The organism is Paenibacillus sp. N3/727 (assembly GCF_022637315.1).
GTDB classification, from domain to species: domain Bacteria; phylum Bacillota; class Bacilli; order Paenibacillales; family Paenibacillaceae; genus Paenibacillus_AQ; species Paenibacillus_AQ uliginis.
Genome location: NZ_CP093336.1, coordinates 5,301,444 through 5,416,786 on the forward strand (window position 1 = coordinate 5,301,444; position 115,343 = coordinate 5,416,786).

Below are 115,343 nucleotides of genomic sequence, written 5' to 3' on the forward strand. Positions count from 1 at the left end.
GATCTTTCGCCTTTTCCATGGCGTGGAGCATAGCCGCATATGTCTCCTCCCCATCGGTCAGAACCTTGCTTCGGTTACACCCCGTGATAGGACTTTCGGAAAGATGGTTCAACAAATTGAAGAGGCGGAGATTATGATGGAATTCGTCATTATGCATGTCTGATGCTTGCTGGACCACGGCTGCTTTATTCCACAACTGCTCCTTGATCTCCTGAAACAGACGTGTTCCCCGGTTACGAATCTTCAGACGATGCTGATAGTCTTGAGCCATGAAAAAATAGAGCACAAAGCCGACCAGCGGCAAACAAAATAAAATAAACAACCACGCAACGGTCTTGGACGGATTTCTGAATTCCAGCAACAGCACCGCAGCCATTTGGCATATGAATGCGATAAGTACAAGCAGAAGCCACAGCATGCCGGCAGCCCCCTAACTTAGAAAAAATATGATAACTACATCATTGACCATTCAATTATGTATTTATTCAAAACATACCCAATCAGCAACAAGAATGAACACTACCATCATCTTCTTCTAATATTTATGACATGTTTCTCGCAAAAGTAGAATACATAGAGAATAAGGATCCGTCCAACTCTTTATCGTTACCTTTGCTGCACATAGAAATAATGAAAGGGGATGCCATGAAGAACAAGCGCCGGAAACAACGTATGACCTTGCTGGTGCTCCGCGATGCCCAGCACTCGGTCAAACAGGTTCATTTATCCAAGCCATTGATGATCGCTGTACCCGCTGCTGCAATCCTTTCTATATCGAGTCTGATTGTTTCCATGCAAATCAACTCTGCGCGTACGATTTCGGAGCTGGAACAGCAACTTACACTCAAAAGCCTAGAATCGCTCAAAATGGAAGTTACCGTTACCAACAAAGAAGAAGCGATTGAGCGGCTGAATAAAGCGATTATCCAGCTCTCTAGTGAAGCCGCACAGACCAAAACACAGATGAAGCGGGTAAAGGAACTGGAGCTTGAGCTGCAGCAGTTCATCCAAAAACACGGCTCCGCTGGAGAGAAGACGTCCTCTCTGTCTCTGGACAGCGGCAATGTCGGAGGGGAGTATATCGCCGTTCATGAGAACGAAATGCTCAATTTGGCTGAAGAAACGAAAGATGATTTTGAGGCCATACAGGACCTGATCAAGACGATGGAGAGCCATATTCCCAAGACGCTGGATCAGGCCGTCGAGACTCAAAGTAAACGTGAAGGAAATCCAACCCAGTGGCCCACGCTCTCCAAGCGCCTTACCTCCAGTTTTGGTTATCGACACGATCCGTTTAACGGACGGTCCGCCTATCATGCCGGAATCGATATCGCTGGGGAGCGAGGTGATCCGGTATTTGCCGCCGGTTCAGGCACTGTAACTACAGCGGAACGAAGCGGTGTACGAGGATTGTACATCGTTGTACGTCATCCGAACGGGCTCGAGACATGGTATATGCACCTCGATAGCCTAGATGTTCAGGCCGGAGATCAGGTTGGGCAAGGCGAACGTATTGGCAGGCTTGGGAACACAGGACGCAGTACCGGTCCGCATCTTCACTTTCAGGTCGTCAAGAACAACCAGACCGTAAACCCGCTGCCGTACGTTCAATAAAAGTGATAAGGAGGTTTTTGTTGTGAAAAAGTCTAAAAGAAATAAGTTTTCATCTGCGGGCACTAGCACACTTATCAGTCAGGGCAGCCATGTTGAGGGCGCTCTAAACTGCGACGCAGATCTGAGGATCGATGGAAAATTTAATGGCACCATTGAAAGCCAGGGTAACGTGACCATCGGTGAAAGCGCAGTTGCACGCTCCAACATTTCAGCCAAAGAAGTGATCATAGCGGGTAAGGTGTACGGCGATATCGCAGCCGAGGGTAAGCTGACCATCACCCCAACCGGACAAATGCATGGTGATGTCATTGCTTCATCTCTTATTATTATGGAGGGCGGCGTTCTTAATGGGGCGAGTCACATGGAGAGTCCAGCGGCTGGTATTGAGCCTGCCAAGTCAGCTCTTGAGACGTTACCCATGCAAAGACCCGAAGCAGGGTAACGAAATATTAATCCACTCTCCTCACGGTCTACCGAGGCCCTGCGGGGTCATTCACGGTGCCATACACATTCAACCTAAAGAGCCCCTTCGACAGCAAATCTGCCGAAGGAGCTCTTTTATCTTACCGGAATAGTAACGAATCTCTAAAATATCATGCGGAAACATCTCTTTTGGAGAAAGCCCACCAGGATACAAGCCCAAATATCAAACAATACCCGACTAACACAGCGATAGAGAATCCGATCCCGACCCCGCCGGGCCCAACAGATGAATGAATGTAATCGCTGAGATCAATATGGAGAAACAAAATATATTTCGCCCACTCATATTTTTCGGGGTTTAACAACAAGCCGAACAAATCCTTCGTAAACAACATGAGCATCGATAATCCGATAGCAAGACTGCTGGAGCGAAAAGCGGTGGAAATCATGAAAGCGATAAGCGCTATAACGAACAGTTCAATGTAATCGGTCAGTAGCAGGAGCGCCGAAGCTTCCATACCGGCCCCTTCCGAACTCAAGGAGATCGCAGACTCACCAGAGAATAACAACGCCGACGACAACATGCCAACAACCGCCACGATCATCGTCCCAAGCAGGGAGAATAGAATCAAAGCCAGAAATTTGGACATTAAGATCTTTCCCCGGCTCCAAGGGCGGATTAACAGGAGCTTGATCGTTCCCCACGTAAACTCCCCCGCCACCATATCTGCGGCGATAACTACTGTAAATATCGTGTTCAGCATAAAGGTAAAACTCTCTGTCCACGTAAAGGATGTCCAAAGATCCATTGGCGCTCCGGTTAAGTACATGAGAACGGGCATAAGCACATTAAAAGTAGCCAGGATCCCGATCATCACCCATGTGCGGACTCGGCTGTATATCTTCATATTCTCATTGGCGATAAGCTTAAAAAAATCAGTCATGGCTTTCACTTCCCGTCATCTCCAAAAATTGATCCTCAAGCGATGTGGTGACTGGCTGTATTCCATACACCTGAACACCGCCACGCACAAAATCTGCATTGATCTCAGCAATCGCATTGCGGTCTCCACGGATAATAACCCGGTTTCCGTGCACTCTGTACTGAAAGGATTCCAGCAGCTGAACAGCTCGCAGAACATCACTTACTTCGAAGGCTGTTTCCTCGAATGCCCGTTCTCCTTCTGAAGTACGCAGCTGCCGTATATCGATCAGCTTGCCGTTTTGAATGACGCTAACCGTATCACACATAAGCTCCATTTCGGACAGAAGGTGGCTGGAAACGAATACCGTTGTTCCCTCTTCACGGCTTAATTTGCGCAAATAATCGCGAAGCTCCCTGATTCCCTGCGGATCAAGTCCATTGGTTGGCTCGTCCAGTATGAGCAGCTTCGGCCGATGCAGTAGTGCTTGTGCTACGCCTAATCTTTGCCGCATACCGAGGGAATAGGTTTTCACTTTATCGTGAATCCGGTCCGTAAGTCCGACCAGCTCTACCACCTCGTGAATACGCTGTTCTGAAATGCCGGGCATCATCCGTGCATAATGGACTAAATTTTTATAACCTGTCAAGAACTTATACATTTCCGGATTCTCAACAATTGCGCCGATTTGGGAAGAGGCCTTTTCGTAATTCTCACGGATACTATGCCCCCCGATGAGAATATCCCCTTTCGTAATCGACATCAAACCGACCATCATCCGGATCGTCGTTGTCTTCCCCGCACCATTCGGCCCCAAAAAGCCAAACACCTGACCTGCGGGAATGTCCAGAGTAAGATCCTGGACCAATGCCTTAGATGCGATTATTTTCGTCACACCCATCAGCCTTACAAGCGGTTCCTGCATATGTTATATACTCCTTTGCGACTGTCATAGCTTATACCATAGCTTCAATATAAATCCTTTATAGTAACACACTTTCCTTCCTGAGTGTTGCCATTAGCGAAGACTGGAGTGGAGGTATCCTAGAGCAATCCGGGCAAACCCCCATGGGGATATCATATTTGAAAAAACCAGTTCGAAACAAATTTCCACCTTCCGTAAGAGACACAACTCGACAACAACAGATACAGTACATTCTCAATTCATTCATACCTAACAACATCCTCTCCCATGGAGATACCTGCTGGTGATACAAAACGTATCTATAAATGGAATGTATATAATCTTGAAAAGTTTGTCAACAAAAAATAGATATTTTCTCATATTTTACTGGTTCTACTGTATCATACTAACACCAGATAGTACCCGCATTTTGACGCAATGTGAGATCCTTTGTCGAAGTGATTATGCGCTGCATAGATACATTTTGTTACATTTTTGAAAATAGGATACAAGCTGTATTGACGGAAACGTTAATTTGCGATACATTTTGTATCATGTACGTGTAAACATTAATTATGTTACTTATTGGAATTGAACCATGATTTAAGGGAGGTGGAGATGAACGTTGTACGGACATCGAATCGCAGAACTGCGGGAGAACAATGGGTGGACTCAAGAAGAACTTTCAGAGGCTATTGGCATTAGCCGGGCATCATTATCACATTATGAGAAAAACCGCAGAAAACCGAATTTAGAAACCTTGACACGGCTCGCCGATAAATTCCACGTCTCCATTGATTACATTATCGGAAGAAGGAATCCGCCCCAGTCCAAATCCGTAAAGAAGGCTTTAGAGCTAAAAGACTAATTGATCATTTGTCTTCCAGACATACTCTAAAACAAAGTACCCCCTTTGTGCTGCTAAAGGGGGTACTTATGCATGAATCCAAATATAGTAAATACACATAGGATTGTTACTGTATATGAGCTTTTAACAAGGCATTCATCCTGCTTCTTTCCTCTTCTTCGACCATATAATACCAAATTCCGTTAATCTTTTCTCCGTAGCCTTTAACTTCTACCTGCTCGATCTTTTCTAACTTCGTACGATAATCCTTCATAAATGTTTTCATTTCCTCAAATGAAATATCAGTCTTAACACTCGCGCCTACTTCATCAAGAATATCTTCCAGCTTGAAAACAGTCGATATATTTAAAGATTTGTCGATTAGCTCTCTCAATATTTCTCTCTGCCGCACATTGCGTCCCAAATCTCCTCTGGGATCCTCGTATCTCATACGTGAAAAGGCAAGAGCTTCTTCCCCGTTCAAGGTTATTTCCCCTTTTGCAAAATGATAACCTGCATAGTCAAATTGTAATGTATTCATAACATCAACTCCCCCCAAGGAATCGATGATTCGTGAAAATCCTTCCATATCGACTTTAATGTAATAATTTATTGGGAAATTCAAAAAATCCTCTACCGTGCGAATCGACATATCCACGCCGCCAAAAGCATAAGCATGATTTATTTTGTCAGTAGTTCCATGTCCAACGATAGTTGTACGGGTATCTCGCGGAATATTGAACATCAATATGGATTTCTTGGCTGGGCTCACCGCGAGTAATATCATAGCATCTGAACGCCCTCGATCATTGGGTCTTTGGTCGACTCCAAGAACTAGAACGGTAAATGGGTCAAGTCTATCAGGATTCACCGGTTCCCTTGGTTTAACCTGAGCCTTAACATCAGCCGTAGCATTAGCAGGAAGAGAAGGTAAGGGATCCCTTTCTTCATAAATATGATCAGCCGTTGCCTTAACCAATTGATACATGTATACACCGTACCCTGCAACAAGTATTAGAAGGAATGCTAGCAGCCAGGCAGTATATTTCAATTTTTTAGGCATCCAATTATCCTCCTGCAGTTCATGAACTCCTCTAATCCTCTAAATACCGCATTCTTTCAACTGTCCATTTACGGTACAATATGTATCTCCCTGCAAGTATATGATAGCCTATTTTAAGAAACATACTGTATCGACAATAGGGACTATTCTATAGATTGCTACTTCTGTCTCCCGATACCTCTCTATAAAAATAGTCCAGCGCCATCCACTTAAGAGGGCGCCAGGATATAAGGTAAAAGAACTAATGACCAAGCAACGTAAATATAGTAAAATGTTTGTAACCAAAATTATTGAATCATAGTATTTATCAGTCGACAGGACGGGTTGTCGTTTAATCCCGTTCCGAGCTTATTGTAGAGAACAATCGGCGATTCACAGAGGTAATGGCACATCATCCGGTTTAACATACCTGTGATCCGAAGTTTCTCATTCTCGGAGACCTGCAGTCTGGCTGTATACAGACTGTTTTCTTTCCATAGCTCTTTCGTCAAGGAACCTCCGGTAACCCGTAAGAGGTCATAAGAATCATCCAATTCATAACAAAACTTCACATTCGGGGACAAAGGAATATTCCATGGACACAGGAAAAGAAGTTTTTCCGGGCTCAGCTCAAGCGGGATAATCTGATGGCTTTGACCATGGATGTTTAGCCGTCCGATAGAGGTAACTGATATCCCGACATTTATGGATCTACGTCCATCATTTGACATATAAATATTCATTTTACTCCTTCTTTTCCGCGATTTTCTGGTATGAGACATCTGGATCATGGATAAAATGATACTAATCGTCACACTGAGATACGAATTGTATCCTTTACCATCTCCAATATTACGATACAATATGTATCTCGTCAATATGAAATACGTTCGGATGAACCATTTGAATTTATCCATACGCTTCTATAGAGCATTCCCAAGCAATCGGAGGAGGACCCTAGCATGAATTACGGAAATCGAATAGCAGAATTACGGGAAAAGCGGGGCTGGACCCAGGAAGAATTAGCTACAACGGTGGGGATAACTCGAGCAGCTTTATCTCACTATGAAAAAAATCGTCGCAAGCCGGATTTTGAGACACTCACCCATCTTGCTGACCGTTTTGATGTTACCATCGACTATTTGATTGGACGAACTAAGCTGGAGAAAATGAACATGGACCCCGACGTCCGTGAATTCGTCGACGACTTAGAATTGTCTGATCACGATCTGCTGGAGCGCTTTAATCTCACCGTAGATGGGCGGAAGCTGACGGAGGAAGAAGCCAAGCGTTTTATAGCTTTTGTAAGAATGGAACGTATGATGAAATAATTATTAATAAGAGGTTACAGAAAAATCCCCGGCAAGCTGATCACATACAGCCTGCCGGGGATTTTATCCTCAACTCCCAGATCGGGAATGATGAACATTCATAGTCCTTCTTTCTCTCTTTGAAACTGCAGCCATTTGTCGGGATGGATTCCCATTTGGTCCAGGAGCTTGTAGATGTTTAGGTCTGTCTTTGTTTGCTGCACCTGTCTTTCATTTTGCCCTGATCCGGCCTCTTTCTCTACATTCATCTTTCTCCAACCTCACTTCTCATCTACTTTTGGCTCTCCATCCCTAATGTATTCTACTTCGTTGAATAATTTTTTTACTTACTTATCGATATTATACCTGACCCACGCCTATAGTATTGTCGTCTGTTGGAACCATTGTCCTACCGTTTGGTTCTATTTTTGTCGAATACTAAGAAAACACGATGCGTTCTATATAGATCGCATCGTGTTTTCTTATAAAACGAGTTTGATAAAATAGGTCTTATAAATCAGATCAACTAATTGCCGCCTATGCGGGCCAACTCTCGCATATTTGCTTCAAAGGCAGCAAGCAGCGCAGCTTCCCCAGTCAGCCCCTGTTCCTGAACCTTCTCGATCTGCAGCATCATCCGTTTGTAATCTTTCGGAATGACACGAACGAATTGGTTGAGCGACTGGTCCCAGTCAGCCAAAATATTCTGTGCCAGACTGCTGTCTGTATATATGGAATGGCGCTGGATCATATCGAATATCGCAGAAGCTTCTTTCGGGTCTTCCACGCGTTCCAGTAGGACCATCTCCAGATTACAGAGATTAAACAACATTCCCTTCGGGTCATATACATAGGCAATGCCGCCCGACATTCCGGCTGCAAAGTTACGTCCTGTACCTCCAAGAACGACAACCCGCCCGCCTGTCATGTATTCACAACCATGGTCACCTACGCCCTCTACTACGATATGGGCGCCCGAGTTACGGACCGCAAAACGTTCACCTGCAATACCACGCACATAGGCTTCTCCACCCGTTGCTCCGTAAAATGCGGTGTTACCGGCGATGATATTTTCCTCGGCTACGAAGGTCGCCTTTAGTGATGGCTTGACAATGATCTTGCCCCCGGAAAGTCCCTTTCCGATGTAATCATTGCTGTCCCCCTCCACGGTAAGCGTCATTCCTTTTGGTACAAACGCACCAAAGCTCTGTCCTGCTGATCCATCAAAGGTGAACTGAATCGTATCCTCCGGCAGTCCGGCTGCTCCGTATTTACGTGTCACTTCACTACCCAGGATTGTACCTACCGCGCGATCCACATTCGTAATCGGGAATCGGCCTTGAACCGAAGTCCCTGATTCCAACGCAGGAGCTGCACTGTCCATCAGGAAGCGCAGATCGAGCGTTTCCTCCAGACCATGGTTCTGACGCTTGGTGCGGAATCTGGAGCTGCCTTCAGGAAGCTCTGGAGAATGTAGAAGAGCGGAAATGTCGATTCCTTTCTTCTTCCAGTGATCATCCGCCTTCACCGCGTCCAGACAATCGGTCCGGCCCACCATCTCCTCGATCGTACGGAAACCGAGTGAAGCCATAAGCTCACGCACATCTTGGGCGATAAAGGTCATAAAATTGACGACATGCGCCGGATCTCCGGTGAAGTTCTTCCGTAGCTCCGGATTCTGTGTTGCTACGCCAACTGGACAGGTGTCCATCTGGCATACACGCATCATAATGCAGCCGATCGCAACAAGCGGAGCTGTGGAGAAACCGTACTCCTCGGCGCCCAGCATGGCAGCGACGATCAGGTCACGGCCACTCAACATCTTTCCGTCCGTCTCCAGCACGACACGGTCACGCAGGTTGTTAAGAATCAGCGTCTGATGGGTTTCCGCAAGTCCAAGCTCCCACGGCATCCCTGCATGGCGGATAGAGCCTTGAGGAGAAGCACCTGTGCCTCCGTCGTAGCCGCTTACCAGAATGATATCTGCGCGTCCCTTGGCTACACCAGCCGCAATCGTACCGACTCCGACCTCAGACACGAGCTTGACGTTAATATCCGCACGCGGATTCGCATTTTTTAAATCATAGATCAGCTCTGCCAAATCCTCAATGGAGTAAATATCGTGATGCGGAGGAGGCGAGATCAGTCCGACACCTGGCGTAGAGCCGCGGACTTCAGCTACCCAAGGGTATACCTTACGTCCAGGCAGCTGTCCACCTTCACCCGGTTTGGCCCCTTGAGCCATTTTGATCTGGATCTCATCGGCATTCACTAAATAATTCGATGTTACGCCGAACCGGCCCGAAGCGACCTGCTTGATAGCGCTGCGGCGTGAATCTCCGTTGGCATCCTTAACAAATCGGCCCGGGTCTTCACCGCCCTCTCCCGTGTTGCTCTTGCCTCCGATCCGGTTCATCGCGATCGCGAGGCTTTCGTGAGCTTCCTTACTGATGGAGCCAAATGACATCGCCCCGGTCTTGAAACGACGTAAAATATTCTCGATCGGCTCTACTTCCTCCAACGGAACAGGCTCGCCAGTCGGTTTGATCTTAAGCAGCGCACGCAGGGTCAAGTGTTGTTCACTCTCACCTTGCACAAGCTTGGCGTACTGCTTATACAATTCGTAGTCATTCGTGCGGACTGCCTGCTGAAGCAGATGAATCGTTCTCGGGTTAAATAAATGTTCTTCCCCGCCGCTTCTCCATTGATATTCGCCAGCTGAATCAAGCACCTTGTCATTGCCATCCTTGTCGGTAAATGCACGCTCATGATGAGCCAGTGTCTCGGTAGCAACCTCATCCAATCCAATACCGCCGATCCGGGATGGTGTCCATGTAAAGTAGCTGTCTACAAACTCCGATTTGAGACCCACCGCTTCAAAGATCTGTGCGCCACGGTATGATTGGATCGTGGAGATCCCCATCTTGGATAATACTTTCACTACGCCTTTACTTGCCGCCTTGATAAAATTCTTAACAGCCTTTTCATGGGAAATGCCACGCAGCATTTTCTCTTGAATCATATCGTCCAGTGTTTCAAATGCCAGATAAGGATTCACTGCACTAACACCATAACCGAGCAAGAGTGCAAAATGATGCACTTCACGAGGCTCGCCGGATTCCAGCAAAATACTAACCTTCGTCCGCGTGCCCTGACGGATAAGATGGTGATGAAGCGTTGATACGGCGAGCAGTGATGGAATCGCCGCATTTTCCTTATCTACACCGCGGTCAGACAGGATCAGAATGTTATGCCCTTTAGCGATAACCCGGTCTGCCGCCTCACACAATCCCGTCAAAGCTTGACGGAGCCCCTCGGCACCATCAGCAGCTGTAAAGAAAATAGGGATGGTCATGGACTTAAAGCCCGGACGATGCACATGGCGGATTTTTGCAAAATCTTCGTTGGAGAGCACCGGGGAATCCAACCGGATATGACGGCAACTCTCAGGCTCAGGATTCAGCAGGTTCCGCTCAGGTCCTATCGTCGTAGCCGTCGATGTGATCAGTTCCTCACGGATGGCATCGATCGGCGGATTCGTCACTTGGGCAAACATCTGCTTGAAATAATTAAACAGACGCTGTGGGCGATCTGACAGCACGGCAAGCGGAGCATCATATCCCATGGAAGCGATCGCCTCGGCTCCGGTCAGAGCCATAGGCTCAATCACTTTACGCAGCTCTTCAAATGTGTAGCCAAATGACTGTTGCAGCTGACGCACATTTTCATGTTTCGGATTCGGCAGCTCCTTCGCTTCCGGAAGATCCTCCAAATTCACGAGATGCTCATCTAGCCAATCCCGGTAAGGCAGTTCCGCAGCAATACTCGCTTTGACCTCTTCGTCGGATATGATACGCCCTTCCTTCGTGTCGACCAGCAGCATCCGTCCAGGACGCAGACGGTCTTTATACAGCACATTTTCCGCAGGGATATCGAGTACGCCCGCCTCGGAAGACAGAACAATCAAATCGTCCTTGGTGACATAGTAACGTGACGGACGAAGTCCATTGCGGTCCAATGTAGCACCAATCTGAATACCGTCAGTAAACGCCATCGCAGCCGGTCCGTCCCACGGCTCCATCAACGTGCTGTGATATTCATAGAATGATTTTTTCGTTTCATCCATACTTTCGTGGTTGTTCCATGGCTCCGGTACCATCATCATCGCAACATGTGGCAGGGAGCGTCCGCTCAAGTACAGGAACTCAAACGTATTATCAAACATGCCCGTATCTGATCCGTCGGAATTGATAACCGGTTTGACTTTGTCCAGATCACTTCCGAACAACTTATTCTCAAAGAGTGACTGACGGGCATGCATCCAGTTCACATTTCCGCGCAGGGTATTGATTTCACCATTATGAATCATGAAGCGGTACGGATGGGCACGTTCCCAGCTAGGAAATGTGTTCGTGCTGAAACGGGAGTGGACGAGCGCAATGGCCGATTCAACGCGTGAATCCTGCAGATCCACAAAAAATTGCCCGACCTGAACGGTCGTCAGCATGCCTTTGTATACAATTTTGCGGCAAGAAAGACTGGATACATAAAAAGTATCGCCTTCAGGCACGTCACTGTAACGAATGGCAAGTTCAGCTCTTCTGCGTATCACATAAAGCTTCCGTTCGAAGCTGAGATCATCCTGAATATCCTCACTGCGTCCAATAAATATTTGGCGGACATAAGGCTTTGCTGCCTTTGCGGATTTACCCAGCATTTCATCGTTCGTCGGTACGTCACGGAAGCCTAGCAGTGTCTGTCCTTCCTCTGCAATAATCGCTGCAAGCTGCTCCTCGTGATCAGCCCGTACGCTTGGATCATGAGACAAGAACAGCATTCCTGCTCCGTAATTGCCCTGCTCCGGCAGCGCAAATCCAAGGCGCTGAGCCTCTGCGACAAAAAAAGTATGCGGAATTTGCATCATTATTCCCGCTCCGTCACCTGAGTTCGGTTCACTTCCTTGGCCGCCACGGTGTTCCATGTTGCCGAGCATCGTGAGTGCCTTACTTACGATATCATGGGATGGTCTTCCTTTAATATGAGCAACAAAACCCATTCCGCAGGCGTCTTTCTCAAACTGCGAATCATAGAGTCCCTGTTTCTGGGGGAAATCGGTATGTTTCATAATATGCAACCTTTCTGTTACAAAGTAATACTGCACTTTACCAGTTCAGTATGAAGGGCATGTAGGCTGTTTAGGCCTTCCGGTTGGGGGGAGGAATATGCAGAATAATGCAATTTTGTGCAAAAATAATTGGAGGACGATTAATGAATAACACGATAAGCTTTATTAGTGTTATTATTTTATCACCCCCTGTAATATCAGTGCAATTCAAACTTTTTATAAATACGATAAGATTTGTTTTTGTGATTCGACTCACAAAAAAAGGAATATATCCATGTATTTTAATGCAAAAAAAAGAACAAAAAAGACATTCCGAATCAATCGGAATGTCTTTTTAGTAATGTTATGCAGTAGCCGGAGCTTGAGTTTCCGACTTCACTTTTTTCAAATGACGGTTCGTTAAGAAATAAACGGCCGTCAAGATCAGGAATACACCACCGAAGATTCCCAACACTCCGGCGCTTCCCCACATATGCCCTGTATCTCCTGTCGATATGACAGCTTTAAATCCATCTACACTGTACGTCATCGGCAGCAGCGGATTCAGAACCTTCATCCAGTCTGGAATTAATTCAAGAGGGAAGGTTCCTGCACTCGTCGTAAGTTGGAAAATGAGAATGACGATGACAACGAACCGTCCAGGCATATCAAGCCAAGTAACGAAGGCTTGAACCAGGAACATGTAAGACAAACTTGTAATGATAGCAAACAGATAGAACAGTGGTACATTTTGAACTTCCAGATTCAATCCGTACAGAACAAGTACAACAGCTAGCAGCGCCTGTATAAGGCCCATGCCTGCAAATGACAGTGTACGGCTGACGAACCGGTTCATTCTGGACGCATCTGCCACGGATGTTTCATAGATTGGCATAACGATTGACGAAATCAGCGCTCCGACAAACAAGCCAAGGGACAGGAAGTATGGAGCAAATCCCGTACCATAGTTAGGTACTTCACTTACTTTATGCTCATCTACTTTAACGGGTTCTGCAAACATATTGACAGTTTCATCCGTTGTTTTCACTTCTCCGGTCTTGTCGGCTGCTTCATTCAACTTGTCTGCAAGCTCTCCGGAACCTTCTTTCAGTGTACCCATTCCATTTAGCAGTTCACCAGCACCAGCATCAAGCTGCTTAGAGCCGTCTGCCAGAGTAGTAACGCCGGTGCCCAGTTTACCGGCACCTCCTGCAAGCTGCTCCGTACCTTTGTTCAGAGCAACCGCGCCACTAGCAAGCTCTTTGCTGCCTGCAGCCGCTTCTCCCAGTTTCGTGCCAAACAGCTTCATTCCTTCAGACAACTTACCTTGACCTGCGCTCAACTGCTTCACACCTTCGAGAAGCTGCTGATTGCCTGCCGCCAGCTGCTTGCCACCCTGTGACAGCTGCTCTGCTCCTGCGCTGAGCTTGCCTGCGCCTGCACTTAGCTCGGTTGTTCCCTGTTGAAGCTGTGACGCTCCTGCAGCCAACTGCTTCTGCCCTGCATTCAGCTCAGCACTTCCCGCAGCCACTGCCTGGCTCGTTGCGAGCAACTTCTGAACCTCAGGAATAGCTGCGAGTTCAGGGTTGATCTCGGTCAGCATCTTGAGACCTTCAGCTACACCTTTAGAACCCTGCTCAATAGCAGCTGTTCCCTCCAGTGATTTCTTCAGTCCGGCTTCCAACTGATTGCTGCCTTCAACCGTACGATCAGCACCTGCTTTCAGTGCTGCAGCTCCACTCTGGTTAGCCTGCAAGCCTTCGGACAGCGTATTACTTCCTGCCGCAGACGATTCAATTCCCGCCTGAAGCTTCGCTCCACCCTGACGGGCATCTTGAGCTCCTGTTTCCAGCTGCTTATGTCCCGACTGCAGTTGTACTAAACCGGAGGACAAAGTTCCTGCACCTGAGTTCAGTGCACCAGCCCCTTTGTTTAACTCCTCAACGCCCTTCGTCAGAGGCTCAATTCCTGCTACCAGCTCTTCTGTGCCGTCGACCATTTTGGCTAGGTTCTCTTTAAGCTTCAATGTTCCTTCATCCAGCTCCTGAGCACCATCGGAAATTTTTGTAGCTCCGTCTCCGGCTTCCTGAAGACCATCGGACACTTTTTCCACTTGCTCAAATAGTGTCTCCGTATAGGCTTCGGTTACTTTAGCGGATACCTTCGATTGAATTTCCTTTACTGCACTGCCGCCGATCTGGCCTGCCAAAAAGTTATAACCCTCATTCGGTTCAAACAGTATTTTTGCAGGCTCCGGATGGTCATCCATTAGCGTTGTTGCCTGCTGTGAGAAATTGTCGGGGATCGTAATCGTCATATAATACTTATTGTTGCGCATCCCCTCTTCGGCTTGCCCACGATTTACGAACTCCCACTGAAAATCGTTGCCTTTCTTCAGTTCATCAACCAAATCATTGCCTACCTCAAGCGTCTTCCCTTCATATACCGCACCCTGATCGTTATTGATCACAGCTACAGGCAGTTCATTCATTTTACCGTACGGATCCCAAAAGGCTCCGAGGAACATGCCGCTGTACATGACCGGGATGAACAAAACGGCGATAATCGGGATCAGAATTTTCGGATTCCGTGCCGCACTAGTAAGATCTTTAAAAAACACTGATAATGATTTCATCCAGTCTCTCTCCTTTTTTTATAGATACAGCAGCTTAGTGCCGACATCGTTGTCCTCAAGGGACTCTTTTTATAGTATTGTTCTCTCCACCTATAATACTGATTGACCATTTACCCCATTCGGTCAGTTCGACCGAAAAAAAAACTCCTTGAAACACCGTCTGCTGTATAGCAGAATAAACTCCCTTACCGTTCATAGAGACAAGAAAAATTGTGTCACAGTTTCTTAAGTCCCAGCATTCTCGTCTCTATGTACTGACGACTGTTTAGCAGATTTGGCTCAGCCCGGAGACCTTAATCCTTCTGCCAAAAAAAGCAGCATGTACTCCTTGATTTGCTCTTTTTGAAGCGGTTCTCGCAGGTTGTTGAAATCCGCCGTCAGTGCTGCATAGAGCCTCAACATTACGAAAGATACCACTTGGGGATCACAGGGCTTAATCTCACCGTTTTGGATGGAATTCTCCACTATCCCCTGCAAATATCCCACAATCACGTTCTCCACCTTAGTCAGGCTGTCATTTGCCTTAGGTGTACCAAATTCCCGCTGTTCCTGTGATAGCTTGATAAACAGCGCGTGCTCATCCCGGAACTCGAGCAAAGCATCCAGTACACGGTACAAATTATCAAAGAAATCTCTGTCCTCACGAATTGTTCGTTCAGCTATGCGCTTCATTTCCAATATTGCCCCATGCAGGATCTCATCAAACAGCTCTTCCTTATTCGTGAAAAACGTATAAATGGTTCCTTTACCTACGTTCGCAATCTTCGCCACCTGATCCATCGTCGTCGCCTTATACCCAAATAACGCAAACGATTTTGCGGCAGCTTCCAGCACCTGCTTCCGACGATCAACCGCTGACAAGCCAACCCCTCCTTGATTCTCGTATTCCTACGAACTGACCAAAAAACATTTTCGGTCACCCGGTCAAAAACCACTTTATCAGAATCCTTCCTGTAATGCAATACTTTTTGTGAAAAAAAATGAAATTTTTCATTTTTTTCATCGCAGGGGTACTGAAAAGTTTTTGCGTCTAATAAATAGATGAAAGAATGAAATGCTTTGCGAATTTGAGCGTATATTACTATACATGTATTTTTTTTAACGCCGCTCTTCAAAAAATGATTCCTATTTTGTAAGATAGAGGGAGAAAGAAGTAGGTGAAATTATGCGAAAAATTAGAGTGCTCCTATTTTCGGAGGGATTCGGCACTGGTCATACACAAGCGGCGTACGCTTTGGCTGAGGGGCTAAAACGGAAAAATCCCAACATACAGTGCCGCGTCATTGAGCTCGGTAATTTTCTGAATCCAACCGTAGGTCCGTTAATCTTATCGGCGTATCGTAAAACAGTTAGCGTACGTCCGAGGCTCGTGGGTTTGCTCTATCGTTCCCAATATAAAAAGTCTCTGAACCGGCTTACACGTCTTGCTCTGCATCGTATCTTTTACGCGCAGGCCGCGCAGGTTATTAATCAGTTAAAGCCGGACGTAATCATCTGTACACATCCATTTCCGAACGCAGTCGTTTCCCGGTTAAAGCGCCAGGGACTAAATGTTCCACTGTATACACTCATAACTGATTACGATGCTCACGGTACTTGGGTCAATTCTGAAGTAGATGAATATCTTGTCTCCACTCCGCAGGTCAAACAATTGTTGATCCAACGAGAAATATCGCCGGAGTACATCCATGTAACCGGTATTCCGGTTCATCCAAAATTTTGGGATCAGGTCAACAAGGAACAGCTGCGGACTGAACTGAAGCTCAGCAACATGCCTACGGTTCTGATTATGGGCGGTGGCTGGGGTCTGGTGTTTAATAAAGACTTGCTTCGCAAGCTTGCATCCAGAGCGAATGACATTCAGCTTGTGTTCTGTATGGGACAAAACGAAAAATTGGTGTGCAGCATGCGCGAAAATCCACTATTCCGGCATCCGAACATTCATGTGCTGGGTTATCGTAAGGATATTCATAAGCTGATGGACGTTTCGGATCTCCTCATTACGAAGCCCGGCGGGATGACATGCACAGAAGGGGCCGCCAAAGCGATCCCTATGCTCTTCTACGAGCCCATTCCCGGGCAGGAGGAAGAGAACTGCCTTTTTTTCGTAAACGAAGGCTTTGGGGAAGTCTTGGACTCTCCTGAGGTTGTAGATAAATGGCTCGACCTTCTGTCCAATCGCTATGATACCGTTGTGAATTATCGCCGCGAATTACTTCGCAGCAGATTGCCTTACTTAGATCCGGACAACTGTGCGGTTCAAGTACTCGGTATGCTGTCTCATGTTGAGGAAGATGATTATTCTGATGTTGTTCATCCTGTTGGCTGATACGAATTAGTGTAAACACTCTTCTCATTCATATATAACTCACAAAAGGACTGTTCCGACGGTAGGTTTGCCTACCCATCAGAACAGTCCTTTTTTCTAGTTGTCGAAATATGGTTTCTATTATATATTAAAAATCAAATATTTATACTTTCTCCCGGCTTAAGTGGATAACCCTCTAGGCCCGTTTGCCGGAGCCGATCACAGAACAACACAGGGTCCTGCTCAATTTGTGGGAACGTATTGTAATGGACTGGTATCACCTTCTTGGTACGGATCCATTGGGCAGCTAGTAAAGCATCATCAGGGCCCATCGTAAATGCATCGCCGATCGGCAGTGCCGCACACTCGATATTGTTCATTTCCCCAATGAGGCGCATGTCTCCAAACAGACTCGTGTCTCCGGCATGATAGAATGTCTTGTCCCCGATCGTCAGTAGAACACCAGCAGGCTGTCCAGCATAAATCCAAGTATCCCCTACAGAGATGGATGACGAATGAAAAGCTTGCGTGAATTTCACCTTAAATCCGTTGAATGCAAAGCTTCCGCCAATATTCATTCCGTGGGATTTTACACCTTGATTAGCACAGTATCCTGCCAGCTCAAAAACAGCGATGACCGGACAATCGTTTCTCTTGGCAATCCCGATACTATCACCAAAATGATCGGCGTGCCCATGGGTAAGAACGACAGCATCTACCTGGATGTCATCAGGCGATATCCCCGAATTGGCATTACCTGAAAGAAACGGATCGATAATGACGCGTATTCCGTTCTCCTCCACCAACATGCACGAATGGCCATAATACGTAATTTTCATAGATCAAAACACACCTCCTGACTATAGTTTACCCAAATCAGGGGTTACTTGTAAAAGGAATGGTTCCCAATCTTCTTCGCAAATGTTCTTGAATGATGCACAGTAAGGTCCTGAGCAAGCTTCAAAGACAAAAAGAAATAAGTGTCATCGCTCACTGCCTTATGACCATGCAGCGCAGCAGTAACCGCTTTGATCGTTTCTTTGCTCGGGTCGACACGATTAATACGCCCGTTTCCTACCGGACTAAATTGATATTTTTGATAAATAACCTTCTTAATGGTATCGGGAAAATTGGCTGACCGCAGCCGGTTTAAGACAACATTGGCAACTGCCACTTTGCCTTCGTACGGTTCGCCTTCCGCTTCTGCCATCACAATCTTCTGGAGCAGAAGCAGCTCTTCAGCCGACAAAGCGTATTTCCAGGTCGCTTTCTCTTTTTCGTCCTGAGTTAATGTCTTTGTTCTCGTGAAGAATAATGTTTTGGGGGGTTGTTGGCTCTTGGCCTGTGAATTTGCAGCAATTGTCCCCTCTTGTTTCTTAGGCTTGGTCTGGTTTGCGGGCTCTGACTTCGCCGCAGCCTTGGACTTACTCTTAGAAGTTCGGTTTGCGGTATCAATGGTGAACTTATTTCCCTTCAGCCTTGATTCCGGAAAGGACAATATTACGTCTTCTTTCGGTTTCCACTTCTGGAATTGATTTGAAGCATAAAAAGCTGGCAGTACCCTATCGCCTTTTTCAGATAAAATTCGACCTGTCATATTCAATTCGGTCTCGGGGATCACCACAGCAGTGTCCTTTTGCGTTTTTTTCTCCCCTTGGCTTGCGTTTGTCTGCATCCCCAGCAGACTTATTAAAGACAAACTCACAAAAAGGGCTCCGACCAGCAGAGCCACCCAGCGGTTTTGCCGTAACATTTTGATACCCATATCTTTCCTCCTATACGTCGGCACATTCCTACTCTATGTAACCCGAAATTCAGGAGATGAAAACAAGGGTCTCCATTGAATCTATGAAAGATTCAACTTCCAAACTCCATCTTCCCCAATATTTCGTACATAGGACTTGAATGCATATTGGTCCGGAACAACACCAAGCCATCGGCTGTCCAGCTTGCTGGTTCTGGTCCTGTACTTAACAGATCGGAAGTTATGTTCCCATCCGTTAATTTTCTTGCCGCTGTGATATGCGGTCTGTAAGGCCTGTCCTCCGCTGCAAAACCCAAAGGTGCCATTGCAGAAGTTACCCGTTGCTGAAGATGCTCAAGCTTCTCCAGCTCCCCTGAAATGCCTGCCCATAGTATGCGCGGAGCAGATGCCGGCCCAAATACGCCGGCCCCTTGAAGACTTAATTGAATAGGCTGTTGTGCAGCAGCGATCGTTCGCAGTGAAGATACTACGGATTCCACACTTCCGGCTTTCGTATCTCCAAGAAACTGCAACGTAATATGATAATCCTGCGGATGCACCCATTTACGAAAAGACAACTGTGTTCCAAGCTCTTGCGTCCACCGTGTAATGCTGTCTGACACCACTTTTGGTAAAGGAATAGCGATGAATAAACGCATGACCGGTTCTGTTTCGGCAGCATTCATAATACAACCTTCTTCCTGCTTCGCAATGGATTTGATGCCATTAGTCTTCACAAAACTCGCACTAAGTTTAACATGATACCACAAAATCGCTAAAAGTGAATGCAAAAAAATGCCATTTGTGAAATGTTCAACTTATGTATTGATGATTAAATGTATTTTTCTGCAAACTTTTTCTGGCTAAAAAAATGTAGCAGATTACCTCTGTAGAGCACGTCGTTCCAGACGTTTCAGTCGTTTCTGAACATGCGCATCACGTTTAAATCTGATAAGATGATCATAAAATCTTGGCATTTTTTTCATTACATTCTCAGGAGGTTAGTTCCCATGCCAAATATTGTTGCCTTGCACGAACTCACGACCGAACAGATGCAAAAAATAAGAGATATCGCCCCAGATTATGAACTTATTGCAGGCAAGTATAAGGAACTGCCTTCCGGCACGGTGGCTCAGGCGGATATTGTGCTCGGATGGACCAGCTCCGCCACTGAAGAAGTGCTTAGTGATCACAGCCGCATCCGCTGGATTCAGGTCTGGTCAGCCGGTGTTGACAGGATGCCTCTTAAAGAGCTGGAGCAAAAAAATATTTTTCTGACCAATGCCAGCGGCGTGCACAGCATACCGATTACGGAGCAAATATTCTCGATGCTGCTCGCCTATACTCGAAATCTTCATCATGCTGTCCGGCAGCAATCACAGAGCAAATGGGATAAATCCGGAACATTCCGTGAACTTTCCGGCAAAACAGCTGTCATTGTCGGGGTGGGACAAATCGGCAGTACAACGGCAAAGGTAGCCAAAGCCTTTGGAATGAGGACCGTTGGAGTCCGGAGATCCGGTAAACCCGACCCTAACGTCGATGTCATGTATACCGTGGATCAACTGGACCAAGCTTTGGCTGAGGGTGATTTTATCATTAACATCCTCCCGCTCACCGATGAAACCAAAGGTTTGTATGATGCGGGTCGTTTTGAGGCGATGAAGGACGGTGCCTTTTTCGTCAATATGGGGAGAGGTCCCAGCGTGAATACAGAGGCGCTTATCGAAGCGCTAAAATCCGGCCATCTGGCTGGCGCGGGTCTGGACGTATTTGAACAGGAGCCTCTTCCAAGCGAGCATCCGTTGTGGGGCATGGACAATGTGATCATCACACCACATACAGCAGGTGATACCGTACACTATACCGATCGTGTACTCGATATTTTTATCGAAAATTTGAAGGCTTATCGTCAAGGTGAAGCTCTGCCTCGTAATGTGATTGACTATGGAAAGGCGTATTAAAGAACTGTAGCCTCGCATCACTACGAATTCGGATTATTCTTACGATCGCTGTTGCCCCCAGATTTCTTGTAATGTATTTTATAATCGATGAAATCTGGGGACAGCTTATGCTTCCGATGCGAGCTTTCCTTTGGAAAGCTTTTGGGCGAACGCTTCGCTTCTCCAGAATAATTCCGCCTTCTCCGTTGGAGTAATTTCAATATATCTAGATACTGCTTTCTCCGTTAAAGTTAATTTCAATATATCTAGATACTTTTAAAAGTAACTTTCCTTCCGTCTTCATCACCAATTATGAGCACAGCCATATATCACGTACGAAGGTACCTTTTGTGACTTGAGCATATCCGAGTACCTGCCATCCTGTTTGATTCAGTATGTCTTTTAAAGGTTCGGTGCTTACAATAACCGCACGCTTCGTCAGCCTTCTGAGGCTGCCAAGCATCCGAAGCTTGTCTTCCAGCGGAAATACCGAGCAGACGTTGTAAGGTAGATCCAGTAATGCCGTGTTGTAACTTCCCTGCAGATCATTCATATCTCCGAGCATAACCAATGTATCGGAATACCCGTAATGCCGCAGGTTCACCCTCGCACCCCGAACGGCCAACGGATTGATGTCGCAGCCTTCTATGTTCAGCCCCATCGATAAAGCTTCAATCAGCACGTTCCCCATTCCACAGCACGGATCCAGCATCTGAACGCCTTCTTTGTCAGGAGCGGCGATATTTACAAGAGCACGTGCTACCCGCGAGCTGAGCCCGGTGGAGTAATTTTGCGGTTTCTGTTTATGAGACAACCAGGCACGCTCAGGATAATGACATTCACCGAATAGCCAGCTGCCGTATCGGTACAATAATCCAAAGGTAATATCTGGAGATTTCATATCAGCCTTTCCGCTAATCTTCCCCCCTACCAGACGTTCAACTCCGCGCTGTTCATCATAACTGAGCTTATCCCCTACCTTTAGATAGACCACTTTGAAACTGGAGTCTGTAAGCTGTATAAAGGAAGCTTGCTCGGCAATCTCTTCGATCGTGTCACCAGTCAGCAGCACGTCCATTCTTGCGGATAGAAATGGACTTCTATCCGGATCGATCTTCCGCTCACTGTGAACCCAGGAGCTTCCGATTTTGGATTCCTGTCCTAGCAGCTCACGCAGCTCCAGCATGCACAGATCCTGTTCCGATTCATGGCATGCAAAAGTATAAATGTATTGGTAACGACCTTCGGTCGTAAAGTTTGTTAAAAATTCGAAGTTTATCATGCCTGTCATCATTCTTTCATCGTTGGTTTAGTTTCCGAATCGCGAGACAAGATCCAGTACACTTCATCTAATCCCGCTCATGGATTCTCCTTTTCCCCGTTGTCCTCTGCACTAATCCAGATCATAAATGGAGCCTACCTTAAGTCCATATAATTCATTATAGATCTTCTCCGCGTAGGCATCGGTCATCCCGGCAATATAATCGATAACCATGTGTTCCCAAGTCCAAATGGGATTGGGCCTTTTCTGGTCTGCTTCATACCGGTTGAGCCAATCGGACGGGATAATGGCTTTGGAGGCGATCGGATCTAGGAATGCGTCCCACAACCGCTTAATCACCCATTCACTGCGTTTTTGCAGGCGCTGGACCCGCAGATCACTAATCATGGTTACCCAGGCAAAGCTTTTTAGCACACTCACGGTGCGCAGCATATCTTCATCCTCTACGCCATCTTTCACAAAGGTTACCTTTTTCCAGTCTCCGTCCGGAATGACGCCCAGACTGCCAACAAACAGGCTGACCCAATAGGCTTTCACCTCACGGCGTGTTCGGGAATAATCGTTCTCGCACACCGGCATTTTCTCTTTCCATATCCGTAAAAAATAATCCAGCACTTGTACCACCTTGGGTTCCACTTGCTCCTTGGTCCAGCCCTTCCAGACTTCGTCCTCCAAGGTCATAATTTTCTCCACAATGAGACGGTTGAGATGGCTGTCGCGAAGAAAGTGCTCGTGAACCTCAATTTTGCCGGCTTTGATCCCGTCCTCCAAATCGTGTGCCGAGTACGCAATATCGTCGCAGAGATCCATAAGCTGAGCTTCCAGCGTCTTTTTCCCTTCCGGAACGCCCCATTCCTGGCGGATCTGGGAGATGTATTCCCATTCATGACGGTACATGCCCTTGGGATTCACAAGACCGGAAAACGGATATTTGTTAATGCCAAGCAGCACCGCGTCGGACAGGTTGAGACCGTTCACGTCTTCTCTTTTTTCCAAAAACATGATCAGGCGGAAATTGTGCGCGTTGCCTTCAAAATGCTCATATTTCTGGCGTATGGACTGCTGAATGTTCGCAGCCTGCTCCGGTGTAGGAATGCCTGGCAATCGTGTTAGTTCCTCTTCCGTCTTTTGGTCGATCAACCGTTCCAAAATGCCTTGCAGTACTTCCTCGCCCTTGTGGCCGAATGGAGGATGACCGAAATCATGCACAATCGAAGCGCACTCTACGACCTCGGAATCGATAATAAGTCCGGCATTATCAGCGGCTTCCGGAAGCACTTCCGGATATGAGCGAGCAAGGCTTCGTGCCGCTTCGCGGGCGATCTGGGCTACTTCCAGAGAGTGAGTGAGCCGGGTACGGTAATAGTCTCCTGTTCCGGCCCCGAATACTTGGGATTTTCCCTGTAGGCGCCGAAATGTTGGGGAATGAATCAGCCGGGAATAATCCCGCTCATACACTGCCCGGGAAGCATCCACCTTCGTCTTCTCCGGGTATTGCCGGTGTTCTCTAAGCTCCTTCAATTTGGTCGTTTCCATGCTGCTCACTCCTATTTATCTGTTTCTTTCATTCAACTTCGCGTTTATTTCATACATTATAAGGCATCACAGCATGGAAACGAAAATAAGGAACTTTAATTGGAACGATTAACTTCATTTAGTGCCGTCCAACAGGCCGAGTCGGTAAAGAACGGTCATCGCCCGGTAGAAATCATAACTGCCTTCTTTGCCTTGTATCACGCCGGCTTTTATGGCAGCTTGCAGCGCAGGCTCCGCCCAGCTCGGTACAGATTCGGAAGTATGGAGATTCTGTAATGACTTCACCGTATTTTGCAGCTGATTGATTTGAGACTCCTGTTTCTCCACAATCTTCGTTTGTGCAGCCTGGTTGTCCGTCAGAAGACGTACCTGCTCCTTCAGTTTTTGTACTTCGGCAGTCAACGCTTCGATTTTCACAATATCCTCCTCCTTTACTTGTCCTTGCAGATCATATTGGTTAAGATCATACTTCTCTATAATAGAAATAAGTTTTTGCGGATAGCTTGGGTCGGTTGCATACCCGCCCTTCCATATCGCTGTGGCAGCTGTTTTATATTCAGCCCATAGTACGCCGTGATACCGTTTCGGCTTGTCACGCGTCCCATTCAGAATCAGACGGGTATGGTCTTCTACCGATTCACTCCAGGAATTATATTTTCGAAATTGGGCGTTCGTTGTATAACGCGTCTGTCCTTTGTATTCGACCGTAGGCATCGTTACACTACCGGCGGGACCTGTACCTTTGATACCAAACAGGTTGTTGGCTTTTTGCGTCAGGCCGCTTTTGCCCCAATTGGACTCCAAAATAGCCTGAGCGATGGTTAAAGAGGCCGGAACGCCGTAGCGACGCATGTCCTCTACTGCAATAGGTGCAAGCTTGGCTATAAATTCATGAGGCTTCATCTTTATTTTCCTCCTTTCGTTCAATGTTGTTCTCTTCCTCTGATTTCGTTTGGAAGACTCCTACTACTTTACGCAGCGATTGCGGGATAGGAACCCCCATTCGCCCGACGTTCTCAATAATAGACAAGAGTTCATTGGCCAAATAGAAGAATGTCACCGTATTTTGAAAATAGTTCATCTCTCCAAGTACCTGATCGATGAGGTGAGTAATCGCGATAATAAGAAAGATGGTCATCTTTCTAGCAATTCCGATATAGCCGATCCGGCTCCGGAGTTCTCCGTTCATCCAAGCCGCCGCCCATCCGGTCAGCCAGTCGATAATGACAAACCATGACAGCAGATGAAGCAGCAGCGACCAACCGCCCCAGAAATACCCGGTCACGGCCCCCGTGCCCGCCATAAGCATCTTAAACAACTGACCGATGTGCTCATACATATACTTTCCTCCTTTGGTTGATGGGATTTTTTAAATTGGGTAGAGATAAAGGATTAATTTGATAGAAACGCAATGATGGGGTTAAAATTGTCTCAGTCAGATAGCTGAGTTACATTAAGTGACCAAAACTTGAGCTTTAATGCTGTAGATTATCGTAATTGAATTTCAAGTTTAAGCAGCTGTTTCTCTTAAAAAAATGATAAGTGTGAGAAAAATAAAAGAGCCCGGGTATGCCGAACTCCAATTCAGAAGCTAGTTTATTGTGTAGTCTGAAGCATCACTTAACTTGTACTTTTGCGAGATTTTCTGCTCACTGGCTGTTAACTCCATTCTTGGCTTGCTTTACAGCCTGATGACCAAAAACCGAAAATGCTCCAGCAAGTATGCCTTGGATCAACGCCTCAACACTCCATCCAATCAGACCCATTGTTAATGCCACAGCCAGCACAACGACAATGTACACGATACTCCAATCAGGTACCTTTGGAGTTTTCTTTAAGATGAAGCCGATAACCCAACACGCTGACACGACGATAAACAAACGCGGATCAATAAGTTCTGAAATCATGTTTATTTATTGCTGATAACTTATTACAATCCATACGGCCTAAATATCTCTTAAATAGATCCTGTAAACGACACACCATAAAAGGTGCTAAATTAAACTCATTTCTAGCATCAGCTTTCTTATCAAAGATTCTCAGTGCTTCTTCTGCTTTGCGCTTCGCGTCCTAGCTGTTTCTTAAACATTATCTAATGTTGCAGCCAAAGCACTTAAAGGTCGCTTTAGTGTTTCTTCAATAAGAGCAAGCCGCATCCGGATTTCTGTTACAAAGCTATAATCAGTTTTAGGCACTGTTCTCACCCTTCGGATTGCTCCATTCAATTTCCCCCTATCTATAAAAGAAGCCCCCGGATAACCGGGGGTATAAAAAAACACACTCCCAATTGAAAGCATGTTTGTTATACCGTTTGCGTTTAGATCGGGTAAATCTCCCCAGCCTCATCTACGTTATAGCCCTTTTCCTCCAAAGCAAGCTTTACACTTGGTTTATCTCGCTCCATCACACTGTTATATGTCCGTCCACTATCAATAATCACCGTTGCATAAACTCGATGAATATACTTAATAACTACCTCTGCCATCATACAGTGCCTCCTTGTGCAATCAATTCGTATAATTCAAATGTTGCGTTGTTTGCCTCTGTTATCTTAGCATCTTGCATCGCTTGGCTTTCATGCAGTTCCAGTGTTGCGGCTTGTGCTTCGGCTAACTGTGTCTTTAATTTTTCGTTATCCGCACGAAGTGCCACCAATTCGTCATTTTCTATGTCAAATTCGCCGTCTAACTCAAAAATGCTAAAATCTGATATGCCGCGAAACGCGAATATTTCATTTTTACCGTTGTAGCCAATGATGTCCGTGTCAGTTTTAACAATACGCTCAGCCTCATAAATATCTTGATTAAATGATAATTTTCTCATTTTATAACTCCTCCCGAATCTGTTTGCTCGGCTGTTACCGCACTTGCCTGTGTACCTTCTTTTAAAATCGTTGAGCCTTGTCTAGCTTTCAATCCTACGGAATTATTCGTACCAATAAAATTGTATGAGTATACCGTCCCCGATCCATAATATGCTTCAATCACTGTTCCTCGATTAGATATCTCACAGTTGCTCATTCCTGTATACGTCGTGGACGTAATTCTAAAAGCTGGATTGCCACTTGAATTTTTATTACGAATATGGCCGACAAAAACAAGAGAGTTCCTTTCTATTTCTGTGATACCGTATTCGTAACCATCTAAATTTCTATCCACTTCAAAGTAAGATACATTAATACTGGATGTACATCCAGTGATAGTAATCTGAGGTGTTTTTGCCATTGGATATGCTAATCCACCGCTTTCATTATATTTTTTCCCATAAATAGAAAGTCCATTTAAATTTGTTATGTTTCTAAGTTCAATTTTTTCATTAACTGTTGTTGCACAATGTATCCATACAATATCCCTGTAATACTTAACAGCTCGGCTTACTGCATGTTTAATTGTTTTAAATGCTTTTGCCTCGGTTAGTCCATCATTGTTATCATTACCATTAATATTATCTACATGTAAATGCACCCTTTGTGGAAACGGGTTATCTATAACGATCCTTATCCAGTCTGATCCGTTATAATACTCTAAATTCCCATCATTAACTCTTAGACCGTGCGACCCATATTCATCAGTTACAACAGTATAACCAGCTTGTAAAGCTACCTCAACATTGCTAATACGTTTATTAACGTCCACCATGTCTTGCAGTATTGCCTTTTCGTTAGTTGCATATGATCCGGTGAATGGAACGATAGGCGACTTGTTGAGCATCAGGTATGTGACGGAATAAGTTACTTGTGGATCATAATCACTACTACCTTTACCATCAGCACCTGTATAGGCTCTGACTGTACCGTGGGAACTAGCAGCCCTATCATATGACCAAAATGTTTTCTTATTATCTGCATAGACTCCTACTATATCAGCCGCTCTTTTCTTTAATCGAGAATCACCACCAGTAGGATAAACAAGAGGATCGTTGTTGATATACCAATTTCCTGTGTCAAAAGTGGGCTCCACGATCTCACGTACTATAATCCCCGTGCCTACCTCGACCTGATTGTTACCTTCGTTAAACGTCAAAATACCCTCGGATTCGATAGGCTCGACTGTAGGTTTTGCGAGTTGATATACAAGTTCGTAAGGCGTATAACCCATGTCGTTAATTACAGTTGGAAGAGTCCATGTTCTGCCTTCCATAACAACCCCAGCTAACTGTCCAGTCCCATTTGTTCCAGTGCCGCTGTATATTTTTCCCCAGCATTTATTAAGTCCGTCTGTTCTATTATAAGGTGTTGTCCAGTTCGTCCCTTCTGTACCATCGCACATCTTCCATCCCAAAAAATACGCTTTAATCTCATCAGCTGTCGGCGTGTAGTTGTCGCCCCATCCACTGTCTACGTTAGAGATAGCGACGTATAGTGTTTTTTGATTAGAATGTAAATGACAAGTATCTGCTGCGCTTGTTGCACTATCGTTAGCTAGTATTTTCCCGTCAAACTTCATCATGTTCTGTGACTGAGAAATACCTTGACTTGTAATTTCGGCCCATATCGTCTTGTAGCCTGAACCTGCTCTAAAGTAGACATAAGGAAAAGTGTCATTTAGCACAACTTTTTTCCACTTCGCCAGCTTGAAATACTGCCCGTCCTTATCGAAAACTTCGTCTGCATTTTCGCCTGTAACCTGATGAGCGTATAAGTCCGTTTGCAGCGCAAGCATGGCGTCTTCTCGTTGTTTGAACGGTTTCGGAGTGGAGCCGATTGTTAGCATAGGATTCTCGAAAGAAAATGTACCCGAGGTAGCCACATTAGATAATTGCACTATTATATAGTCTGTTTTTGCGTCGACAGTATATGATTGTGAAAAGAATCCGCTATTGTCTGTTGTTTCTGCTATTGGATACCCAATTACGGTACCATCTTCTTTATACTCACCCAATACCATTCGACCACTTCTTGTCGTAGAAAGCGTGTATGTCTGACCGCGAACAACGCGGATTTTTGGAGAGACGGTTGCTTGATACTGTGCTGTAACAGTTTTACTAAGTTTGTATGGACCTTTAACTGTATCAGTTGTTCGCAATTCCCACTCATAAAACGGCGGCAGCAGATTCTCACCGTAACGGATCGCGTAAGGATTACGTACAGGTTGAACGCTGTCAACGTATGGATATTCTGCAGCGACTTGTTCCGGTGTCATGCTGTCGATTGCGGCGTATTCGGCTGCTGAGATTTCATAGAATCGAAGACCGTCGATAAACGCATAATTCCCTGCGTAACCGTAAACTGTTGCGCTTAACGTAAATTCGTCCTCGGTTGCGGTAAACTTGGAATAAGCCGTACTAAATTTTGACGTGTCGGTGATGGATGCAGATGGCGCTAAATTTATTTTTCCTGATTTATCAAAGATTTCGATACGAACATTCGTCGCGTTCCCATTCTTCAACTCTCCAACAAAAATGTACTGTTTCCCGACTGTCACAGGTACAGATTTGTAAATATTACCGACAGTGTTTTCAGCACTTAACGTTAGTTTTATCGAGTTGCTTCCGGAAACTTTATTAGCCGCGTCCAACGTGGAAACAGCTCGGGCGGCTCCCCATTTGGATATGTCCTCGCAATCTCCGTCCCGACCGAGCAGATTAACCAACGTCCGCCCCTTAATTCCGCCTAAAGAAAAAGTCGCACTCCGTTCCGCGTTAAGGATTTTCATCCCTGCGTTGAGTACGACTTCTTTATGTTTTTCTACATCAAAACGTTGCGATATGTCTGTAACGCCTGTTAATGCTTCGTTCACTTTCCCAGCAAACTGATCTATGGAATCAGCGTTCTGATCAATATATTTTTCCAAATCAAAATAAGTGGTGGCTGGTGAAGTGCGGTCAATTTTGTTTAATCCAATATTCGGCGTTTTAGGATTTCCCACTATACTCTTCCTCCTCCTAAAAATCTATCTTGCGTTGTCGACTCGGTCTGAAGAATTGTCATGTCCTCTACCTCTTCTATCGTGAGATAACGCAGTGCGTATTCAACAGCCAAGTGCGCTGGCTTGATGTCCTCCATGGCAGATTTAAGGTCTTCAAGATTTGGAGGAATGCCCAGCGTATCCATGAACCGAATGGTAATCTTATATTCTGCCGGCTGAACTGTGACATCGATACTCCCGCGTTCAAAAGCCTGCGCCACATTCTTCAACATGCTGCCAGACACCTTGCCGCTGCCCCTCATTTTCGAGATGATCACAGAGCGCCGCTGCTCTACTGGCTTGGAAAGATTCGTAGGAATACTCAAGTCCTGTTCATATCTCGATAGTGTCCACGTTGCCGTCTCCGGGTAGTGCTGATCCAGCATATCCTTAAGGCGACCAGCCAATATGTCCAGTTCAACACCCTTCGCTGAAGCAATCGATTTCATCTCCGTAATCTCTTGGTAATAAGACGGCAGATAACTTAACCATGCCTCTGCTTTGCTCATGTCACCGTCACCGTCCCTAGCACAGCTACGGCCTCCGGCTCAATCAGGATACTCTCTTCGCCACCATTCACAGTCAGCTTTTCATAGTCAATTACCTGTGGCATATCCAGCACCACATTGGCAATCCGGTTATACCGTACCAACGGGTCGACCATAGCTAAGTCCTTAAGGTATTTTCGTACTGCCTCCTCAAGTTGTCCTTGAATACCGTCCATGCCTGCTCCTTCTAGCAGGGTTACCTTGACGTCAATATTAATTGGAACTTCTGTAGCTCCTACTATTGTGACAACGGAACCGACCGGGGCAGCTCCCTCACCCATCCCATCTTGAGTCGGATCTACATACTTCTGAACTGCCTCCACAACCGATACCGTGGGCGACCTCATATCATTGTTCAGCAAAACAACCTTAACTGTGCCTGGTCCATTCCACAGCGGAAAAGCCTTCGCCTTTCCCACCCCTGAATTCTCCCTTGCCCACAGCTCGTACTGGTTCCGGTTAGCGCTCGTTACAGGACGGGAAATCTTTTCACGATAACGATCATATAAAGCTTCATCCAACTCGGTATCTTCACCAGGTACCCACAATTCCGAAAGCTCGGCTTTCACAAGTCCATTGATGTAATCTAGCGGCAGAAGGGTACCAAAACGACGATTGCCTTCCTTTCCTGTGCTCTCACACTCCAGAACATACTGTCCGGTCTCGACCCTCTTGATCACTTTGTAGTTAAAAGGATCCAGTGAAAACCGGCTGCCAAGCGGTACATCCATTGGAACAGCATTCTGTCCGGAAAACAGCCCGAGCAATTGTGCCTTGGTGGCCTGCTTTCGGACAATTCCAGACCAGGCAATGCTGCGGTCCAAATATTCTCCCGACGCGGTTGCAGCAAACTTCAGATTCATGGAGTTTTCCAGCTCCACATACATTTGTGCCAATTCGGCAGCGGACGGAGCTAACGCATCAAAAATAATGCTCCCCTCTCTCTTGTCGATCTGATCCGGAATCCGCTCCAGCATCCGTTCCAAAATCACCTCATAGGTCTGCTCCTCAACCATCCTTCCTCACCTCCTTTTTCATATCAAAAGCTCCATACACACTGCGGACTGTAAACTCAGCCATTGCCTGCTCACCCGCAAATGCAATATTCATATCATCCACTGACAAAATCCGGTCATCTTGCAGCAGCGCTTCCTTAATGTGACGTTCAATTTCGGCATATGCCCATAACGGATCACGGCCAATGACAGCATCCAACTCTTGCCCATAGTCACTGCTATAGATTAAATGTTCAAAACGGCGGGTCTGAAGTATTTTAACTACTGCCTGTTTGATCGCCAAAAGCCCATCAACTTGCCCTGATATTGTTCCTTCTTCCAGATTCAATCGATACGTCAGACTGGGCTGATCTACGTATTCTGAAATCTCACTTTCCGGCAAAAGCGTTCCTCCCTGCGGAATCATGATGGCTTCACCAGCCGATCCAGCACAAGATACGTCTGCCCGCCCTGATAACGGACCAACAGTACTGTATCACCTGTTTTTAAACCTTCACGGATCACATATTCTTCACTGCCGATGTTCAGCTTGTACTCCGTCATGGACTCCCCAACAACTAAAAAATCCTCCGTCAGGCTGAAACGCTGGTCCACGTTCACCTCAAGAGGATTTTGAGAAGTTACGATGCCATAGAGCACCGCCATTGGGTTCGTGCTGCCTACGGCGCTCAGGCTCGCTTTTTTAATAATATCCAGCATCAATCGTTACACCACCTTCATATTCAACGACATCGTATGGGTGTCATTGGAAAACTTATGCGTGCACTCATCGATCAGATACGGTTTTAAACCTTCACCGGGAAGATTAACGTAAATCGTATTTCCGGCACGGACTCGCAAGTCCCCAATAGCCTCAACCGACAGTGTCTGTTCCTCCCTGTTTTTCAGCTCCAGCAAGTTTTTAGCGAGTTCTTTTAACTGTGCAGGGTTCATGTTTTCGTCTGCCACTTCATACAGAGAAAGAAGCCCCCACTGAGCGATATTCTGCCCATGCTGATAAAGGTACACATCCCGCTTTCCGGTCTCCTTGTTGTCCCGAACGACCTTGATCCGGTTGTACGTCTCATTGTCGATACTCTTTTTGTACGAAAAATCCGTCATCAGGCTGTCTTCTCCGATGGCCAGCATAAGCAGCATTTCATTGATGTTTTTTAGCGTCAGCTCTCCGAACTGATCGTAAAACATGTAATACTGCCCGGTGGCGATCAGCGTAGCATCGAGCCCTTTGGAAATCGTATCAATCAGCTTTTTATTGTCTTGCAGCATGGAGGGTATCGTATGATTGGTATCCGCTAGATTCCCCGTTTTCAGATTGTAATCCTTGGCAATTTTGCGAATGATGTCCTCCACCTTAACATTCTCGAAACGGTACGTTTCATTGCTTGATAGGTATCGAACTTGATCATAAGCCATCAGCTTCACCTGGGCATCGGCTCCCCATTCTTTTGAGAAGACGTATCCATAGAACAAATCCTTGTTGTCCTTGCGAAAACGCACAATATCGCCGTTTGCCACATCAAACTTTTTACTCTGTGCCAGTCCATCATTTACAAATGTCATGTCCAAACTCGCCGGCTTAGCCTGACGACTTGTCTTCCATGTAATATCCGTGACAACTTGTCCCAGATCCCACACGCTTCCATTTTTTCGATCCAGCATAATCTCGATCATGAGAACACCCCCTTACGGAATCTTAAGAACCCGGCCCACAGCAAGCTTACGAACCTCATGGTCCTTGATGCCATTCAGCTTCTGAATCTCCGCATGACGTGAACCGCTGCCGAGAAGCTTTTGAGCAATACTCCACAAGGAATCGCCCTTGGCTACCGTATAGGAGGTCGGTTTTTTTCGATCATCGGGTCTGCTAATCTTCTTCACTGAAGTTGATAATTTCCCTTTTACAGGTACAACCTTACGAGCTCCATAAAAAACATAACGCTTTAATGTGATTGAAAATTCTATATCCTCCGGCGAACCGGAAGCTGTGTTCCAATCAAAGCTTTCAATGGAAGCAGCCATATTGATGCCAAAAGTTTTCATACCCCGCACTACATTACCTTTATCCGTGCCGCTCAGCGGATCCGGGACCAAGCCGGTCAGAACGAAGCGGACAGGTTTCCTGCTCTCCATCCATTCCTTGATCTTGTTCACATAATCAATTGGAAGTTTGAGTTCGCCATTTGAGTCTAAATGAACAAAGGGATACATCCGGCCCGGAAAAAAGCTGTTAAAAGATATTTCCGTCAATTTCGGATACAGAATCGCATTGATTTCTCCAAGACCTGCCACCGTATACGATTTGCTGTCACCGCTGTCCTTGACGTTAATTTTCTCCGGATTAACCGGAAAACGAAACACTTCCTCCTGATTGTTAAAGCTCAGGAATAATCCATATTCACTCATGCTACAAATAAACCCCCTCCGCACTGGATACAAACTGCTCTTCAAGCGTTCGGTTAATTCTGGACATGATCGTATCCAGATCCGCACCAGAGTTAATATCCCCTGTCGTCATTTGCACGGTTGGCGTTAACGTGATCATGTTGCTGATCGCATTGACTTCAGCCAAATCCCGCATGACTTTAAGGTCCTCACTCGCAACGTCAACCGAATTGTCTACTTGTCCGATGGAATCAATGCTGCCTCCCGTCGGAGATACAGGTACAGGTGCTTTAGGCATTGGGGCACTAGGCATTGGAGCGCTAGACATCGGAACGTTAGATGGTACAACGCCCGGAGTTGTTTTAGGGTAGGAAACATCCGGCCCTGTTTGATTCTTATTCCAATCATTAAGGATATCTTCCGACGGATCCGGTTTCTTATCCGGCATGAACTTTTTCGTTAAGTCATCCATGGAGAAGTCTTCAATGAAATCCTGTCCCTTCTCCTTAATTTTGGAGTAATCAGCCCGGAACTCAATCTCGGCAATCTGTTTTGATTCGATCCCAAGCAGATTAGCGAAAAATCCGGATACCGCGTTGACCCCTTTAATTAGGCCGTTAATCATTCCGATCACGAAATTAACTGCAGTTTCAGCGACATCCATAATAAAACCGAATGCGTTACTGAATACCTGCTTTAAGCCCATAGTGACAACTTTCCAAGCGCCAAAGGCTGCGATAATTGCAATAATTGCAGAAATAAACCACATAATGGGGTTGGCTTTCATAACCATGTTGAGAATTTTCATTGCTCCAGAAGTTAAACTAGTTGCTGTTCTCATAACTGCTTGAGCTGCGGCATAACCATAAGCAACCATCTTCCCCCACAGAAATGCAGCATTCAAAACGGCCAGCATTACACCAACAAAGATAATAACCGGAAGTAATCCCATAAAAATTGTAATGAGATTCCAAATAGCATCCCCGACTCCCATAATGACTCCTTTAATAAACTCCCATGCCGGAGGCACTGCCTCAGCAAGCCAAAGAAAACCTTGAGCTAGTAACGATAGTCCCATCGACAACGCGTTAATAAACGGATCAAGCGCCCCTGACTCAAAAGCGCCATTAATCATATCCATAATAGGAACGAGCGACTCCAGTGCACCGCTGCCAATCGAAACAAAGGCATTATTCACGTTTCCAAGTAGCTGCTGCCATTTGTTGACCGGAGAATCCATCATGGTCGACAAGGCTTCCTGCGTTATCCCTGATTTCTGCAGAAGACCATCCATCGATGCTACGAAGGTATCAAAGTTCCCTTTAGAAGCCGCGATCTCTGCTGAGAATTGTTTGATATTTGCTTCAGGAATATTAAACTCTTTGGCTAGTGAACTTGTGTCCCCCTGCATTGCACTCATAATCGCTGCCGTCGCATCTCCAGAGCTCTTGTCACCTGATGTAAGCTTGCTTAATCGATCAGCAAACCCATTAAGCTCTGATATCTGATCAGAGTTTTTTGTCACTGACATAAAAGAAAGAGCATTGTTAAGAGACTCATTGACATCCATTCCTGATTTCAGAGCATCCTGCTTGAATTTCTCAAACATCGCTGTTCCGACTTCCGGATTACCTACCTTAATTTTAAATAAGTCTTCAAGAGCTTGTTGCTCGGCTGCTGGTACTACGGAAACATTGGCTATGAACTTCACAGCACTATAAGCTTTGTTTAGCATTCCAAGTGCATTTTTTAGCTTGTTTGTCTCCTCTGCTCCCTCTGTAACTTCATTATTTAAATTTTCTTGAGCCCCCGCAGCCTGGTTAATTTTTTGGGTTGTTTTCTCAAAACCTAACGCCGCATTAAACATCTGATCAAAAACAAGTCTGTCCCAAAGGCTTACGTTCTTCAGTATCTTTGGAGCGACAAGTGTTTGCTGCATATTAGCCATTCCATCACCCCCTTCATTTCAAATCTACCTCCGCTTGCGAATCCGCTCCTGCTTTTCCTTCTCCACTCGCAACGAGATCATGGCATAGATGGCGGCCCGTTCCCGAGCCGTCATCGCCATGAGTTGATGAGGGAGGATATGCAGTTCATGGAGGGCATAATACGCGTAGTTCGCGTCACCATCGCCCTCTTTAATTAGTTTTTTACTTCGTCCACCAAGTCGTTCATGTCTCGGTCGAAGCCGTTGAGCGCCTGTACACGTTCACCGAGCGCAGCGAATTCGCCAGGCAGCAGCATTTTACGGAGAAGGGATTCGGCGCCCAGCACACCGTAAGATTTTTGAAGATCGCTATTTTTCAAATCCGGGTAAATGACGCTTGCTATCATCAGCTTCGCCATGTAGTCATTCGGGTCAATCTCCGGCGTAAACACCCCGTTCTTACCCTTCACCTTACGTGTCGCAGCTTTACGGCATTCTTGGTTCTCTTCCTCCGTGATACTACGCAGCTTCCAAGGTACCGGGCTTCCCTCCGCATCCTTAAAACGAACAGAGACCACGAATTGCTCCGTGATCTCCGCAGACGACTGACCTGCAAAAAACATACTAAAATCACTCATTTAACTTCCTCCTCATCTTTCTTTACACATTTGTTTATTCAAGGTTTACCAACTAAGACAATGCACTGAACGGCGTCTCGATCCGCACATTTTCGAAAGTGAAGGCCACTTCTTCTTCCAGCGCCTCCGCTTCCGTATCAAGGGAAGCCATAATAACACTGTCCAGGTTCACACCTTCCAAAATAACGGTCTGGCGCCCTGCTGACGAACCCGGATCTTCGTTGCGTACTTCGATCATGAAATACGCGTCCTTGCCGGACTGAATGTATTCCATCATCAGCTCACGGAAGAGCGAAGTCACATAATAAATGGTCATGGTGCCGCTGCCCTTCCAGCCAATGGCTTTATGCTGAACCGCACGCTGCCCCATCATTTTCAGCTCTGCTTTTTCTTTTTCCACCGTAGCTTCCAAGGTTTTAATGTAGAACATTTCCTCCATACGCTCGCCGATTTTGACGAATGCTTTACCCTCTTGTCCAGAAATCGTGTCACTTGCCCGCAAAAATGCCATCTTAGACCACCTTCACTTTCATATATACTTTTTCAATTGCATCCACTGGCTGTACCTTAATATCCACAAACAGCACGTCACCTTCTGAGCCAGGTGTCACCACAATATCCTCGTTGGCGTTAAAATTCTGGATCGCACCAATATGTTGCAGGGAAGTAAAGTACGCAGCGCATTCTGCCCAGAACAAAGTACGGCCATCCACATTGTTGTCTACCTTGCCGATATAGGACTTCTCAAAAAGGAGCTTGAGATCATTCGCAATGCCATCCAGCACGCGGACCACTCGGTTTTTGGAAAAATGACGCGCCTTCGCCGGCTCAATCGATGTAAAGGAGTTTATATCCTGCTCGACCACGGCTTTTCCTCCGCTGTAGCTAAAAAGGAACTCCCCGTTGGTGAGTGCCGCTTCAATCTCTGTATGGCTCATACGAATATCGGTATCCACCGCTTCATCATAAGCCGCATACGTAAGCGATTCGTTGACGGCTGCCGCAGCTGTCGCTCCAGTAACCCAGGCAACGGCCTTTACTTTGTCAATCACGGTTCCATCAGTCAAAATAACACCGTTCTTCACGCTGATAATGCCTTCGTAATCCGCAACCGGATAATCGGAGAGCACAGCTTGTACCTTTTTGCCTTCCTGCTCGCGAAGACGTTTACTGAATGCGGTATATAGTGATTTCAGCGTTGCATCCGAAGAAAGCAATCCGACGGTCTGGAAATCCTGTACTTCCAAAGCTGCCAAAAAATCCACATGCTCTTGATTCGTCACCGTTCCATTCGCGCCACCAGTCAGAGAAAATCCCGCCGTTGCCGCCAAATCACCTGTTTCAGGTGCGAATTCCACATACAGATTCGGCTTTAGATCCTGCGCACTGGACACAAGCTGCTTGTTGACGACTTTGCCGTTCAGCAAGGTGCTGACCACGAACTTGCCGGTTTCATCCACAGCATTCTCGATTACGATTTGGATATCGTTTCCGCGTTCACCGCCATAGCGTGCAGTTACCTTAAGCCCTGCAGTCGTACCAGTTGCCTGAGTCCCGCTATTCAAGCGGTAAAGTAGCAACGTGCCTGCACGTTTAAGAACTTCCTTTACAGCGAGAAGTTGCGGTGCAGAAATGTCATAGCCCAGTACCTCAAACAGGTTTGTGCCCGGTGTTACTGTGATCATCTTTTGCGGCTCACCCCACGGCAAAGACAAGCCCAGCGCTGCAATCCCCCTCTCACCTACGCGCCCGATCGGCTGCTCTTGCGATGAAATGTGGGTGTATACTCCCGGTCTTACTTTGTTTGGTGTTGTCCATGTTCCTCCGGCCATTTAGATGACCTCCTTTTTCAAAAATGTTTTAAGCTGTTCCTTCGTCTGTGCTACGGTATATGTTTTTCCCTCTTCAAGAATGGCGCTTAGCACATCCTTCTCACGATTACTGAATTGATTGGATTGTGCTAGCTGGTGCTTGTTAAACGCTGCTACTGTTTCCTTTTTACTCATTTTAATCCGCCTCCCTGTTTCAATGTTTGCATCTTAATGCCTGTCTCTTCCTGATCTGATTCCATCTGGATGACATACTCTGCGCGAAAATATCCATTTTCGGATAGAGTTTTATCTTCCGGTCTCTCCCAAGCCACTGCCGAAGCGCGGCAAGGTTTGCCTTCTACCTGAAGCACGGTCAAGCTCTCCAGCATCTTATCCATGATAAGTGCCACGGGCTTGCTAATCGAAGATACATAAGAGATACGGAAACGAAAACGTGCCGCATAGCGGTTTGTCGCTAGCGGCACAAGTTCGGCTAGTGCTAGCTCTGATTGAAAGCATGGAGCTTGGGGTATTGCTCCATCATCCTCTCTGAAACTGAGAGGGATGTCTGGGAAGTGGATCGTCAGTTTGTTTGCCAGAACGTCACACATGTGTTGAACGATCATAGTTTGCTCCTTTCGTGTGATCGGGAACCCAACCTCGAATTACCTCTGGATGATAGAGTACCCTTTAATCAATAGCACACAAAAAAACACGCTCACATATATGCGGCGTGCTGTTTACTTAGTAATCCCTAATCAGTTTTTCGTTTTCCTTCAGTATCAGTTTTTTAATCCCTATAACATCAATTTTAACTATTCCCATCAAAAATCACCCTGTTGGTTGACTATCAGGAAAAAACTCGCCCTCCATAGGATTGTCTTAGTATTCTTTGTGAACCCGTGAGATTTGGTGAACTGTCAAAAACGATTGCTGATGACACGTCGTAGACACAATAGTTTCCAGAGCCAGTACAACTATCTACAAATAAAAAGCCACCCTCCGAAATCCTAACTGCTGAATTTAAATTTGATAGATTACAATTGTAAAGAAATACATTCTGTGTGCGATATATATAAAAACCTAAACCTTCTTTCCCTCTTTTAGTCAAATTATTAATACCGACATAAGAGCAACCTTCTATACTCATTGCACTGGGTACATTTTCCGTTACAGTAACTGTGTTAATAAATATTTTGCTTGAACAATCTTCTATCTTAATAATTGAATTTATTGTTATATTAACGCCATATCCAGCATAAATACCTATGTCTCCACCATGCTTATCTTTTATTGAAAAGCCGGAGTAAGTCCCGATATCTGGTTTTATAGTTACACTATATGCCCTAAAAGCAGGAAGACTATCAATAGCTTGTTGAATCGTAGAAAACATTTTTCCCGATCCGACAGTCAATGTGATTTCTCCACTTCTTCCATCAAAGTTTTCGGGAGGTTTAACATAACTAGATATATTTGATGAAGTCACTATATTAGCTGTGCCTACCTTCGGTGTACCTGAGAATACAGGTGAAGCAAGATCAGCCTTACTTGCTTTCAGATTAGACAGCTCTTTTTGGATTTCACTTCGGGTTGAGGATATCTTTGTATCTGTATATTTTGTAGCGTCGAGAACTGATTTTGGAGTTGCCGCTTCCGTTACCGATTCACTATCTATTGCATTAGACAGCTGCACAATCCCTTTCTGTGTCGTACTGGCATCCGGGATCTCCACACGAACATTCCCCACAGCCTCATCAATCTTATCCCAATTATCATTCAGCATCGTCTTGATATTAAAAGTCTCATTGCCATCCACCATCGGATCTTTCTTCAGTAATCCCAAATTCGGTGTGTTTTTAGACAACTCAAACACCTCCTGCAAATTTATTTAATGGAGTTTGTTCCATCTCAAGTAGAGTCATCACGTCATGAATATCGCGAATGAGCAAGTAATTGAATTCATACACCACTTCCAGATGCGCTGGCTTAATCTCCTCAATCGCTGCCTTCAAATCTTCCAAATTCGGCGGAATCCCAAGCGTATCTATGAACGTAATAGTAAAGGCCCATTCCTGCGGTTGAAAGGATACGTCGACAGTACCGCCGTCATAGGCTTCTGCAACATTCTTAACAAGTCGCCCCGTAAAAGTTCCCGCTCCCCTCAGCTTGGACTCAATCACCGCCCGCCGCTGATCGATCGGCTTGGTGCGATCCGTGGGAATGCCTAGCTCAGTCTCCCAGCGATCCAATCCCCAGATAGCCGTGCGGACAAAGAACTGGTCAACAGTTGAGTTCAAAGCCTGATAAAAGCTATCCAGCTCGCTACCCTTCGCATCCATATCCGATTGCATGACGCGGGAAGTTTCATAATAAGCCGGAAGATAAGAAAACAGCTCGCGACCACGCAAGCTGTTCATTTTGGTATCATTCACTAACGCTCACCGTCCCCAACACCGCTACTTGACCCAGACCAATTTCGATATTTTGCTGCTCGGTGTTACCGTTAATCGTCAGATCTGCATAGTCCACAATAATCGGGATGTCCAGCAGAACGGCAGCAATCCTTGTATACCGAACTAAAGGATCTTTCCGGTTAAAAGCGATCTGCTGCAAGTAGGTACGAACGCCTTCCTCGATCAGCTGCCGGATTTCGTCCAATGTTGAAGGTTGTTCCAAAGTGCGCTGCACTTTAACTGAGATGTTAATCTCCATTTCCTTCGCAGGCATCACGGTGATCACCGGACCTGCCGGGGCAACGCCTTCACCCTGTCCATCTTGAGACGGATCGATATGCCGCTGGACGGCTTCCACGATATCCTTGCTCGCGGCACGCTTGTCCGTGTCTAACAAATACAACCCTACCGTGCCGGGTCCACCCCATAAAGGAACGACCTCAACTCCACCAACACCGGCGATCTCATTGGCCCACTGCATATACTGTGCTTTGTTGCCGCTCGTACCCTGGCTACGGACCTTGGCATAAAATCTTTCTAGCAACGACTGATCTGTCTCGATATCCGTCCCGCTTTTGGTTGGTTCAGGATTCGTGACTGACGTTACGCCACTTACCGATGTCGACATGAGCTGGATGACGCCTGCGGGAACGTTGCCGTTTTTGCCGGGTGTAACCGCCTTGATGGGTGCTGTACCTGTGCCCGAGTCACTGAGCGTAACTGCCATTGTTGTTACATACTCTACCGAGGACTCCCCGGATCCTTCATCCGCAGGTGTAGCTACATAAGTTCCTGCAGGCACCGTTGTGCCCGGCTTACCTGTAAATACAACACTACCCGTCGAGGCAACCGCCTCACGTCTTGTGATTCCATGCTCAGCTGCCCTCAAGTCCAGCTCAGCGGAACGAAAATCTGGATTGTCGCTCGCCGCTGTACTCGCAAACCCCCGCCGCAGCAGCTCCTGCGCCCAGAGGGCCGCTTCGGACAGCATAAACGCCACTGGCGCCTGTGCATCCCAAATAAAAGAGCCTTCAGATTTGTCAATATCCGAAGGCACTTTATCCAGCATGCGGTTCATAATATTTTCTTCCGTCTGATCCTGCAAATATTGCGGCAAGTCTGCCATTAGATCACCACACTTTCTATAATTTCAGTCTCATCCCGGATGCTTGTAACTTGGCAGCTGAAGCGGCAGGCTTCACCTTCCCAAGTAAAAAGAAATTGATCCACGCTCTCCGTGCGCGCATCCGCCAGCAGCGTCTCGGTAATCATGCGCCGGATCTCACTTTCCTGCAAAGCATGGTCGTAGTCGCTACCGATCAGCTCCTCCAGCTCACTGCCATAATCCCGTGAATAAATCAGATGACGATAACGCGGGGTACGGATGGCTTTTTCACACCAGATCACCCAGGCTTCCTTCTCATCCACAGGCGTAACTTTACGGGTAGGGGACATCACGAACTCACCGACTTCAAAATCATAGCGCCAGCTCCGTCCGAAAACAGCCCCGCTTCCCTCCACCATCTCCGGCTCAGACACATCGGTCCACATCATGTCATCCGTCTCAGGAAATAAACTAGCCATGACCATTCACCACCTTGCATACCACAACAACGTCATTGCCACCATTAACCCGAACCGCCAACACGCGATCCCCGGGCTTTAAGCCTTTTCCAAGCTCAAGACGTGTATCTTCTACTTCACTTTCTTCAAAATCAAACAACATGTCCAGCTGCTTGCCCTCCCAGGTTGTAGTTCCCACAACCGTACGACGGGGCAGGGATAACAAGCCAGGCAGTTCCGCGACCATATAATCCTGGAACTCATGCTTGAAATCATCCAGCTTCAGTCCGGTCGACGTAACGGTGCCCAGCACAGCTCCCACTCCGCCCAAAGCTTGACGCGTCTGCTTGTTGAACGAAGCATAGAGGGAAGACGCCAATTGTCCATAGGGGTCTTTATTCAAGATAAAACCTCCTTTTTACATCGTCATATGTCCCCAGCTCCAGCGACATACTTCCCGGATTGCCCATTTCTCGGCTGACCGAAATCACGATAAGCTTCATCTTGCCCAGCATGACGGCATCTCCGGCTCGAATAGTATTGATATCCGGGGCGTTTAGAGAAATGGACTCCTGAATGCCCCGGAGCTTGCTTTTTGCAAGCTGACGGGCTGCCGCACCTGATTTGACCTCATCATCCTGAATAATCGCCTGCAGTTGCCCGTACTTCTCAATATCCTTCTTCTCAATGGCTAGCACTTTGGAAGGAACTTCTTTTCCGGTTTCGCTTGCCGCTGTTGCCAGCACCTTAACCATGGTAGCAGCACCCTCAAGTGTCCGCGATTGCGTTGTATCCGTTAGCGCCTCGAGGATATACACATCCTTATTACTTCCAAGCTCGTACAGCTCAAGTCCGGATGAGATCATCCGGGGATGGTACAGCTTCCCTCCGGCTTTAGCCGTCTCGCGCAGATCGGCAAACATGCTCGCATAAATCGACTGCGTCCGGTAAACGGAACGGCCAAGCTTCTTTTCCGTATCCGGCAAAACGGCAATTTTCAGGTCCCAGTCAGCCGCATATTTTTTAAATCGCTGCGTTGCGGTCTGCTTAGCTGGGAACAAATATTCATCCTCCGATTTATCCAGATACACTGTTCGGTCATAAAGCGTCAAGGTCATCCGCTTCACCCCATTATTCGATGTGGACACTTCCCAGACAACAGCTGGATGGAGCAGAGGAACGTAATCCTTTTTACCGTAAGGAATACCGCTAATCCGAATCGCCATTCCCGGCTCAATAGGGGGCATCTCGGGCGTCACCACCAGGTTGACAGTTCCCTGATAGGCAGTTTGCTCCAGCGAGTCCCGCAGATTAATAGATTCCACCAAGGGGGACAAATCGTACTTGTCCTGCAAAATCACCTTGTAACTCATGACAGCACCAGCTTCTGGCCGGGCTTGATGGCGTTCGGATTTTTACCGATCATCTTCTGGTTGAGCTTGTAAATCTGATTCCATTTAGAGCTGTCCCCCAGCTCCAGTTTGGCGATTTTGGAGAGCGAGTCACCCGGCTTCACGGTATAGGTTTTGTTCTTTTCTTTCATGTCTGTCCGGGGCTTTTTATTCGTTACAGCTCCCTTGATTCCGCCTATTTTTGCAACCTTCAACTCACTCCAGGTACGGAGCGTAATGTCAAAATACACATCCCCCGGCTCACCGCCCCGAAAGATCGATTGATGGGAGGATACGAACACAGGTACATTGACCGCCGTCTCGGTGATAATAAAGCGCAGTGGGGTTTTCGACGCCAAAAAATCATTCAGCTTATTCATGGCTGTTTGCGGATTAGGCAGGTTTTTCTTGCCTCCCTTGCAGAAAGCTTCGTCGTATTCCTTAGGAAAAAAAGAGGAAAACGAAATTTCCTTAATCTTATTTCCCTGTGGAAAATCGAACTCCCCGCGCGACAAAATAGTGGTCGTATCAAAGCCTTTTTGCCGTGAGATCGTGACCTCTTCTGGATTAACTGGAAAAGTAAATCTCTTACCTTTTCCGTCAATCAATCTAAACTCCACGCCGTCTCCCTCCTTTCTATTTGGATGGTCATGCATATGCCTTAGGTGCCGGCTTCCGGTTCTGCGTTGCTTTGTTAAATTCGGCTCTCAGGCGCTGTCCGATTTGCAGAATCAGCCCTTCAACATCCACCGGATGCTCTTCATGCACAGTGACCTGCACCGCTCCCGGCGGCAGATTGTAGTTCATCGTCGTTTCCGTCTTAAAATCCTTTAGAAAGCCTGACAAGGCCGTCATTTGCTCTGGACTAATCTGAACCACCTGCGGCGTCATTTTGTTCCCTGTGGCATTCGGGTTACCGTTTGCTGCCGGTCCCATTCTTGGCCCTCCACTTAGAGACGGAGCCATACTTGCAGGAGGGATCGGTCCGTATGGGCTGACTAGTCCTGGATAAGGTGCCGGGGCAAAGCCAGTTGGCGGAACGGGTCCCGGTATGAATGGGCCAGGTGCAGAGGCAGGAGTGCTAGGTCTCGCTAAAGCAAGTGCGTTTGATATTGCCTGAGAAGCTGCGGGAGTCGTGGGCCTTCTTATGCTAGACGGTACTTCGGCGATATCCTCGGCTGGATTCTTCTTTTTACCGAAGGAGAATTTACTGGAAAACCAATCCGAAACCTTAGAAGCACCCTCTTTGATTTTGCTGCCAGCACCCGAGATCAGGCCACCTGCTTTTTCACCAATCCAGCTACCGACATCTGAGATCAGACCACCTGCCTTTTCACCAATCCAGCTACCGGCGGCGCCTCCCAAAGTAGAACCAATGAAGGTCCCTGCACCAGGAATAATCGACCCAATAAAGCCGCCGATCGCCGCGCCTGCACCTCCTCCGACAGTAGAGCCTATAGCTTTAGCTCGCTCCTTACCGGGCTCAGCAGAAGCAATGGAAGCGACATCAGCGGCAAAAGCTAACGGACCCAGCAACCTTTTGCCTAGACCTTTAGCGGCGCTGGAGAATATACCACTTTTGGCGCTTTTTCCAACTTTAGAAGCGCTCGAGGCTATATCACTCTTGTCGCTTTTAACGAGATTTTTAGGCGCGCTTGGGGCTGTAGCACTTTTGTCGCTTTTACCACCAAACAATTTCCCGAAACCTTGAAATCCACCAATGAGCCCTTCACCGGCCCCTCCGATGGTTTCCAATAAAGCACCTGCTGCGCCTGCGGTTTTTCTAAACCTACCTTTCTTGGTAGCTGGCTTCTCTAGCTCTATCGATGGCGTTGGGGTATTAGCTCTGTTCCCTCTATTCTTGAAGCGTCTACTTCCCTTTTTCGATCCTTTAGGTGCAATATCAATACCACCTATTCCGGCTAAACCACCTTTGCAGCAGCAACATTTGTTATCGGTCTTTCCTTGCCAAGCATCACGGATTGCCTGAATTTTTTCCGGTATTTCCATTGCATTTTTCACACCGCCGCCTACTGTTTTTGCAGCACCAAACCCATCTTTTATCTTGTCCCACATTGTTTTCGGCTTATCTTCTTTAGCATCCCCACCAAGCTTCAGTGATCCGAGCGTACTTGTCAGATTAGTCACTGCTTCCGTATTTGCCTGAAGCGCCTGGACCATCGGAGAAAAGTCCATCTGTATATTCGGATTCACATTGGCGGCTGTCTGCTGTTTCACATTCAAGTTCACATTCGCAGACGCCTGAATGACCTGGGATTTCACCCGGTTGAATTTTTCATACAGACTATCCAGTCCTTTCGAGGCGCTGTCCTTCAGCACAATTTCAGGCACCATGCGGGTTCTCCCGATTTTTAAGACGCGCCCCTGAATCCGTTCAAAATAACGCTCCATCGCCCGCAGCTCGCGGTTCGCCTTGATCACATTTTTCGGGTCAATGACCAAATTCATGCGGTAGTTTATGGCTTCAGCCATATGTATTCACCTCCTTTGTTATCTAATTCTGGCCTGCTATGCTATCCATTTCCATTTCGGAAAAAGCAAGCAACAGCAGGCGTTCACCTCGCGGAAGACACCAAAAATCTCCGGGACGAAGGTGATGCCGTACCCACAGATGATATAGCATCGTCGTCATTCCCCCGGAGTTGATCAGTTTTTTAGGTCAGAAATCTCAACCCCGAAACCGGACAGTTCCAGCACTTTATCGCCAACAGCATCCAGTTCCCCGGCCAGAAGCATACGGCGAACGGCTTGCTCCCCGCCCGACAGCTTCAAGCGGCTCGTAATCCGCGGATCACCCCAGCCGTTCAGCGTCAGCCCCTTCACAGAAAGGTTGCCTGTCGCTTCCGAAATGAGGAGTGCGTTAAACGTCTCGGTATCCACCTTTTCATCCACCGCGCCCTTCACCGTCCGGCGGACCGTGCAGCGCTCACGGATGCTATCAACTCTGCTTGAAGTCAGTCCGTGCAGAACGATCTGCATGTCCAGACGCTTAATGCGCACGGTTTCCTCCGGCAGCTTCTCAGCTGCCTCAAACAGACTGTCCAAAATTTTCTCTTCGCTCAAGTTTTCGTGTAAGCTCATGCTTCTTATCTCCTTTGTTAATAAAATGAATAGAGTATGTGAACCAAATCAGCAGCCGCAAAATCCCCACATCGTGGGGATTATTCATAGCAGCTCCTTATGGCAATTTCGCTAGAACGAACCATGCAGCAGATGGCTGACCTTTACAACAAAAGATCATCACCAACGTCTGTATCGCACAGCCAATTAATCCGCTGTAATCGGATCCAGCAGCTCATAGCCTTCAAAAGTAAATGCAGTTTCCTCCTGCACTTCCTCTCCGGCTGTCCAGTTGGCCAGCTGGATTTTGTCCGGCATGCAGCGGATCAGGCGAACGCGCTCATGACCGTAAGATTCGGGATCGTCCAGCTTGGAGATAATATCGAATTTCGTGAACCCACGTGAGATCATATCCGAAGTAACCTTATAACCGCTTATTGTGCCGGTCCCTTTTTTACTCCCGTTTTTGTGCACCGTCCAGTCGTTTCCGACCAGCTTCAATTCCCGTTTTTCCAACTCTACGCTGGCTTCCAGCTTGTTAATATGCGTCTGCCATACCCCATCGATATACGCTTGACCATACGTTCCTAGAATGACTCTTGAAGCATCCAACATGTTTTGTTCCTCCTCAAAGTTTTAATTATTTTTATTGCACGTAAAAAGTACCAAACAGCTGCTCCATCACATCGGTCAGCTTCACGTTCCACTGCAGGAAGACCTGATCCGGCTCCGGCTTATTGACGGCGGAATTGCCATAATAGGCAGGATCGAGAATGACATCATAACCGTCAGGCTCAATAACATTGCTCAGCGACAACTGGGCGAGATATTCCTTGACGGCCCCGATCAGAGCAAGTCGGCCTTCCTCTGTATTGTTCACCTTGCCGATGTACGTCTGTTCCGCCGCATTCTGAAGATCCGCATTAATCGCATCCATGACACGGATAGAGCGGATCTTTTTCCATGCATTGTTTTGGCCTTCTGCCGGATTGACGAGCGTATTGATTCCACGCAACGTCTTAACTTGGCGTCCATCGAAAAAGAGCAGGAAAACGCCACTACGTACAGCCTGTTCCTGCTCGGAGCGCGTCCAGCGACGGGTTACATCTTCAAAAGGAGTAACCGCGTAGGTAGCGGATTGGTTCAGCCGCTGTCCCGCGATAAGGCCAGCCACATAAGCAGCCGTCTGCGCGGAGCTGTATTCCACACCGGACAGACGCACGCCAGTACCGACGTTGATAATCCCTTCATGGTTTAGCGCCATTGAGCGGGCTGCCGCCAAATTGGCCGCTTCCTTAGACACATCATCAGCTGCGCTTCCTCCGAAGACAGCCATAGCACCACGGCCTTCATTCCGGATGCGTTTCACCCAAGCAGCAAAGCTTTGCAGCAAAGCCATATCAGCAGCATAGTCCAGAGCCAACACGTCAAAGTCCTGACCTTCAACCGCATCCTGCATCGCGATGTAATCAGCATTGGTAATTCCGCTGTTACCACTCTGTCCTCCGGACAGCGCTGCACCGCTGACATCAGCGGGAACGCCGCCATCACCCAGTACCTTGGCCGTTACCCAACCATTCACACTGTCTTCATTAATCTGAGCAGCAATCGACGCTGCGGAACCGTCAGCTCCTGTGTAGGTACTCAGCAGCTTGGCTCCCTCGTAGAGGCGAAGCTCACGAGCAGCCGGATCGCCAAGCGACGGCTGAATTGTGACAGAGAAGCCATTACCCCGGCTACCCGGATATTTGGCCTGCAGCTGCAGCACATCGGACGGCGTAGCTTCCGCGTTCTGAAGTGTAACAGATGCTGCATCCGCCGTATTATCTGCCAAACGGTAAGCAAGCAGCTTTTTCGGACCGCCGAGCAAGGCCAAATACAGTGACTGATAGGCTGTTGCCCCGTCTATGCTGTCCGTGGAAAACAACTCGGCAATCGCATGCTCATTTCCGATTTCGACAAACTCACGCACCGGCCCCCAGTTGGCTTTGACCGGTACGACGACTGTGCCGCGGTTTCCCCCCTGAATCGCTGATGCGGCTGCCGCCTTAAAATTCATATACAACCCCGGCAATACCGGTTTATTCGTGCTTTCCCATGTTCCACCTGCCATGATTAGACCACCTTCGCTTTCATAAATTGTTCGATTTTTTGTTTAACCTCAGCTACCGTGAACAGCTCTTCGGCTGCTCCATACATGGCTCCCACAAGCACTTCTGCTCGGACTTCAAACAGCTCCTTGGCATGTGCCGCAAGCTCTGCCAACTCATAACGCGGAGCATTGCTGACGCGGGCTTTTGTGTTGATTGTTTTTTTACCAGCCATTAGGACCACCTCACTTTAAAATAGGATGAATGTTAACGCGCCGGATCAATGCTGCTTCTTCCGCTGGCCGCATCTTCCGCTGCATCAGGGTCAGCTTAAGCTGACCGTCAAGAATGGGATCGGCCTGTAAATCGCTAGATACATCTACCACCGATACATACCGGCGATCCTCAGAATCCAGCAGCAGCTGGACCTTAGATCCAAGTGCCTCGACGAGCTTAACAATTGCTAGCTGCTCGCTTCCCAAGACCGGGGAGGCAACATGCCCGATGAAGCTTTTGCGGATCTCGTACATGGAGGCTCCCGCCGACTTCGTCTCGCAGCCTGTCATCCGCCATAAAATAGCATAATCGTCGCGACCCGCCGGCCATGCCGTATGATAGATCCTCCAGGGATCCCCCAGCAGGTCCCCTGTCCAGGCAGCCAGAGCGTCAAGCCATTCATCTGGTTGTGCTGTCGAACCGGCTCCTGAAGTCTCCGGTATATAGACGCCAAAACGCAGCAGCCTGAAGGTTTTACCTGATACAGGATCGAGCTTGTCCGCTTCTGAGACACCCAAATAATGAAGTATAAATGCTTCATCCTCTGTGTCAGTCACTCGCTTGCGGTGCAGCCCCTTGATTAAGTGTTTAGCCCACTCATCCATCTGCAACAAACCGGAACTCCCTGCATACAGCTTCAACCGCACCACCTGCCGGTACCCCGCCCATGAAGATTTCCATACGTCTTCACCCAAAGCAATGACGGCATAGAGATTATCATTCGCCCCATTCGGTGGGTGTACATCATACACCCGGCCTTCGAGCTCCGGGATGATGCCGGTGACGGCCTGCCGGACCGCCCCTCTCATTCCTGGGATTGCCGGACAGCTTCCTTCCTGTCATCCGATGCGCTGCATCTAACAAAGATTGCTTGCTTGCGCAACACGGCTCCTCCTTTCTGTCTTCACTATGGATCGGGAATGGCTCAAGGAAGCTTATCCGCAGCAAAAAACCGGCTCTCTGGCCGGTTCACAATACACTGTGTGTGTGTTCGGTATGCCCTTTTGCTTCATTCCCGATAATACAATCTTACACCCCTGAAACGGATACGCTGACGGTGGAATGGACGGATAAAGAGGATCTTTAAGCGGATTGAGGGATGGAAAAAGCACGAATGTATGTTCGTATATTTTAACTTGGACGGATTAGTACCCTTTTTGTTGGTACAGAAATTGCTTGTTTAATCTTCATTAGTTAAAGGTTATCACCAAACTTGCGGAGGGATCATGATGATAAGAATCGAACGAGACGAATTAGGGGCTGTAGAGGTACCTGCCTATGCTTACTATGGGATCCAAACACTGCGAGCTGCCCAGATTTACCCGAATACCAGAACCCCCGTTCACCGTGCGTTTATTGTAGCTATGGCTTATGTTAAAATCGCGGCTGCGAAAGCAAACCTTGAAATCGGAGCGCTGCCTCAACGAATCGGCAACCTCATTGTGATGGCAGCGGAAGAGATATTGAGGGGTAAACATTTGAAACACTTCATCGGCAATTATTCACAAAGCCCCTCCGGGGATATCCTGAATGCCAATATGAATGAAGTACTGGCTAACCGTGCCCTGGAATTCATGCTTGAAGATAAAGGAGATTACGGCATCGTCAATCCTGAGCTGCACGCGAATTTATCACAGTCAGCAAATGGGGTCATTTCGGCCACTCTGCGGATCGCCGCTTATCGGCTCACGCAGGACTTAATCAAGTCCTTGCATTTTTTGAAAACCGAATTATTATACAAAAAGGAACAGATCGATCGGCTCCACACTCCGGAAAATTCTTCGCAGAATTCTGGTGCGCCGATATGGCTCGGTCGCCAATTTGGGGATTACGTGCAGCATATTCAAAGCGATGTAACGCGGCTTGACAAAGCCGCCTCACACATGAAGACGATACACTTGGGCTTAAGCGCCATTGGCAGTGAACCTGATAGTCACTGCGGGTTTAACGAAAGAGCCGTCTCCCATTTACAGGAACTAACCCAAATCGAGCTTTTCACTTCCAAGAGGGGAGAAGTATCTTATCATGTTTTTGCTGAACTTTCTTCCGCACTAAAAGGCTTGGCAGTTAACCTGTCTAGATTATGCAGTGATATTCGCCTCGGTGCTTCCTTGGAGCAGGCCGATATCAATCCGGCAGACGACACCATGCACGAAAAGGCCGCATCGCTTAGTCAATCCGCCTTCCAAGTCATCGGATTGGACCACAGCATCAGCCTCGCAGCCGAAGCCGGCATGCCGGATCGAAACGCCGTCCCGCCCATTATCACCTACAATGTAATGGAGTCCTTGAGCCTGCTCATCAACGGAATCGAATTATTTACGCTAAATACCAGCGGGAGCCCGAATCCTTCCAGCATGGTCTTCCGCTGAAAATCTCATGATAAAGGTGAACCTTAAGGTTAATGAAACCTGAAATAGCGGCGCAGGAGTATTCCCTACGTCGCCATTTCTTTTTTTTTCATTCGTGGTTCATAGCGAACTGTTCCTCAAACGAGCGTCCCCCTTTTGGGAACCCTTTCAGTTCCATTCAAAATGGTTGGGGAAAGCACTCTTCATAATCTCCGCCTCCGGTATGTTGAGGACAAGATTTTCAATTCTTCACGATACTTAGTTACCGTTCTGCGCGATAGCTGTATCCCTTCTGCAAACAGTAGCTCAACGATTTTCTGATCGGAATACGGCTTACTCTTGTTCTCGGCGTCGACGAGTTCCTTGATTCTCAGCTTTACGCTACGTGAGGATGCCCCGCTTCCGTCCGCTGTGGATAAACTTGCCGCGAAAAAAAACTTTAAAGGAAACACACCATGCGGGGTAAGCACGAACTTGTCGTGAATTGCCCGGCTGACCGTGGATTCATGCATCCCCAACATGCTGGAGATGTTAAATAAATTCATCGGACGAAGACCTTTTACGCCTCTCGCCAGAAATTCCCGTTGTTCCTCCATCATAGCCGTTATTACCCTCACCAAGGTCACCTTCCGCATCTCGATACAGCGTTCAATCCAGTGCGCCGACTTAAAGCAGCTGCTTAAATATGAGGACGCCTCGGCCGTTTGCCTAATTTTTATCCACTCCCGGTATTCCTTGTTCACGGATAGTCTGGGGTGGGCAGAAGGGTGCAGCGCAACCGTAAAATCATCCCCTATACACCGGACAACAGCATCAGGAACGATATAATGTGGTTCTGGAATGCTCATCGATAGCCCCGGACGCGGATTTAGGCTGCGGATATACAGTGAAGCACTCCTCACTTGTTCCTTGTTAATTCGTAAAGCAAGAGCGATCTGATCGAAGCTTCCATTGGCCAGTAGCGGTAAATACCCATCCACGATTTCTTCCGCATACGGAACAGGTTCCGGATCCCGAACGATTTGCAGCAGCAGACATTCCCGCAAATCCCTGCAGGCTATTCCTGCCGGCTCTAAAGATTGCAGCTGGTGAAGTGCTGTACCCAGAAGATCATCAGAAAACTTAAACACTCCTCTGAGGTCCGACAACTCCGCCTCCAAATACCCGTCATCGTTAAGATTTCCCGCCAGAAATGCGGCGGCCCGGTACACATCGGCTGGAAGGGAGAGGAGACGGAGCTGATTCTGCAACCTTGTCTCCATTGAATCTTGCGCTGGCTTCACATTCCACAGCGGATCTTGTGCATACTTAATGCTGCTGGTGCTTGTTCCGCGTTTCTTGCCATATCGGTAGCCATCATATCCAACTTCAATCTCAAGGACCGGGTTCTCCATAGCCTGCTCTTGCAAATATTGCATAAGCTCATATCCTGACAATGATAAAATATGAATGGATTGCTTCAATTCAGGTGTTATGGTCAAAGTCGGACGTTGATCCTGCACCAAATGATAGCTTAACAACAGATTCCCCCCTTCTCCCGAGTCGGCTATAACTACATCCTACGATCTTTTTCTTCTACTATACTTAATATGATCTGCAGTGAACATTGAATTTAATAAACAGTTCCATTAAAACCTGTCGCAAACCAGCTTGCCTTGAGTAAACAGTAGCAGATAATCCCGGCCCCCTGCCTTGGAGTCCGTACCCGACATATTGAATCCGCCGAACGGGTGAGTTCCAACCAAAGCACCTGTGCACTTGCGGTTGAAGTATAAATTCCCGACGTGGAATTCACGTCTGGCTTTCTCCAGGTTAGCTCCATTGCGTGAGATTACAGCCCCTGTTAAGCCATAATCGGTTCCGTTAGCAAATTGAAGTGCCTCGTCAAACGACGCCGCTTTCGTAAACGCTACGACAGGTCCGAATATTTCTTCCTGAGAAATCCGAGCATCTGCATCCACATCGGCGAAGATTGTAGGTTCGATAAAGTAACCGTTCGAGTCCCCCGTACTACCACCGAGCACCAAACGTCCTTCCTTCTTACCAATTTCAATATATTCCAAGATCTTATTATATGCTTTCTCATCTATAACTGGCCCCAGATTGGCATCTGCATCTGCTGGATTCATCATCTTCAGCTGTCCTGCGCGCTCTACCACCCGCTCCAGCACCGTATCATAGACATCTTCGTGAATGATGGCGCGTGAACAGGCTGAACATTTTTGCCCGGAGAACCCAAATGCGGACAATGTAATCATATCAGCAGCCAGATCCAGATCAGCTTCACTATCAACAACGATTGCATCTTTACCGCCCATCTCAGCCACTACTCGCTTGATCCACTTTTGTCCCGGATTTGTCTTGCCAGCACGTTCATTAATTCGCAGACCAACATCTCGGGAACCGGTAAAGCTGATGAATCTTGTAAGCGGATGATCGACCAGGTAATCTCCTACTTCACCACCGGGACCCGGGAGGAAATTGACAACACCAACTGGCAAACCCACCTCTTCAAGCAAGGCCATGAATTTCGCTGCAATAACCGGCGTAGTGCTTGCCGGCTTTAGGACAACGGTATTGCCGGTAACGATGGCGGCTGTAGTCATACCTGCCATAATTGCCAGCGGAAAATTCCAAGGCGGAATGACGACACCAACTCCAAGCGGGATATAATACAGTTCATTCTCTTCCTCAGCACTTGCCGTTAACGGCAGAGGCAGACTGAGCCGCTGCATCTCACGTGCATAGAATTCCAGGAAATCAATGGCCTCCGCTGTTTCCACGTCAGCCTCCACTCTGGTCTTTCCGGCTTCGAATGTCATGATGGCAGAGAATTCATGTTTACGCCGGCGCAGAATGGCTGCCGCCCGGTACAGATACCTTGCGCGTTCATTCGGATCGGTATGCTTCCATGTCTCGAATGTCGCGGCCGCCACTTGGATCGCTTTCTCTGCAAGATGGGTATCCGCTTGCGAGACAATGCCAATCACCTGCGAATGATTGGCCGGATTTATTGAAACGGCTGTACGCTCAGTTGTAATTCTCTCGCCGCCAATGATGAGTGGATACTCTTCACCCAGTTCAGCCTCTGCTTTTTTCAGCGCCTGCTCATATAATTCGTGATTTCTTTCTTCCTTAAAATTTACAAATGCCTCATTCTTAAACTCGGTTCTCATATTCGAACAACCATCCTCTCACAATTTGTTTAGATATATCGCCTTCTCATCCAAAGATACAAAGCAATTATCGTGCCAAGTCAAACTCAATGCTATTTGGCACATTTTTTGCTTAAAAATATGTCGATTCAGTATCTTTATTACAACAAACCTCTTGAAAGGGGAAATTATCTTTGGATCACATTGAACTTTATCGCAAAACGCTGTTGTCGGTTTCCGGCAATCGTATGGTCGAGAAACTTGCCATGAAATACGGTCGGAAATTGGCCGGTAAATTCATTGCAGGCGACACACTCGCTGAAGCACTGGACGAAATTGAGCATCTGAATGACAAGGGAATCATGGTGACGCTGGATCATTTAGGAGAGGGCATTTCGCACCTAAACGAAGCTGCAGCATACAGGGAAGAATATATCAGGCTTGTGGAGGGCATTGCTGAGCGGAAGGTCAGCTCCAATGTATCGCTGAAGCCAACGCAGATGGGATTGGCCCTCGACGAGCAAGTCTGTTACGATAACATCCGCTCGATCGTGCTCCAAGCTAAACAACATAACAATTTCGTCCGAATTGATATGGAGGATTCGCCTTTCACCCAAGCCACGATTGATATTGTACTCCGGCTGCATGCAGAGGGTCTGACCAATGTCGGCACCGTCATCCAAGCATACTTATTTCGCACGGAGGAAGATGTTAAACACTTGATCGACGCTAAAGTCAATCTCCGGCTTGTAAAAGGAGCCTATAAAGAACCTTCAACGGTTGCCTATCAGCAAATGGGTGAGGTGATTGACAATTACAAACGGATCATCAAGATGCATTTGGACAGAGGCGTATATACAGCGATCGCATCACATGATGACCGGATCATAAACTGGGTCAAATCCTACACCAAGGAGAATGGCATCACCAAGGATGCGTTTGAGTTCCAGATGCTTTACGGCTTACGGATGAACGATCAGGCTGAATTAGCCAAAGAGGGATACCGTATCCGCTGTTATATGCCTTATGGCACGATGTGGTATCCCTACTACACTCGCCGATTGGCCGAGAAACCAGCCAATCTGTGGATGGTTCTCAGCAATATGTTCAAATAATATTTACACTGAAAATCAGGCTAGGTATAATGGCCCTAATAATACAAACATGATAATAAAACGTTTATCATCATTTATAGGGGGCGCCGGAATGAAACATGTATTGCCTAGTCTGGAATGCCTTATCCGTACAGATTACAGTATGATTCATCTGTCTAACCTGTCAGAGCTTGAGGGCGCTCAACACGAGGCTGTTGGAGTTCCTATCTTCTTGGAGAACGGTCAGGGCCGCTATGGTTTGCTGCAATTAGAAACCGCTTCCAAACTTCTTGACCAATCCTGTGTAATGGATGTTGCTGTTGTAAATATAGATGATTCTTTACAAAGCATCACTCAAGCATTTAGAGTGGCCCCTCTCGCTATTGTGGAACGCAACGGCAAACCCGTTGGCTACATCTCATCAAGCGATGTGATCGAAGCCACGCTGCAAGCGTTTCGGCATCTGGAGGCTTTTTTCTCCACAACCTTGGAAACGCTAAATCCCGATGTCGCGATTACACTGATCAACGAGGAAGGCCATGTGGCCGTCTGGACATCCGGCGCGGAGCACATCTTCTCAATTCGCAGGGACGAGATTATTGGAAAGCCCGCTTCGGATTTTTTCCAAGTTGACCGTTTACAGTCGCTCCGAACGCTCAAGACCGGCGAATCAGCCCATAAAATGCAACATCGGCCTCGTCATGACATGTTTGTCCTCATTAATTCCAATCCCATCACCTTAGATGATCAGATCATTGGCGCTGTAGCGGCAGAATCCGATCTGACTACACAAATGAGACTCCATCAAGAGTTGCTCCAGATGACGACCAAGGTCCATCATTTACAGAAGGAAGTCGCCATGCTCAGCCCTTCAAGCGACCCTTTCCAACATATCAAAGGAACAAGCAGAACCATCAAGAATAGCATCGATACCATCCGAAAGATCAGTACAACCAAAGCGACGGTCCTCATTCAAGGAAAAAGCGGCACCGGGAAAGAGCTCTTCGCCAAAGGAATCCATGATTCCCGTGAAGGGAGTAGTGCTCCGTATATTGCCATCAACTGCGGAGCCATTCCGGCTGCCTTGTTCGAGAGTGAATTGTTTGGGTATGAGCGGGGAGCGTTCTCGGGAGCGGACCCCAAAGGCAAGAAGGGAAAAATAGAACTCGCGAGCGGCGGCACCCTATTCCTGGATGAGATCGGGGAAATGCCGCTGGAGATGCAGGTCAAGCTGCTTCGTGTGCTGCAAGAGCGAAGTTATTTTCCCGTTGGTGGCACACAGTTGAAGCGGACCGACTGCCGTATCATCGCGGCAACCAACCGCAATCTTGAACAGATGATTGCCGAGGGCAGCTTTCGTGAGGACCTGTACTATCGATTGAACGTGGTTTCCATTGAGATCCCTTCCTTGCGTGAACGCAAAGAAGATATTTACGAATTGACGCAATCCTTCCTGCAAGAATTCTCGCTTATTTACGGCCGGCATATCCAGTCTATTGCTCCCGATGTGTTTGAAGATCTGCTCCTTTACGACTGGCCGGGCAATATCAGGGAATTGCGCAACACAATAGAGCGACTAGTGATTTTCTCCACCGATGGTGAGATTCGACGCGAATATTTACCTGACAATATCTATTCAGGGGATAAGCATATCCCAGTTTCGAATCCAATGTCCTATAACTTAGACATTATGGAGATGGACGGTGCAAAGTTTCAAGCGGAGCTCGATAAATTCGAGCGGAATTTATTATTGCAAGCGCTAGCATCAGCTAATGGAAATAAGCTGTCCATTGCCAAACAACTTGGTATCTCAAGGGCAACACTATATAACAAGCTAAAGCGGTTGAATTTGTAACACTGCAGCGCAAGTCTAAGTATTTAGACACATTCTGTCCCACTGTCTAAATAGTTGTACAGCATAAATAGAAACATGCCGCTTCAATGATGTGAAACCGGAAGACCTGTAAGGTCCTCCGGTTTCTATTGATTAAGCCATAACAATCAACCTGATTTACATTTCGCAGCCTTCTCTAGCTCCGTCAGCTTTATCAGCCCCCTGTCCGCAAAGACCAGAGCCATTTTATAAAAGGCCTTGGTACGGATCTTCGTATACGTATCCTTGCTGACTGGCGGCTCAAGAATATGGTTGTACACCTTATAATCAAATACATCGTCTTGTTTCATATATCTCTCCCGTATCAGTAACTGCTCACGCTCACTAAGCCGCCCCACGATCGATTCAATCATCTCACAATAATCCTTCCTTGCGGCAGGGACATCTACATTATATATGGCAATCTTCGCCGTTTGATCTGAGGTCACATTGGTCGGTCCGTGGAACCGTTCCGTATACGATGCAGTCATGCTCGTCTCTCTTACTTCAAATGTAATCATTTTATAGATACGATACTTTTCAAATATCGCCTCAACAGCCATTTGGGTTTTTCTGCGATCCAATTCCGGTAAAATAGAGTTCATACCAATTCGCTCCTCTTTAGAAAGTCATATTGATGTAAAACAGCTCTTCCACGCTCAATCTCATATCCCACAACGATGGTTATTTTGCCATTTGGCATCAAAACATTCAGTATTAAGTGTTCGTATTTTCGTTCGTATTTAAATACAATATACCACTATTTGGTGATTGCCGTAAAATACTAAAATTCCTAATCTATCGTCATGGACGTCTGCTTACCTTCGTTTATCTTGCCTTTTGGCAATGATATCTCTTTTTCTTTTACCTGTTGGCAAAAGCATTCGATCTGTTTATACTATTATTAATAAGAAGCTATATGGGCGAAGGTAAGGAGTGGCCGGACGTGGAGCAATCATTTGGTTCATACTTAAAACAGTTAAGGGAAGAACGTGGTTGGAGCATGAATCAGTTGGCTCAGGCCGCTGAGATCAGTGGATCACAAATATCGCGTATTGAAAATGGTCTAAGAGGCGTCCCCAAGCCGCAAACGATTCGAAAAATTGCCGATGCATTGGATGGCTCCTATGAGGAGCTGATGAAGCGAGCGGGTTATTGGGAGAGTGAGCATACCGACCAGAAGTCCGGAGTAGGCATGCCTGTTCCCGAATGGGCAACGTACAAAGATAAGAGAGATTTCAAAAAAATGCTGGAGGATGACGGAGATCTGATGTTCGACGGTATTCCACTAGATCAGGAAGACAAACAGCGAATCAAGGATGTGTTGACCGGGTTGTTTTGGGAAGCCAAACAGATGAATAAACGGAACAAGAATCGGTAGAGTAGAACTCTAATGATGGATAAAGAACGAACACACTACAATAATGTTGCAGGTGAAATGGCATGGATGATCTGGTACAACCAATAATTCGCAAGCTGATCAAAAAACATCATACCAACTGCCCCTTTCAATTATCTTCGGCGCTTGGAATCCACATCCGGTACGCCGATCTTGGCAAAACAACCAAAGGACTATATTTCCGCAAACTTAGAAGGCGGTTTATCGTCATCAATTCCCATCTTCCTGCTGAATGGCAGCGGTTTGTATGCGCTCATGAGCTGGGACACGACCGTCTTCATAAGGGGATAAGCCGTTTATTTTTGGAAGAGCATTCTTACTTCTGCCCCGGTAAACTCGAAAGACAGGCAAATCGTTTTGCCGTTGCTTTGTTGACAGCTGATTTAGCGCTCATGCATGAAGAAAGTATGCGGGAATATTACCTTCGAGCCGGCATTCCACAGGAAATGCTATATTTTTTTGACACTTAACCGAACATAAGTTCTTATACTGGGATTTATTCGCACAAAAAAGGACCGAACGTTCTTGCGTCCAGTCCTTTTCCAAGTCATAAAGTCCTTATATTCAATTACCCTTTTTGGTATATCTTCTGCAAAATATAATAGACAGGCAGTCCGATCAGCGTCAGGCCGATCGCCCATAAGCTGTCAGCCGGTTGGTTCAGCAGCGTGCTGATCACAACAAACAGCGAGCCTGCAATGGCTACTAGTGGAACAAATGGATATAGGGGGACACTGTACTGCCGCTTCAGATCTGCACGACGCTTTCGCAGAATGAATACTGCGATAAACGCCATAATGTAAAACAGGTAAATAGCGAAGATCGCCATCTCCGACAGATAGTCCGGATTGCTAAGCACCATCATAATGACAGCGAGGATCACCTGCATGACAATGGCAGCCACAGGTGTCCGCGATTTCGGATGAACCTTACTCAAAATTCTCGAAAAAGGAAGCTGGTGTCGTTCCGCCATAGCAAAAGGCACCCGGGGAAAAGTTAAGATTTTTCCGTTCATACAGCCGAATATAGAGATCAGAATACCAACGCTGATGACCTTGGCGCCGATCCCTCCCATTAAAATTTCCGCCACCTTCCCCGCTGAAGCCGTCCCCAGGGAGACGATTTCGGAAGCCGGAAGCACCTTCAACATTGCGAAGTTGATCACCAAGTATGCGATGGTTACTACGGTTAAGCCACCAACAATGGCGATTGGCAAATGTTTTGCGGGATTTTTCATCTCACCAGCCACGAATCCTAGCAGCATCCATCCATCATAAGCGAACAGAGTTGCCAGAATGGCCGCTCCCATCCCTAGCTGATCCATGACCGGACTCCCGCTACTGAATACCTGCTCGTTACCTTTCCAGACCCCCAGTACAGCAATTAGCACAATCGGTACAAATTTTGCAAGCGTGGTTATCGTCTGGATCGATCCGCCATACCTGGTTCCTAGACTGTTAACAGTAGCCAAGAAAATAACAGCGCTGATGCCAAGCGGAAGATACCACGCTTCGGACAGGTAGAACAGATTGGCAAGCAGCAGTCCAAAATACAGACCCAATGCACCAATAATCGCCGGTCCATAAATGATTGTCTGCATCCACCCACACAAATAGCCCCAAATCTTGCCGTATACTTCCTCCATATAAACGTACAGTCCTCCGGTTTTCGGAATTTGCACTCCTACTTCCGCAATCGTAAGACCACCCGCAATCGTAATAATTCCACCGAGGAGCCATGCGACAAGAGCAAGCGTTGAACCACCCGCATATTGAATGACAACCCCTGGCTTCATAAAAATGCCTGATCCTATAACGGTACCGATAACAATGGACATGGCTACCGATAGCCCGATCTGTTTCTTTAACTGTCCTTCTGTTTCCACATCATTTCCTCCAGCTGTAAACTTAGTTGTCGAAAAACATTATATCACTTTTGCTTTTTCTTATACGGTGTATCTTACTTCCAATCCGTCTTCCAATCTGTGTTCTAAAAGTTGAACTAAAGATTCTTAGCTTGAGCATCACTACAAATGCGGATTATTCTTCCAATCACTATTGCCCCCAGATTTCTTTTATGTATTTATATAACGTTGAAATCCGGGGACAGTTTATGCTTCCGATGAGAGCTTTCCTACGGTAAGCTTTTAGGCGACCACTTACGTTTCTCCAGAATAATTCCGCCTTCTCCGTTGGTAGTACTTCCTTTTCTATAGTTCAATCTATATAGTCCCCAGTCCCGCATTCCAATCTAAAAAGCCAGACGCTTTAAGCGTCTGGCTGATGAACATTTCCCTCAACTTGAAATGCTCTCTCCCCATCCCACTAATGAGGTACCTGCGAGGAAAAGTCTTTCTTACTGGACTGATCCGCATGATAAAACACCGTGTCACCATCGGTCAGTGCAAATCTGTAACCATAAGGATCGGTATACGTGTTTTTGAACCCCTCCAGCTTCCACTGATTCATCAGTGGAGCATGAATATACTGGAGATGCGGCCGATCTATGTTACCATTTTGAATGGTCTCAATATTAAAGTTCACCACGATAAAACCTTTCTTCAGAAAAACGTCCGATTTCTCGTCGATCCCCTTTCCGCGGCCATAAGCGGCAAGATCGGTTCCCTTCTTGACAACGTAAACGTCCGAAGGAATACTGTATTCTCCATACCAGCGCTGAACAGCTGCATTGGCTCTTTCTGAATTTACCGAAGGAGGAAGTCCTGTCTTCGGACCGATCAGGGTACGCACTCCGGAAGGTAACAGCATCCAATCATAACGCCCAACCCATGTCTTGCTCTTGGAGATTTTGTTCATATACTGCTTGGCGTAAGCCTGAGCCGACATCCCACCGGATGCTCCGCCGTGATTGTACAAATACGACGCCGTATCCTGCATTTCACTCTGGGGCACATTTCGGAGCCGTTCATTAAGAATCACATATCGCTTCTCTGTGTCCTGAGGCGATCCGATTCGGATAAAGTTCCGGCTGCTGCTGTGATAATAAAGATCTACTGGTTGCCTGCCTGATCCATCTTTTTTCACAAAAAAGAAGCTAGGTGTTATCGAGATGCCATCCCTTGTACTGAACATATTCCCTTTTGTTTTGAGATCAAATTTGAAGTGGTAGCCTGTTTTCACAGAGATGTTCTTATATCCTTGCTGTGGATGTTTCCCTGGTGCAATAGGTAGTGTAAACGGTAGCTGATTTCCTCTAGGATCTCCGTCTATATCCCGCTGACCAGTCCAATAAAATGTGCCGCGCGGCGTTGCGCTCCCCTTTTGCGTACGAAATACAGTTTCCCAGTTGTAATCAACGATATCCGTGATTCGAAAATCATATACTCGTCCAATAACTTCCACTGGTTCAATATCCGTCGCCACATGGTGGCTCAAATCCTGGTTCGCGCTTGGCTGAGTTGAAAAATCCACAGGGGCATTTTCAGCGATGTTCCTAAAGTGTACTTGGTAATCACCTTCGTCCACCCACACGGGTAAGAAGAATTCTGTATCCAACTGGTTAACGGGTATATCGATCCAGGTATCTTTCGGGTAGAATATAGTTCGGCTACCGTTGTACGTATCAAAAGGGAATTTCACTTGCTTCGTCCGGAAGTACTTAGCATAATCCCTGTTCCCATAGCCCGGATAATTTACATGCTGTCCATTCGTAGGAATTCGTACTTTAAATGGCCTCTCTAAGATGAATGCAGCTCGAGAATAATTCGGGTTAGTCTTTTGATTATGTGCCTGATCATCCGTCACCGAAGAGTAGTTGACTACCGGAGTATGTACAGTAACCGTATTAATTCCATGGATTGAAAACTTCTGGTCGCTACCACCGTTGATGTTCCCGGGTATCAGACCGTAGAAAATCTCACCAGCGCTTGTTGTGTTAGCTCTATTAACCTTATCTTTGCTAATCATATGGTTAGGACTGTATAGTACGTCCTGTCCTATCTGCGTTGGCGCCGGAATACTTCCCGGCTTAGGTCCTTTTTCGTCCACTCGCTCCCCATTGATGATGGTTTGATTGTTAAAGTCCAGCGAATCATTGGTTACTTCGACCTTACCCACGGCGGCTTCAGCGAAGCTCTTTAAGTCCTCGTTGTCTGGTGACGGTCTGCTCTTTCCTCCGTTCTTGCTTCCTCCTGGAGCCGTAATGGTTCCTGGATCTGGTGGAGGATAAAAATCCCCGGTTTGTTCTGCAGTAAACTCTGGCTCTTGGTATCCTTCTGGACCAATTGAAATCTCACCGCCTGGTAAGGCATAATTCCGAAGTATTCCCTGATCAATCTTGTAAACTTCCAGATTATCGATCGCCCAAAAAGAGTATGGACGTTCGATGATATGTGTCTGTGTTACCGTTTCTTGATCAGACTGCGGATCCGGAACAGTAGTCGTTTTTCCATCTACAGTAATTGTCTTTCCAGGGTCCCAAGTTAATGTCCATGTTTTTTCAACATTCACCGTAAATGTACACGTACCCGTCATGTTTACGAACTTATTTTGATAGAGATAATTTCTTGCTAGAATATTCGCGTATAAACTCTCAGATGTCGGTATTCCTTGCAGAACATCAAACTGTTCGCCACCTCGTTGATCAGCTTTTATGACCGCCATAGCAACCGGGTCCATGTACTTTCCAGGTATCACTGTTCCTGGTTCCGGTACTGTGCACATAGGAGGTGGGGGTGGTGTCTCTTCACATCCTGGCTCTCCTGGCTTGCATGGTGGTTTATCGCCATCTACCGTGATGGTCACATAATCATAAATGTAATAAGGTCCGTTCTTCCATTTTGCTGTAATCTTTGCCGTACCCTTGCCTTCAGCCTTAACCACTCCGGTTTTAGGATCCACAGAAGCTACCGTTGCTTTGTCGGAAATCCATTCGGTCTGCTCCCGTTTGGAAACGTCCACAGGATCAGTAAACCCATCCATGTCGTACTCCTTCGTTCGAACCTCAGCTTTTAACTGCTTGGTCTGCCCCTTCTTTAAGGTTGCATTCTCGGAAACCTTTAGCTCTTTGGTTTCAGTCACATAGCCAATATAAAATATCTCTAGTGGAGTGTAGTAATGAGCGTTAAATTTTGGTTCTCCATTCGGTTTCGAACCATACTGTTCTTTTTTGGTAACTACAAGAGGATAGCCAGTATATGTATTCAAAGTTGCAAAAATTTTTCCTTTTTCAAAATCAGGTTTGTTTCCTTCCCTTTCATAACTTTCATGATCGATATAGTTTATATCCTCGATTCCAAGTTCTTTAACCTTATCTCTTTTAAATGGATTATCATTATCATCACGTAAAGATTCTGGTGCATAATTGAACGTGTTAATTTTATTTTTCACTAGTTGCTTCGTAGGTACAGCATCATGTCCGGAACCGTGAGTATCCGTAAATACCTGCTCACCGTTATTTAGAGTTGCTATCCATCTTGTAGTGTCGGTTTGAGTCCAAACAGTTTTAGGATTAGGCTTACTTTCACCTTTAACAGTGACTTTAATTGTTTGTTTTTTATAAGCTAACCCAGCTGGGTTCACTTCAATACCTTTAGTGGGATACCTATTTAGAAATTTAGCGTAAGTAATATTTTCAATATTTAATAAAAAGATTGTAAATACTAACAGTACCGCTAATAACTTTTTCACTCCTTATCCCACCTTATTTCTGTTTTAAATACACTACCGATCCATCATCCATATCTACTTGGGATCTAAAGTTCCCATCTTTCAAATATTGGGTTACCCATAGAGTCACACCGTTAGGTCGATTTGCAAAGAAGCTTTTTGTATTCATCCTTGGAAGCGTATAGTAACCAAATTTGTCTGGCAAATCATTAGTGATCGGCGCACCACCAGTAAAATCACTAATTCCACTATAGTAATGATCAACATCAAACTCTTTGGATTTCGGGTATATTGTAATCTGCAGATAAACAGGATATACGTTTTTACGTTCTGTTAAGAATGCTTTGTTGCTTTCGTCGATGAAAAATGGTGCATAGATACTTTTCTTATCGTTCCATTTCTGTGTATTCACAGCAACCATACGATGGAAAACAAGACTTCCAGCACTATTCCGAAATGTATTCTTCTTACCAGCAACATCCGCAAAGGAAGTGTTACCTGTCGTAAATGGAGTTACCAACTCCAAATTCGTTTTTTTAGTACCTAGCATTCTGAGCTCGTTAAGATCTGCAAAGGAAGTAGCTGATTGGGTACTCACTTTATCCAGTCTTAGAAGAATGGCCGATGTTTCCGCTCTTGTTGTCGTTTTTTTAAGACCGAACGATCCATCCGGATAGCCACTCATTAGATTTGTTCCCATCGCAACAGCAATGTACGGAACACTGGCTTGTGAGATTCCTGGTTTGAAAGCTTCTTTCGCCGGAATAAGAGTTGATTTGGTATCTGCAAGTGCCTGTTTAAAGTCTTTATCCACAGCTGCTAGACCAGAGCTTAACCATTTGGCCATCTCTTCTCGGGTTAGAGCAGTATTTGGTTTGAATCCATTTGGATAATCACTTGGGTTTATAAATCCCAAAGATACGGCACGATCCACTTCTTTTTTACTCCAATGATTTTTTAAGTCATTAAATACATCCGTTTTTTCAGTTGCCGGTATTTCTTTAGACACACGAGCCATTAATACTGCAAATTCAGCTCTTGTAACTGTAGCATTAGGCTTGAAAATACCTTTACCGTACCCTTTAAAGTAGCCTTTATTTACCGCCGAATAGATAGCATCCTTTGCCCAATGATTCGCTGGCACGTCCTTAAATTTCGTAGCTGCTGAAACCTCTCCAATACCCGTAAATGGAAATACAGCACTTACAGCGATTAAACCGACTAGCACACTCTTAAAGTACATTTTCATCATGACCCACTCTCCTTGTATATTTTTAAATACGCTTTCAAAACTTGTCTTTTATGTCACTAATAGAAGAAATTCAACGGAGAAGGCGGAATTATTCTGGAGAAACGGAGTGGTCGCCCGAAAGCTTTCCATAGGAAAGCTCACATCGGAAGCATAAACTGTCCTCGGATTTCAACGTTATATTAAGGCTCAAACTTATAATCAGTTCTTGACATAAATAGCAAAGTAGCGGAGGGGATGGAATCGATCTGAAGAAGCGAAGTGTTCGCCTTTGTCCCCGAATTTCATCCACTTTAAAAGTTGATTCATAAGAAATTTGGGGACAACAGCGATCGTAAGAACGATCCATCTACGTAGCGGCTTCATTGCTTAATGCAAGCACTTATTTTGGATTTGAGCCTATATTAATACATCAAAGAAATCTGGGGGCAACAGCGATTGGAAGAATAATCCGCATTCGTAGTGATGCTCAGACTTGAAAGTTTTGGTTCATCTTGTCTAGTATTTAAACCTATAGTAAAATCGTTACTATTTTATCATATATTATATTGATTTGGTATTATATTCCTATCACTCCTTCTAGTAAAATAGGCACACTTCCCACGGTTTACGCAGAACTTCACGAAAAAAAGCGGAGCCCACCGAGATTTCGGCAAGCTCCGCTTTATACGGTAGCAGGAAAGTATTTACATGCAGTTTAGCACTATCTATTTCCAAAATCAATTAAATCGCACATCGCCGATCCCGAACCACGGATACCGAATGGCAATGGCATAGGCCCCACAAGCAGCTCCTGCCAGCAGAAGGACGATGAGCACATCATACACCGTGAACCGGGACACATAATAGTAGGTTCTATGTTTACCGGCCTCCCCGTTAAACTTCTTGGCCTCCATGGCAGCCGCCACCCGGTGGGCCCTTCGGATGCTCTGGGCAAGCAGCGGAACAGCATACATTCCGGCTCTATGCACCACGCCTCTAACTCCCCGTATGGGCCTTAGACCACGAATCTGAAGTGCCTGACGGCGGGCCAAATATTCCTCCCACACCATCGGCAGCAGCCGGATGGAAGCCATGAAGCTGTAAGCATATTTGGGGGCAAGTTTCAGCTTCTGCATCAATCCGTAAAACAGATCTACTGAGGACGTTGTTGTTACGAATAGAAGACCCTCAGCCGCAAACGTGATTCCTTTAAACCCAAGATGCAGCCCCCGATAGAAACTTTCTTCCGACACACGGAACAATCCCCATTCCCACCATATATTCTCGCCCCGACCAAACAGCATCATCGAGGAAGATGAAGATAGAAACGCAATCGTAAACGGAAGGAAGAACAGAAGCATTTTCCAAGGCTTTATGCCACTTAAGACCAACAGACATACGGTAAAAATAACAGCTTGATACATGACAAAATCAATATCATGTGTCAACACGGTCGTTAAGAATAGTCCCATCAGCACCCCAAGCTTTATGACCGGATTCGCACGGTGCAGCCAGGTCAGCCGATCCGGTTTCCAGAAGTTCATCGGCTCACCCCCGATAATATCAAGCTGCGTTCCCCCGGAATCTGAGCGGATCTGTTTTCACCTATGGGACTGGCCTTCAATCTGGAAGAAGCCTGCTGCGAAATAATCTTCCCCTTCTGGACTTCCCATATATGAGTTGCCGCTTGTTGGGCAATTTGCATCTCATGGGTTACCATCAGAATAGCTGTACCTGCCTGGCGCAATTCTTCACACATCTCTAAAATGGAGAACGTATTCCGCGCATCCTGTCCAAACGTCGGCTCATCTAGCAGCAGCACCTCCGGTTCTCGTGCCATCGCGGTCGCTACGCTTAGCCTTCGCTTTTGACCGGTGGACAACTGATAAGGATGACGCTGCTCTAACCCACTAAGCCCGAATCGCTTCAGGGCGTCACGCGCAACCAGTTCTGCCTCTTCCAGCGGTATTCCATCCACAAGAAGAGAATAGGCCACTTCATCCAAAACACGTTCTGTGACGAATTGAAGCTCTGGATTTTGGAAGACAAAGCCGATTCGCCCCAGCATTCCTTGCCGGAGTTTTCGTTCCTTTCTCTTTTTCCCTGGCGGGACAATATCTCCACCAAGACGGTATTCCCCTTCCGCCCTAAGCAGTCCCATCAGACCGAGCAGCAGTGAGCTTTTACCTGCTCCGTTCGGCCCGATGACGGCTGCGAATTCGCCCGGATAAACCGTAGCTTTATCAACTGCCACAACCGGCTGCCCTTTACGGAGCACCGTGAAATCGCTCAGTTCAAGTACCGGGTCCTGATTCACTACCCCCACATGGAATTGTTCCTGTTCTCCACCATGCCATCCCGTAATTCCGCTGATATTTCCGCTACCCGAATTTGTGGATAACTCTCTTATATGGGCTGCGCTGACCACACACAGACCTTCCACATCTATATCTTCACATAATTCCGTCCTTACCGTTACCGAAGTTAACGATCGAAAGGTTTCCGCCCCGGTAGGAGATCCGGCATAGTCGTCCCATACGCCAGGATACCAGATGCCGTATTCCGTTAACTCTTTCTGAAATGCGGTAAACACGACCTCGGGGCTTCCCTGGCCCAGAATCACGCCATCCGGGCCAAACAGCACCACCCGGTCCACATAAGCTGCCATTTCTTCAATCCGGTGTTCTACAATAATGAGCGTCCGTCCATCTGAAACGGACTTCACAGCTTCCCAAATCTGTTCCCGGCCTTCCGGATCCAGCAGCGCTGAAGGCTCATCCAGAAACAACACCTCCGGTTGAAGGAGCAGCGCCGATGCGAGTGCAAGACGCTGTTTCATCCCCTGGGAAAGATGGCTGATCGGAATATGTAAATTTTCTAAGCGCAAGCCAACGGAACTTAATACTTCTTGCATCCGGCCAATCATCTCTTCCTGTGGTACACAAAGGTTTTCGAGCACAAAGGCCAGTTCTTCATCCACATACGGCATGCAAAACTGGGTGTCCGGATCTTGAAACACATACGCCCAAGAAGACGGAATCCGCTGATCCGAGCATTTCATCGGGACCTCTATCGCATGGGGTATCATCCCGCTGAGTACCTGAAGCAATGTGGATTTACCGCATCCGCTCGGTCCGAGCAGAAGCACCTTTTCCCCTTTTTGGGCAGCAAAAGACAGATCTTTAAACACCAGCCGATCTTCACCCGGAAATTTCAGTCGCAGCCCTTCCACATACAATGAATGGGATGGTACCATTCCTTCGCCAGCACTCGCTGAATGCTGATCACCTGGGTTCTCACACATGGCGCGGATCATCCAGAGCTTCATAATCTTTGGCTGAAGCAGGTCGAAGCAGTGAGGTTACACCTGTCCGCTCCAATGCCTTGGCCAAAGCGAACATCAGAAGTCCTGCAATCAACGCACCGCTCGCAACACGCATGCTGTACTTGGCAACAAACATCCACCACACATAATTGTCTGTATAAGCTAAATAGAAATCCATCACCATCGAACCGATTGCAGACGCTGCACCGGCCAGAGCAACAGTCCAGGCAGCATGTTTCCGGTAACGGAAGGCGGCAAATACCAGCTCCGCTCCCAGACCCTGTATGATACCGTACAGAAGCAGATTCAATCCCCAGCCGCTTCCGAACAGTACTTCAACATGCGCAGCTGCAAGCTCTGCAATTAATGCTACCCCTGGCTTGCGAATCAACAGAAATGCAAGCGGAGCTGCTGCGAACCACATGCCGTACAGCATCTCATCCGCCTCAAAAAATAACGGCTTAAACAGGCTGTATACCGAACCCCAGAAATGGTATACCACACCTAGAACAAGCGAGACCAGAACCGTAACGAGAATATCACTAAGCCGCAGTCCCCTTCTAACATTTCCATTCTTTTTTGCTTCAACACCAGATTGCATCACAGCTTCTCCCCTCTTACCCCAAATTGAATTAACAAACACGACAAAAAACCGTCTGGAAAATATGCGCAGACGGAAAATAGGCCCTATCAGGGTCGGATATTCTCTACGCTGGCATTACCCAGTTCAGATTAACGGTCAGCAGCGGGATCAACATCTGCAGTCTCAGCCTGATTCACTCAAGCCCCCGTATTCCCTATTCGGTTTTAAGCTGACTTTAAAATACACCAGTCCTTCCTGAATTTGCAAGCCCCTTTTTTTCAAAATCCCCTTTTTATTGATTTAGCCCTTATTCTATGTCAATATAATGCAGAGTGCGCATACATCCAAAAACGCTATTTGTTAATGCAAGCACAAAGGAGAATTACATGGCTAAACAATTACTGAGGCTAATGACAGAACTCTCTTCCCGAAAGTGGGTATCCCGCATCATGGGTAGCTTTTCCCACAGCAGATGGAGCCGTTATCTCATACCAACGTTTATACGAATATATAAAATTCCCGCCCATGAGGCTGAAAAAGAAATACATGAATACCGTTCGCTAAACGAATTTTTTTCCCGCCGTCTAAAAATGGGCATGCGCGCAATCGATGAAACAGCGAGCGCCATGACCAGTCCTGTTGACGCCCTTATCACAGGCATGGGCCCCGTCAAAGCGGGAACCATTTTGAACGTAAAGGGCCAGGATTATACCGTCGACGAATTGCTGAACCATTCTCCACGGATGGGGAACTATCTTAATGGCTATGTATTCGTGCTTTACTTGAGTCCTACCGACTACCACCGGATTCATTCCCCGGTAACCGGTAAGAAAGCAGAAAGCGAACATCTCCGGGGCAAGGTGTATCCGGTGAACGATTTTGCGCTCACCAATATCCGAAATGTACTCAGCCGCAACGAAAGACTCATTACATATATCAGGCATGAACACGGCGAAGTGGCCGTTGTTAAGGTTGGCGCTATGAATGTCAGCAGTATTCGTTATACCGACGAGAAGACGAATGAATGGCGCAATGGCGATGACCTCGCCTACTTTGAATTCGGCTCTACCGTCGTCCTACTAACAAAGAACGGAACCTTCACGCCTCGTGGTGATCTAAAGCTCGGGGACAAGGTTAAGATGGGAGAATTGCTTGGCCTGCTCCACGAGCCGCCAGCCAAGAACTCCTGAATTTCAGCGCTTCCTGCTCAGCGTTTTCAACACGATGCGCTGGAACATCCGGTAAGGCAGCAGCAGCTTGGCTGTAACGGTCATACGGGTGCCCTTCGGCAGCCGATATCTGAATCGGGGAGATTTCATCCGTGCGATTTCCCCCACCAGATGGGCCACCTCTCGTGGGTCGCCACTGCTTTCGGCGGTTGCTTTTGAGAAATTCAGCACATCATCCAGCATAGCCCTATAGGGAGATCCCTCTTGTGCGCTAATATCGCTAAACCCTTTACTCCATATGGCTGTACCATACGCACCGGGTTCGATCAGCACCACATCGATTCCTAACGGCTGAAGCTCCAGTGAGAGGCATTCACCAAATCCTTCTACAGCGAACTTTGAGGAGGCATATGGTCCGTAACCCGGAAATCCGACTACTCCGCTAATACTACTCATAAAAATAATTCTGCCTTTTCCTGTTCTGCGTATGAGTGGGAGGGCGGCTTGTGTCACAGATACGGTTCCGAAGAAATTCACATCCATCTGTTTCCTCCATGCTTCAAGCGGCACCTCTTCTACAAATCCGCCAACGGCCTCACCCGCATTGTTCACAAGAAGATCCAAACGCCCCCATAACTTCTCAACTTCAAGTACAGCGTTCTTTACCAATTCCGGCTCGCATATATCCAGCGTGACCACATGAATCCGTGATTCCAATCCTGCTTCCCTTGCTAAGCTGAGCAGTCTGTCCGAGCCTTCCGGCCTTCGCATTCCCGCCGCCACCTGGTATCCCTGTCCCGCCAATTCCAGACATATCAGAAGTCCGAAGCCGCTGGAAGCCCCTGTTACGAACGCTGTTTTCCCTGTTAACTCCCCCATTGTTCCCATCCGTTCTCTCCTTCAGACCTTGATTGTTCCAGTGCTATAATTCCCTACGTTCTATCTATCTTAGTATCCGCCATACATAGATTCAATAGCATACCAACCAAGAAGAAACGCCTTCGGCATCCTACGTGAAACATATAAATCAAATATTTCAAAAAAGCACCCCGCTATGTTCGAAGGTAGGATAATTCCACCCGGGAAATAACGAAGGTGCTGAAATGTATTATGAATGAATTAGAACCACAAATCCTTTTCAGGCTTCGTATTCTTAATCCGACGCAAACGGTTTCTAAAAATGCCACAGCCTCCGCAACTACAAATCAGGCTGCGCATCCGTCTTCTTTGGCTCATTGCCGGTACCCCCCTCTCTGTCTTTCCAAGACCTTATTCGGAGTATTCCCCTTACAATTTCCCCGTGAACCAGAGCTATCCTGCTTTAGCGAACCTCCGAAGGACTTCTCCCCGTGTACTGCTTGAACTGGCGGCTGAAAAAGAAAATATCCCTATATCCGAGAGCATCAGCCACCTCCGTCACATTCATTCCCTGGTGGAGCAATAGATGCTGAGCCCGCTCTATCCTCATTTTGATAATATATGACTGTACCGGCGTGCCGATAAGCTCCTTGAACTTAATCGAAAAATAGCGTGGAGACAGCCCGGCCCTTGCCGCCAGATCTTCAACCCGGTGCGGTATACCCGGATGCAGGCGGACGTAATTGGCAATCTCATGAATCGCTTCAGTCAGATGATTGCTCGCTTTCTTGATCACCGGTGAATCACGGTCTTCCCTGAGCAGGTAGATCATCAGTTGTTTTAAAATGACTTTTCCTTCTTCTTCTGCCCCGTAAGGTTGATCAAGGTACAGCCGAACGTATCTGGCAAGCAAATATTCAAAATCCATTGTCTCGTTCAGCCTCCGGTAAGGCGCCGGCACCTCGCTGACAGGATCGGTAACATCAAAATGTATGTAGGTTAGAACTAACGGCTTCTGAGGGTTATGTGTGGCACTCGTATGATCACCAGGGTAGAACAGGAAACAGCTTCCTTTTCCTACCTCAAATGGCTTGTCATTAAGCACTACGGTCCCTTCCCCGCTCCACACGTAAAACAAGTCGTAATTTTGCATCGGCTTTTCGCGCTTTTGCCACTTCCACCCCGGTTCGCAGGCGATTTTGGCCAAGGCGGGCTTGATTACAAAAGAAGACAGCGATGCATTCAGCATCACGTCACTCCCCCTTGTCTCTCCAAAGTTAATCTATCTCTCTATCACCATGATACTCCTTTTTTTTTACTTTTGCATGTCCTCCCATGCGAGAGCCATTCGAGAGACACCTCTTGCAATTTGTTCTTCATTCAGATGGGAGAATCCGAAGCATGCCGCCAGGGAGCCGGGGGAAAGCCGGTATACAGCCGCATCCCTGAATTCCACGCCTCTCTTGCGTGCAGCCTTCTTAAAAAGCTCATACGTCTCACCATCATGAAGCCATTTCGCATAGACATGCAAACCCGCATCACCCGGTTCCAGCTGAAACAAATGTGTTGCCTTTTCCTCCATTTGACTGCAAAAAAACCGATGTCGCCCTCCATACAGCCGGGTCATCCGGCGCAGATGACGACTGTAGGCTCCCCTTGATATAAAAAGAGACAAGGCACGCTGCTCCAACAGTGACGATGACACTGGCTCATACAATGCCTTGGCGGCGATCACCGGCTTCACCAACGCCTTTGGAAGAACGGCGTATCCAAGACGCAAGCCGAGGAACATCGTCTTGGAGAAAGATCCAATAAAGATCACATGCCCTCCGTCATCCAGTGCTTTAAGCGGCTCCATTGGACGACCGCCCCAGCGAAATTCGCTATCATAATCATCCTCAATAATGATCGCTTGATGAATCCTTGCCCAATTCAACAGTTCTCTCCGTCGTTCTAAAGACAGTACAGCTCCAGTTGGATATTGACGGCTCGGTGTGACAAATAAGAGTTTTGCATTCCAGTCCTCCGGAATAAGACCAGACCTGTCTACCTCCGCTGGCACAATGATTCCGCCGCAAGATTGTACAGCATTTTTTATCCCATGATATCCGGGATTTTCAAGGACGACCGGATCGCCCGAATTTATTAATAATTGAGAGAGAAGGACAATACCCTGCATCGATCCGCTGAAAATAACGATATGATCAGCATCCGCCTGGATTCCCCGGGTAAATCTCAAATGTCCGGCAATCGCCCGGCGGAGTTCCATATGGCCGGCAGAGAACGATTCCCGAGATATTCCCTCTTTCGCTTCATTGGCTGCGTGACCTAAAAAACTTTTCCATTCCGTATACGGGAAATTTTCGGAAGCCACCCGCTCTCCTGTAAATGCTATGAGCTCTTCCGCACTCCCTTCAGTCTGACCACTTGGAGATGACATCATCTCTAATACACGTTGTCCCCATGTGGATAACATCGGACCGCTGTTTATAGGCTCGATCTCTTTGTTTGAAAGCGAAGCTCCCCTTGCCACATAAGTTCCGCTGCCTGTCATAGCGTTCACGTAACCTTCGGCAAGAAGCATATCATAACTTTGTGCAGCCGAACCCCGCGACATTCCATACTGCCGGGCAAGCTCACGTGTTGCAGGCAGCCTTGTTCCCTCCGGCAGAGTACCGTTAATAATCGCATCCCGCAAAGCATGATATAAGGCCAAATATTTATACCGATACTTCTCCAAGTAGGAATCAATGGGTAGACCAAGCTCCATGGCTGCCCCTCCTGTCGTTAAATGGACTTATTTAATTAATGTATATTGGCTCTTTTTTCTTGTCAATCTTCCCCGTATGCTGGATGAAATTATAAAAAAAGGGAGATTAACAACCATGCGAAGAAATGAGTTTATGGTGGAGGATCCAACGGAAGTTGAACAATTTTTGGCGGAGATGAGTTTCGGGTTTCTCGGTACTGTTGATGAATCCGGCTGTCCACGAGTCACTCCTCTTAATTTTGTGTTTGTGGAAGGTGCTTTTTATTATCATGGAAGTCAAGCCGGGGAGAAGATGGACCACCTGTTTCGAAATCCCAAAGTCAGTTTCAGTGTTGCGGATGAATACGCGCTGATTCCGTCTTATTTCTCCAATCCCGATATGGCCTGCCCGGCCACTGCATTTTTCAAAAGTGTTACCGCCAGCGGAGATGCCGTTGTTGTACAAGATCTCGAGGAAAAAGCAAGGGCTCTGGGCGCTTTTATGCTCAAGCTTCAGCCTGAAGGAGGGTATGATCCGATTAACGCCGAAGATCCACGTTATGTTCCACAGTTGAAGGGGGTTGCGTTGATCAAGCTGGTTCCGACCAAGATGTCAGCCAAGTTCAAATTCGGGCAAAACTTAAAAAAACGCAGGATGGACAAAGTCCTAGACGGTCTGAAAAACCGTGATGAGAACCGGGATACCCTTACAGCTGAGCTGATATGCAAATACCATCCTTCCACGCCTGAAACATGACCTTTTCCGTGACGCTTTCACGGTGAAGTGTTATAATATTAGGCAATGAAATCGTAAATGAGAGATACTGCACCTTAACCCAAAGTATTCGGAAGGATGGAATCAACTCATGAACCCATTGGCTGGACAATTGAACGAAAGCATCAAAGCAGGAAGTCCTCATGTGTATGACATGCTGTCTAATCTTGGAAGAGAAATTTATTTTCCTAAAGAAGGCATTCTGAGTCAATCGGCGGAAGCGTCAAGTCATGCCAAAAAATATAACGCCACGATCGGTATTGCCACAGAAGGCGGAATCCCGATGCATCTGGGAGTCATTCAAGATAAACTGTCGGCTTTTCAGCCGAAGGATCTTTACAGTTATGCCCCACCTGCAGGAAAACCTGAACTGCGTTCCGTATGGCGAAACAAGATGATTCAGGAAAATCCGTCTCTTGAAGGTAAAAGCTTTAGTAACCCCGTTGTTACCAACGCTCTAACCCATGGACTGAGCATCGTTGCGGACTTGTTTGTGAATGAAGGCGATGCAGTCGTATATCCGGATAAGAACTGGGAGAACTATGAGCTCACCTTCGGCATCCGTCGTCATGGTGTTACCGTGAACTACCCTCTATTCACAGAAGACATGAAATTTAATGCTGCGGGCCTTCGCGAAGCGCTCCTGAGCCAGAAGGACAAAGGCAAAGCCATCGTGCTTCTGAACTTCCCGAACAATCCGACAGGGTATACGCCAGGAGCTGAAGAAGGCGAAGCGATCATCGCCGCTATTCTGGAAGCTGCTGAAGCTGGTGTCAACGTCGTTGCCGTAACAGATGACGCATACTTCGGTCTGTTCTTCGAAGATTCACTTAAAGAATCTCTCTTCGGACGTCTTGCTGATCTTCATCCACGTGTGTTGGCCGTGAAGATCGACGGAGCCACCAAGGAAGAATTCGTATGGGGCTTCCGCGTCGGCTTTATAACTTTCGCAGCCGAAGACAAAGACGTGTTGTCCGCCCTAGAGCAGAAAACACTCGGAATCATTCGGGCAACGATCTCAAGCGGTTCCCATCCTTCCCAGACCTTTGTGCTTGATGCGCTGAAGTCGCCGGAGTTTGAACAGCAGAAACATGAGAAGTTTAATATTATGAAAGGCCGTGCGAACAAGGTCAAATCTCTTCTCGATAGCGGCAAATACGGTGATGTATGGGAATACTACCCGTTCAACTCCGGATATTTCATGTGTCTTAAGCTGAACGACGTTTCAGCCGAAGAGCTCCGCACACATCTGATTCATGAATATGGCGTCGGAACTATCGCCTTGGGCGAACATGATCTCCGGATTGCCTTCTCTTGTATCGAAGAGGAGCATCTGGAAGACCTGTTTGATCTTGTTTACAAAGGCATTCAGGACCTGAAGCAAGCATAAGAACTTCCTCTATATATAAACAACGTAAGACCGGGATTTCCCGGTCTTATTTTTATTTGTAAATAAACACTTGCCCATACCGCTGGGCACCCGCTGACATACAATACCGTGTACCAATAACCACGAAAGTGAAAGGGGAATGAACATGGGTGCAGTTGAAGAAACAAGATGTGGATTTGGCGGATGCGGAAGCGTAGGAAGCATTCTGGTGCTCTTTATCCTTCTCGTCATCATCACCAGTACTTTCTGGATATAATAGCAACATCTTAAATATAAAAGTTTTCTATTCCATCAACATAAAAAACTCATCATAAAAGGGGCATCTCACAAGGTACGTCGACCTGTGAGATGCCCCTCTGTTGTTGTTAGACACTGCCTCTTTAAATCTATAATTCGTCGTCCTCGTCTTCCTTGCGCCCCCTTCTCATGGCCGCGAAACGGAACAAGATAACGACCATAACCCCACAAACGCCCGTTCCAAGTACGAGTCCCGGCGTTATCGTAAGTGAAGCAAGCAGCGGAAGCCACATGAGTACCGCCCATAACAGCTGTACCTGGAACACGAGCTTCACCTCGTTAACCCGACGCGTGCCTTCCGGCAGAGGATATACATGTAACCAGAAGGATTCATGATGAAGTTTGCGTAGAGACGAGAGCTGCAGACCGGCTATCATCAAGCTGACCAAATAAACGGCACTTGAGGCAAGGCTATCGCGTGTCCACCAGACAAGCAATGCTCCGAGAACACCTACACGGATCAGAATGCCAAAGATATCACTGCGGACTAAGCTTTTAACCAGCAAGTAGCGATAAGCCGTATCTTTACGCCAAGGAATCCCTCGTCCAGAGCGGGACAGCCATTTCCGGGCATACACCCGCTGTTCCCGCTGAGGAACATTAACAAACCAGCTCAGTACCATCATTACCCGGCCTGCTTGCCTTTTTTCCACTTGAATGAGCCGCTCCCAGGCTACCGAATGCTTTGCCGGGATAGCTAAGGATGCGAAGTAGGCCGCACTGATCAGAATGATAAATATTAGACTGCGCAGACTCGGATACCATAACCATGATGCTATGGTGAGTCCAATAACAGCCCATCGCAGCGCTCGGTAAGCAGCAGCAGAACTCCGAGAGGTCATGCTCAGTTCCTTCCAACTTCCATAGCTGGATAGAAGTTTCAGACCGATGAGCACAAGAATGGTAGCCATCAGCGGCTTATGAAACAGATCACTTCGTATGTAGAGTGGCCATAAGGTGAGCACCACAAGGATCAGGCCGGCTATTTTGTATATGCTACCTCCTACCCAGCCCTTGAAAAAATACTGATTCATTCTTGATTCCTGTGGCAAAAGAAACACGGTATCCGCATGTTGAAGATACGTCCGGACACTGCTATTTACCGTCAACGGGAAAAGAACAGCAAGCATAATCCACCTTGTCGGAAATGCCGGCGGGATATTCTGTACTAACGAGGTGTACCAAGCCGAAAAGGCAATCAGCACAAACAAAAAGACAACCGCTACACCACTTTGAATGACGTATCCGAGATAAGGTAGAACCTCACCCCAGAATTGACTTCGTCTTTTGGCATATAACTCCCGTAGGTTCATCCGCCATTCCCACCTTGAATGAGAGCATAGAACAGCTCTTCGAGCGGAAGTCCCGGCTTCCCGGCCTGCTGGGCCACTTCCTGAAGCGTTCCTTGCGCGATGATTTTTCCTTGGTGCAGGACGATAAACCGGTCACAATAATTCTCAATGGTAGACAAAATATGTGAGCTGAGGAGCACCGAAGAACCCGTTGCCTTAAGCTCGAGCATAAAGTCAAGCAGCGAGCGGATACCGAGCGGATCGAGTCCCAAAAATGGCTCATCTATAATGTATAGTGATGGTCTTGCGACAAATGCACACATAATCATGACCTTTTGCCGCATTCCCTTGGATAGGTGGGCCGACAAGCTGTCCATCTTATCCTCCATACGAAACATGCTGGATAGCTGTTCAGCACGACGCTCATACTCTTCACGGGAAACACCGTACGATCTTGCCGTAAATTCAAGATGCTCCCTCACTGTCATCTCCTCGTAAAGGAGCGGTGACTCCGGCACAAAGGCCAGCGCGCCATGATAATCCTCGGCGTTCTCTTCCCGTGTTTGACCTTGGACCCGGACCTCTCCTTTTTGCGGTTTCATAAGCCCGAGGATATGCTTCATCGTCGTGCTCTTACCCGCCCCGTTCAATCCAATCAGTCCCACCATTTCTCCTGGCTTGACGTTAAAAGAGATCTCATGAAGCACAGGGCGGTTCAAGCTATACCCCCCGCTTAATCCTTGGACGGACAATACCGAATTCTCCTTCATTCCTCTTCACCCCATTTTAAACAGCGCCTCCCTCAGACAAGGTCGATAAGCACTGAATAATGACATTCAAATTAATTATATCGTGTACATACACGCTTAACTGGTATAAGGATTGGCTAATTCCTAATAACAACCCTGCTTGTCATCCGAAAAGAGCCGTTATCCGCGTGGAGGCTTGTTCTTCAACCATTTTGGCGCGCCTTTGTTCTTGCGGTCACGTTCCCGCTCACTCTGCCGTTCTTGTGAGACCTTGCCCACTGAACCCCGGGTATCGGTCTTTCTGGAAGTCTTCTCTGGTCTTCCAGGGCTCTGACGAGCTGTTTTTTCTCTGCCCGCACCCTCAACAGAGCTTTCGCGCGGAGAACGTCCGACACTGGAAACAGATGCCCTTGCGGACCGCACCTTACCACCGAACATCGCCTTCTCCTCAATCGAAATACCCAGCTCACGGTTAAATTTTCGCATAATAAACGTTTGCCGATCGGTTACGATGGAGATGACCATACCGCTGCGCCCCATCCGTCCGGTCCGACCAGCACGGTGAGTGTAATGCTCGGAGTCTATCGGAGGATCATAATTAATGACCATACCAAGACCCTCGATATCAAGTCCTCTTGCCGCCACATCACTCGCTACAAGCAGCTGTGTGCGGCCTTCGCGGAAGGCGTTCAGCACCCGGCTACGTGTCATTTTATCCGCATCACCATATAAAGCCGCAGCATTAAGACCCGAAAAATTCAACTTGGCCTCAACCTCGCCAAGATCAGCCGTTGCGTTCACAAACACAATGGCCCGCTCTGGTTTATAATGGCGAACAACGCGCCGCACCATATCGATCCGGTCCCGGTCTTCGCTCACAAAATAGTAGTGTTCCAGCGCTGAAGGCGTCCGTAGCTCAGGATCGATACCGATCTCGATCGGTTGGTCCATTTCCCGCTTAACCAGTGCAGCCGTTTCTGGACTGACGGTAGCCGATAGAAAGACGAGCTGCCGGTCGCGCATTGCACTACGCAAAATCCGTTCCACGTCGCCTGCTGCTCCGAGATTAAATACCTGGTCCACTTCGTCTATGACGATGGTGGTGACGGCATGCATTTTGAGCTTTTTAATTTCAATCAGCTCGCGCACCCGGCCCGGCGTACCTACGATCAGCTGAGGATGCAGCTTCAGCTTTTCCAGCTGCCGTTTTGCCGATGCTCCCCCAATAAGGCCAAGCACACCAATGCCTCTCTGTTCCCCGTATCGCTCACCCTCCCGCACAATCTGGATCGCAAGCTCCTGGGTCGGCGCCAGAATCACTTTCTGAACGGCTTTGCTATCGGGATCAATGCTCTGCAGTACAGGCAGCAAATACGCTAAGGTCTTACCGGTTCCTGTCTGGGAAGTTGCCAGAACATCTTTTCCCTCTAGCACTTGCGGAATCGCCTCAGCCTGTACCGGAGAAGGCGTATGTATTCCAAACTCACCCAAGCGGGTGGCTAAATCCTCGGCAATGCCGAGTGTCATAAATGTAGTAGAAGTCATAGGTTCGTCCATCCTTTATCTTTGAGTCTTGTTCACTCATGTTTCATTATATGCTAAAACAGAAGTTCCCACCAAATGAAGCTCGAACTATATATTCCATTATTCCATTAAACTTGAAAAAACCGACTCTCAAAGAGCCGGCCCCATAGCTTAACAAAGTAATTATTGTTATTTTTTGTTCATCCACCGGTAAGACAGGCGATCAGCTAGGCGCGGAAACAAATGATAAAGCCTTATGCCGGCACCGGCCAGACGCGGAAGATCAATCTCTTCCTTGTGTTTATGTATCAACTTGACAATGCGCCGGGAAACATATTCCGCCTTCATCATAAACCAGCCTACGTTTTTCACATAACCGCCGCTCGGATCAGCGAGTGAAAAAAACGGTGTATCAATCGGCCCCGGGTTTACCGCTGAGACGGTAATTCCCGTACCCCGAAGCTCTTGGCGCAGTGAATTCGTCAAACCGAGAACCGCGTGCTTGGTTGCAGAGTACGCGGTTGACTTAGCTGTACCGATCTTTCCGGCCATCGAAGCAATATTAACGATTTGTCCACTCTTTCGCTGCAGCATACCGGGTAGAACAGCCTGCGTACATCGAACAATACCCATATAATTTACATTCATCATATCTTCAAACTGTTCCTGTGAGGTGTCCGTAAACGACTCAAAAATCCCGTAACCGGCATTATTCAGAAGAACATCTACTCTGCCGTGTTTTTGATGTATCTGATCAAATACAATCTTTACCTGTTCTGCATCCCGTACGTCGAGCAACACCAGCTCATAAGGACCCTTCATCCGGCTGCCAACCTCTTTCAAGCGTTCTTCCGACCGGCCTGCGAGAACCACATAAGCCCCCTCATTCGACAACATCTCAGCGGTAATCGCACCAATGCCGCTGGATGCTCCCGTAACAACAATCACTTTGTTCTCAAGCATGATATCTTCCTCTCTACAGTCCGACGGGTGAACATTTGCAAGTCTTGGCCGTTTGCGAAGGACTGCTATGATTACTCTATTCTAAGAAATCATGACTTGAATATCCAGTTCGCCGATCCCGTCCATCATAAGTGGAATACTCAATGCTTTTTTTTGGGCAAACTGGGTTACATTCACCGATCTGATGACCTTTGGAGGAGAAATGTCCACATTTACCCCTTGATTGGATAAAATTGTGCTCGCATTACCGCTGATCATGTTACCAAGTTCCGAAATCGCACTCTGCCCCATCTCGTCCATTTCCGTCAGAATATATCCGCCCATCATTACAGAAACCATACGCAGGGCAACTTGCTCCTGCAGTCCAAACACAATATCACCGCTCATTTGACCCGTCATGCCAATCTGAATCCATATATGATTATCGATTAACGAAATCTCCTTAACCCCGAGATTGCCCGTGGAAGGTGAAACCTGTATGACCTGCTCAATGACGTGACATGCGGATTCTAAAAAAGGATTGATGACTTCCGCTTTCATTCCCGATTTATCCCCTTTCACTGGGTTGATGGTCAGGGTCCCAAAGTCCCAATTATTAGTTAAGGCCATTATAATGGATACCCTGCAATAAATCATCATAAATTAACAATCAAGGACTGTGTATCAACTAAAAATCTGGCACTTTGTAGATAAACACCGATAAAAAGTAAGGCCTTTAGTCGTAGTCCTATAATATCAGTCTTTAATATTATCGGTTTTTATCCCTCACATTTTACAATTAAATATTAGAAAATATTAATTAGAACCCCCTGTTGCCTTAAAAACCGGAACATTAGCGGCTTCACATTGCCCCGGTATTCATAATCACCTATAATTTAAATTAATAAGATTACATCGTTTGGAAGGCACGGAAAAATGAAATCAGGTCAGGAGGACGGTCATGAACATTAGCCAATTGGAAACACTCATCACCATCTCCAAAACAATGAGCTTTCGAAAAGCGGGGGAATTGCTTAATTTGACCCAGCCAGCCGTTTCGGCCCAAATCAAAAGTCTCGAAGATGAATTCAAAACCGTGCTTGTTGACCGCAGTCAGCCTGTAACACTGACGGACCGGGGTCAGGTGTTCGTAGAACACGCAGAACATATCCTCAGAATCGTAGACGAACTGAAGCAAAGGTTGGCCGACCTGGACCAGACCCCCCAAGGGCATATCCGGCTCGGAACCACAACTTCGATTGCGATTCAGATTTTGCCGAGAGTGCTGTCTTATTTTCAGGATCAGTTTCCATATATCAAAACAACGATTCAGTCCATGGCCTCTTCGCAAATTTATCACAGCGTTGAGAACAACCTAATCGACATCGGGATCGGGTACCTAATCGAACGGAACCCCAACGTAAACTCTTCCATTCTTTTCTATGACTCTTTTGAATTGGTCGTATCTCCACAGCATCCTCTGGCCAAATCAAGAAAAGCGGGTATCGAAGTGCTCGGTCAGACTCCTTTAATCCTGCTAACTCAGGATACTGTGGGTCGCAGATTTGCCGATGATGTCATGAAATCACATGGAGTAAACCCTCAAGTTGTCATGGAGCTGTCAAGCAGCGAGGAGATTAAGCGGATGGTCGAGATCAATCTCGGCGCCGCCATTATATCCAAACAGTCTGTATCTACAGAGCTTCGGAACGGAACGCTTCAAATCGTTCCTCTTTCGGAGCTGGAAGTCAGCCATCCCGTTGGTGTTATTTATAAGAGCGGAAGATACGTCAGTTCGGCTATGCGTCAATTTATCAGTGATTTGAAGGGGATGCCGGAAACCCAGTTCATCAGTAGCGAATGAGCATTTCAACTTTCTTTCAAGGAGGACATCATGAAATTCGATCTGCACACTCACCATTTCCGCTGCGGACATGCAGACGGAAACATCAGGGAATACGTTGAGGCGGCAATTGGTGCCGGCCTTAAGGTCATTGGTATATCAGACCATACTCCTTATTTTGGGAGCCCAGAAGAACAGCCCTTTCCTTTCATTGCCATGGGTAAAGCTGAGATCGCCAATTATGTGAACGAAGTTCTTCAATTGAAGCAAGAGTACGAGGGAAAAATCGATGTGCTTCTTGGAATTGAATCGGATTTTTTCCCTGAGCATGCAGAAACATACCGTCAAGCCCTTTCCCTCTATCCTTTCGACTACATCATTGGCTCTGTCCATCAGGTGAGCGGTGTCAGTATTTTCAACAAGAATCGTTGGAAAGGATTTACGCCAAAGCAAAAGATAGCCGAAAAAGAGGAGTATTTCTCACTCATTCGTCAATCGGCCCAGAGCGGCATGTTCCAGATTCTTGGACATATCGATGCCATGAAAGGTAACTATCCATCGTTTACGGACATTTTGACTGAAGATGCGCTGGAAGAAACCCTTAAGGTGATTGCGGAATGTGGAGTCGCTATTGAGATCAACACCTCAGGCAAAACAAAAATGTGCGGTGGCTGGTATCCTTCTAATGAAATATTAGAACGGGCACATTACCATGGTGTCGAGGTTACATTTGGATCAGACGCCCATAAGCCTTCCAGGGTAGGGGAAGATTTCGAAGAAGTTGCTGCCGTACTGAAAGATATCGGTTTTACAAAGTGGGTATATTACAAGCAGAAGATGAAGGTGACCGTGCCTCTTTAATTAGAGGCTCCGGTCGTCCTTCCGTTTTGTATACACAAAAAAAAGAGGACCCGGAAATCCGGGTCCTAAACAAGATATATATTCTCAAAAGGGGGTCATGTGATAAGTGTACCCTGCTGCTGTTAGAGTTTGATAACAGGTATATTTCAATTGTGTAACAAAAGGTGAAACTTGCAAAATGTAACTCGTATCCCCTCCTAAATACTTCCCTTCTTAGGTTATATCCTACTTTTTCTCAAAGTCAAAATGGTAAGCTCCGGCTTACACAGAAACCGGAAAGGCAGGCGGGTCGTTCCGATCCCTCTGTTTACATAGAGTGACATGCGTGAGTTTCCTATCGTATACAGTCCCTTGACGTACTTTTTGGAGCCTGGGGGTGTAATAACCTCCCCGATCCACGGCAAACGGATCTGCCCACCATGGCTGTGACCGGACAGCTGCAGATCAAAGTGATACTGGGCTGCCCAATCGGCATAATCCGGCTCGTGCATCATGAGCAATGTGTACATTTTCTCCGGGATTCCCTTCAGCGCCTTTTCTGGATCAGGTGATCCTAGTAACTGGTCATCCAAACCGGCGACAGCCATGTGTCCGCCATTTCGTTTCAACAGCATATGTTCGTTGCGCAGCACGGTAAACCCCGCCTTTTCCTGAAGCGAGATGAGCCGTTTCACATCGTCAAAATCATGGTTCCCCACAATGGACAGCACACCCAGAGGTGCCTTTAGCGCAGAAAACGGATCGACAGCTTCTACCATGGCATCTACCGGACCGTCTACCATATCACCAGTAAAACAGATCAGATCAGGACGTTCCCGGTTGATGGTACTCACTATTTTTTTCGCATCTTTGGCATCCGTCTGGAACCCTAAATGAAGGTCGCTGAAATGAGCAATTTTCATCCCGTCAAAAGCTTCTGGCAGCCGTTTCTGATGCAGCGTAATCCTGATAATCTCCAGCATTTTGGGCTCAAGCAGCGAAGCGTAGCCCCCAGCTGCAAGTCCCGCTCCAATCAGGACAGATGTACTCAGCTTTAGAAACTGCCGCCGGGTTAAGGTGTAAGGAGGCTTGTCCCCAACCTTTTGATCTGAAACTTCCGTGAGATCCGGATCATTTTTCATTTTGGAGCAGCCTCCTTTATAATCTATTAGAGAGCATCATTAACCATAGGTTTTACACATGGTAGAGAGAGGAGCTCGTTCACCTATGATCGTTAACGATTCTATTGAGGAATTAGTTCTAGACCAGCGCCGTTATTTCAAGTCGGGAGCATCCAGGGATGTAAGTTTCCGCATCGAACAGCTTAACAAACTGCGCAGTGCTTTAATTTCGAAGGAAGAAGAGGTTTTAAGCGCGCTACGTAAGGATTTAAATAAGAGTGAGCAGGAAGCATTCACAACTGAAATCGGTATTGTATATAAAGAGCTGTCCTACGTTATAAAAAATATCCGCAAATGGGCAAAACCCCGTCGGGTAAAAACCGCACTGACACACGTCGGAAGCCGGGGAAAAATCCACCCTGAGCCGTATGGTACTGTTCTTATTATCTCTCCATGGAATTATCCATGGCAGCTCGCTATAGCTCCGCTGATCGGGGCATTGGCAGCAGGCAATACAGCCATTATTAAACCATCAGAGCTGACACCTACCGTTTCCGGTGTTATCTCGTCTCTAATCAAGGAGACCTTCCCTGAGCAGTATGTAGCGGTTGTAGAAGGCGGCCCGGATACGAGTACCCGTCTGCTGGAACAACCGATGGATTATATTTTTTTCACAGGCAGTATCCCAGTCGGCAAAATCGTCATGCAGGCAGCCGCCAAAAATCTCATTCCCGTCACATTGGAGCTTGGCGGCAAAAGCCCTTGCATCGTTCATGAAGATGCCCCGCTGGAACTCACCGCAAAGCGAATCATTTTCGGTAAATTTACCAACGCGGGACAGACCTGTATTGCTCCAGATTACCTGTTGGTGCATCACAGTGTAAAGGAACAGCTTTTGGGCCATATGAGGGAAGCGATCACCGATTTTTACGGCGATTCTCCCCTTTCTAATTCGGATTATGGCCAGATCGTATCAGAGAAGCATTTTCAGCGTCTCTCCGATTTCCTGAATAACGGATCCATCCGTCATGGTGGCAAAAGTGATGCAGGCAAGCTGCTCATTGAACCTACTCTGCTGGATGATATCACTTGGAACATGCCGGTCATGCAGGAAGAAATATTCGGCCCGATTTTCCCTATATTAACTTACGATCATCTGGATGAAGTGATTGCCGCGGTCAATGCTAGACCCAAGCCGCTTGCCCTTTATCTGTTTAGCAAGGACTCTGGTGTTCAGAACAAAATTCTGTCTAACATTTCCTTCGGCGGAGGTTGTGTTAATGATACACTTATGCATCTGGCTACTCCTCACCTTCCATTCGGAGGCGTGGGTGAAAGCGGAATGGGCGCCTATCACGGCGAACACAGTTTCCAGACCTTCTCACATATGAAAAGTGTCCTGCGACAGACGAATATGTTTGACTTTTCTTTCCGCTATCCCGGCAAGAATGGGCTGAATCTGCTGCGGAAGCTGATGAAGCCTTAAACGATGGGGTGCTCGAGCTGATTGCCCAATCAGATCATAATATATTGAATGTAGAAACCTTTTCCTTCGTAATGTGGTAGCTCGTTACTTCCATTTTTCCAAAGGAAGGGGGTTTTTTTTGCCTCGTCACCAAAGTTAGTGCTTGACGATTATTAAATCGAATTGGTTGCAAGTACTCTTGATAAATTTAATGATATATCTAACATCTCAATGGGCTGCTACTATGGTCAAACATGATATAAGTGATTAGTAATTCTGTATGTTATACAACATTGGGCGAGCAGAATGCTCGAGCCCGCTGATATTGTTGTAGATTCTACAACAATCCCATTTAGAAAGAGGTAAATAACAGATTTTCTATCCCCTATTGTTGTATTGCATGCAACAAATCGTTCTTCATCGCTGTATCATGGAATAAAGTTGCGCTTTATACAACTTTCACTGCTAGATTATATGAGTATTTATATCATGCCTTCCGATTCGCCTCTATCCACTTTACAGCATAATCGACCATGATGCGCTGCTGTGCCAGTACACAGGTGCTGTTGTGCACGCTCCCCCGGGTATAGCCATCAGGACAATCGCGTTCAAAATCAGCCCCTGCTTGTTCAAAATCATCCGAATCAAAGTTGATGTCGCTGAATTCCTCCCATACCGTTCTGCCGCCTTCTCTTCTTACCGGAGCATTTGCTGTTATCTTTTGTTTTCCCTGCCAAGCTCCCCGATACTCCGCCAGATGAAAGGATGTATTATTCTCATAGCTCGTTCCTAGCATCAAGACATAAGCTCCCAGTTCATAAAGCTTAGCGAGAGGCGATTGTTCCCCCAAACTGTCAGACAGTGGATGTGATTGTGTGACAGCCTCCGCATTTTTACCTCTTGCCGCAAAAGATACATGTGGATGGGCGCTCCGAAGAACATCCGACTGTGTCCGGAACGTTTCCGGAATTTGACCCATACCGGATGTGAGCGTGAAATCTTTATCATAGGGTGGCATGGAATCCCGAATCAGCTGCCACCACTTGGGATCCGCCGGAGGATTTCTCCATGTGGATGGGTCGGTCAAGTCAGCGGAATGCGTTGGCATAACCAATGTTCCTTCTTCCCCCAGCAACTCCTCCAAGGCCATAATGACCGCTTCTGCTCCACCAACGATCCAACCTCCCACACTCTTTAAAGAGGAGTGAACCAATAGCATCATTCCGGGTCTGATCCCAAGACGTCTTAGATCATTAGCTAAATCTTCAATAGTCACTGGTTTTTCAACAATCATCATTTTCTCTCCTCTTTCAGACTTAATCAATAAAGGTATAATATAACATTTCATAAAAAAAAGAGCACTTGTCCTCTTTCCACCAATGGACAAATGCTCTTCAATATCATCAAGTCTTGTTATACGCTCAACCAACGTTTGAACAGATGCTTGGTCGTATCTTTATTCATCTCGGCAATAGATGTTGTGAGTGGAATGCCTTTCGGACAGGAACGTACACAGTTTTGCGAGTTACCGCATCCTTCAATGCCTCCGTCCTCCATCAGTGCATCCAAGCGCTCTTCCTTGTTCATCTCGCCAGTTGGATGGGCGTTAAAGAGACGAACTTGTGAGATAGCTGCCGGACCGATAAAATCAGTCTTCTCATTGACGTTCGGGCATGCCTCAAGGCATACACCGCATGTCATACATTTGGACAGCTCATAAGCCCATTGACGCTTCTTCTCAGGCATCCGCGGTCCTGCACCGAGATCATAGGTGCCGTCAATCGGAATCCAGGCTTTAACCTTCTTAAGCGCCGTAAACATCCGGCTGCGGTCAATAACCAAATCGCGCACGACTGGAAAAGTCTTCATCGGCTGAATTCGAATCGGCTGTTCCAGCTTATCGATGAGCGCAGCACAAGCCTGACGCGGCTTGCCATTAATCACCATGGAGCAGGCACCGCAAACTTCCTCGAGGCAGTTGGAATCCCAACATACCGGAGTAGTCGACTGACCTTGAGCATTTTTCGGATTACGCTGAATTTCCATCAATGCACTAATTACGTTCATGCCGGGGCGGTACGGAAGTTCGAATTCCTCAGTATAGGCTTTCGTCTCCGGGCTGTCCTGGCGGGTAATTAAAAATTTGACGTTCTTCGAGGCTGCTGTGGTTTGAGCCATGTCAAATCCCCCTTCTTACTTTTCTTTCGAATAGTCGCGAATACGCGGCGGGATCAAGGAAACATCCACTTCTTCATACGAAATCTGTGGTCCGTCCGGTGTCCAAGTCGCTTTCGTTGTCTTCAAAAACTCCTCGTCAATACGATCTGGGAAATCAGGCTTGTAGTGAGCTCCACGGCTCTCGTTACGCAGAAGCGCTCCTAGAGTCATCGCCTCAGCAAGCTCAAGCATGTTCCACAACTGGCGGGTAAACGCTGCACCCTGGTTGTTCCAGCGGGAAGTATCCGTCATGTTGATTTTTTTATAACGCTGCTTCAGTTCTTTAATCTTGCCAATTGTCGCTTCCAGCTTGTCATTGTAGCGAACAACGGTCATATTGTTGGTCATCCACTCGCCCAGCTCTTTATGCAGTACATAAGCGTTTTCTGTGCCCTGCATTTTCAAGAGGCCATCGAATTTAGCGGATTGCTCTTTCGCAGCCCGATCAAAAATTGCGGACGAAACATCCTGAGACGATTTCTTCAAACCTTTAACATACTCAATTGCTTTCGGTCCGGCTACCATACCGCCATAGATAGCGGATACGAGAGAGTTTGCACCCAATCGGTTGGCACCGTGATATTGGTACTCACATTCTCCGGCAGCAAACAACCCAGGAATATTCGTCATCTGATTGTAATCAACCCACATGCCACCCATGGAGTAATGAACTCCTGGGAAGATTTTCATAGGGATCTTACGCGGGTCATCTCCCATAAATTTCTCATAAATCTCGATGATGCCCCCGAGTTTTACATCAAGCTCCTTAGGGTCTTTATGAGAAAGGTCCAGATAAACCATGTTCTCTCCGTTAATTCCTAGTCCCTGATCGACGCAAACGTTGAATATTTCTCGTGTCGCAATATCCCGCGGCACCAAGTTACCATAAGCAGGATACTTCTCTTCAAGGAAGTACCAAGGTTTGCCTTCCTTATACGTCCAGATGCGGCCACCTTCACCACGCGCGGATTCAGACATGAGGCGCAGCTTATCATCGCCTGGAATCGCTGTCGGATGAATCTGAATGAATTCTCCGTTCGCATAATGTACACCTTGCTGATACACAGCGCTCGCTGCAGTACCGGTATTAATAACGGAGTTCGTCGTCTTGCCGAAAATAATACCTGGACCACCACTTGCTAGAATAACCGCGTCGCCCGGGAATGTACGGATTTCCATCGAACGCAGATCTTGAGCTGAGATACCGCGGCATACGCCTTCATCATCAATGACAGCGTTCAGGAACTCCCAGTTCTCATACTTCGTTACTAGACCGGCTGTTTCCCAGCGGCGAACCTGCTCATCAAGTGCGTACAGAAGCTGCTGGCCTGTCGTAGCACCTGCATATGCTGTACGGTGATGTTTCGTACCACCGAAACGACGGAAATCGAGCAACCCTTCTGGAGTCCGGTTGAACATAACCCCCATCCGGTCCATCAGGTGAATAATACCTGGTGCTGCATCACACATCGCTTTAATCGGTGGCTGGTTTGCCAAAAAGTCACCGCCATATACAGAATCATCAAAATGCTCCCAAGGAGAGTCGCCTTCCCCTTTTGTATTAACGGCTCCGTTAATTCCGCCCTGTGCGCACACGGAGTGGGAACGTTTAACAGGTACCAGTGAGAATAAATGAACGTGAGCTCCAGCTTCTGCTGCCTTGATGGTTGCCATCAAACCAGCTAATCCACCGCCCACCACAATAATGTTAGATGCCATTTCTGTTCACTCCCCTTAGCTCAAAACTGTCTTAAACATATCAATAAAAGCTGTCGCCGCCTGGAACTCGGAGTTCTTGAATGCGGTCATGGCAAGAATAAACAATACGCTCATAAGGACGAACAAACCCAGGCAGATGTATGAAGATACACGCTGCGCACGCGGACCAACCGTAATGCCCCAGCTAACGAGGAATGCCCACAGTCCGTTCGCGAAGTGGAAAGTTGCCGAGATAATCCCGATCACATACAGTACATACAGGATTGGATTGTTAACAATACCATGTATAACTGCACCTAACTCATCGTGTGTGATATTGCCCATTGCGATCTGGAAACGTGTATCGTACATATGCCAGATGATAAATACAAACGTAATAACACCGGTAATCCGCTGCAGTGTAAAGCGAATGTTCCGCTCATAGTTGTAGTTGCCGACGTTGTTATTTGCTTGATAGGCGATGTACAAACCGTAAACGCCATGATACATAAGCGGCAGCCAAATCAGGAACAACTCCAGGAAAAATATGAGCGGTAGGCCGTTTATAAATTGGACACCTTTATCAAAGCCTTCCTTTCCACCATCGAAAGCCTTAAAGTTGGTAATCATATGAGTAAGCAAGAAGGCTCCGAGCGGTATGATACCAAGCAAAGAATGCAGCTTTCTGGAATAATACCCTTTCATCAGTTGACGTTCCCCTTTCCGATGTGTAGCGTTTTCATTAAGTCTCATCATAATTCATTACACTCATACCATCTATCCACTAAACGCATACAACGACAAAATGTCCCCCATTTCGCACATTCTGTGAACATCCTGTGTCATATTTCATGTTACTCCTTTTTCTCTTATAATGGAATTGCAATATAATTATTAATCGTTATACTCTATACGCATAAGCTAAATTTAATATAGGATGTGAAAAATGTTGTTCGAAGAATTGGACGTGTTCGCTATTGTCGTAGAGCAGTCAAGCTTAAACAAAGCTTCCAAATTGCTGAACCTTTCCCAGCCTGCCCTTTCCCGTAAAATCTCCAAACTCGAAGGCGAACTCGGCGTCCAGCTATTTAATCGGCGCGGAAAGCGGCTCGAGCTTACCTCCATCGGCCAGCTTGCCTACACCTATGCTCTGGAACAGCGCCAGCAACAGTTGAAATTCATGCAGACACTTGCACATTATCGTGTGGAAGATCAGATTACCATCTCGCTCGGAGCCAGCCTGACAACACTTCAAACAACGCTGCCTCCCTTAGTGAATGCATTTATGGAACGTCATCCTACAGCTGAAATTAAACTAATTACAGGCAAGACACATGAAATCGTATCATCCGTTCGTGACAAACGAGTGGAAGTCGGCATCGTTGCATCATCCATTAATCAGCCTGGCTTAAACTGCATTCCGCTATTCGACGATCATCTTGAACTTGTGCTGCCGATTACGCATCCTATGGCTGAAAGCCAAGAGGTCGGAATTGAACAGCTTCAAGGCTTGCCCATGATCATCTTCTCAACAGGTACTTGGTACCGGAAGCTGACCGATGATCTGTTTCACCGCTGGGGGATCATGCCTGACATCCGTATGGAGATCGACTCCTTCGAAGCGATTGTACGTCTCATCCCCACCTGTAAAGCGGCCGCACTCCTCCCCAAGTCCTATCTTCGCCCGCAGTTGCTGTCGGATAATGGACTTGTTGACATCCACATTCCCGCTCTAATCGAGACACGTCGAACGACCAGTCTCATCTACGGAAATCCCTCTGAGCTCAGCAATGCCGCCAGCCGTTGGATTGCTGAGACTGAAACGTTGTTCCGTAAACTTGAAGAGGACAAAAACCAATAACCTGACGAGAGAAATACGTCAGGTTATTGGCTTTATATGTCGATGTTATACCAGCTATTGATATAGATAAATCCTTAGTTTCTACATATTAACGACTTCGCCCTCAAAGCGATCGATGTTCTCTTTCGATCCTATAACAACCATAATATCGCCTGCACGCAAAATATCCATCGCGGTCGGAGCCACTATCACACCCGAACGTTGATTCAATGCCACAACACTGATCCCGTAACGGACACGGGTATTCAGTTCATTAAGTGTTTTGCCATCCATGCAGTCCGTCACCGTCATTTCCACGATCCGGTAGTCCTTGGAAAGTTCAATGTAATCCAGAAGGTTCGGCGTAACAAGCTGATGCGCAACTCTTATTCCCATATCTCTCTCCGGAAAAATTACCCGGTCAACACCCAGCTTTTCCAATGCCCGGCCGTGCAATACGGATATTGCCTTGGCAACGACGGTGGCTACACCTGACTCCTTCAGAAGAATTGCCGCCAAAATACTCGTCTGGATCTCGTCACCTATTGCTACAATGCCGCAATCAAAGTTCCGTATTCCGAGTGATTTAAGTACTTCCTCATCCGTCGCATCGGCAACCACGGTATGGGTGAGGAACTCACTCATATCCTCGACCACTTCTTCATCCCGGTCGATCCCGAGTACCTCATAACCTAAATCCATCAGCTCAAGCGCCAGACTTGATCCGAATCGCCCGAGCCCTATTACCACAAACTGCTTCGCTTTCATTTCTCAGCCAATCTCCTTATCCAATAATCATTTTTCCTTCTGGATGACGATACAATTCCTTACCCTTTTTAGGGCCTAATGCATATGCAAGCGTTAGAGGCCCAAGTCGTCCCGCAAACATCGTAATGCTAATCAGAAGTTTTCCGAACAATGACAAGTGCGGTGTCAATCCCATCGACAGACCCACTGTGCCAAACGCGGATGTTGCCTCGAACAGTATAGAGAGAAAGCTGCTATCTTCTGTCGTTGAAAGAATCATGGCTACGGTGATTACCAGCAACAGAGCAAGCAGCGTAATTGTCAGGGCTTTAAGAACCCGTTCCTGAACCAGCCGATACCGGAACAGCACAATCTCATCTTTGCCCCGCATCATAGCAATGACAGCAGCGATCATCATCGTAAATGTCGTCGTTTTAATCCCGCCCCCCGTTGATCCCGGGGAAGCTCCTATAAACATCAGAATAACTATGAAAAACTGTGTAGCCTGACGCAAACCGGTTATATCGAGCGTATTGGCTCCTGCTGTTCTCGGCGTGACCGATTGAAAGAAGGAGCCAAGAATTTTTCCGCCCCAATTCAGCGATCCTAATGTTTTCGGATTCGTGAATTCAAATATGAATATGACAACTGCCCCTATCAAAATAAGCGCGCCTGTCATGGATAAAACCACCTTGGAATGTAATGACAGCTTGCGGTTTTTTTTATAATCAACTAGATCAGCCATAACGATAAAACCAATTCCTCCGGATACGATCAAGAACATAACCACAAAATTGACAAGCGGGTCGTACACAAACCCGGTCAAGCTTCCAAAATGACCGAACAGATCAAATCCCGCATTGTTAAACATCGTTACTGCATGAAATATTCCGTAGTACAAAGCTTTCCCGAAAGGCATATCAAATGCCCAGCGAAGGGTCAGCAGCAGTGCTCCACAAGCTTCAATCACCAATGAATACAGCAGAACCCTGCGGATTAGTCGGACGATACCCTCCATCGATGACTGATTCATCGCTTCCTGCAGGACAAGACGATCTTTTAATGAAATACGGCGCTTTAATACAAGCGCAAACAGCGTGGCCATGGTCATGAAACCCAAACCGCCTATCTGTATCAGGAGCATGATGACTACCTGTCCGAAGGAACTGAAGAATGTCCCTGTATCCACCACCACAAGACCGGTAACACAGGTCGCGGATGTCGCAGTGAATAAGGCATCCATAAAGTTCAGCGGTTCCCCTGTCGTATTGGCAATCGGCAGCATTAGGAGCAAGGTTCCAATCGTGATAATTCCTCCGAACCCCATAACAAGAATCTGCGGTGGCGACAAGCGGAGCCAAAATAATTTGGAAGTCAACATATTCACCTCTTCAAAAAAGTCAAAGAAAAAAAGACACTGGAAATCCAATGCCTTACGCGTTTGGGTTCCTGTGCTGCAGCCTACGAGGTTAGCTGACGGATTCGGGCATATCACAGGTCGCCCTATTCACTGCTATACTGCAGAGAAATTCACCCCAATTAAATGGTTCCCCCATTTTCGTTACGAAATTCGGCTGATCTATTCAATTAACATGATGTGATTATAACGCAATACCCTTAAGAACCCAAAGCCGCTTTTAACGTAAATTAACTTAAAAAAGAACGAAATTGGGCATATTCAGGAGTAGTAGCACATGGTTTTCTGAGGTTTTCGAAATCTTTCCTTCGTTTTCATCGTATCTTTCATAATTTTGAATGGATAAGCCGTTTGCAGCTTTCATATCTATGTTATATTGACTTTATGTCTCCATGAAAGAAACGTCTCGAACGGTTTCTAACCCCTATTACCAAGGAGGAATGACATGAATAAAGCAGGACAGCCCCTTAAACTTCAGTCGAACAAAAAACCTTTAATGGTGCTCGGGGCAATCGGCCTGATTCTGTTTCTAATTTTTCAGGTATTCCCGTCTACTGCCTCTGACACGCTAGAGGTAAAAGCTCCCGAGATGATCACCAAAGAGGCAGCGGCAGAGGCCGCTGAACGCTTCGTACAGGAACAGCTGCAGTACAGCATCGCACCAGGTAAAGAACCTCTCGTTACATATCAATCCCGCTCCGATGTGTACGGATACCTATCCAAAGAAAAGTTGCTGACCGAATATAACAAAAAGTTCGAAAGCAAGTATCCTTATGATGTTTATCGAGTAAGGTTTGATCAAAATGATGGGACAGCTTTAAATGTGGATGTACATATGCAGAACAAGGGTATCGCCGGATTTTCCTATGATATAGCCGGCTCCAGTTACGAAGGGGCCATGCTGCAGATGGGCGGCGTACGAACGCAGATGCTCCTGATGATCGAAGGCGGCATATCGCTAGCCGAGAAGGAGGCGCTTGCTGCACCTTGGCTTCACCGAGCGGGTTATGATACGTCCAAGCTTGAACAAATTACTGGCGAAGGGGAACCTGGTCTGAAATATGAGGACCCGGAAGCTAAGATCGGTGACTCCCGTCTTCAGCTGAACTTCTCCTTTGAAGACCGCCAACTGCGTTCGTACGAGCCTGTATTTTCCGTTCCTAGTGCTCACACCGCCTATGTGGAGAAGCAGACTCTTAACGCCACCTTGCTTACATTGCTGGGCTACGGATTGTTTACACTGGTTTTAGGCGTTCTGGCAATCGTCTACAGTGTAAAAACCAGTGCTCACACTTCATTTAAAAGGGGTATTTTCCTTGCTTTACTGTTGTTTGTTATTCAAATGCTGAACACTTATAACCTGCTGCCAGTCTTTAAAGCAGACGGAATGAGCGATGCCAGCATTAAAGGTATCATGATCTTTTATGTGGGCTACTCCCTCGTATTCTCAGCCCTGCTCTACTTCTCACTCGTCGGAGGGAACGGATTGTGGCGTAAGGAAGACGGATTAAATCCATGGCCGCGCGCCAAAGAACCCGGTTATGGCGTATACGTGCTGGAAAGCATGAAACTCGGGTATTTGTGGGCTTGTATTCTGCTCGGTGTACAGTCCCTGATCTTTATCGCGTTGGGTCTTACACTCAACACCTGGTCTACAACAGATGCCTCGCAGTCGCCTTTTAACATGTTGTACCCATGGCTGTTTCCGTTGATGGCCTGGTTTGCAGGTATATCGGAAGAGGCTGTCTATCGTCTGTTCGGTATTAAAATGGTTAAAAAAATCGTCCGCAACACGTTCGTAGCCAGCCTCATCACCTCGATCATCTGGGCCCTCGGCCACACCTTGTATCCAATCTATCCGGTCATCTCAAGACCGATTGAGCTGGTCATCATCGGACTTCTGTTCAGCTTCATCTTCTTGCGTTACGGATATATGACCGCCGTATTCTCGCATGTGGTGTTCAACAGCATTCTGATGGGCTTCAGTCTCATGATGATGAACGATCCGGTCAACCTGTGGATGGGGATATTCTACATTATTTTGCCGGCCATCGTCGGTTACGTAATCTACAAATTCAATACATTAAAAAAAGAAACGGCTTATCCGTCCATATAGGACGGAGGCCGTTTCTCCTTTTCCATAAATATATTATGACTCCTCATCACGCAGTGCGCTTAAAATCTCCTTAGCGAGTTTATCGCCAATAGACAAAGGCCGGAAGTCATCAATACTGGCCTCTTTAATCTTTTTGACAGATCCAAAATGCTTCAGGAGCATCTTACGCCGTTTCTCTCCGATTCCCGGAATCGCATCCAGCTTCGAGGTAACCATCGATTTCCCCCGCTGGTCACGGTGGAAAGATATCGCGAAACGGTGAACCTCATCCTGTATACGCTGGAGTAAATAAAACTCCTGACTGTCACGAGGCAGCGACACAGGCTCTGGTGGATCCCCCACCATCAGTTGCGCCGTCTTATGCTTAGCATCCTTAACAAGTCCGCAGACCGGAATGAACAGACCGAGCTCATTCTCCAGCACATCCACGGCTGCAGAAATTTGGCCCTTACCTCCGTCCACTACGATCAAATCGGGCATAGGCAGATTTTCCTTAAGCACCCGTTCATAGCGCCTCCGTATAACCTCTCGCATCGTCTCATAGTCGTCCGGCCCCTGCACGGAACGAATTTTATACTTCCGGTATTCCTTCTTGTCAGGTTTGCCGTTAATAAACACAACCATGGCAGAGACCGGGTTCGTTCCCTGTATATTCGAGTTATCGAACGCTTCGATCCGATGCAGCGTGTCGAGACCGATTACCTCGCCCAGGTTAGCGGCAGCAATCGACGTCCGCTCCTCATCCCGTTCAATCAGCCGAAACTTCTCATCCAGTGATACTTTGGCATTTTGCGAGGCCATCCCGATCATTTGGCGCTTCAAGCCTCGCTGCGGCACGTGCACCTTCACACCGATCCACTCCTGCAGAGCTGCAGCACCACCGGCAGCGTCCACGCTTCCTGCTCCTTCACCGAGGTAATCGCCGGCTTTATCGGAAGCCTCAGTAGCCGGAACAGAATCTTGCTGCATAGCTTCGTCGTCCTGTAGATCCATCTCTTTCATTTCTGCTTCAGCCGAAGGGGCAACTGCCTCTGCAGAAGCCGCATCATCGACTGAAGGGCCTGGCAGAAGTATTTCCTGAGGCAGAGCCGGATTGTCACTGTAATACTGTGCCACAAATGACATGAAGTCGCTGTACGCCTCTCCGTAGTAAGGAAACACGGATGCGTTTCGCTGAACCATTTTACCCTGGCGCATATATAGAATTTGAACACACATCCAGCCTTTATCAACCGCAAAACCAAATACATCCCGGTCCTTCGTATCGGCAGTAGTAATCTTCTGCTTTTCCATAATAGCATCGATATGCATGATTTGATCCCGAAGCTCTTTGGCACGCTCGAAGTACAGCTCTTCGGCCGCCTCCTGCATTTTTCGCTGCAGTTCTTTTTTCACTTCTTCATGTCCACCGCTTAGAAAAGAGCTGATTTCCCGTGTAATCTCCTCGTAAGCCGATTGAGGTACCTCTTTCACACACGGAGCCATACACTGGCCCATGTGGTAGTACAGACACACCTCTTTCGGCATTACCCCACACTTCCGAAGCGGATACATACGGTCGAGCAGCTTTTTGGTCTGATGGGCTGCGTAACCGTTCGGATAAGGTCCAAAATATTTTGCTTTATCTTTAAGCACCCGCCGCGTTACTTCCAGCCGGGGATGCGCTTCATTCGTAATCTTTAGGTATGGATACGTTTTGTCATCCTTGAGCAGCACATTATAACGAGGCTGGTGTGTCTTGATCAGGTTACATTCCAGAATCAAGGCTTCCATGTTGCTACCTGTAACGATGTATTCAAAATCGCGGATTTCAGAAACAAGCCGCTGGGTTTTCCCATCATGGCTTCCTGTAAAATAGGAACGCACCCGATTCTTGAGAACCTTGGCCTTACCTACATATATAATCGTGCCTTCCCCGTTCTTCATCAGGTAACAGCCCGGCAGATCGGGCAGAAGAGCCAGCTTATTACGGATATTCTCCATCGCCTTTTCCTGTTCCTGAAGCTTCTTCGCGAAATCTTCCATCCTTCTACTCCTCTCCAGGGAGATTATGATTTAAAACCACACAAAGCGCCTCCGGTCCGAAACCGAAGGCGCTGTATGGGTACACGTACATCCTCTATATAATAGATGCTTGCTTACTGATGTTTGGCAATAATGCCTTTCAAAGCTTCTTTGGAGTTCAGACCGACAACTTTATCAACAGGCTGGCCGTCTTTAAAGAAGATCAGTGTTGGGATACTCATCACGCCGAAACGGGAAGCAGATTCAGGGTTTTCATCTACGTTCACCTTCGCGATTTTCACATCATCGCCGAGTTCTTGGGACAATTCGTCCAGAATCGGAGCAAGCATTTTACAAGGACCGCACCAAGGCGCCCAAAAATCAACAACAACCGTTCCCTGACCTTCTACTTCATTAGTAAAAGTCTGGTCGGATACATTGACGATAGCCATGAGTTTCTCCTCCTTATAGGAAAGTCACATTATGTGCTTAGAATATTATGTCTAAGCCGACCACCATAGTATACCACATCCATATAAGCAAAGTGAAATAGGTCTATCATGCAGAATGGAATGTTCAACCATTCTTTACAAATGATTTACCGATTGGGTATACTACAAATAATGAACCCGGTGATAATGTCAAGGAAATGAATCACACGGCAGTTCACCTTTTGAGGAGGCAGGCCCATGGATGTTAACGTGCGCGCAGTGGATCCTCGGGAGCATATCAACGAAGAACCTCGTAATGATTTTGGCGATTTGATGATGGGTTTCACGGGCATGTTTGGCTTTATGTTCGTCATTTTCTTCGCTATGGTTATTATCAAGTTCCTTGTTGGCTAATGCTCTGCTGAGCACGTAAGAAGAAACGGTGCGATCCTTTAATGGAGCCCACCGTTTGCGCAAGTTGAAACGACTTCGTCGTCCTTCTCAAAGGACGACGGCGATTCTGCGAGAAATATAAGCCAAGTATAGATGACAAGTCTTATACTTTCTTATATTTCAAAAAAGTCTGATCACACGCCCTTTGGCGAGAGATCAGACTTTTTTTCAAAATATTAGAATTTATAAGTTTCACGTGATCTATGATTTCTCATATCCTTTATACTTTTCCGCGATGATTCTCACCGAACAGCTGAACAGCATCCACAAAGGGTGAAATCCGATTCATCAAACGTTGGCCCTTGTGGTTTTCCTCGCCATCTTTATTTGTAAAGCTAAGATGTCTTTCCAATCCGTCAAGTGGGTAGTTCGAAGTATAAAAAGTAGGCTTCCGATTCATCCGGAAATTTAAAATAGCGCCCAGTACGTGATCTCGTACCCATGGATTCAAGTTTTCCGCACCAATATCATCAAAAATGAGCAGATCACAATTTTTCATGGTCTCAACCGTTTCCTTGAGCTTGCTTCCGTCCTGCATCATCGATTTCAGATCTTCCACGAAATCCGGCATATATACAATAACACCGGTATAACCTTCCTTCGCCAGTTCATGCAGCATATAGCACATCAGATATGTCTTCCCTGTTCCGAACGATCCAGTCAGATATAATCCTCGCGGGGACAACCCATTCTCTTTGGTATCCTGAATATACCGAAAGACCTGGTGCACCGCTGGAGCCCGAAGACGGTCTTTTGCCATAATTTCCACTTCATCATAGCCTTCATTCAAAGCCCGTTCATCCAAATAAAAGCTGCGAACTCGTTTTCGGATCTGATCTTCATTGTTTTTAGCAATTTGCAGCGAACAAGGAGCTTTCCGTTCATATATTTCCTGAGAACCATTCACAGGCTGAACATCCAACTTGCTGTAATGGCCTTGAAAATCATTGGGACACCGCTCCAGACCGGGGCACTGTTCACAGTTCTCATGATCCCCGACATATTGATACAAACGGCTCAGATTGGTCCGCAGCACTTTTTCATCCAGCTCCGGATGTTCGGCCCGAAGACTGAGGATGAGCGGATGCTTCAGCAGATGATCCGCAATCTGATCTGAACGGCGACGGAACGCTGGACTTTTCATACTTTCCAGCAATTCACCTAGAGACTCCACGTACACACCTTCCTTTCACGAGAGCGAAGCATAAATCTATCCGCCCCTCTTCTTGCTAGCCTGCATCTTAGCAGCAAGCTTCAGCATTTCCTCATATTCCTCTTCCGTCACGGCTTCACCTTGAGCAGACTCCAGCGCCACCGGAATCTCCGGTTTCACTTTTCCACTCTTGGCGTATGTACGCGTACGCGAAGCGGCTGCGGCCTGTTTGCCTTTCATCTTGGCTTGGTCACGAATATACTGGACGGCTTTCTCATAACTGTTAACCTGCTTCAGCAGCATATTGGAAGCAATAGCCTCAACAAAATTCCGATTGATCCGTTGATCTCCACCTGCAGCAATCAAAGACATCAGATAATGTATCAACACATTGATAACTTCACCAGGCAGCTTGTAGCTAAGGTCGATCTTTTCGAACATTTCCATAAAATGCGCCGGAACCGAGCCAGGAAAGAACGTTTGAAGCAGCTTAGTATACGGCTCGTTGCGAAGCATCATATTATATTGGTGAATATCGCATTTAGATTGAAATTGTGACGGAACCTCCACATAATATTCCATCTGTACAGCATGCTCTTCCGCTGGCACATCCGGATCGGCATTCAATTCCTGATGCAGTGCCACGACCTTCCCAGCTGTAATCTGCCGTTTCTCCTGCAGCTTCATCCCCTGCCGGAAATGAAGACTTGCCCTGTGCTGAAGCTCGTCCAGCATCACTTCCCCTTGACTGGAGAAGATCTCATCCTCATCGAGCAGCCGGCACAAGTCCTGTACACTCAAGTCGTACTTACGCACAACATAATTGACAATGCCCATCTGTTCGTGGTCGTACCGAAGACGCTCTACAAACACCCTGTTTTTGGATTCGCGCGGAAACCGCAAAATAATATCAGAATAGTTCAGCCCTTCACCTTGAGGCACGATATGTTGTGCTGAAGGATTCCGCGGCGGTTCCACCTCGGTCAGAGCCTGCTCCAGCTCGTAATCGATCACATGGGTGTTCAGTTCAAAAATATCATAAAATGGAACGGAAATATTTTCTTTATTTAGCGAAATCCCCGACCATTCCTGAGGTTCCTTGCTCCACAACTGTTCACGTAGCGACAGCACAGAAAATTTACCGACCTTGTCACGCAATAACAGTGTCAGATGCTGTGTATTAAAAAAATCCGAAGGAGACAATGGCGCCTGTAGTTCATATTCATAAATATAGTCATCCGTCTCCGGAACGTACATCCGACTCGTTTGAAGCAATCCCACAGCTTCCAGCTTGGAGGTCTGCTCTATTAAATACTTGCGTCCCTTTTCACTGGGCTCGAGGCCTAAAGTTAAAAACAGCCGGCGCTGCTGTTCGATCGCCGAATACCCTACCATTTCTAAAGGTACATGCATGAACATAAGGCGGTATAAACTGACGGCGAAAGCCCCCACCATCGGCTGATATATGGAACTGAGCATTTTGTCATCCAATCCACTCAGACAGAAGTCGCGGTATACGCAGTAACGGTGGTTTTCAGTAAAATGCAAAAAATTTGTCATGCGCATCGTTATTGCTCCTCCTCTATCGTCCAAGAAGAAACGCCTTTGTCGTCCCTTCTAAAGGGAGGCGGTGTTTCTACGAGAAATATAAGCCAAGTATACAATGGAATATATACCTTTCTTATATTTTAAAAATAGACTGCCTCTATTCTATCATAAAAAGAGGTGGCGGAAGTCTGTTTAAGAGGTCAAAATTTCTGGAATTAATGAGCACTCTTCTTAGCAGCAACAAAAACGACCCACCCGATTCGGGAGAGCCGCCGATGCCGATTATAAGGCCAAAATAAGATGTTTAAAACATTTTAAATCCTTTAACACGCAGTGTATTGATGGTCCAGCCGCTCAAAAATGCTCCCGCCAATCCGGCTACCCCTGTCAAATAATCCACCAGCTGGAATGAGCTGATATGCGCCCAGAGCGTTGCTTCATCACGGTTCCATAGGCTATAGACCACAACCGGCAATATAACGATTACGAACAAATAGCAGGGAAACCACGTCGTTTTCATCAACATATTGAGGATAAAACCGATACCGAACATCATGACAAAAAATAAAATCATCAACACTAGCACGGGAATAAACTGCAGCATTGTCGCAAATTCACCTCTTCTTCGTCACCATCACAATCGCGGTATCCTCTATGACTATGAAGAATAGCACACGCTTGACGGGCTAGTAGATAGTGTACTAAAAAAAATGTCACATATCAACGAATATTCCGTGAATAGATTGTGTCATCGTTTGCCCTTCTTCCTGCGGTTAGATACAATGGAAGAAGGTTTAGCAAGCACATATAAGAATGTTTAGGAGTGATCATATGAACGAAGCCGCAATGACGCTTGATGGCTGGTATTCACTGCATGATTTCCGCTCGATCAATTGGCCGGCTTGGAAAGCTGCGGATGATGAGGAGCGCGCTGTTGCATTGGACGAGCTGCACGCTTTTCTGGACGAGTGGAATCAAATAGAAGAATCCAAGCAAGGAAGCACTGCAGTATACACCATCGTTGGGCAAAAAGCAGACTTTGTATTCATGCATTTGCGCGAAACGCTTGAAGAGCTAAATGCAATCGAGAACGCCTTTAACAAAACGACATTTGCGCAATATACAACCAAGGCCTACTCCTACGTCAGTATTGTAGAGCTCAGCAATTATTTGGCAGGCTCTTCAGAAGGCGATCCGATGCAGAACCCGCATGTTATTGCACGCTTGAAGCCAGCTCTTCCAAAATCCAAGCATATTTGCTTCTACCCGATGAACAAAAAGCGCGATTTGACGGACAACTGGTATATGCTCAGTATGGAAGACAGACGCTCCATGATGTACAGCCACGGCATGATCGGCCGTAGTTATGCAGGTAAGGTAAAACAGATCATTACGGGTTCAGTTGGATTGGATGATTGGGAATGGGGCGTCACATTATTTTCTGACGATGCTCTCCATTTCAAAAAGCTCGTATACGAAATGCGCTTTGATGAAGTCAGCGCCCGCTTCGGCGAGTTCGGTTCGTTCTATGTCGGCAACCTACTGGATCAGGAATCCTTTTCTCAGCTAATGAAGGTTTAGATTATCATACAATGAAAGGGGGTGTCCCAAAAGGTTCATTGACCTGGGACGCCCCCTCTGTCTGTTGTAAAGCGCTACGTGCATGCCCAATTCAAAAATACATACACAAAGAAACCGCCCTTTGGTAAAATGGAAGTGTTGAGCAACCATCTAAAAAAGGAGCGGTTTCTTTTGTACATTCAATACCGATGCCAGCTATGGCGGAGTGAAAAACTACACCTACCTAGAAAGCGAGCTATTCTTCAAGTGAGACTACCACTTTTGGATCTGTCCCTTTTTGTTGTTTAGGAAAGCTCTTCATCCTTACGCAAGGACTCTAAATACTCTACAGTAGCCTGGTCACGTGCCCTGCTCTTATCCTTCAACCGCTCAATAGCGGGCAAAATCAATATATCAACTTCCTGCTGTATGGTATACGCCAGATCGTACTGTTCCTGAGATTCCAGATATGAGCCGACTTCCATTAATGCATTATATCGATCCAGCTCATCGCGTGTAAGCAGACCCCGAACTTGAACACTGCAGTGTCTCATTTATAGAAACCTTCCCTTTTTCAGGACGAGCGGGATGCCCCCAATGATAAAGAGGTACCGCAGGTCAACCAGTTTTTTCAGCTGAGCCGCTTTCCAGCCCTGGTATTTCTTGTCTCCCACAACAGCGATTCCTTCACCCCGGCCAAGAGAGGCAACCGTACCTTTGTTATGAAACTCGAACTTCTTCAAGTCCTTGCCCCGAATTGCCGATACGATGTTTTGTGCACAGCAAACTCCCTGCTGCATGGCCATCTGAGCCGTTGGCGGATATGGACGCTCACCGTTAAAGATCAGCGAGTTGTCTCCAATAATATAAATGTTCTCATAGCCTGGAGCCCGTAAATATTCATCCACTTTTACGCGTCCGCGCATCGTTTCGAAGCCAGCTGCCTCGATCAGGCGGTTCCCGCGGATTCCACCGGTCCAAACGACCGTTGCAGACCGGATTTCCTCACCCGTGCTCAGAACGACCCCATTCGGTGTACATTCCTTAATCGCCACACCAAATTTAAAGGTAACGCCCTTCTTTTTCAACACTTCAATGGCATAATCGACCAATTCAGGTGCAAATCCCGGAAGCGCTGATGGCGCAGCTTCAACATTATAAATGTTTACAAGGGCAGGATCGACATCGTACTCCTTGCACAATTTAGGAATGCGGTCCGCAAGCTCCGCCACAAATTCAATACCGCTAAAACCGGCACCACCAACGACAAAATTAATACGCTCCTGTGGTCTGCGTTCATTCTTATACAGAGCAAACTGATATTCAATATGCTCCCGTATCAAGCGGACCGAGTTAATGCTGCGGATGGACATCGCATATTCCGCCAGACCCGGGATGCCGAAAGTTTCCGGCTCACCGCCCAATCCGATAATCAAATAATCATACGACAAAGTCCCGTCTTCCAGAATGACCTTTTTATCATGGAGCCGAATTTCCTGTACGGATGATTTCACCAAATCGATTTTGAATTCGTCAATCAGCTTCGATATGGAAACCCGAGTATTCTCTATACTATCCGTACCTGCTGCCGGCATATGCAGATGGGTCGTAATGTAGTGATAGTCATGTCTGTTCACCAGCGTTACGTCAGCTTCATTATAGTTGAGTTCTTTCTGCAGCCGCTGCGCTGTCAATATGCCACCGTAACCCGCACCAAGGATTACGATCTTCGGTATGCTGCTCATTCTCCTACTCCTCCCGGCTTACTTCTATATATAGTATGGTTTAAATGTTAACTTTTTGTGAATTTGCTTCTAAAAAAAGAGAAGAGCTCTTTATCAGAGCCCGCTAAAGTTTCGACCCGATGTTGCTTTTCTTCAAAAATACAGCTGTCAAAAGGGTTCGAATCGTTACGTTAATGTCTAAAAAATGTCGATATTTTGCCTTTAAGCACAAGTTGTCACGTTAATCATATGCATAAACGGTTCAAAGATCAAGACATATTTTGCCCGAAAAAAGGGATAAGTTTGTCGCATTTCAGACCCGTACAATTAAGAAAGCGCAACCATACTAATAATAAGTATTTTGGCGAAATTCCTGGCTTTTAATGCTGGTTCCAGACGATTATAATAGTAGAGGATTCAATGAATCAGAATTACTTTGGACAATGTCTGTCTGATTCGAATATATCATTTTCGGAGGTGCTTTTTCCTTGACATCAACACCGCAAGAACATCATATGACCGATCTTCTCATTATCGGTGGCGGCCCTACAGGCATGTTTGCTGCTTTTTACGGCGGCATGCGCCAAGCTTCGGTTAAACTCATCGAGAGCATGCCCCAACTCGGAGGACAACTGGCTGCGCTGTATCCAGAAAAATATATTTACGATGTAGCCGGATTCCCGAAGGTTACTGCTCAAGAGCTGGTCGACAACCTCTCCCGGCAGATGGATCTGTTTGACACAGACATCCGACTGGAAGAAAAAGTTCAATCGGTTGAGAAGCTAGACGAACGTCATTTTGTCGTAAAGACAGATAAAGATGAACATCACACTAAGGCCGTTATTATTACTGCCGGTGTAGGAGCTTTCGAGCCCCGCCGTCTGGAAGTCGATAACGCGGATAAGTTTGAAGAAAGCAATCTTCATTACTTCGTCAGCGATCTTAGCCGCTTCCAAGGGAAGAAGGTGCTCATCAGCGGCGGAGGCGATTCCGCAGTCGATTGGGCTCTAATGCTGGAGCCGATTGCCGAACAGGTAAGTCTGGTTCATCGCCGCGATAAATTCCGTGCGCATGAACACAGTGTAGAGAAGCTGCTTGCTTCCAAGGTGAACATAATCACCCCAACGGAGATCACTGAACTTCACGGTGATGAGCGAATTACTAAGGTGACACTTTCCCATATCAAAACAAAAGAGACACAGGAAATCGAAGTCGACGATGTAATCGTCAATTTCGGATTCGTTTCTTCTCTTGGTCCCATCTCTGAGTGGGGTATTGCAATCGAGAACAACTCTATCGTGGTTGACTCTCGTATGGAGACAAGCATCCCAGGAATCTTCGCAGCCGGTGATATCACTACTTATCCGGGTAAGGTTAAACTGATTGCTGTCGGATTTGGCGAAGCACCAACGGCGATCAACAATGCCAAGGTTTACTTTGACCCTGAAGCTCGTCTTGCCCCTGGACACAGTAGTAATATGAAGCTGTAATCAGCAAAAATGCAACAAAAAAGGTATCTTCTATCCACTGACAGATTCATCGGTGGATACGAGATACCTTTTCTATTGGTTGTACGCCATACATATGTAGATTTCACTTCGAATGTATGACGACACGTCAAACATTTCTCTTATCTATAGGTGATGGAACTAGTGAAGGATACTGATGGAATCGGTGTCCAAGTTCCGTTTATGAATTTCGGCCAACAGTAAAGTAATAAACTCCCGTTCTAGTTTCAACTCAATAGCCATATGATAGGAGTCTAGTAACATCTCGTCCGTCAACATAGCCATCCCTCTCACACCCCTTTCCTCATTTTTCCTAAATCTATCATAACAAACATCATATAACAGAACAACTGTTCCCTTATCCACAAGCATCTGTGGAAATCCTGTGTATAATTTGTTGGTAAGTGTCATGATTGTTGTTCTATCAACGTGGATTATGGGGATAAATGTTATACACAGGATATTGGTCTCAAACAGGACTTAAAAAAATATTTAGTATATTTATCGGAAATTTCTAATTATTTTTTTAATACCCTATTAAAATTTCATATAATCGTCTAATTTGTTTTATCTCGATTTAACTTGGACGAGTGTTAACTTCTAATATCCATATGGCTCCTGTATCATCAAGTCCGTAATCAAAACCTAGTTCACCTATACCAGGGAAACGTTTTTCCAAAACCGCGATGCAATTCCGGGTCAACTGCCGCATCTCGTTCCGCTTTTCTAAGGAATTGATATGTGGAAGCGAATACCTGATCGCAGGTCTGCACCTTAGCAGCATACCTCCTTTGCACAGATTGGTTACGAACAAGCCCGGTCTGGCAAGCCTTCCAACCATCGCTCTGAATTCCCATCTCCCTTTCGTCTTGACCACTTTAACTCGATAATCCAAAGGACGCCCTTTTATCTTAGCTAAGTTGACACCCTGCTGGATTAAATATTTCCGTTTTAGCTTAATACTGGACAATATAGGAATTAGTTCGGGGAATGAACTAACAAACCTCGTGCGTCCCTTATGGCTGACGTTATAGCCCTCATCGTGATTCTGAATACGTATAACGCCGTTCCCCCCCGTTCCCACAACTGGTTTAATCACAACCATGTCGTATTGTGAGAGCATCGACATCAGATCGTCCCTTCCGTAAGCATTCGTTTCCGGGATATAAGGGATTATCTGAGGATCGGTCAGCAGCGCTTCCGTTTTAAGCCACTTACTGGCCAACTGTCTTCCACCCATGCTGCCTACGCCTCCTTTTATCATGACATATCTTATATTACTCCACACCGCGGGTTCCCTCTTGGATGATTGTCCGGGTAATAACGCCTATTCATAGGGTCATTCGGTTAGAAGCCTGTCTAATGCAGGTTGTTCTTTCCAAAGCTTTTAAACTATCGTATATTAGGAACACAGAAGTTTATCCTTAGTCGTAGTCGATTCCCTGTTTGAAATAAAGGAGGCTTTTAACCTTGGATGCTCTGTTTGAGGTGTTGTACTGGATAGCTATGATCGGAATGTCAATCTCTCTCATTGGTATTACAATCGTAATTTTTGTTATCGGTTTCAAGTTTATTAAAGACAAACGCAGGGGACTCGGTGCAGGCTGTATCGCTTTTTCCCTCGTAGCCGCCAGCATGATCGTGCTCATGCTTAACAAACAGTTTTTTTTCGCCTGATGATGGCTTTATAAACTTGATAGTAAAAAGCCCTATTCCATTGAGAATAGGGCTTTTTACTATATATATTACTTGGGTTAAGATGTGAAATTTGTCCGGAGCTTGATCCAATCATATCATTTATATATTCACAGGTATTCAAACACAGGAGAATAAGGTTTAATGAAATTAGACGCTGACATTGGAGGGTGGTCATTATGAACATTGAGTTTGGTGAATTGGATCAACTTGAGAAAAAACTTAAAGACATTCAAGAAAATGCAGAAAAACTCTCGAATATGGAACGCGAAGTACATACAGACGATTTGTTCACAGAATCGTTTGTTCAGATGTACTCCAACTTTTCTTCCTTCGATGAGTTATTAAAGGCTGCCGGATATGAAGGCCAAAGCCAAGAGGAGTTTGAGGCTTTCGTACAAAATGATTTCAATACTTTTCTGGAAGAAAACTCCAAACTCAGCGGCTGGAAGGAGTTTCAGGATAAAGCAGTCGCTGCTTATGTTGCCAAGCAATTAGGATTCTAAAAATGGATATTAGTATGCGCCTAGTTTAGCAAAATGACAAACAAAAACGACCTCTATAGTGAGATTGTATGATACTGATCTCGCTATAGAGGTCGAAATTTATAACATCTGCAATTACTTAAGATTATCAGTATAAGGTACGAACATATTTTTGCGATATATGGGAACTTTAATAAAATCATACGTATTAACTTCTATAACCATTTATCCTCTGGATATGTTTTCTGGATTGGATTTCAAAGTAATCAAGAATAGGAGTGACTGAATTGGATAGCAAAAAACAATCAAGTGAAACGTTTCACACACTTTCAACTGATCAAACTTTAGCGTCACTAAACAGTCATTACGATGGTTTATCCCAAGAAGAAGCCGCCACAAGACTGCAACAGTACGGCAAGAATGCACTCGAGGAACGTAAAGGAAAATCATTGATTGCTAAACTGCTCGCACAGTTTAAAGATGTCATGATCATCATTCTGCTCGTTGCGGCACTTATTTCTGGACTGCTTGGAGAATGGACAGATTCCTTTATCATTCTGTTCGTTGTTGTCCTGAATGCCGTTCTGGGAGTAATTCAAGAGAATAAAGCCGAACAGGCACTTGCAGCTCTTAAGCAAATGTCTTCCCCCTTCGCTCAAACAAGAAGAGATGGCAAGATTGTCAAGATCAAAGCGGAGGAGCTTGTTCCAGGTGATATTGTTCTATTAGAAGCTGGGGATGTTATTCCAGCCGATATGCGACTGATTGAGTCTGCTTCACTCAAGATTGAAGAAGCTGCATTGACTGGAGAATCTGTGCCTGTTGAGAAGGTAGTTGACCCGCTGGAGAAAGCAGATCTCGTCATCGGTGATCGTAAGAATATGGCCTATATGACTAGCAATATCTCCTATGGTCGAGGCATCGGTGTTGTTACAGCAACCGGCAGTAGTACAGAAGTCGGTAAGATTGCCGGCTTTATCTCCCAGGATGAAGATGAAGTAACTCCGCTGCAGCGCAAGCTGAATGAGCTGGGAAAATATTTTACGATCATTACGATCGGGGTTGCTGTAGCCATCTTCATTATAGGTATGATTCAAGGTCGAGAAATATTTGATATGCTTCTCACTTCCATCTCGCTGGCAGTAGCAGCGATACCGGAAGGGTTACCGGCGATCGTTACTATAATTTTAGCACTTGGTGTTCAGAAAATGGCGAAGCGTAATGCGATTATTCGTAAGCTTCCAGCAGTTGAAACGTTAGGGAGCACAGAAATTATTTGTTCAGATAAAACAGGCACCCTAACACAAAACAAAATGACTGTACAGCAAGCTTATATTGGACAAACCATGCAACAAGCCGATCAAGCTCTTGAAACGATGCAAGACTATGAGCTCTTTCTTCAAGTCATGGCGTTGTGTAATGATACGAAAATCTCACACACGGCCGATGCAGAACAATTTACATTAATAGGTGATCCAACAGAGACTGCATTAGTTGATTACGGAATTAAGCATGGTTTTGATAAACGAGAAGGTGAGATCGAATTTCCGCGTAAGGCTGAAATTCCATTCGATTCTGATCGGAAGTTAATGACCACTGTCCATGAACTAAATGATGGTGCTACCGTTTATCGAATTATGACAAAAGGCGCGCCTGATGTGTTGCTCGAAAGATGCAACAGTATTCTAATGAATGGAACTGTCATGGAGCTGACAGAAGAGCACCGCGATAGTATTATCAAGGCCAATAAATCCATGGCAGACAAAGCACTACGTGTATTGTCGCTCGCTTACCGTGATGAGTCAGCTATCCCAAGCATCATGAAACCAGAAGTTGTGGAGCAGAATTTAACCTTCATCGGTCTTGTTGGAATGATCGACCCACCTCGCGAGGAAGTGAAGGAAGCTGTTCGCATCTGTAAGAACGCTGGCATACGTCCAGTCATGATTACAGGGGATCATCGTGATACAGCTACAGCAATTGCCAAGGAGCTTCATATTATTGAAGATGAGAGCGGCATTATTACGGGTAGTGAGTTAAATCAAATTAGTGATCAAGAATTCGAAGAGAAGGTCACACAGTATTCTGTATATGCCCGGGTATCACCAGAACACAAGGTACGTATCGTTCAAGCTTGGAAGAAGCGCGGCAGTATTGTTGCAATGACTGGAGACGGAGTTAACGATGCACCTGCACTCAAGGCATCCGACATTGGTGTCGGCATGGGCATCACAGGTACTGAGGTTTCCAAAGGTGTTTCCGATATGGTGCTTGCCGATGACAACTTTACCACGATTGTTGTTGCTGTAGAAGAAGGTCGCAAAGTATACAGCAATATTCGCAAGACGATCCAGTTTCTCCTATCTGCCAATCTTGGTGAAGTGCTCACACTATTCATCGCTACTTTAATCGGTTGGAAGATTCTTTTCCCGATTCACATCTTATGGATCAATCTTGTCACAGACACATTGCCAGCACTTGCTTTAGGCCTTGAGAAAGCGGAAAATGACATCATGAAGCGAAAGCCTCGTAAGGCATCGGAGAGCGTATTTGCGAATGGTATTGGAGTTGGAATCCTTTATCAAGGTGTTGTGGAAGCCGCTTTGACCTTATTTGCTTACTACTACGGACATACGCACTATTCTGAGGCCGTTGCCGTAACCATGGCCTTTGCAACACTTGGACTGATTCAGCTAACACATGCATTCAACGTACGTTCGACTACTAAATCGTTGTTTACGATCGGTGTATTCTCCAACAAATACTTGAATGGCGCCGCACTTGTATCAGGATTTCTCGTCCTGATCGTAATCTTAGTCCCATTCATGAATGATCTATTCAGCGTCGTTCGATTGAATGGCGAACAGTGGCTGGTAGTCGCAATCTCTGCCTTCTCAATCATTCCGATTGTAGAAATTGTAAAGCTCTTCATGCGATTATTTAGCCGTAAGAAGTAAACATAAAGGGGCTTTCCCAAAGTGTAGTGACTGGGAAGCCCCTTTGCGCTTTATTCTAATGTGAAGGGCTGGTTCGATCTCCCCCCTCTTCATCTTACTTGGTAGTAGCCTCTGCAAAAAACAGATTTATTGGGTTTAATTAGAATTAAAAATGAATTAACGATATCTGAGGAAGAGATTATCAAATTTATCCAACTAATAAATAGAATGAGTGATTTGATATCACCAGATATAAAGAACGAAGCGATAACTGGGATTATCGTTAATATGATAAAAGGCAAGCTCATGAAAACCCAAAATCTCTTTTTGGATAGAACCGCATTAGTATTAAGCCAAAAAAATATTCCTCTAAACGTTAAGCTAATATCACCTTTATTATTTATTACAAGAATATGAAGAATTTCATGTATTATAAAAACAAATATAAAGATTAAGATAAGGGGGCGATTTGTAATATATGTAAACTTTAACCCAAACCAATTTGGTGCCAGAAAAAAAGTAAACATTAATAGGTAGACAAACTTCATATAATGCTTTCGAAACCAATTATTTTGAATGAATGGTTTCCATTCTGACAAATCCAGACTTGTCTGGGCAAATTTTGAAACCATAATATCATAACAAGTACACGCCTTCCCTATAATCTAGTTCCAAACAATTTATACCATGTAATGCTAGTAAGTAAATGTTCACCTCACCGAGATTTTACCATATCTTGAGCATCAGTCCGCCCCCCTATTCAACCACAAAAAGACCTCCATAGATTAGATAGCACGTGACTATCATACTATAGAGGCCGTATTCCCAAACACTTATTCCCATGTTACTACCGCTTCGGCTTCCGCTCAGATCAGCGGGTGGAAAACCGCATCAAAACGCCAATCAGCAAGGTTCCGCACTTGGATTTCCGGCATCTGTTTTTGTCCGGAAAGAGCTTCCGCAACCGCAGGTTACCGTAGCATTCGGATTGTGGATGGTGAAACCACCCGTCATACCGGATTCCTCAAAATCAATTTCGAGACCGTTCAAATATTTCATACTATCCTTGTCAACCACAATTTTCATGTCGGCGACATTCATATATACATCATCTTCCGTTTCGTCGTCGTCAAAGCCCATTGCATAGGAAAAACCGCTGCACCCACCGGACGTGACACCCAAACGAAGGAACATATTCGGTGTTTCCTGTTCCGCAAGCATATCTTTCAGACGTTCTGCTGCAGTATCACTAATTGTAATCATAGGTCACCCTCCTTTTCGTTCACTTTTCAGTATACTCCACATCAAGCCAACCCTCAAGCGGCGTAATTACCGGACAATCTTCATATAGTCTCCTCTTTTCCTACGGTATGTATTGCTACCCTGAGGGGTCAGGTTTATAATAGGAAAGGAACTAAAGAGGTTAAGTGTTGGATTTCTGTCACATCCGGCGGCCCTTGCTGCCTATTCGATGTGTCCGTGTTCATAGTTGTATATTTTTTCACAAAATCCTTTAATTATAACTGCTTACCTCAACGATGTAATGATCCGTTAACGAAACTATTCACCAGACGGACAGTTGATGTATCTCTGCACCTTTGGGTGCCATAATGCGTGATGAGGAGGAAGACTATGCCAACCCTTGTAAGCCCTTCAATGGACAAAAGAATGGCTGAGATTGTTGAGAAGGTTCAAAACGGTGTTCGCTTGAACCTCGAAGATGGCGTCTATTTGTATCAAACCGATGACCTTCTGACCCTGGGGCAGCTCGCAAATGAAGCGAATCTGCGCAAAAACGGGAACAAGGTTTATTTTATTGAAAACATGAGTTTGTATTTCACCAATGTGTGTGAGTCCCGCTGTGCTTTTTGCAATTTCCGTAAAGACCAAGGCGAGGAAGGCTCCTATACTCTCTCCGGTCCGGAAATGATTCAGTATGTGGAAGAGCACTTCCACCCGGGTATTCGAGAGTTCCATATTGTTGGCGGACACAACAACAATGTACCGTTCCAATACTATGTAGATTCATTAAAAGCCCTTAATGAACGGTTTCCAGACGTAACACTGAAGGCTTATACGGCAGCTGAAATCGAATTTTTCACACGGATCAGCGGCCTTAGCATAAAGGAAGTGCTGCAAGAGCTACAGAAAGCCGGCCTGAAAACTTTGACCGGCGGCGGAGCCGAAATACTGTCAGATCAGTACCGCCAGAAAATGAAAGTGGACAAAGCCAATGTAGATCAGTACCTTGAGGTACACCGTACCGCACATCAGCTCGGCATGAGAACACATACTACAATGCTGTACGGTTCTATTGAAAGTCACGAGGACCGTATCCGCCATATGCTGCAGATCCGGGATCTGCAGGATGAAACGAATGGATTTATGGTATTTATCCCGCTCTCTATGCAGCCAAAGAATAAGAACGCGGGCATTATGCGCCGTAACTCGGCTTATGAGGACTTGAAGACCATTGCGATTAGCCGCCTCATGCTGGATAATATCGACCATGTTAAAGCTTATTTCATCAATATCGGCGCCCAATTAACACAGGTGGCACTCAGCTTCGGAGCATCCGATGTTCACGGTACGATTCTAAAAGAACGTATAAGCCACGCCGCTGGTGCATTGACGCCTGAGGGCTTGACTCGCAAAGAGCTTGTCTGGCTGATTCAAGGAGCCGGCCGGATTCCCGTGGAGCGCGATACTTTCTATAACGAAGTCAAGGTATACGAATAGTAAAGTTCCAAATTACGGATATCAGGTTAAAGAGATAATATAAAGGGCTGTGCTTTCTTATCTCATCAGAAAGGGAGACATATATGAAAAAGCTCGTCATTCTCGGCGGAGGTTACGGTGGTCTTGCCTTAATTCAGGAATTGTTCAGCAGTTATCTTCCTCATGATCTGGAAGTGGTGCTCATTGATCGCATGCCTTATCAAGGTCTCAAAACGGAATACTACGCTTTGGCCGCAGGTACCGTTGCAGATACGGAGCTGCGGGTAAAATTCCCGGTTTACGATAAACTGAGCATTCATTACGGGGAAGTTACCTCGGTCGATCTGGAATCAAAATTGGTGTATTTATTTAATGATGATCCTATTCAGTACGATCAGCTGGCTATCGCCCTGGGCTGTACAGATCAGTATCACGGTGTGCCGGGAGCTGAGGAATTTACATGCAGTCTGCAATCTTTTTCCGGGACACGTGAAACCTATTTACGTTTAAATAACCTTAAACCGTATGGCCAGGTTCATATTGTCGGTGGGGGCCTGAGCGGTATTGAGCTTGCTTCTGATTTGCGAGAAAGCCGGCCTGACCTTAACATAGCCATTCTTGACCGGGGAGCTCGTGTACTCTCTTCCTTTCCGAACCGTCTATCCGCCTACATTCAGCGCTGGTTTGCAGAAAACAATGTGGAAATTCAGAGCGGGGTTTCCGTTTCCAGAGTAGAAAAGGATG

The 115,343-nt window shown here is 46.5% G+C and carries 107 protein-coding genes, 1 pseudogene and 2 riboswitches (2 of these 110 cut by a window edge); of the genes and pseudogenes, 28 read left to right on the plus strand and 80 right to left on the minus strand.

Going from position 1 to position 115,343, the window contains the following annotated elements; translation table 11 throughout:
• Positions 1-418, minus strand: the start of a protein-coding gene (cls, locus tag MNQ98_RS24670; RefSeq protein WP_241930598.1) for a cardiolipin synthase. The gene continues 1,013 nt to the left of window position 1, outside the view; 418 of the gene's 1,431 nt are visible here — the first part of the coding sequence; it begins with the start codon at positions 416-418; its stop codon lies off the left edge, out of view.
• 227 nt (positions 419-645) lie between these two features.
• Between cls and MNQ98_RS24675 the strand changes: the two genes are divergently transcribed.
• Together MNQ98_RS24675 and MNQ98_RS24680 are read left to right on the plus strand one after the other, a co-directional pair.
• A complete protein-coding gene (locus MNQ98_RS24675) occupies positions 646-1,614 on the plus strand; it encodes a M23 family metallopeptidase (protein WP_241930599.1) in 969 nt (322 codons plus the stop codon).
• A gap of 22 nt (positions 1,615-1,636) precedes the next feature.
• Entirely contained in the window at positions 1,637-2,056 is a 420-nt protein-coding gene (locus tag MNQ98_RS24680) for a bactofilin family protein (RefSeq protein WP_241930600.1), read from the plus strand.
• Between the two features lie 151 nt (positions 2,057-2,207).
• Here MNQ98_RS24680 and MNQ98_RS24685 read toward each other — a convergent pair whose 3' ends face one another.
• Entirely contained in the window at positions 2,208-2,981 is a 774-nt protein-coding gene (locus MNQ98_RS24685) for an ABC transporter permease (protein WP_241930601.1), read from the minus strand.
• The gene (locus tag MNQ98_RS24690; protein WP_241930602.1) at positions 2,974-3,885 is read right to left on the minus strand and encodes an ABC transporter ATP-binding protein; all 912 of its coding nucleotides are present in this window, start codon (positions 3,883-3,885) and stop codon (positions 2,974-2,976) included. Before MNQ98_RS24690 ends, MNQ98_RS24685 begins: the two co-directional genes overlap by 8 nt.
• Before the next feature lie 604 nt (positions 3,886-4,489).
• Here MNQ98_RS24690 and MNQ98_RS24695 point away from each other — a divergent pair.
• Positions 4,490-4,690, plus strand: a pseudogene (locus MNQ98_RS24695) (helix-turn-helix domain-containing protein); the annotation flags it as partial.
• Between the two features lie 148 nt (positions 4,691-4,838).
• On the opposite strand, the gene MNQ98_RS24700 reads toward MNQ98_RS24695, so the two are convergent.
• Both MNQ98_RS24700 and MNQ98_RS24705 read right to left on the minus strand, forming a co-directional pair.
• Positions 4,839-5,774: an LCP family glycopolymer transferase gene (locus MNQ98_RS24700; RefSeq protein WP_241930603.1), complete on the minus strand. Its 936-nt coding sequence runs from the start codon at positions 5,772-5,774 to the stop codon at positions 4,839-4,841.
• A gap of 287 nt (positions 5,775-6,061) precedes the next feature.
• On the minus strand, positions 6,062-6,496 hold the full coding sequence (locus tag MNQ98_RS24705) for a hypothetical protein (RefSeq protein WP_241930604.1): 435 nt from the start codon (positions 6,494-6,496) through the stop codon (positions 6,062-6,064).
• Positions 6,497-6,715: 219 nt separating this feature from the next.
• Here MNQ98_RS24705 and MNQ98_RS24710 point away from each other — a divergent pair, with 219 nt between their 5' ends.
• Entirely contained in the window at positions 6,716-7,084 is a 369-nt protein-coding gene (locus MNQ98_RS24710; protein WP_241930605.1) for a helix-turn-helix domain-containing protein, read from the plus strand.
• 98 nt (positions 7,085-7,182) lie between these two features.
• Here the strand turns inward: MNQ98_RS24710 and MNQ98_RS24715 are convergent, their stop codons facing one another.
• From MNQ98_RS24715 to MNQ98_RS24730, 4 genes are all read right to left on the minus strand, one after another.
• Positions 7,183-7,332: a hypothetical protein gene (locus tag MNQ98_RS24715; protein WP_241930606.1), complete on the minus strand. Its 150-nt coding sequence runs from the start codon at positions 7,330-7,332 to the stop codon at positions 7,183-7,185.
• A gap of 257 nt (positions 7,333-7,589) precedes the next feature.
• Positions 7,590-12,188: a glutamate synthase large subunit gene (gene gltB / locus MNQ98_RS24720; RefSeq protein ID WP_241930607.1), complete on the minus strand. Its 4,599-nt coding sequence runs from the start codon at positions 12,186-12,188 to the stop codon at positions 7,590-7,592.
• 343 nt (positions 12,189-12,531) lie between these two features.
• Complete coding sequence (locus MNQ98_RS24725; protein ID WP_241930608.1) at positions 12,532-14,802, minus strand: YhgE/Pip domain-containing protein; 2,271 nt, start codon at positions 14,800-14,802, stop codon at positions 12,532-12,534.
• Between the two features lie 279 nt (positions 14,803-15,081).
• Entirely contained in the window at positions 15,082-15,663 is a 582-nt protein-coding gene (locus MNQ98_RS24730) for a TetR/AcrR family transcriptional regulator (RefSeq protein ID WP_241930609.1), read from the minus strand.
• Between the two features lie 304 nt (positions 15,664-15,967).
• Here MNQ98_RS24730 and MNQ98_RS24735 point away from each other — a divergent pair, with 304 nt between their 5' ends.
• Positions 15,968-17,131, plus strand: coding sequence for an MGDG synthase family glycosyltransferase (locus MNQ98_RS24735; RefSeq protein WP_241930610.1), 1,164 nt, complete (start codon positions 15,968-15,970; stop codon positions 17,129-17,131).
• Positions 17,132-17,265: 134 nt separating this feature from the next.
• Here the strand turns inward: MNQ98_RS24735 and MNQ98_RS24740 are convergent, their stop codons facing one another.
• From MNQ98_RS24740 to thpR, 3 genes are all read right to left on the minus strand, one after another.
• Positions 17,266-17,949 (minus strand): metal-dependent hydrolase, encoded by a 684-nt coding sequence (locus MNQ98_RS24740; RefSeq protein ID WP_241930611.1) that lies wholly within the window; start codon positions 17,947-17,949, stop codon positions 17,266-17,268.
• 44 nt (positions 17,950-17,993) lie between these two features.
• Complete coding sequence (locus MNQ98_RS24745; RefSeq protein WP_208917936.1) at positions 17,994-18,875, minus strand: cell wall hydrolase; 882 nt, start codon at positions 18,873-18,875, stop codon at positions 17,994-17,996.
• Between the two features lie 92 nt (positions 18,876-18,967).
• Positions 18,968-19,540: an RNA 2',3'-cyclic phosphodiesterase gene (thpR, locus tag MNQ98_RS24750; RefSeq protein WP_241930612.1), complete on the minus strand. Its 573-nt coding sequence runs from the start codon at positions 19,538-19,540 to the stop codon at positions 18,968-18,970.
• 324 nt (positions 19,541-19,864) lie between these two features.
• Between thpR and MNQ98_RS24755 the strand changes: the two genes are divergently transcribed.
• Positions 19,865-20,818 carry a D-2-hydroxyacid dehydrogenase gene (locus MNQ98_RS24755; RefSeq protein ID WP_241930613.1) on the plus strand — a complete coding sequence of 318 codons (954 nt, stop codon included), beginning with the start codon at positions 19,865-19,867 and terminating at the stop codon, positions 20,816-20,818.
• 289 nt (positions 20,819-21,107) lie between these two features.
• On the opposite strand, the gene MNQ98_RS24760 is transcribed toward MNQ98_RS24755, so the two are convergent.
• The 33 genes from MNQ98_RS24760 to MNQ98_RS24920 all read right to left on the minus strand — a co-directional run bounded on the left by MNQ98_RS24760 (position 21,108) and on the right by MNQ98_RS24920 (position 49,506).
• On the minus strand, positions 21,108-22,079 hold the full coding sequence (locus MNQ98_RS24760) for a THUMP domain-containing class I SAM-dependent methyltransferase (RefSeq protein ID WP_241930614.1): 972 nt from the start codon (positions 22,077-22,079) through the stop codon (positions 21,108-21,110).
• Between the two features lie 111 nt (positions 22,080-22,190).
• The gene (locus tag MNQ98_RS24765) at positions 22,191-23,615 is read right to left on the minus strand and encodes a deoxyguanosinetriphosphate triphosphohydrolase family protein (protein ID WP_241930615.1); all 1,425 of its coding nucleotides are present in this window, start codon (positions 23,613-23,615) and stop codon (positions 22,191-22,193) included.
• Positions 23,616-23,729: 114 nt separating this feature from the next.
• Positions 23,730-24,518 carry a glycoside hydrolase family 73 protein gene (locus MNQ98_RS24770; protein WP_241930616.1) on the minus strand — a complete coding sequence of 263 codons (789 nt, stop codon included), beginning with the start codon at positions 24,516-24,518 and terminating at the stop codon, positions 23,730-23,732.
• A complete protein-coding gene (locus tag MNQ98_RS24775; RefSeq protein WP_241930617.1) occupies positions 24,505-24,954 on the minus strand; it encodes a phage holin family protein in 450 nt (149 codons plus the stop codon). The genes MNQ98_RS24770 and MNQ98_RS24775 overlap by 14 nt, the downstream gene beginning before the upstream one ends.
• A 310-nt stretch (positions 24,955-25,264) precedes the next feature.
• Complete coding sequence (locus tag MNQ98_RS24780) at positions 25,265-25,522, minus strand: phage holin family protein (RefSeq protein ID WP_241930618.1); 258 nt, start codon at positions 25,520-25,522, stop codon at positions 25,265-25,267.
• Between the two features lie 410 nt (positions 25,523-25,932).
• Positions 25,933-26,103: a hypothetical protein gene (locus tag MNQ98_RS24785; RefSeq protein WP_241930619.1), complete on the minus strand. Its 171-nt coding sequence runs from the start codon at positions 26,101-26,103 to the stop codon at positions 25,933-25,935.
• Complete coding sequence (locus MNQ98_RS24790) at positions 26,100-26,438, minus strand: hypothetical protein (RefSeq protein WP_241930620.1); 339 nt, start codon at positions 26,436-26,438, stop codon at positions 26,100-26,102. The genes MNQ98_RS24785 and MNQ98_RS24790 overlap by 4 nt, the downstream gene beginning before the upstream one ends.
• A complete protein-coding gene (locus MNQ98_RS24795) occupies positions 26,435-29,482 on the minus strand; it encodes a hypothetical protein (protein ID WP_241930621.1) in 3,048 nt (1,015 codons plus the stop codon). The genes MNQ98_RS24790 and MNQ98_RS24795 overlap by 4 nt, the downstream gene beginning before the upstream one ends.
• A complete protein-coding gene (locus MNQ98_RS24800; protein WP_241930622.1) occupies positions 29,482-30,030 on the minus strand; it encodes a YmfQ family protein in 549 nt (182 codons plus the stop codon). Before MNQ98_RS24800 ends, MNQ98_RS24795 begins: the two co-directional genes overlap by 1 nt.
• Positions 30,027-31,085: a baseplate J/gp47 family protein gene (locus MNQ98_RS24805; RefSeq protein ID WP_241930623.1), complete on the minus strand. Its 1,059-nt coding sequence runs from the start codon at positions 31,083-31,085 to the stop codon at positions 30,027-30,029. The genes MNQ98_RS24800 and MNQ98_RS24805 overlap by 4 nt, the downstream gene beginning before the upstream one ends.
• Complete coding sequence (locus MNQ98_RS24810) at positions 31,078-31,491, minus strand: DUF2634 domain-containing protein (protein WP_241930624.1); 414 nt, start codon at positions 31,489-31,491, stop codon at positions 31,078-31,080. Before MNQ98_RS24810 ends, MNQ98_RS24805 begins: the two co-directional genes overlap by 8 nt.
• Positions 31,488-31,784: a DUF2577 domain-containing protein gene (locus MNQ98_RS24815; RefSeq protein ID WP_241930625.1), complete on the minus strand. Its 297-nt coding sequence runs from the start codon at positions 31,782-31,784 to the stop codon at positions 31,488-31,490. The genes MNQ98_RS24810 and MNQ98_RS24815 overlap by 4 nt, the downstream gene beginning before the upstream one ends.
• Positions 31,785-31,790: 6 nt before the next feature.
• The gene (locus MNQ98_RS24820) at positions 31,791-32,756 is read right to left on the minus strand and encodes an XkdQ/YqbQ family protein (protein ID WP_241930626.1); all 966 of its coding nucleotides are present in this window, start codon (positions 32,754-32,756) and stop codon (positions 31,791-31,793) included.
• A 12-nt stretch (positions 32,757-32,768) separates the two neighbouring features.
• Positions 32,769-33,488 (minus strand): LysM peptidoglycan-binding domain-containing protein, encoded by a 720-nt coding sequence (locus MNQ98_RS24825; protein WP_241930627.1) that lies wholly within the window; start codon positions 33,486-33,488, stop codon positions 32,769-32,771.
• A gap of 1 nt (position 33,489) precedes the next feature.
• Positions 33,490-35,415, minus strand: coding sequence for a phage tail tape measure protein (locus tag MNQ98_RS24830; protein WP_241930628.1), 1,926 nt, complete (start codon positions 35,413-35,415; stop codon positions 33,490-33,492).
• A gap of 194 nt (positions 35,416-35,609) precedes the next feature.
• Positions 35,610-36,032, minus strand: coding sequence for a phage tail assembly chaperone (locus MNQ98_RS24835; RefSeq protein WP_208917915.1), 423 nt, complete (start codon positions 36,030-36,032; stop codon positions 35,610-35,612).
• Positions 36,033-36,084: 52 nt separating this feature from the next.
• Positions 36,085-36,543: a phage tail tube protein gene (locus MNQ98_RS24840; RefSeq protein ID WP_208917914.1), complete on the minus strand. Its 459-nt coding sequence runs from the start codon at positions 36,541-36,543 to the stop codon at positions 36,085-36,087.
• A 1-nt stretch (position 36,544) separates the two neighbouring features.
• Positions 36,545-37,864, minus strand: a complete 1,320-nt coding sequence (locus MNQ98_RS24845) for a phage tail sheath family protein (RefSeq protein WP_241930629.1) — start codon at positions 37,862-37,864, stop codon at positions 36,545-36,547.
• Positions 37,865-38,038, minus strand: a complete 174-nt coding sequence (locus MNQ98_RS24850; protein WP_241930630.1) for a hypothetical protein — start codon at positions 38,036-38,038, stop codon at positions 37,865-37,867. It lies immediately after the preceding gene.
• A complete protein-coding gene (locus MNQ98_RS24855; RefSeq protein WP_241930631.1) occupies positions 38,035-38,469 on the minus strand; it encodes a phage tail terminator family protein in 435 nt (144 codons plus the stop codon). The genes MNQ98_RS24850 and MNQ98_RS24855 overlap by 4 nt, the downstream gene beginning before the upstream one ends.
• 224 nt (positions 38,470-38,693) lie before the next feature.
• Entirely contained in the window at positions 38,694-39,707 is a 1,014-nt protein-coding gene (locus MNQ98_RS24860) for a tail fiber protein (protein ID WP_241930632.1), read from the minus strand.
• 1 nt (position 39,708) lies between these two features.
• Positions 39,709-40,260: a YmfQ family protein gene (locus tag MNQ98_RS24865; RefSeq protein ID WP_241934034.1), complete on the minus strand. Its 552-nt coding sequence runs from the start codon at positions 40,258-40,260 to the stop codon at positions 39,709-39,711.
• Positions 40,261-40,267: 7 nt separating this feature from the next.
• Entirely contained in the window at positions 40,268-41,422 is a 1,155-nt protein-coding gene (locus MNQ98_RS24870) for a baseplate J/gp47 family protein (RefSeq protein WP_241930633.1), read from the minus strand.
• On the minus strand, positions 41,422-41,880 hold the full coding sequence (locus tag MNQ98_RS24875) for a DUF2634 domain-containing protein (protein WP_241930634.1): 459 nt from the start codon (positions 41,878-41,880) through the stop codon (positions 41,422-41,424). The genes MNQ98_RS24870 and MNQ98_RS24875 overlap by 1 nt, the downstream gene beginning before the upstream one ends.
• Entirely contained in the window at positions 41,873-42,262 is a 390-nt protein-coding gene (locus MNQ98_RS24880) for a hypothetical protein (RefSeq protein WP_241930635.1), read from the minus strand. The genes MNQ98_RS24875 and MNQ98_RS24880 overlap by 8 nt, the downstream gene beginning before the upstream one ends.
• A complete protein-coding gene (locus MNQ98_RS24885) occupies positions 42,255-43,232 on the minus strand; it encodes an XkdQ/YqbQ family protein (RefSeq protein WP_241930636.1) in 978 nt (325 codons plus the stop codon). The genes MNQ98_RS24880 and MNQ98_RS24885 overlap by 8 nt, the downstream gene beginning before the upstream one ends.
• On the minus strand, positions 43,229-43,870 hold the full coding sequence (locus MNQ98_RS24890) for a LysM peptidoglycan-binding domain-containing protein (protein WP_241930637.1): 642 nt from the start codon (positions 43,868-43,870) through the stop codon (positions 43,229-43,231). Before MNQ98_RS24890 ends, MNQ98_RS24885 begins: the two co-directional genes overlap by 4 nt.
• A 28-nt stretch (positions 43,871-43,898) precedes the next feature.
• A complete protein-coding gene (locus tag MNQ98_RS24895) occupies positions 43,899-45,743 on the minus strand; it encodes a hypothetical protein (protein ID WP_241930638.1) in 1,845 nt (614 codons plus the stop codon).
• 174 nt (positions 45,744-45,917) lie between these two features.
• Complete coding sequence (locus MNQ98_RS24900; RefSeq protein WP_241930639.1) at positions 45,918-46,352, minus strand: phage tail assembly chaperone; 435 nt, start codon at positions 46,350-46,352, stop codon at positions 45,918-45,920.
• Between the two features lie 186 nt (positions 46,353-46,538).
• Positions 46,539-46,946, minus strand: a complete 408-nt coding sequence (locus MNQ98_RS24905) for a phage tail tube protein (RefSeq protein WP_208917901.1) — start codon at positions 46,944-46,946, stop codon at positions 46,539-46,541.
• Between the two features lie 31 nt (positions 46,947-46,977).
• A complete protein-coding gene (locus MNQ98_RS24910; RefSeq protein WP_241930640.1) occupies positions 46,978-48,444 on the minus strand; it encodes a phage tail sheath family protein in 1,467 nt (488 codons plus the stop codon).
• A 2-nt stretch (positions 48,445-48,446) separates the two neighbouring features.
• Positions 48,447-48,656, minus strand: coding sequence for a YqzN/YkzM domain-containing protein (locus tag MNQ98_RS24915; protein WP_241930641.1), 210 nt, complete (start codon positions 48,654-48,656; stop codon positions 48,447-48,449).
• Positions 48,657-48,666: 10 nt separating this feature from the next.
• Complete coding sequence (locus tag MNQ98_RS24920; protein WP_241930642.1) at positions 48,667-49,506, minus strand: hypothetical protein; 840 nt, start codon at positions 49,504-49,506, stop codon at positions 48,667-48,669.
• Positions 49,507-49,923: 417 nt separating this feature from the next.
• Here MNQ98_RS24920 and MNQ98_RS24925 point away from each other — a divergent pair, with 417 nt between their 5' ends.
• Positions 49,924-51,069, plus strand: coding sequence for a lyase family protein (locus MNQ98_RS24925; RefSeq protein ID WP_241930643.1), 1,146 nt, complete (start codon positions 49,924-49,926; stop codon positions 51,067-51,069).
• 182 nt (positions 51,070-51,251) lie between these two features.
• Here the strand turns inward: MNQ98_RS24925 and rpoN are convergent, their stop codons facing one another.
• Positions 51,252-52,568 (minus strand): RNA polymerase factor sigma-54, encoded by a 1,317-nt coding sequence (gene rpoN / locus MNQ98_RS24930; protein ID WP_241930644.1) that lies wholly within the window; start codon positions 52,566-52,568, stop codon positions 51,252-51,254.
• Between the two features lie 108 nt (positions 52,569-52,676).
• Complete coding sequence (pruA, locus tag MNQ98_RS24935; RefSeq protein WP_241930645.1) at positions 52,677-54,224, minus strand: L-glutamate gamma-semialdehyde dehydrogenase; 1,548 nt, start codon at positions 54,222-54,224, stop codon at positions 52,677-52,679.
• Positions 54,225-54,397: 173 nt separating this feature from the next.
• On the opposite strand from pruA, the gene MNQ98_RS24940 reads away from it, so the two are divergent.
• Together MNQ98_RS24940 and MNQ98_RS24945 are read left to right on the plus strand one after the other, a co-directional pair.
• Complete coding sequence (locus tag MNQ98_RS24940) at positions 54,398-55,318, plus strand: proline dehydrogenase family protein (RefSeq protein ID WP_241930646.1); 921 nt, start codon at positions 54,398-54,400, stop codon at positions 55,316-55,318.
• 91 nt (positions 55,319-55,409) lie between these two features.
• A complete protein-coding gene (locus MNQ98_RS24945; protein WP_241930647.1) occupies positions 55,410-57,152 on the plus strand; it encodes a sigma 54-interacting transcriptional regulator in 1,743 nt (580 codons plus the stop codon).
• A 146-nt stretch (positions 57,153-57,298) separates the two neighbouring features.
• Here the strand turns inward: MNQ98_RS24945 and MNQ98_RS24950 are convergent, their stop codons facing one another.
• The gene (locus MNQ98_RS24950; protein WP_241930648.1) at positions 57,299-57,775 is read right to left on the minus strand and encodes an ArpU family phage packaging/lysis transcriptional regulator; all 477 of its coding nucleotides are present in this window, start codon (positions 57,773-57,775) and stop codon (positions 57,299-57,301) included.
• 341 nt (positions 57,776-58,116) lie between these two features.
• On the opposite strand from MNQ98_RS24950, the gene MNQ98_RS24955 reads away from it, so the two are divergent.
• On the plus strand, positions 58,117-58,551 hold the full coding sequence (locus MNQ98_RS24955; protein ID WP_241930649.1) for a helix-turn-helix domain-containing protein: 435 nt from the start codon (positions 58,117-58,119) through the stop codon (positions 58,549-58,551).
• A 62-nt stretch (positions 58,552-58,613) separates the two neighbouring features.
• On the plus strand, positions 58,614-59,039 hold the full coding sequence (locus tag MNQ98_RS24960) for an ImmA/IrrE family metallo-endopeptidase (RefSeq protein ID WP_208917889.1): 426 nt from the start codon (positions 58,614-58,616) through the stop codon (positions 59,037-59,039).
• A gap of 98 nt (positions 59,040-59,137) precedes the next feature.
• Here MNQ98_RS24960 and MNQ98_RS24965 read toward each other — a convergent pair whose 3' ends face one another.
• From MNQ98_RS24965 to MNQ98_RS24990, 6 genes are all read right to left on the minus strand, one after another.
• Complete coding sequence (locus MNQ98_RS24965; RefSeq protein WP_241934035.1) at positions 59,138-60,406, minus strand: APC family permease; 1,269 nt, start codon at positions 60,404-60,406, stop codon at positions 59,138-59,140.
• A gap of 487 nt (positions 60,407-60,893) precedes the next feature.
• Entirely contained in the window at positions 60,894-64,217 is a 3,324-nt protein-coding gene (locus MNQ98_RS24970; protein WP_241930650.1) for a DUF5704 domain-containing protein, read from the minus strand.
• A gap of 13 nt (positions 64,218-64,230) precedes the next feature.
• Complete coding sequence (locus tag MNQ98_RS24975) at positions 64,231-65,448, minus strand: S-layer homology domain-containing protein (RefSeq protein WP_241930651.1); 1,218 nt, start codon at positions 65,446-65,448, stop codon at positions 64,231-64,233.
• 716 nt (positions 65,449-66,164) lie between these two features.
• Entirely contained in the window at positions 66,165-66,971 is an 807-nt protein-coding gene (locus tag MNQ98_RS24980; RefSeq protein ID WP_241930652.1) for an energy-coupling factor transporter transmembrane component T family protein, read from the minus strand.
• Entirely contained in the window at positions 66,968-68,731 is a 1,764-nt protein-coding gene (locus MNQ98_RS24985) for an ABC transporter ATP-binding protein (protein WP_481856674.1), read from the minus strand. The genes MNQ98_RS24980 and MNQ98_RS24985 overlap by 4 nt, the downstream gene beginning before the upstream one ends.
• Entirely contained in the window at positions 68,724-69,353 is a 630-nt protein-coding gene (locus MNQ98_RS24990) for an ECF transporter S component (protein ID WP_208917887.1), read from the minus strand. The genes MNQ98_RS24985 and MNQ98_RS24990 overlap by 8 nt, the downstream gene beginning before the upstream one ends.
• 86 nt (positions 69,354-69,439) lie before the next feature.
• Positions 69,440-69,554: riboswitch (TPP riboswitch) on the minus strand.
• A 167-nt stretch (positions 69,555-69,721) separates the two neighbouring features.
• Here MNQ98_RS24990 and asd point away from each other — a divergent pair.
• Positions 69,722-70,525 (plus strand): archaetidylserine decarboxylase, encoded by an 804-nt coding sequence (asd, locus tag MNQ98_RS24995; RefSeq protein WP_241930653.1) that lies wholly within the window; start codon positions 69,722-69,724, stop codon positions 70,523-70,525.
• Positions 70,526-70,528: 3 nt separating this feature from the next.
• On the opposite strand, the gene MNQ98_RS25000 is transcribed toward asd, so the two are convergent.
• From MNQ98_RS25000 to pdxR, 3 genes are all read right to left on the minus strand, one after another.
• Positions 70,529-71,392 carry an SDR family oxidoreductase gene (locus MNQ98_RS25000; protein ID WP_347272234.1) on the minus strand — a complete coding sequence of 288 codons (864 nt, stop codon included), beginning with the start codon at positions 71,390-71,392 and terminating at the stop codon, positions 70,529-70,531.
• A 433-nt stretch (positions 71,393-71,825) separates the two neighbouring features.
• Positions 71,826-72,611, minus strand: a complete 786-nt coding sequence (locus tag MNQ98_RS25005; protein ID WP_241930654.1) for a helix-turn-helix domain-containing protein — start codon at positions 72,609-72,611, stop codon at positions 71,826-71,828.
• A gap of 66 nt (positions 72,612-72,677) precedes the next feature.
• Positions 72,678-74,132 (minus strand): MocR-like pyridoxine biosynthesis transcription factor PdxR, encoded by a 1,455-nt coding sequence (pdxR, locus tag MNQ98_RS25010; RefSeq protein WP_241930655.1) that lies wholly within the window; start codon positions 74,130-74,132, stop codon positions 72,678-72,680.
• 115 nt (positions 74,133-74,247) lie between these two features.
• Between pdxR and MNQ98_RS25015 the strand changes: the two genes are divergently transcribed.
• From MNQ98_RS25015 to MNQ98_RS25025, 3 genes are all read left to right on the plus strand, one after another.
• Positions 74,248-74,868: a pyridoxamine 5'-phosphate oxidase family protein gene (locus tag MNQ98_RS25015; RefSeq protein WP_241930656.1), complete on the plus strand. Its 621-nt coding sequence runs from the start codon at positions 74,248-74,250 to the stop codon at positions 74,866-74,868.
• A 109-nt stretch (positions 74,869-74,977) separates the two neighbouring features.
• Positions 74,978-76,276, plus strand: coding sequence for an aminotransferase class I/II-fold pyridoxal phosphate-dependent enzyme (locus MNQ98_RS25020; protein ID WP_241930657.1), 1,299 nt, complete (start codon positions 74,978-74,980; stop codon positions 76,274-76,276).
• A gap of 145 nt (positions 76,277-76,421) precedes the next feature.
• Positions 76,422-76,532 carry a YjcZ family sporulation protein gene (locus MNQ98_RS25025; RefSeq protein ID WP_241930658.1) on the plus strand — a complete coding sequence of 37 codons (111 nt, stop codon included), beginning with the start codon at positions 76,422-76,424 and terminating at the stop codon, positions 76,530-76,532.
• A gap of 130 nt (positions 76,533-76,662) precedes the next feature.
• Here the strand turns inward: MNQ98_RS25025 and MNQ98_RS25030 are convergent, their stop codons facing one another.
• The 5 genes from MNQ98_RS25030 to MNQ98_RS25050 form a co-directional block, all read right to left on the minus strand.
• Positions 76,663-77,886 carry an ABC transporter permease gene (locus tag MNQ98_RS25030; protein WP_241930659.1) on the minus strand — a complete coding sequence of 408 codons (1,224 nt, stop codon included), beginning with the start codon at positions 77,884-77,886 and terminating at the stop codon, positions 76,663-76,665.
• Positions 77,883-78,635: an ABC transporter ATP-binding protein gene (locus tag MNQ98_RS25035; RefSeq protein ID WP_241930660.1), complete on the minus strand. Its 753-nt coding sequence runs from the start codon at positions 78,633-78,635 to the stop codon at positions 77,883-77,885. The genes MNQ98_RS25030 and MNQ98_RS25035 overlap by 4 nt, the downstream gene beginning before the upstream one ends.
• Positions 78,636-78,794: 159 nt before the next feature.
• Entirely contained in the window at positions 78,795-80,159 is a 1,365-nt protein-coding gene (locus MNQ98_RS25040; protein WP_241930661.1) for a DEAD/DEAH box helicase, read from the minus strand.
• Positions 80,160-80,327: 168 nt separating this feature from the next.
• Entirely contained in the window at positions 80,328-81,101 is a 774-nt protein-coding gene (locus MNQ98_RS25045) for an SDR family NAD(P)-dependent oxidoreductase (RefSeq protein WP_241930662.1), read from the minus strand.
• Positions 81,102-81,182: 81 nt separating this feature from the next.
• On the minus strand, positions 81,183-81,641 hold the full coding sequence (locus MNQ98_RS25050) for a chemotaxis protein CheX (protein ID WP_241930663.1): 459 nt from the start codon (positions 81,639-81,641) through the stop codon (positions 81,183-81,185).
• 400 nt (positions 81,642-82,041) lie between these two features.
• Between MNQ98_RS25050 and MNQ98_RS25055 the strand changes: the two genes are divergently transcribed.
• Both MNQ98_RS25055 and MNQ98_RS25060 read left to right on the plus strand, forming a co-directional pair.
• Positions 82,042-82,944, plus strand: a complete 903-nt coding sequence (locus tag MNQ98_RS25055) for a LysR family transcriptional regulator (protein WP_241930664.1) — start codon at positions 82,042-82,044, stop codon at positions 82,942-82,944.
• 30 nt (positions 82,945-82,974) lie between these two features.
• Complete coding sequence (locus MNQ98_RS25060; RefSeq protein ID WP_241930665.1) at positions 82,975-83,784, plus strand: histidinol-phosphatase; 810 nt, start codon at positions 82,975-82,977, stop codon at positions 83,782-83,784.
• A 218-nt stretch (positions 83,785-84,002) separates the two neighbouring features.
• Here the strand turns inward: MNQ98_RS25060 and MNQ98_RS25065 are convergent, their stop codons facing one another.
• The gene (locus MNQ98_RS25065) at positions 84,003-84,905 is read right to left on the minus strand and encodes a metallophosphoesterase (RefSeq protein WP_241930666.1); all 903 of its coding nucleotides are present in this window, start codon (positions 84,903-84,905) and stop codon (positions 84,003-84,005) included.
• A gap of 85 nt (positions 84,906-84,990) precedes the next feature.
• Between MNQ98_RS25065 and MNQ98_RS25070 the strand changes: the two genes are divergently transcribed.
• The gene (locus MNQ98_RS25070; protein WP_241930667.1) at positions 84,991-86,370 is read left to right on the plus strand and encodes an aldehyde dehydrogenase; all 1,380 of its coding nucleotides are present in this window, start codon (positions 84,991-84,993) and stop codon (positions 86,368-86,370) included.
• A gap of 466 nt (positions 86,371-86,836) precedes the next feature.
• Here MNQ98_RS25070 and MNQ98_RS25075 read toward each other — a convergent pair whose 3' ends face one another.
• The 4 genes from MNQ98_RS25075 to MNQ98_RS25090 form a co-directional block, all read right to left on the minus strand.
• Positions 86,837-87,643, minus strand: coding sequence for an AAC(3) family N-acetyltransferase (locus MNQ98_RS25075; RefSeq protein ID WP_241934038.1), 807 nt, complete (start codon positions 87,641-87,643; stop codon positions 86,837-86,839).
• Positions 87,644-87,762: 119 nt separating this feature from the next.
• The gene (gene sdhB, locus MNQ98_RS25080; RefSeq protein WP_208917871.1) at positions 87,763-88,527 is read right to left on the minus strand and encodes a succinate dehydrogenase iron-sulfur subunit; all 765 of its coding nucleotides are present in this window, start codon (positions 88,525-88,527) and stop codon (positions 87,763-87,765) included.
• Between the two features lie 15 nt (positions 88,528-88,542).
• Positions 88,543-90,285, minus strand: coding sequence for a succinate dehydrogenase flavoprotein subunit (gene sdhA / locus MNQ98_RS25085; protein ID WP_241930668.1), 1,743 nt, complete (start codon positions 90,283-90,285; stop codon positions 88,543-88,545).
• 15 nt (positions 90,286-90,300) lie between these two features.
• Positions 90,301-90,969 carry a succinate dehydrogenase cytochrome b558 subunit gene (locus MNQ98_RS25090; RefSeq protein WP_241934039.1) on the minus strand — a complete coding sequence of 223 codons (669 nt, stop codon included), beginning with the start codon at positions 90,967-90,969 and terminating at the stop codon, positions 90,301-90,303.
• A gap of 244 nt (positions 90,970-91,213) precedes the next feature.
• Between MNQ98_RS25090 and MNQ98_RS25095 the strand changes: the two genes are divergently transcribed.
• Positions 91,214-92,125: a LysR family transcriptional regulator gene (locus MNQ98_RS25095; protein WP_241934040.1), complete on the plus strand. Its 912-nt coding sequence runs from the start codon at positions 91,214-91,216 to the stop codon at positions 92,123-92,125.
• An 81-nt stretch (positions 92,126-92,206) separates the two neighbouring features.
• Here MNQ98_RS25095 and MNQ98_RS25100 read toward each other — a convergent pair whose 3' ends face one another.
• Positions 92,207-92,872 (minus strand): potassium channel family protein, encoded by a 666-nt coding sequence (locus MNQ98_RS25100; protein ID WP_241930669.1) that lies wholly within the window; start codon positions 92,870-92,872, stop codon positions 92,207-92,209.
• Between the two features lie 16 nt (positions 92,873-92,888).
• Positions 92,889-94,232: a TrkH family potassium uptake protein gene (locus tag MNQ98_RS25105; RefSeq protein ID WP_241930670.1), complete on the minus strand. Its 1,344-nt coding sequence runs from the start codon at positions 94,230-94,232 to the stop codon at positions 92,889-92,891.
• Positions 94,233-94,294: 62 nt separating this feature from the next.
• Positions 94,295-94,437: riboswitch (cyclic di-AMP (ydaO/yuaA leader) on the minus strand.
• A 276-nt stretch (positions 94,438-94,713) separates the two neighbouring features.
• Here MNQ98_RS25105 and MNQ98_RS25110 point away from each other — a divergent pair.
• On the plus strand, positions 94,714-96,384 hold the full coding sequence (locus MNQ98_RS25110) for a CPBP family intramembrane glutamic endopeptidase (protein WP_241930671.1): 1,671 nt from the start codon (positions 94,714-94,716) through the stop codon (positions 96,382-96,384).
• Positions 96,385-96,417: 33 nt separating this feature from the next.
• Here MNQ98_RS25110 and uvrC read toward each other — a convergent pair whose 3' ends face one another.
• Positions 96,418-98,409 carry an excinuclease ABC subunit UvrC gene (uvrC, locus tag MNQ98_RS25115; protein ID WP_241930672.1) on the minus strand — a complete coding sequence of 664 codons (1,992 nt, stop codon included), beginning with the start codon at positions 98,407-98,409 and terminating at the stop codon, positions 96,418-96,420.
• A 113-nt stretch (positions 98,410-98,522) separates the two neighbouring features.
• Positions 98,523-98,840 (minus strand): thioredoxin, encoded by a 318-nt coding sequence (gene trxA / locus MNQ98_RS25120; protein WP_208917865.1) that lies wholly within the window; start codon positions 98,838-98,840, stop codon positions 98,523-98,525.
• A 237-nt stretch (positions 98,841-99,077) separates the two neighbouring features.
• On the opposite strand from trxA, the gene MNQ98_RS25125 reads away from it, so the two are divergent.
• The gene (locus MNQ98_RS25125; protein WP_208917864.1) at positions 99,078-99,233 is read left to right on the plus strand and encodes a YqzM family protein; all 156 of its coding nucleotides are present in this window, start codon (positions 99,078-99,080) and stop codon (positions 99,231-99,233) included.
• Positions 99,234-99,492: 259 nt separating this feature from the next.
• Here MNQ98_RS25125 and dnaI read toward each other — a convergent pair whose 3' ends face one another.
• The 3 genes from dnaI to MNQ98_RS25140 form a co-directional block, all read right to left on the minus strand.
• Positions 99,493-100,446 carry a primosomal protein DnaI gene (dnaI, locus tag MNQ98_RS25130; RefSeq protein ID WP_241930673.1) on the minus strand — a complete coding sequence of 318 codons (954 nt, stop codon included), beginning with the start codon at positions 100,444-100,446 and terminating at the stop codon, positions 99,493-99,495.
• A 36-nt stretch (positions 100,447-100,482) separates the two neighbouring features.
• The gene (locus MNQ98_RS25135) at positions 100,483-101,991 is read right to left on the minus strand and encodes a replication initiation and membrane attachment family protein (protein WP_241930674.1); all 1,509 of its coding nucleotides are present in this window, start codon (positions 101,989-101,991) and stop codon (positions 100,483-100,485) included.
• A 286-nt stretch (positions 101,992-102,277) separates the two neighbouring features.
• Positions 102,278-102,577: a YuiB family protein gene (locus tag MNQ98_RS25140; RefSeq protein ID WP_208917861.1), complete on the minus strand. Its 300-nt coding sequence runs from the start codon at positions 102,575-102,577 to the stop codon at positions 102,278-102,280.
• Between the two features lie 227 nt (positions 102,578-102,804).
• Here MNQ98_RS25140 and hemQ point away from each other — a divergent pair, with 227 nt between their 5' ends.
• Positions 102,805-103,554 (plus strand): hydrogen peroxide-dependent heme synthase, encoded by a 750-nt coding sequence (hemQ, locus tag MNQ98_RS25145; protein ID WP_208917860.1) that lies wholly within the window; start codon positions 102,805-102,807, stop codon positions 103,552-103,554.
• A gap of 284 nt (positions 103,555-103,838) precedes the next feature.
• Here the strand turns inward: hemQ and MNQ98_RS25150 are convergent, their stop codons facing one another.
• Both MNQ98_RS25150 and MNQ98_RS25155 read right to left on the minus strand, forming a co-directional pair.
• The gene (locus MNQ98_RS25150) at positions 103,839-104,087 is read right to left on the minus strand and encodes a hypothetical protein (RefSeq protein WP_241930675.1); all 249 of its coding nucleotides are present in this window, start codon (positions 104,085-104,087) and stop codon (positions 103,839-103,841) included.
• Positions 104,088-105,278: an NAD(P)/FAD-dependent oxidoreductase gene (locus MNQ98_RS25155; RefSeq protein ID WP_208917858.1), complete on the minus strand. Its 1,191-nt coding sequence runs from the start codon at positions 105,276-105,278 to the stop codon at positions 104,088-104,090.
• 494 nt (positions 105,279-105,772) lie between these two features.
• On the opposite strand from MNQ98_RS25155, the gene MNQ98_RS25160 reads away from it, so the two are divergent.
• Positions 105,773-106,747, plus strand: coding sequence for an NAD(P)/FAD-dependent oxidoreductase (locus MNQ98_RS25160; protein WP_208920073.1), 975 nt, complete (start codon positions 105,773-105,775; stop codon positions 106,745-106,747).
• A gap of 159 nt (positions 106,748-106,906) precedes the next feature.
• On the opposite strand, the gene sda is transcribed toward MNQ98_RS25160, so the two are convergent.
• Positions 106,907-107,050, minus strand: a complete 144-nt coding sequence (gene sda / locus MNQ98_RS25165) for a sporulation histidine kinase inhibitor Sda (protein ID WP_106766872.1) — start codon at positions 107,048-107,050, stop codon at positions 106,907-106,909.
• A 292-nt stretch (positions 107,051-107,342) separates the two neighbouring features.
• The gene (locus tag MNQ98_RS25170; RefSeq protein WP_241930676.1) at positions 107,343-108,005 is read right to left on the minus strand and encodes a YheC/YheD family protein; all 663 of its coding nucleotides are present in this window, start codon (positions 108,003-108,005) and stop codon (positions 107,343-107,345) included.
• 230 nt (positions 108,006-108,235) lie between these two features.
• Here MNQ98_RS25170 and MNQ98_RS25175 point away from each other — a divergent pair, with 230 nt between their 5' ends.
• The 3 genes from MNQ98_RS25175 (at position 108,236) to MNQ98_RS25185 (ending at position 111,902) form a co-directional block, all read left to right on the plus strand.
• Entirely contained in the window at positions 108,236-108,442 is a 207-nt protein-coding gene (locus MNQ98_RS25175) for a hypothetical protein (RefSeq protein ID WP_241930677.1), read from the plus strand.
• 197 nt (positions 108,443-108,639) lie between these two features.
• On the plus strand, positions 108,640-108,966 hold the full coding sequence (locus MNQ98_RS25180; RefSeq protein WP_241930678.1) for a hypothetical protein: 327 nt from the start codon (positions 108,640-108,642) through the stop codon (positions 108,964-108,966).
• Between the two features lie 266 nt (positions 108,967-109,232).
• A complete protein-coding gene (locus tag MNQ98_RS25185; protein WP_241930679.1) occupies positions 109,233-111,902 on the plus strand; it encodes a calcium-translocating P-type ATPase, PMCA-type in 2,670 nt (889 codons plus the stop codon).
• A gap of 89 nt (positions 111,903-111,991) precedes the next feature.
• Here MNQ98_RS25185 and MNQ98_RS25190 read toward each other — a convergent pair whose 3' ends face one another.
• Positions 111,992-112,513 (minus strand): DUF3267 domain-containing protein, encoded by a 522-nt coding sequence (locus MNQ98_RS25190; RefSeq protein WP_347272235.1) that lies wholly within the window; start codon positions 112,511-112,513, stop codon positions 111,992-111,994.
• A 271-nt stretch (positions 112,514-112,784) separates the two neighbouring features.
• Positions 112,785-113,144 (minus strand): HesB/IscA family protein, encoded by a 360-nt coding sequence (locus tag MNQ98_RS25195; RefSeq protein WP_208917851.1) that lies wholly within the window; start codon positions 113,142-113,144, stop codon positions 112,785-112,787.
• A gap of 369 nt (positions 113,145-113,513) precedes the next feature.
• Between MNQ98_RS25195 and mqnE the strand changes: the two genes are divergently transcribed.
• The gene (gene mqnE / locus MNQ98_RS25200; protein ID WP_208917850.1) at positions 113,514-114,620 is read left to right on the plus strand and encodes an aminofutalosine synthase MqnE; all 1,107 of its coding nucleotides are present in this window, start codon (positions 113,514-113,516) and stop codon (positions 114,618-114,620) included.
• An 83-nt stretch (positions 114,621-114,703) separates the two neighbouring features.
• Positions 114,704-115,343, plus strand: the 5' portion of a protein-coding gene (locus MNQ98_RS25205) for an NAD(P)/FAD-dependent oxidoreductase (RefSeq protein ID WP_241930680.1). The gene runs 419 nt beyond the window's last position; the window shows 640 of its 1,059 coding nt (coding positions 1-640); it begins with the start codon at positions 114,704-114,706; the stop codon falls past the right edge of the window.

Coding starts and splice junctions, on each gene's coding strand:
- MNQ98_RS24705 (WP_241930604.1), bottom strand. CDS start 6,496: ATGAATATTTATATGTCAAATGATGGACGTAGATCCATAAATGTCGGG.
- MNQ98_RS24805 (WP_241930623.1), bottom strand. CDS start 31,085: ATGGTTGAGGAGCAGACCTATGAGGTGATTTTGGAACGGATGCTGGAG.
- MNQ98_RS24875 (WP_241930634.1), bottom strand. CDS start 41,880: ATGGCTAGTTTATTTCCTGAGACGGATGACATGATGTGGACCGATGTG.
- MNQ98_RS24735 (WP_241930610.1), top strand. CDS start 15,968: ATGCGAAAAATTAGAGTGCTCCTATTTTCGGAGGGATTCGGCACTGGT.
- MNQ98_RS24740 (WP_241930611.1), bottom strand. CDS start 17,949: ATGAAAATTACGTATTATGGCCATTCGTGCATGTTGGTGGAGGAGAAC.
- MNQ98_RS25000 (WP_347272234.1), bottom strand. CDS start 71,392: ATGGGAACAATGGGGGAGTTAACAGGGAAAACAGCGTTCGTAACAGGG.
- MNQ98_RS25020 (WP_241930657.1), top strand. CDS start 74,978: ATGAACCCATTGGCTGGACAATTGAACGAAAGCATCAAAGCAGGAAGT.
- MNQ98_RS24685 (WP_241930601.1), bottom strand. CDS start 2,981: ATGACTGATTTTTTTAAGCTTATCGCCAATGAGAATATGAAGATATAC.
- mqnE (WP_208917850.1), top strand. CDS start 113,514: ATGCCAACCCTTGTAAGCCCTTCAATGGACAAAAGAATGGCTGAGATT.
- MNQ98_RS24975 (WP_241930651.1), bottom strand. CDS start 65,448: ATGATGAAAATGTACTTTAAGAGTGTGCTAGTCGGTTTAATCGCTGTA.
- MNQ98_RS24950 (WP_241930648.1), bottom strand. CDS start 57,775: ATGAACTCTATTTTACCGGAATTGGATCGCAGAAAAACCCAAATGGCT.
- MNQ98_RS24910 (WP_241930640.1), bottom strand. CDS start 48,444: ATGGCAGGTGGAACATGGGAAAGCACGAATAAACCGGTATTGCCGGGG.
- MNQ98_RS24925 (WP_241930643.1), top strand. CDS start 49,924: ATGATGATAAGAATCGAACGAGACGAATTAGGGGCTGTAGAGGTACCT.
- MNQ98_RS24780 (WP_241930618.1), bottom strand. CDS start 25,522: ATGATTTCAGAACTTATTGATCCGCGTTTGTTTATCGTCGTGTCAGCG.
- MNQ98_RS25005 (WP_241930654.1), bottom strand. CDS start 72,611: ATGCTGAATGCATCGCTGTCTTCTTTTGTAATCAAGCCCGCCTTGGCC.
- MNQ98_RS25015 (WP_241930656.1), top strand. CDS start 74,248: ATGCGAAGAAATGAGTTTATGGTGGAGGATCCAACGGAAGTTGAACAA.
- MNQ98_RS25045 (WP_241930662.1), bottom strand. CDS start 81,101: ATGCTTGAGAACAAAGTGATTGTTGTTACGGGAGCATCCAGCGGCATT.
- MNQ98_RS24960 (WP_208917889.1), top strand. CDS start 58,614: ATGGATGATCTGGTACAACCAATAATTCGCAAGCTGATCAAAAAACAT.
- MNQ98_RS24855 (WP_241930631.1), bottom strand. CDS start 38,469: ATGATCGTTCAACACATGTGTGACGTTCTGGCAAACAAACTGACGATC.
- MNQ98_RS25090 (WP_241934039.1), bottom strand. CDS start 90,969: ATGAAAGGGTATTATTCCAGAAAGCTGCATTCTTTGCTTGGTATCATA.
- MNQ98_RS24745 (WP_208917936.1), bottom strand. CDS start 18,875: ATGGGTATCAAAATGTTACGGCAAAACCGCTGGGTGGCTCTGCTGGTC.
- MNQ98_RS25190 (WP_347272235.1), bottom strand. CDS start 112,513: ATGGTTTCAAAATTTGCCCAGACAAGTCTGGATTTGTCAGAATGGAAA.
- MNQ98_RS25100 (WP_241930669.1), bottom strand. CDS start 92,872: ATGAAAGCGAAGCAGTTTGTGGTAATAGGGCTCGGGCGATTCGGATCA.
- MNQ98_RS24810 (WP_241930624.1), bottom strand. CDS start 31,491: ATGATTCCGCAGGGAGGAACGCTTTTGCCGGAAAGTGAGATTTCAGAA.
- MNQ98_RS25055 (WP_241930664.1), top strand. CDS start 82,042: ATGAACATTAGCCAATTGGAAACACTCATCACCATCTCCAAAACAATG.
- MNQ98_RS24885 (WP_241930636.1), bottom strand. CDS start 43,232: ATGAGTTACAAGGTGATTTTGCAGGACAAGTACGATTTGTCCCCCTTG.
- MNQ98_RS24850 (WP_241930630.1), bottom strand. CDS start 38,038: ATGAGTAAAAAGGAAACAGTAGCAGCGTTTAACAAGCACCAGCTAGCA.
- sda (WP_106766872.1), bottom strand. CDS start 107,050: ATGGCTATGTTGACGGACGAGATGTTACTAGACTCCTATCATATGGCT.
- MNQ98_RS25025 (WP_241930658.1), top strand. CDS start 76,422: ATGGGTGCAGTTGAAGAAACAAGATGTGGATTTGGCGGATGCGGAAGC.
- MNQ98_RS24675 (WP_241930599.1), top strand. CDS start 646: ATGAAGAACAAGCGCCGGAAACAACGTATGACCTTGCTGGTGCTCCGC.
- uvrC (WP_241930672.1), bottom strand. CDS start 98,409: ATGGAAGATTTCGCGAAGAAGCTTCAGGAACAGGAAAAGGCGATGGAG.
- MNQ98_RS24895 (WP_241930638.1), bottom strand. CDS start 45,743: ATGGCTGAAGCCATAAACTACCGCATGAATTTGGTCATTGACCCGAAA.
- MNQ98_RS25180 (WP_241930678.1), top strand. CDS start 108,640: ATGAACATTGAGTTTGGTGAATTGGATCAACTTGAGAAAAAACTTAAA.
- MNQ98_RS25170 (WP_241930676.1), bottom strand. CDS start 108,005: ATGGGTGGAAGACAGTTGGCCAGTAAGTGGCTTAAAACGGAAGCGCTG.
- MNQ98_RS24840 (WP_208917914.1), bottom strand. CDS start 36,543: ATGGCATTTTTGCGGGCAAGTGACACGATTTCTGGACAAGAGGGTAAA.
- MNQ98_RS24820 (WP_241930626.1), bottom strand. CDS start 32,756: ATGATCGAGATTATGCTGGATCGAAAAAATGGAAGCGTGTGGGATCTG.
- MNQ98_RS24715 (WP_241930606.1), bottom strand. CDS start 7,332: ATGAATGTAGAGAAAGAGGCCGGATCAGGGCAAAATGAAAGACAGGTG.
- MNQ98_RS24800 (WP_241930622.1), bottom strand. CDS start 30,030: ATGAGCAAAGCAGAGGCATGGTTAAGTTATCTGCCGTCTTATTACCAA.
- MNQ98_RS25070 (WP_241930667.1), top strand. CDS start 84,991: ATGATCGTTAACGATTCTATTGAGGAATTAGTTCTAGACCAGCGCCGT.
- MNQ98_RS24770 (WP_241930616.1), bottom strand. CDS start 24,518: ATGAAGCCTCATGAATTTATAGCCAAGCTTGCACCTATTGCAGTAGAG.
- MNQ98_RS24905 (WP_208917901.1), bottom strand. CDS start 46,946: ATGTTGGATGCTTCAAGAGTCATTCTAGGAACGTATGGTCAAGCGTAT.
- MNQ98_RS25050 (WP_241930663.1), bottom strand. CDS start 81,641: ATGAAAGCGGAAGTCATCAATCCTTTTTTAGAATCCGCATGTCACGTC.
- MNQ98_RS25160 (WP_208920073.1), top strand. CDS start 105,773: ATGACCGATCTTCTCATTATCGGTGGCGGCCCTACAGGCATGTTTGCT.
- sdhB (WP_208917871.1), bottom strand. CDS start 88,527: ATGGCTCAAACCACAGCAGCCTCGAAGAACGTCAAATTTTTAATTACC.
- MNQ98_RS25105 (WP_241930670.1), bottom strand. CDS start 94,232: ATGTTGACTTCCAAATTATTTTGGCTCCGCTTGTCGCCACCGCAGATT.
- MNQ98_RS25150 (WP_241930675.1), bottom strand. CDS start 104,087: ATGAGACACTGCAGTGTTCAAGTTCGGGGTCTGCTTACACGCGATGAG.
- MNQ98_RS24690 (WP_241930602.1), bottom strand. CDS start 3,885: ATGCAGGAACCGCTTGTAAGGCTGATGGGTGTGACGAAAATAATCGCA.
- MNQ98_RS24980 (WP_241930652.1), bottom strand. CDS start 66,971: ATGAACTTCTGGAAACCGGATCGGCTGACCTGGCTGCACCGTGCGAAT.
- hemQ (WP_208917860.1), top strand. CDS start 102,805: ATGAACGAAGCCGCAATGACGCTTGATGGCTGGTATTCACTGCATGAT.
- MNQ98_RS25035 (WP_241930660.1), bottom strand. CDS start 78,635: ATGAAGGAGAATTCGGTATTGTCCGTCCAAGGATTAAGCGGGGGGTAT.
- asd (WP_241930653.1), top strand. CDS start 69,722: ATGGCTAAACAATTACTGAGGCTAATGACAGAACTCTCTTCCCGAAAG.
- MNQ98_RS24760 (WP_241930614.1), bottom strand. CDS start 22,079: ATGATAAACTTCGAATTTTTAACAAACTTTACGACCGAAGGTCGTTAC.
- MNQ98_RS25195 (WP_208917851.1), bottom strand. CDS start 113,144: ATGATTACAATTAGTGATACTGCAGCAGAACGTCTGAAAGATATGCTT.
- MNQ98_RS24900 (WP_241930639.1), bottom strand. CDS start 46,352: ATGAGCTTACACGAAAACTTGAGCGAAGAGAAAATTTTGGACAGTCTG.
- MNQ98_RS25135 (WP_241930674.1), bottom strand. CDS start 101,991: ATGCGCATGACAAATTTTTTGCATTTTACTGAAAACCACCGTTACTGC.
- MNQ98_RS25110 (WP_241930671.1), top strand. CDS start 94,714: ATGAATAAAGCAGGACAGCCCCTTAAACTTCAGTCGAACAAAAAACCT.
- MNQ98_RS24765 (WP_241930615.1), bottom strand. CDS start 23,615: ATGGAAACGACCAAATTGAAGGAGCTTAGAGAACACCGGCAATACCCG.
- MNQ98_RS24815 (WP_241930625.1), bottom strand. CDS start 31,784: ATGCTGGATATTATTAAAAAAGCGAGCCTGAGCGCCGTAGGCAGCACG.
- MNQ98_RS24710 (WP_241930605.1), top strand. CDS start 6,716: ATGAATTACGGAAATCGAATAGCAGAATTACGGGAAAAGCGGGGCTGG.
- trxA (WP_208917865.1), bottom strand. CDS start 98,840: ATGGCTATCGTCAATGTATCCGACCAGACTTTTACTAATGAAGTAGAA.
- MNQ98_RS25060 (WP_241930665.1), top strand. CDS start 82,975: ATGAAATTCGATCTGCACACTCACCATTTCCGCTGCGGACATGCAGAC.
- pdxR (WP_241930655.1), bottom strand. CDS start 74,132: ATGGAGCTTGGTCTACCCATTGATTCCTACTTGGAGAAGTATCGGTAT.
- pruA (WP_241930645.1), bottom strand. CDS start 54,224: ATGAGAACCGAGTTTAAGAATGAGGCATTTGTAAATTTTAAGGAAGAA.
- MNQ98_RS24945 (WP_241930647.1), top strand. CDS start 55,410: ATGAAACATGTATTGCCTAGTCTGGAATGCCTTATCCGTACAGATTAC.
- MNQ98_RS24915 (WP_241930641.1), bottom strand. CDS start 48,656: ATGGCTGGTAAAAAAACAATCAACACAAAAGCCCGCGTCAGCAATGCT.
- MNQ98_RS25040 (WP_241930661.1), bottom strand. CDS start 80,159: ATGACTTCTACTACATTTATGACACTCGGCATTGCCGAGGATTTAGCC.
- MNQ98_RS24830 (WP_241930628.1), bottom strand. CDS start 35,415: ATGGCTAATATGCAGCAAACACTTGTCGCTCCAAAGATACTGAAGAAC.
- MNQ98_RS24870 (WP_241930633.1), bottom strand. CDS start 41,422: ATGGCAGACTTGCCGCAATATTTGCAGGATCAGACGGAAGAAAATATT.
- MNQ98_RS24700 (WP_241930603.1), bottom strand. CDS start 5,774: ATGCCTAAAAAATTGAAATATACTGCCTGGCTGCTAGCATTCCTTCTA.
- MNQ98_RS24725 (WP_241930608.1), bottom strand. CDS start 14,802: ATGAAATCATTATCAGTGTTTTTTAAAGATCTTACTAGTGCGGCACGG.
- MNQ98_RS24835 (WP_208917915.1), bottom strand. CDS start 36,032: ATGAGTGATTTTAGTATGTTTTTTGCAGGTCAGTCGTCTGCGGAGATC.
- MNQ98_RS24990 (WP_208917887.1), bottom strand. CDS start 69,353: ATGCAATCTGGTGTTGAAGCAAAAAAGAATGGAAATGTTAGAAGGGGA.
- thpR (WP_241930612.1), bottom strand. CDS start 19,540: ATGAATGCTGCCGAAACAGAACCGGTCATGCGTTTATTCATCGCTATT.
- MNQ98_RS25140 (WP_208917861.1), bottom strand. CDS start 102,577: ATGCTGCAGTTTATTCCCGTGCTAGTGTTGATGATTTTATTTTTTGTC.
- MNQ98_RS24965 (WP_241934035.1), bottom strand. CDS start 60,406: ATGTCCATTGTTATCGGTACCGTTATAGGATCAGGCATTTTTATGAAG.
- MNQ98_RS24790 (WP_241930620.1), bottom strand. CDS start 26,438: ATGAGAAAATTATCATTTAATCAAGATATTTATGAGGCTGAGCGTATT.
- MNQ98_RS25075 (WP_241934038.1), bottom strand. CDS start 87,643: ATGATTGTTGAAAAACCAGTGACTATTGAAGATTTAGCTAATGATCTA.
- MNQ98_RS24865 (WP_241934034.1), bottom strand. CDS start 40,260: ATGAACAGCTTGCGTGGTCGCGAGCTGTTTTCTTATCTTCCGGCTTAT.
- MNQ98_RS25155 (WP_208917858.1), bottom strand. CDS start 105,278: ATGAGCAGCATACCGAAGATCGTAATCCTTGGTGCGGGTTACGGTGGC.
- MNQ98_RS24845 (WP_241930629.1), bottom strand. CDS start 37,864: ATGGCCGGAGGAACATGGACAACACCAAACAAAGTAAGACCGGGAGTA.
- MNQ98_RS24755 (WP_241930613.1), top strand. CDS start 19,865: ATGCCAAATATTGTTGCCTTGCACGAACTCACGACCGAACAGATGCAA.
- MNQ98_RS25030 (WP_241930659.1), bottom strand. CDS start 77,886: ATGAACCTACGGGAGTTATATGCCAAAAGACGAAGTCAATTCTGGGGT.
- MNQ98_RS24825 (WP_241930627.1), bottom strand. CDS start 33,488: ATGAGTGAATATGGATTATTCCTGAGCTTTAACAATCAGGAGGAAGTG.
- MNQ98_RS24785 (WP_241930619.1), bottom strand. CDS start 26,103: ATGATGGCAGAGGTAGTTATTAAGTATATTCATCGAGTTTATGCAACG.
- MNQ98_RS25125 (WP_208917864.1), top strand. CDS start 99,078: ATGGATGTTAACGTGCGCGCAGTGGATCCTCGGGAGCATATCAACGAA.
- MNQ98_RS24920 (WP_241930642.1), bottom strand. CDS start 49,506: ATGAGAGGGGCGGTCCGGCAGGCCGTCACCGGCATCATCCCGGAGCTC.
- gltB (WP_241930607.1), bottom strand. CDS start 12,188: ATGAAACATACCGATTTCCCCCAGAAACAGGGACTCTATGATTCGCAG.
- sdhA (WP_241930668.1), bottom strand. CDS start 90,285: ATGGCATCTAACATTATTGTGGTGGGCGGTGGATTAGCTGGTTTGATG.
- MNQ98_RS24775 (WP_241930617.1), bottom strand. CDS start 24,954: ATGTATGAGCACATCGGTCAGTTGTTTAAGATGCTTATGGCGGGCACG.
- MNQ98_RS24985 (WP_481856674.1), bottom strand. CDS start 68,731: ATGTGTGAGAACCCAGGTGATCAGCATTCAGCGAGTGCTGGCGAAGGA.
- MNQ98_RS25065 (WP_241930666.1), bottom strand. CDS start 84,905: ATGAAAAATGATCCGGATCTCACGGAAGTTTCAGATCAAAAGGTTGGG.